Annotated in this window: 130 protein-coding genes, 11 tRNA genes, 1 other RNA gene and 1 pseudogene (1 of these 143 only partly in view); 80 read left to right on the forward strand and 63 right to left on the reverse strand. The window is 41.7% G+C overall.

Annotated features, from left to right (window positions below; translation table 11 throughout):
- Positions 1-65: 65 nt before the first annotated feature.
- The 4 genes from MTTB_RS00275 to MTTB_RS00290 are packed head-to-tail and all read right to left on the reverse strand — an operon-like array spanning position 66 to position 3846.
- The gene (locus MTTB_RS00275) at positions 66-1274 is read right to left on the reverse strand and encodes a beta-alanine-activating enzyme beta-propeller domain-containing protein (protein ID WP_248564556.1); all 1209 of its coding nucleotides are present in this window, start codon (positions 1272-1274) and stop codon (positions 66-68) included.
- Between the two features lie 10 nt (positions 1275-1284).
- Complete coding sequence (locus MTTB_RS00280) at positions 1285-2445, reverse strand: ABC transporter permease (protein WP_248564557.1); 1161 nt, start codon at positions 2443-2445, stop codon at positions 1285-1287.
- A gap of 1 nt (position 2446) precedes the next feature.
- On the reverse strand, positions 2447-3466 hold the full coding sequence (locus tag MTTB_RS00285) for an ATP-binding cassette domain-containing protein (protein ID WP_248564558.1): 1020 nt from the start codon (positions 3464-3466) through the stop codon (positions 2447-2449).
- Positions 3463-3846 carry a PadR family transcriptional regulator gene (locus MTTB_RS00290; RefSeq protein ID WP_248564559.1) on the reverse strand — a complete coding sequence of 128 codons (384 nt, stop codon included), beginning with the start codon at positions 3844-3846 and terminating at the stop codon, positions 3463-3465. Before MTTB_RS00290 ends, MTTB_RS00285 begins: the two co-directional genes overlap by 4 nt.
- Positions 3847-3945: 99 nt before the next feature.
- Here MTTB_RS00290 and MTTB_RS00295 point away from each other — a divergent pair, with 99 nt between their 5' ends.
- Positions 3946-4701 (forward strand): sugar phosphate isomerase/epimerase family protein, encoded by a 756-nt coding sequence (locus MTTB_RS00295; protein WP_248564560.1) that lies wholly within the window; start codon positions 3946-3948, stop codon positions 4699-4701.
- Between the two features lie 150 nt (positions 4702-4851).
- Here the strand turns inward: MTTB_RS00295 and MTTB_RS00300 are convergent, their stop codons facing one another.
- From MTTB_RS00300 to ala, 3 genes are all read right to left on the reverse strand, one after another.
- On the reverse strand, positions 4852-5646 hold the full coding sequence (locus MTTB_RS00300) for an HAD-IC family P-type ATPase (protein ID WP_248565329.1): 795 nt from the start codon (positions 5644-5646) through the stop codon (positions 4852-4854).
- 34 nt (positions 5647-5680) lie between these two features.
- Entirely contained in the window at positions 5681-6310 is a 630-nt protein-coding gene (locus tag MTTB_RS00305; protein ID WP_248564561.1) for a LysE family transporter, read from the reverse strand.
- A 606-nt stretch (positions 6311-6916) separates the two neighbouring features.
- Positions 6917-7903, reverse strand: coding sequence for an alanine dehydrogenase (gene ala / locus MTTB_RS00310; RefSeq protein WP_248564562.1), 987 nt, complete (start codon positions 7901-7903; stop codon positions 6917-6919).
- A 65-nt stretch (positions 7904-7968) separates the two neighbouring features.
- On the opposite strand from ala, the gene gatA reads away from it, so the two are divergent.
- The 5 genes from gatA (at position 7969) to MTTB_RS00335 (ending at position 15046) form a co-directional block, all read left to right on the forward strand.
- Entirely contained in the window at positions 7969-9348 is a 1380-nt protein-coding gene (gene gatA / locus MTTB_RS00315; protein WP_248564563.1) for an Asp-tRNA(Asn)/Glu-tRNA(Gln) amidotransferase subunit GatA, read from the forward strand.
- A complete protein-coding gene (locus MTTB_RS00320) occupies positions 9345-10853 on the forward strand; it encodes a nucleotide-binding protein (protein WP_248564564.1) in 1509 nt (502 codons plus the stop codon). The genes gatA and MTTB_RS00320 overlap by 4 nt, the downstream gene beginning before the upstream one ends.
- Before the next feature lie 1956 nt (positions 10854-12809).
- Entirely contained in the window at positions 12810-13052 is a 243-nt protein-coding gene (locus MTTB_RS00325) for a hypothetical protein (RefSeq protein ID WP_248564565.1), read from the forward strand.
- Between the two features lie 1343 nt (positions 13053-14395).
- Positions 14396-14770, forward strand: a complete 375-nt coding sequence (gene msrB, locus MTTB_RS00330; RefSeq protein ID WP_248564566.1) for a peptide-methionine (R)-S-oxide reductase MsrB — start codon at positions 14396-14398, stop codon at positions 14768-14770.
- A 75-nt stretch (positions 14771-14845) separates the two neighbouring features.
- Complete coding sequence (locus MTTB_RS00335) at positions 14846-15046, forward strand: hypothetical protein (protein ID WP_248564567.1); 201 nt, start codon at positions 14846-14848, stop codon at positions 15044-15046.
- Here the strand turns inward: MTTB_RS00335 and MTTB_RS00340 are convergent.
- Positions 15043-15381, reverse strand: a complete 339-nt coding sequence (locus MTTB_RS00340) for a hypothetical protein (RefSeq protein ID WP_248564568.1) — start codon at positions 15379-15381, stop codon at positions 15043-15045. The genes MTTB_RS00335 and MTTB_RS00340 overlap by 4 nt on opposite strands.
- A gap of 193 nt (positions 15382-15574) precedes the next feature.
- Complete coding sequence (locus tag MTTB_RS00345) at positions 15575-16027, reverse strand: DUF308 domain-containing protein (protein ID WP_248564569.1); 453 nt, start codon at positions 16025-16027, stop codon at positions 15575-15577.
- Between the two features lie 248 nt (positions 16028-16275).
- On the opposite strand from MTTB_RS00345, the gene MTTB_RS00350 reads away from it, so the two are divergent.
- From MTTB_RS00350 to MTTB_RS00360, 4 genes are all read left to right on the forward strand, one after another.
- Entirely contained in the window at positions 16276-16602 is a 327-nt protein-coding gene (locus MTTB_RS00350) for a YbjQ family protein (protein WP_248564570.1), read from the forward strand.
- A 15-nt stretch (positions 16603-16617) separates the two neighbouring features.
- Positions 16618-17445 carry a YbjQ family protein gene (locus MTTB_RS00355; protein ID WP_248564571.1) on the forward strand — a complete coding sequence of 276 codons (828 nt, stop codon included), beginning with the start codon at positions 16618-16620 and terminating at the stop codon, positions 17443-17445.
- A 218-nt stretch (positions 17446-17663) separates the two neighbouring features.
- Complete coding sequence (locus MTTB_RS08315; protein WP_282570359.1) at positions 17664-17789, forward strand: hypothetical protein; 126 nt, start codon at positions 17664-17666, stop codon at positions 17787-17789.
- A 290-nt stretch (positions 17790-18079) separates the two neighbouring features.
- On the forward strand, positions 18080-18244 hold the full coding sequence (locus tag MTTB_RS00360) for a hypothetical protein (protein ID WP_248564572.1): 165 nt from the start codon (positions 18080-18082) through the stop codon (positions 18242-18244).
- 621 nt (positions 18245-18865) lie between these two features.
- On the opposite strand, the gene ribB is transcribed toward MTTB_RS00360, so the two are convergent.
- Genes ribB through sepS form a run of 4 tightly spaced genes read right to left on the reverse strand, consistent with a single transcriptional unit; the run spans position 18866 to position 22156 of the window.
- On the reverse strand, positions 18866-19546 hold the full coding sequence (gene ribB / locus MTTB_RS00365) for a 3,4-dihydroxy-2-butanone-4-phosphate synthase (RefSeq protein ID WP_248564573.1): 681 nt from the start codon (positions 19544-19546) through the stop codon (positions 18866-18868).
- Between the two features lie 8 nt (positions 19547-19554).
- The gene (locus tag MTTB_RS00370) at positions 19555-19950 is read right to left on the reverse strand and encodes a CTP-dependent riboflavin kinase (protein ID WP_248564574.1); all 396 of its coding nucleotides are present in this window, start codon (positions 19948-19950) and stop codon (positions 19555-19557) included.
- Positions 19947-20561, reverse strand: a complete 615-nt coding sequence (locus MTTB_RS00375; protein ID WP_248564575.1) for an endonuclease V — start codon at positions 20559-20561, stop codon at positions 19947-19949. The genes MTTB_RS00370 and MTTB_RS00375 overlap by 4 nt, the downstream gene beginning before the upstream one ends.
- Positions 20561-22156, reverse strand: a complete 1596-nt coding sequence (sepS, locus tag MTTB_RS00380; RefSeq protein ID WP_248564576.1) for an O-phosphoserine--tRNA ligase — start codon at positions 22154-22156, stop codon at positions 20561-20563. The genes MTTB_RS00375 and sepS overlap by 1 nt, the downstream gene beginning before the upstream one ends.
- Positions 22157-22236: 80 nt before the next feature.
- On the opposite strand from sepS, the gene tfrA reads away from it, so the two are divergent.
- Positions 22237-23886, forward strand: coding sequence for a fumarate reductase (CoM/CoB) subunit TfrA (gene tfrA / locus MTTB_RS00385; RefSeq protein WP_248564577.1), 1650 nt, complete (start codon positions 22237-22239; stop codon positions 23884-23886).
- A 2-nt stretch (positions 23887-23888) separates the two neighbouring features.
- Here the strand turns inward: tfrA and MTTB_RS00390 are convergent, their stop codons facing one another.
- Complete coding sequence (locus tag MTTB_RS00390) at positions 23889-25184, reverse strand: amidohydrolase family protein (RefSeq protein ID WP_282570360.1); 1296 nt, start codon at positions 25182-25184, stop codon at positions 23889-23891.
- Positions 25185-25251: 67 nt separating this feature from the next.
- On the opposite strand from MTTB_RS00390, the gene hisG reads away from it, so the two are divergent.
- Both hisG and MTTB_RS00400 read left to right on the forward strand, forming a co-directional pair.
- Entirely contained in the window at positions 25252-26115 is an 864-nt protein-coding gene (gene hisG, locus MTTB_RS00395; RefSeq protein WP_248564578.1) for an ATP phosphoribosyltransferase, read from the forward strand.
- An 11-nt stretch (positions 26116-26126) separates the two neighbouring features.
- Positions 26127-26897: a fumarylacetoacetate hydrolase family protein gene (locus MTTB_RS00400; protein ID WP_248564579.1), complete on the forward strand. Its 771-nt coding sequence runs from the start codon at positions 26127-26129 to the stop codon at positions 26895-26897.
- Positions 26898-26968: 71 nt separating this feature from the next.
- Here the strand turns inward: MTTB_RS00400 and MTTB_RS00405 are convergent, their stop codons facing one another.
- The 4 genes from MTTB_RS00405 to MTTB_RS00420 are packed head-to-tail and all read right to left on the reverse strand — an operon-like array spanning position 26969 to position 31156.
- On the reverse strand, positions 26969-27166 hold the full coding sequence (locus tag MTTB_RS00405; protein WP_248564580.1) for a hypothetical protein: 198 nt from the start codon (positions 27164-27166) through the stop codon (positions 26969-26971).
- 43 nt (positions 27167-27209) lie between these two features.
- A complete protein-coding gene (gene leuS, locus MTTB_RS00410; RefSeq protein WP_248564581.1) occupies positions 27210-30044 on the reverse strand; it encodes a leucine--tRNA ligase in 2835 nt (944 codons plus the stop codon).
- Positions 30045-30063: 19 nt separating this feature from the next.
- On the reverse strand, positions 30064-30375 hold the full coding sequence (gene cutA, locus MTTB_RS00415; protein ID WP_248564582.1) for a divalent-cation tolerance protein CutA: 312 nt from the start codon (positions 30373-30375) through the stop codon (positions 30064-30066).
- Position 30376: 1 nt separating this feature from the next.
- On the reverse strand, positions 30377-31156 hold the full coding sequence (locus MTTB_RS00420; RefSeq protein ID WP_248564583.1) for an NAD+ synthase: 780 nt from the start codon (positions 31154-31156) through the stop codon (positions 30377-30379).
- Positions 31157-31364: 208 nt separating this feature from the next.
- Between MTTB_RS00420 and MTTB_RS00425 the strand changes: the two genes are divergently transcribed.
- From MTTB_RS00425 to MTTB_RS00445, 5 genes are all read left to right on the forward strand, one after another.
- A complete protein-coding gene (locus MTTB_RS00425) occupies positions 31365-32339 on the forward strand; it encodes a TRC40/GET3/ArsA family transport-energizing ATPase (protein WP_248564584.1) in 975 nt (324 codons plus the stop codon).
- Positions 32340-32542: 203 nt separating this feature from the next.
- A complete protein-coding gene (locus MTTB_RS00430; RefSeq protein ID WP_248564585.1) occupies positions 32543-33568 on the forward strand; it encodes a H(2)-dependent methylenetetrahydromethanopterin dehydrogenase-related protein in 1026 nt (341 codons plus the stop codon).
- A 425-nt stretch (positions 33569-33993) separates the two neighbouring features.
- Positions 33994-34179, forward strand: coding sequence for a hypothetical protein (locus tag MTTB_RS00435; protein WP_248564586.1), 186 nt, complete (start codon positions 33994-33996; stop codon positions 34177-34179).
- 184 nt (positions 34180-34363) lie between these two features.
- Positions 34364-34570, forward strand: coding sequence for a hypothetical protein (locus MTTB_RS00440; protein ID WP_248564587.1), 207 nt, complete (start codon positions 34364-34366; stop codon positions 34568-34570).
- A gap of 7 nt (positions 34571-34577) precedes the next feature.
- Entirely contained in the window at positions 34578-35366 is a 789-nt protein-coding gene (locus tag MTTB_RS00445) for a radical SAM protein (protein WP_248564588.1), read from the forward strand.
- 48 nt (positions 35367-35414) lie between these two features.
- Here MTTB_RS00445 and MTTB_RS00450 read toward each other — a convergent pair whose 3' ends face one another.
- Entirely contained in the window at positions 35415-36146 is a 732-nt protein-coding gene (locus MTTB_RS00450) for a DUF4013 domain-containing protein (RefSeq protein WP_248564589.1), read from the reverse strand.
- A 521-nt stretch (positions 36147-36667) separates the two neighbouring features.
- On the opposite strand from MTTB_RS00450, the gene MTTB_RS00455 reads away from it, so the two are divergent.
- From MTTB_RS00455 to MTTB_RS00475, 5 genes are all read left to right on the forward strand, one after another.
- Positions 36668-40798 (forward strand): cobaltochelatase subunit CobN, encoded by a 4131-nt coding sequence (locus tag MTTB_RS00455; RefSeq protein WP_248564590.1) that lies wholly within the window; start codon positions 36668-36670, stop codon positions 40796-40798.
- 533 nt (positions 40799-41331) lie between these two features.
- A complete protein-coding gene (locus MTTB_RS00460) occupies positions 41332-41745 on the forward strand; it encodes a hypothetical protein (RefSeq protein WP_248564591.1) in 414 nt (137 codons plus the stop codon).
- 73 nt (positions 41746-41818) lie between these two features.
- The gene (locus MTTB_RS00465; RefSeq protein WP_248564592.1) at positions 41819-42442 is read left to right on the forward strand and encodes an energy-coupling factor ABC transporter permease; all 624 of its coding nucleotides are present in this window, start codon (positions 41819-41821) and stop codon (positions 42440-42442) included.
- A gap of 9 nt (positions 42443-42451) precedes the next feature.
- A complete protein-coding gene (locus tag MTTB_RS00470; protein WP_248564593.1) occupies positions 42452-42922 on the forward strand; it encodes a hypothetical protein in 471 nt (156 codons plus the stop codon).
- A gap of 300 nt (positions 42923-43222) precedes the next feature.
- The gene (locus tag MTTB_RS00475) at positions 43223-46030 is read left to right on the forward strand and encodes an FmdE family protein (protein ID WP_248564594.1); all 2808 of its coding nucleotides are present in this window, start codon (positions 43223-43225) and stop codon (positions 46028-46030) included.
- A gap of 51 nt (positions 46031-46081) precedes the next feature.
- Here MTTB_RS00475 and MTTB_RS00480 read toward each other — a convergent pair whose 3' ends face one another.
- Positions 46082-47773, reverse strand: coding sequence for a helicase C-terminal domain-containing protein (locus MTTB_RS00480; protein WP_248564595.1), 1692 nt, complete (start codon positions 47771-47773; stop codon positions 46082-46084).
- A 107-nt stretch (positions 47774-47880) separates the two neighbouring features.
- Between MTTB_RS00480 and cobI the strand changes: the two genes are divergently transcribed.
- Positions 47881-48582: a precorrin-2 C(20)-methyltransferase gene (gene cobI, locus MTTB_RS00485; RefSeq protein ID WP_248564596.1), complete on the forward strand. Its 702-nt coding sequence runs from the start codon at positions 47881-47883 to the stop codon at positions 48580-48582.
- A gap of 148 nt (positions 48583-48730) precedes the next feature.
- Here the strand turns inward: cobI and MTTB_RS08320 are convergent, their stop codons facing one another.
- The 5 genes from MTTB_RS08320 to MTTB_RS00505 all read right to left on the reverse strand — a co-directional run bounded on the left by MTTB_RS08320 (position 48731) and on the right by MTTB_RS00505 (position 50774).
- Positions 48731-48862 (reverse strand): hypothetical protein, encoded by a 132-nt coding sequence (locus tag MTTB_RS08320; protein WP_282570361.1) that lies wholly within the window; start codon positions 48860-48862, stop codon positions 48731-48733.
- 134 nt (positions 48863-48996) lie between these two features.
- Positions 48997-49251 (reverse strand): thioredoxin family protein, encoded by a 255-nt coding sequence (locus tag MTTB_RS00490; RefSeq protein ID WP_248564597.1) that lies wholly within the window; start codon positions 49249-49251, stop codon positions 48997-48999.
- Between the two features lie 15 nt (positions 49252-49266).
- On the reverse strand, positions 49267-49524 hold the full coding sequence (locus MTTB_RS00495) for a thioredoxin family protein (protein WP_248564598.1): 258 nt from the start codon (positions 49522-49524) through the stop codon (positions 49267-49269).
- A gap of 14 nt (positions 49525-49538) precedes the next feature.
- Positions 49539-50591, reverse strand: coding sequence for a permease (locus MTTB_RS00500; protein WP_248564599.1), 1053 nt, complete (start codon positions 50589-50591; stop codon positions 49539-49541).
- Between the two features lie 107 nt (positions 50592-50698).
- Positions 50699-50774 (reverse strand) — tRNA-Arg (locus MTTB_RS00505).
- 285 nt (positions 50775-51059) lie between these two features.
- On the opposite strand from MTTB_RS00505, the gene MTTB_RS00510 reads away from it, so the two are divergent.
- Positions 51060-51833 carry a metallophosphoesterase gene (locus MTTB_RS00510; protein ID WP_282570362.1) on the forward strand — a complete coding sequence of 258 codons (774 nt, stop codon included), beginning with the start codon at positions 51060-51062 and terminating at the stop codon, positions 51831-51833.
- Between the two features lies 1 nt (position 51834).
- Here the strand turns inward: MTTB_RS00510 and MTTB_RS00515 are convergent, their stop codons facing one another.
- From MTTB_RS00515 to MTTB_RS00540, 7 genes are all read right to left on the reverse strand, one after another.
- The gene (locus MTTB_RS00515) at positions 51835-52389 is read right to left on the reverse strand and encodes a serine/threonine-protein kinase (protein WP_345894028.1); all 555 of its coding nucleotides are present in this window, start codon (positions 52387-52389) and stop codon (positions 51835-51837) included.
- Positions 52365-52538, reverse strand: coding sequence for a hypothetical protein (locus MTTB_RS08420; protein WP_428343368.1), 174 nt, complete (start codon positions 52536-52538; stop codon positions 52365-52367). Before MTTB_RS08420 ends, MTTB_RS00515 begins: the two co-directional genes overlap by 25 nt.
- Positions 52539-52551: 13 nt before the next feature.
- On the reverse strand, positions 52552-54072 hold the full coding sequence (locus MTTB_RS00520) for a DUF4350 domain-containing protein (protein WP_248564601.1): 1521 nt from the start codon (positions 54070-54072) through the stop codon (positions 52552-52554).
- On the reverse strand, positions 54069-54509 hold the full coding sequence (locus tag MTTB_RS00525; RefSeq protein ID WP_248564602.1) for an FHA domain-containing protein: 441 nt from the start codon (positions 54507-54509) through the stop codon (positions 54069-54071). The genes MTTB_RS00520 and MTTB_RS00525 overlap by 4 nt, the downstream gene beginning before the upstream one ends.
- Positions 54510-55076, reverse strand: coding sequence for a class I SAM-dependent methyltransferase (locus MTTB_RS00530; RefSeq protein ID WP_248564603.1), 567 nt, complete (start codon positions 55074-55076; stop codon positions 54510-54512).
- A gap of 4 nt (positions 55077-55080) precedes the next feature.
- Positions 55081-55308 (reverse strand): class I SAM-dependent methyltransferase, encoded by a 228-nt coding sequence (locus tag MTTB_RS00535; RefSeq protein WP_248564604.1) that lies wholly within the window; start codon positions 55306-55308, stop codon positions 55081-55083.
- A gap of 286 nt (positions 55309-55594) precedes the next feature.
- Positions 55595-55738 carry a hypothetical protein gene (locus tag MTTB_RS00540; RefSeq protein ID WP_248564605.1) on the reverse strand — a complete coding sequence of 48 codons (144 nt, stop codon included), beginning with the start codon at positions 55736-55738 and terminating at the stop codon, positions 55595-55597.
- 140 nt (positions 55739-55878) lie between these two features.
- On the opposite strand from MTTB_RS00540, the gene hisF reads away from it, so the two are divergent.
- Genes hisF through MTTB_RS00560 form a run of 4 tightly spaced genes read left to right on the forward strand, consistent with a single transcriptional unit; the run spans position 55879 to position 59288 of the window.
- Complete coding sequence (hisF, locus tag MTTB_RS00545) at positions 55879-56703, forward strand: imidazole glycerol phosphate synthase subunit HisF (RefSeq protein ID WP_248564606.1); 825 nt, start codon at positions 55879-55881, stop codon at positions 56701-56703.
- Between the two features lie 17 nt (positions 56704-56720).
- Positions 56721-57599, forward strand: a complete 879-nt coding sequence (locus MTTB_RS00550; protein WP_248564607.1) for a DNA glycosylase — start codon at positions 56721-56723, stop codon at positions 57597-57599.
- Positions 57596-58102, forward strand: coding sequence for a hypothetical protein (locus MTTB_RS00555; protein WP_248564608.1), 507 nt, complete (start codon positions 57596-57598; stop codon positions 58100-58102). The genes MTTB_RS00550 and MTTB_RS00555 overlap by 4 nt, the downstream gene beginning before the upstream one ends.
- 13 nt (positions 58103-58115) lie before the next feature.
- The gene (locus MTTB_RS00560) at positions 58116-59288 is read left to right on the forward strand and encodes an acetylornithine transaminase (RefSeq protein WP_248564609.1); all 1173 of its coding nucleotides are present in this window, start codon (positions 58116-58118) and stop codon (positions 59286-59288) included.
- Here the strand turns inward: MTTB_RS00560 and MTTB_RS00565 are convergent.
- A complete protein-coding gene (locus MTTB_RS00565) occupies positions 59262-59669 on the reverse strand; it encodes an NUDIX domain-containing protein (protein WP_248564610.1) in 408 nt (135 codons plus the stop codon). The two genes, MTTB_RS00560 and MTTB_RS00565, sit on opposite strands and share 27 nt — an antisense overlap.
- 36 nt (positions 59670-59705) lie before the next feature.
- Between MTTB_RS00565 and lysA the strand changes: the two genes are divergently transcribed.
- Together lysA and dapF are read left to right on the forward strand one after the other, a co-directional pair.
- Positions 59706-60989: a diaminopimelate decarboxylase gene (gene lysA, locus MTTB_RS00570; RefSeq protein ID WP_248564611.1), complete on the forward strand. Its 1284-nt coding sequence runs from the start codon at positions 59706-59708 to the stop codon at positions 60987-60989.
- Between the two features lie 15 nt (positions 60990-61004).
- Complete coding sequence (dapF, locus tag MTTB_RS00575; protein WP_248564612.1) at positions 61005-61868, forward strand: diaminopimelate epimerase; 864 nt, start codon at positions 61005-61007, stop codon at positions 61866-61868.
- On the opposite strand, the gene MTTB_RS00580 is transcribed toward dapF, so the two are convergent.
- The 7 genes from MTTB_RS00580 to MTTB_RS00610 all read right to left on the reverse strand — a co-directional run bounded on the left by MTTB_RS00580 (position 61860) and on the right by MTTB_RS00610 (position 68252).
- The gene (locus tag MTTB_RS00580) at positions 61860-62447 is read right to left on the reverse strand and encodes a HemK2/MTQ2 family protein methyltransferase (RefSeq protein ID WP_248564613.1); all 588 of its coding nucleotides are present in this window, start codon (positions 62445-62447) and stop codon (positions 61860-61862) included. The two genes, dapF and MTTB_RS00580, sit on opposite strands and share 9 nt — an antisense overlap.
- A 24-nt stretch (positions 62448-62471) precedes the next feature.
- Complete coding sequence (gene rsmA / locus MTTB_RS00585) at positions 62472-63287, reverse strand: 16S rRNA (adenine(1518)-N(6)/adenine(1519)-N(6))-dimethyltransferase RsmA (protein WP_248564614.1); 816 nt, start codon at positions 63285-63287, stop codon at positions 62472-62474.
- Complete coding sequence (locus MTTB_RS00590) at positions 63287-63877, reverse strand: DUF655 domain-containing protein (RefSeq protein ID WP_248564615.1); 591 nt, start codon at positions 63875-63877, stop codon at positions 63287-63289. The genes rsmA and MTTB_RS00590 overlap by 1 nt, the downstream gene beginning before the upstream one ends.
- Positions 63878-63903: 26 nt before the next feature.
- Positions 63904-64239: an RNA polymerase Rpb4 family protein gene (locus MTTB_RS00595; protein ID WP_248564616.1), complete on the reverse strand. Its 336-nt coding sequence runs from the start codon at positions 64237-64239 to the stop codon at positions 63904-63906.
- Between the two features lie 6 nt (positions 64240-64245).
- The gene (locus MTTB_RS00600; protein WP_248564617.1) at positions 64246-64533 is read right to left on the reverse strand and encodes a 50S ribosomal protein L21e; all 288 of its coding nucleotides are present in this window, start codon (positions 64531-64533) and stop codon (positions 64246-64248) included.
- 1174 nt (positions 64534-65707) lie between these two features.
- Positions 65708-66910: a tRNA pseudouridine(54/55) synthase Pus10 gene (locus MTTB_RS00605; RefSeq protein ID WP_248564618.1), complete on the reverse strand. Its 1203-nt coding sequence runs from the start codon at positions 66908-66910 to the stop codon at positions 65708-65710.
- A 10-nt stretch (positions 66911-66920) separates the two neighbouring features.
- Positions 66921-68252 (reverse strand): signal recognition particle protein Srp54, encoded by a 1332-nt coding sequence (locus MTTB_RS00610; RefSeq protein WP_282570364.1) that lies wholly within the window; start codon positions 68250-68252, stop codon positions 66921-66923.
- A gap of 95 nt (positions 68253-68347) precedes the next feature.
- On the opposite strand from MTTB_RS00610, the gene hpt reads away from it, so the two are divergent.
- The 16 genes from hpt to MTTB_RS00690 all read left to right on the forward strand — a co-directional run bounded on the left by hpt (position 68348) and on the right by MTTB_RS00690 (position 77596).
- Entirely contained in the window at positions 68348-68917 is a 570-nt protein-coding gene (gene hpt, locus MTTB_RS00615; RefSeq protein ID WP_248564619.1) for a hypoxanthine/guanine phosphoribosyltransferase, read from the forward strand.
- A gap of 1 nt (position 68918) precedes the next feature.
- Positions 68919-69908 (forward strand): diphthamide biosynthesis enzyme Dph2, encoded by a 990-nt coding sequence (gene dph2, locus MTTB_RS00620; RefSeq protein ID WP_248564620.1) that lies wholly within the window; start codon positions 68919-68921, stop codon positions 69906-69908.
- Positions 69909-69997: 89 nt separating this feature from the next.
- Positions 69998-70570, forward strand: a complete 573-nt coding sequence (locus MTTB_RS00625; RefSeq protein WP_248564621.1) for an exosome complex RNA-binding protein Csl4 — start codon at positions 69998-70000, stop codon at positions 70568-70570.
- A gap of 16 nt (positions 70571-70586) precedes the next feature.
- Positions 70587-70844 (forward strand): DNA-directed RNA polymerase subunit L, encoded by a 258-nt coding sequence (locus MTTB_RS00630; RefSeq protein WP_248564622.1) that lies wholly within the window; start codon positions 70587-70589, stop codon positions 70842-70844.
- 3 nt (positions 70845-70847) lie between these two features.
- Positions 70848-71447 carry an endonuclease dU gene (locus MTTB_RS00635; protein ID WP_248564623.1) on the forward strand — a complete coding sequence of 200 codons (600 nt, stop codon included), beginning with the start codon at positions 70848-70850 and terminating at the stop codon, positions 71445-71447.
- Positions 71448-71457: 10 nt separating this feature from the next.
- Entirely contained in the window at positions 71458-71898 is a 441-nt protein-coding gene (locus tag MTTB_RS00640; RefSeq protein ID WP_282570365.1) for an NUDIX domain-containing protein, read from the forward strand.
- 52 nt (positions 71899-71950) lie between these two features.
- Positions 71951-72265 carry a transcription factor S gene (locus MTTB_RS00645; protein ID WP_248564624.1) on the forward strand — a complete coding sequence of 105 codons (315 nt, stop codon included), beginning with the start codon at positions 71951-71953 and terminating at the stop codon, positions 72263-72265.
- Positions 72266-72293: 28 nt separating this feature from the next.
- Complete coding sequence (locus tag MTTB_RS00650) at positions 72294-72671, forward strand: hypothetical protein (RefSeq protein WP_248564625.1); 378 nt, start codon at positions 72294-72296, stop codon at positions 72669-72671.
- A 70-nt stretch (positions 72672-72741) separates the two neighbouring features.
- Complete coding sequence (pcn, locus tag MTTB_RS00655; RefSeq protein WP_248564626.1) at positions 72742-73476, forward strand: proliferating cell nuclear antigen (pcna); 735 nt, start codon at positions 72742-72744, stop codon at positions 73474-73476.
- 20 nt (positions 73477-73496) lie between these two features.
- Positions 73497-74114 (forward strand): DNA replication complex subunit Gins51, encoded by a 618-nt coding sequence (locus MTTB_RS00660; protein ID WP_248564627.1) that lies wholly within the window; start codon positions 73497-73499, stop codon positions 74112-74114.
- 100 nt (positions 74115-74214) lie between these two features.
- Positions 74215-74493: a 50S ribosomal protein L44e gene (locus MTTB_RS00665; RefSeq protein WP_248564628.1), complete on the forward strand. Its 279-nt coding sequence runs from the start codon at positions 74215-74217 to the stop codon at positions 74491-74493.
- A 15-nt stretch (positions 74494-74508) separates the two neighbouring features.
- Positions 74509-74688, forward strand: a complete 180-nt coding sequence (locus tag MTTB_RS00670; protein WP_248564629.1) for a 30S ribosomal protein S27e — start codon at positions 74509-74511, stop codon at positions 74686-74688.
- Positions 74689-74697: 9 nt separating this feature from the next.
- On the forward strand, positions 74698-75477 hold the full coding sequence (locus MTTB_RS00675) for a translation initiation factor IF-2 subunit alpha (protein WP_248564630.1): 780 nt from the start codon (positions 74698-74700) through the stop codon (positions 75475-75477).
- The gene (locus tag MTTB_RS00680) at positions 75468-75650 is read left to right on the forward strand and encodes an RNA-protein complex protein Nop10 (protein WP_248565333.1); all 183 of its coding nucleotides are present in this window, start codon (positions 75468-75470) and stop codon (positions 75648-75650) included. Before MTTB_RS00675 ends, MTTB_RS00680 begins: the two co-directional genes overlap by 10 nt.
- A gap of 2 nt (positions 75651-75652) precedes the next feature.
- Positions 75653-76426 carry a proteasome assembly chaperone family protein gene (locus tag MTTB_RS00685; protein WP_248564631.1) on the forward strand — a complete coding sequence of 258 codons (774 nt, stop codon included), beginning with the start codon at positions 75653-75655 and terminating at the stop codon, positions 76424-76426.
- Between the two features lie 6 nt (positions 76427-76432).
- Positions 76433-77596 (forward strand): TIGR00375 family protein, encoded by a 1164-nt coding sequence (locus tag MTTB_RS00690; RefSeq protein WP_248564632.1) that lies wholly within the window; start codon positions 76433-76435, stop codon positions 77594-77596.
- Between the two features lie 127 nt (positions 77597-77723).
- Here MTTB_RS00690 and MTTB_RS00695 read toward each other — a convergent pair.
- The 4 genes from MTTB_RS00695 to MTTB_RS00710 form a co-directional block, all read right to left on the reverse strand.
- Positions 77724-77798, reverse strand: a tRNA-Arg gene (locus tag MTTB_RS00695).
- 26 nt (positions 77799-77824) lie between these two features.
- Positions 77825-77899 (reverse strand) — tRNA-Arg (locus MTTB_RS00700).
- A gap of 81 nt (positions 77900-77980) precedes the next feature.
- A complete protein-coding gene (locus MTTB_RS00705; protein WP_248564633.1) occupies positions 77981-78712 on the reverse strand; it encodes a proteasome assembly chaperone family protein in 732 nt (243 codons plus the stop codon).
- Positions 78709-79173, reverse strand: a complete 465-nt coding sequence (locus tag MTTB_RS00710) for a PepSY domain-containing protein (RefSeq protein WP_248564634.1) — start codon at positions 79171-79173, stop codon at positions 78709-78711. The genes MTTB_RS00705 and MTTB_RS00710 overlap by 4 nt, the downstream gene beginning before the upstream one ends.
- Positions 79174-79414: 241 nt before the next feature.
- Between MTTB_RS00710 and frhA the strand changes: the two genes are divergently transcribed.
- Genes frhA through frhB form a run of 4 tightly spaced genes read left to right on the forward strand, consistent with a single transcriptional unit; the run spans position 79415 to position 82778 of the window.
- Complete coding sequence (frhA, locus tag MTTB_RS00715) at positions 79415-80632, forward strand: coenzyme F420 hydrogenase subunit alpha (RefSeq protein WP_248564635.1); 1218 nt, start codon at positions 79415-79417, stop codon at positions 80630-80632.
- A 4-nt stretch (positions 80633-80636) separates the two neighbouring features.
- Positions 80637-81113 carry a coenzyme F420-reducing hydrogenase, FrhD protein gene (gene frhD / locus MTTB_RS00720; RefSeq protein ID WP_248564636.1) on the forward strand — a complete coding sequence of 159 codons (477 nt, stop codon included), beginning with the start codon at positions 80637-80639 and terminating at the stop codon, positions 81111-81113.
- Positions 81110-81919 (forward strand): coenzyme F420 hydrogenase subunit gamma, encoded by an 810-nt coding sequence (gene frhG / locus MTTB_RS00725; RefSeq protein WP_248564637.1) that lies wholly within the window; start codon positions 81110-81112, stop codon positions 81917-81919. The genes frhD and frhG overlap by 4 nt, the downstream gene beginning before the upstream one ends.
- 13 nt (positions 81920-81932) lie before the next feature.
- Positions 81933-82778 carry a coenzyme F420 hydrogenase subunit beta gene (gene frhB / locus MTTB_RS00730; RefSeq protein ID WP_248565334.1) on the forward strand — a complete coding sequence of 282 codons (846 nt, stop codon included), beginning with the start codon at positions 81933-81935 and terminating at the stop codon, positions 82776-82778.
- A 30-nt stretch (positions 82779-82808) separates the two neighbouring features.
- On the opposite strand, the gene MTTB_RS00735 is transcribed toward frhB, so the two are convergent.
- The 4 genes from MTTB_RS00735 to map all read right to left on the reverse strand — a co-directional run bounded on the left by MTTB_RS00735 (position 82809) and on the right by map (position 85357).
- On the reverse strand, positions 82809-83027 hold the full coding sequence (locus tag MTTB_RS00735; protein WP_248564638.1) for a DUF4190 domain-containing protein: 219 nt from the start codon (positions 83025-83027) through the stop codon (positions 82809-82811).
- Positions 83024-83557, reverse strand: a complete 534-nt coding sequence (locus tag MTTB_RS00740; protein ID WP_248564639.1) for a macro domain-containing protein — start codon at positions 83555-83557, stop codon at positions 83024-83026. Before MTTB_RS00740 ends, MTTB_RS00735 begins: the two co-directional genes overlap by 4 nt.
- 13 nt (positions 83558-83570) lie before the next feature.
- Positions 83571-84320, reverse strand: a complete 750-nt coding sequence (locus tag MTTB_RS00745) for a class I SAM-dependent methyltransferase (RefSeq protein ID WP_248564640.1) — start codon at positions 84318-84320, stop codon at positions 83571-83573.
- Positions 84321-84454: 134 nt separating this feature from the next.
- Positions 84455-85357, reverse strand: a complete 903-nt coding sequence (gene map, locus MTTB_RS00750; protein WP_248564641.1) for a type II methionyl aminopeptidase — start codon at positions 85355-85357, stop codon at positions 84455-84457.
- A 97-nt stretch (positions 85358-85454) separates the two neighbouring features.
- Here map and MTTB_RS00755 point away from each other — a divergent pair, with 97 nt between their 5' ends.
- The 4 genes from MTTB_RS00755 (at position 85455) to rnpB (ending at position 87132) form a co-directional block, all read left to right on the forward strand.
- A complete protein-coding gene (locus MTTB_RS00755; protein ID WP_248564642.1) occupies positions 85455-85880 on the forward strand; it encodes a hypothetical protein in 426 nt (141 codons plus the stop codon).
- Position 85881: 1 nt separating this feature from the next.
- Positions 85882-86343: a hypothetical protein gene (locus MTTB_RS00760; protein WP_248564643.1), complete on the forward strand. Its 462-nt coding sequence runs from the start codon at positions 85882-85884 to the stop codon at positions 86341-86343.
- Positions 86344-86712: 369 nt separating this feature from the next.
- Positions 86713-86787, forward strand: a tRNA-Met gene (locus tag MTTB_RS00765).
- Positions 86788-86809: 22 nt separating this feature from the next.
- An RNA gene (rnpB, locus tag MTTB_RS00770) (RNase P RNA component) lies at positions 86810-87132 on the forward strand.
- 4 nt (positions 87133-87136) lie between these two features.
- On the opposite strand, the gene dnaJ is transcribed toward rnpB, so the two are convergent.
- From dnaJ to MTTB_RS00785, 3 genes are read right to left on the reverse strand one after another with little or no spacing between them, the layout of a single operon-like run.
- Complete coding sequence (dnaJ, locus tag MTTB_RS00775) at positions 87137-88267, reverse strand: molecular chaperone DnaJ (RefSeq protein WP_248564644.1); 1131 nt, start codon at positions 88265-88267, stop codon at positions 87137-87139.
- A 27-nt stretch (positions 88268-88294) separates the two neighbouring features.
- The gene (dnaK, locus tag MTTB_RS00780; RefSeq protein ID WP_248564645.1) at positions 88295-90109 is read right to left on the reverse strand and encodes a molecular chaperone DnaK; all 1815 of its coding nucleotides are present in this window, start codon (positions 90107-90109) and stop codon (positions 88295-88297) included.
- Positions 90110-90113: 4 nt separating this feature from the next.
- Positions 90114-90626, reverse strand: coding sequence for a nucleotide exchange factor GrpE (locus MTTB_RS00785; RefSeq protein ID WP_248564646.1), 513 nt, complete (start codon positions 90624-90626; stop codon positions 90114-90116).
- Between the two features lie 98 nt (positions 90627-90724).
- Here MTTB_RS00785 and MTTB_RS00790 point away from each other — a divergent pair, with 98 nt between their 5' ends.
- Complete coding sequence (locus MTTB_RS00790) at positions 90725-91195, forward strand: ArsR/SmtB family transcription factor (RefSeq protein ID WP_248564647.1); 471 nt, start codon at positions 90725-90727, stop codon at positions 91193-91195.
- On the opposite strand, the gene hypF is transcribed toward MTTB_RS00790, so the two are convergent.
- Positions 91190-93487, reverse strand: a complete 2298-nt coding sequence (gene hypF, locus MTTB_RS00795) for a carbamoyltransferase HypF (protein WP_248564648.1) — start codon at positions 93485-93487, stop codon at positions 91190-91192. The two genes, MTTB_RS00790 and hypF, sit on opposite strands and share 6 nt — an antisense overlap.
- 80 nt (positions 93488-93567) lie before the next feature.
- Here hypF and larB point away from each other — a divergent pair, with 80 nt between their 5' ends.
- Complete coding sequence (larB, locus tag MTTB_RS00800) at positions 93568-94326, forward strand: nickel pincer cofactor biosynthesis protein LarB (RefSeq protein WP_248564649.1); 759 nt, start codon at positions 93568-93570, stop codon at positions 94324-94326.
- 1 nt (position 94327) lies between these two features.
- On the opposite strand, the gene hisE is transcribed toward larB, so the two are convergent.
- The 5 genes from hisE to MTTB_RS00825 are packed head-to-tail and all read right to left on the reverse strand — an operon-like array spanning position 94328 to position 98076.
- Positions 94328-94621 carry a phosphoribosyl-ATP diphosphatase gene (hisE, locus tag MTTB_RS00805; protein ID WP_248564650.1) on the reverse strand — a complete coding sequence of 98 codons (294 nt, stop codon included), beginning with the start codon at positions 94619-94621 and terminating at the stop codon, positions 94328-94330.
- Positions 94611-95420, reverse strand: a complete 810-nt coding sequence (locus tag MTTB_RS00810) for a CBS domain-containing ParB/RepB/Spo0J family partition protein (RefSeq protein ID WP_248564651.1) — start codon at positions 95418-95420, stop codon at positions 94611-94613. Before MTTB_RS00810 ends, hisE begins: the two co-directional genes overlap by 11 nt.
- Before the next feature lies 1 nt (position 95421).
- The gene (locus tag MTTB_RS00815) at positions 95422-95661 is read right to left on the reverse strand and encodes a DUF504 domain-containing protein (protein ID WP_248564652.1); all 240 of its coding nucleotides are present in this window, start codon (positions 95659-95661) and stop codon (positions 95422-95424) included.
- A gap of 13 nt (positions 95662-95674) precedes the next feature.
- Complete coding sequence (gene gatB / locus MTTB_RS00820; protein WP_248564653.1) at positions 95675-97024, reverse strand: Asp-tRNA(Asn)/Glu-tRNA(Gln) amidotransferase subunit GatB; 1350 nt, start codon at positions 97022-97024, stop codon at positions 95675-95677.
- Between the two features lie 47 nt (positions 97025-97071).
- Positions 97072-98076: a radical SAM protein gene (locus tag MTTB_RS00825; RefSeq protein ID WP_248564654.1), complete on the reverse strand. Its 1005-nt coding sequence runs from the start codon at positions 98074-98076 to the stop codon at positions 97072-97074.
- An 81-nt stretch (positions 98077-98157) separates the two neighbouring features.
- On the opposite strand from MTTB_RS00825, the gene MTTB_RS00830 reads away from it, so the two are divergent.
- The 10 genes from MTTB_RS00830 to MTTB_RS00875 all read left to right on the forward strand — a co-directional run bounded on the left by MTTB_RS00830 (position 98158) and on the right by MTTB_RS00875 (position 100601).
- Positions 98158-98526, forward strand: a complete 369-nt coding sequence (locus MTTB_RS00830) for a zinc ribbon domain-containing protein (protein WP_248564655.1) — start codon at positions 98158-98160, stop codon at positions 98524-98526.
- A 142-nt stretch (positions 98527-98668) separates the two neighbouring features.
- A tRNA-Asn gene (locus tag MTTB_RS00835) sits at positions 98669-98741 on the forward strand.
- A 4-nt stretch (positions 98742-98745) separates the two neighbouring features.
- Positions 98746-98819, forward strand: a tRNA-Ile gene (locus tag MTTB_RS00840).
- Positions 98820-98832: 13 nt separating this feature from the next.
- Positions 98833-98907, forward strand: a tRNA-Glu gene (locus tag MTTB_RS00845).
- A 37-nt stretch (positions 98908-98944) separates the two neighbouring features.
- Positions 98945-99028 (forward strand) — tRNA-Leu (locus tag MTTB_RS00850).
- Between the two features lie 29 nt (positions 99029-99057).
- Positions 99058-99133: transfer RNA gene (locus tag MTTB_RS00855), tRNA-His, on the forward strand.
- 33 nt (positions 99134-99166) lie between these two features.
- On the forward strand, positions 99167-99577 hold the full coding sequence (hjc, locus tag MTTB_RS00860; protein ID WP_248564656.1) for a Holliday junction resolvase Hjc: 411 nt from the start codon (positions 99167-99169) through the stop codon (positions 99575-99577).
- A 127-nt stretch (positions 99578-99704) separates the two neighbouring features.
- Positions 99705-99778 (forward strand) — tRNA-Cys (locus tag MTTB_RS00865).
- 28 nt (positions 99779-99806) lie between these two features.
- Positions 99807-99948, forward strand: a tRNA-Trp gene (locus MTTB_RS00870).
- A gap of 38 nt (positions 99949-99986) precedes the next feature.
- On the forward strand, positions 99987-100601 hold the full coding sequence (locus MTTB_RS00875; protein ID WP_248565231.1) for an MBL fold metallo-hydrolase: 615 nt from the start codon (positions 99987-99989) through the stop codon (positions 100599-100601).
- Here MTTB_RS00875 and MTTB_RS00880 read toward each other — a convergent pair.
- The 3 genes from MTTB_RS00880 to MTTB_RS00890 form a co-directional block, all read right to left on the reverse strand.
- The gene (locus MTTB_RS00880) at positions 100598-101248 is read right to left on the reverse strand and encodes a potassium channel family protein (protein WP_248564657.1); all 651 of its coding nucleotides are present in this window, start codon (positions 101246-101248) and stop codon (positions 100598-100600) included. The genes MTTB_RS00875 and MTTB_RS00880 overlap by 4 nt on opposite strands.
- A gap of 64 nt (positions 101249-101312) precedes the next feature.
- Entirely contained in the window at positions 101313-102752 is a 1440-nt protein-coding gene (locus MTTB_RS00885) for a TrkH family potassium uptake protein (RefSeq protein WP_248564658.1), read from the reverse strand.
- A 94-nt stretch (positions 102753-102846) separates the two neighbouring features.
- The gene (locus MTTB_RS00890) at positions 102847-103065 is read right to left on the reverse strand and encodes a TRAM domain-containing RNA chaperone (protein WP_248564659.1); all 219 of its coding nucleotides are present in this window, start codon (positions 103063-103065) and stop codon (positions 102847-102849) included.
- Positions 103066-103223: 158 nt separating this feature from the next.
- Between MTTB_RS00890 and MTTB_RS00895 the strand changes: the two genes are divergently transcribed.
- From MTTB_RS00895 to fhcD, 3 genes are read left to right on the forward strand one after another with little or no spacing between them, the layout of a single operon-like run.
- Positions 103224-103706: a metallophosphoesterase gene (locus MTTB_RS00895; protein WP_248564660.1), complete on the forward strand. Its 483-nt coding sequence runs from the start codon at positions 103224-103226 to the stop codon at positions 103704-103706.
- 4 nt (positions 103707-103710) lie between these two features.
- A complete protein-coding gene (locus MTTB_RS00900) occupies positions 103711-104727 on the forward strand; it encodes a UPF0104 family protein (protein ID WP_248564661.1) in 1017 nt (338 codons plus the stop codon).
- Positions 104728-104778: 51 nt separating this feature from the next.
- Positions 104779-105672, forward strand: a complete 894-nt coding sequence (gene fhcD, locus MTTB_RS00905) for a formylmethanofuran--tetrahydromethanopterin N-formyltransferase (protein WP_248564662.1) — start codon at positions 104779-104781, stop codon at positions 105670-105672.
- Here the strand turns inward: fhcD and MTTB_RS00910 are convergent.
- The gene (locus MTTB_RS00910) at positions 105669-107618 is read right to left on the reverse strand and encodes a 3H domain-containing protein (RefSeq protein WP_248564663.1); all 1950 of its coding nucleotides are present in this window, start codon (positions 107616-107618) and stop codon (positions 105669-105671) included. The genes fhcD and MTTB_RS00910 overlap by 4 nt on opposite strands.
- Positions 107619-107704: 86 nt before the next feature.
- Between MTTB_RS00910 and MTTB_RS00915 the strand changes: the two genes are divergently transcribed.
- Positions 107705-109219, forward strand: coding sequence for an NAD(P)H-hydrate dehydratase (locus tag MTTB_RS00915; protein WP_248564664.1), 1515 nt, complete (start codon positions 107705-107707; stop codon positions 109217-109219).
- On the opposite strand, the gene MTTB_RS00920 is transcribed toward MTTB_RS00915, so the two are convergent.
- Entirely contained in the window at positions 109188-110366 is a 1179-nt protein-coding gene (locus MTTB_RS00920) for an argininosuccinate synthase (protein ID WP_248564665.1), read from the reverse strand. The two genes, MTTB_RS00915 and MTTB_RS00920, sit on opposite strands and share 32 nt — an antisense overlap.
- A 265-nt stretch (positions 110367-110631) precedes the next feature.
- Here MTTB_RS00920 and MTTB_RS00925 point away from each other — a divergent pair.
- A pseudogene (locus MTTB_RS00925) lies at positions 110632-110748 on the forward strand (succinylglutamate desuccinylase); the annotation flags it as partial.
- On the opposite strand, the gene MTTB_RS00930 reads toward MTTB_RS00925, so the two are convergent.
- Positions 110730-110939 (reverse strand): hypothetical protein, encoded by a 210-nt coding sequence (locus tag MTTB_RS00930; RefSeq protein WP_248565337.1) that lies wholly within the window; start codon positions 110937-110939, stop codon positions 110730-110732. The pseudogene MTTB_RS00925 and the gene MTTB_RS00930 overlap by 19 nt on opposite strands.
- Before the next feature lie 25 nt (positions 110940-110964).
- Between MTTB_RS00930 and MTTB_RS00935 the strand changes: the two genes are divergently transcribed.
- The 8 genes from MTTB_RS00935 to ehbF form a co-directional block, all read left to right on the forward strand.
- Positions 110965-111183 carry a hypothetical protein gene (locus tag MTTB_RS00935; RefSeq protein ID WP_248565338.1) on the forward strand — a complete coding sequence of 73 codons (219 nt, stop codon included), beginning with the start codon at positions 110965-110967 and terminating at the stop codon, positions 111181-111183.
- An 8-nt stretch (positions 111184-111191) separates the two neighbouring features.
- On the forward strand, positions 111192-111863 hold the full coding sequence (locus tag MTTB_RS00940) for a metal-dependent hydrolase (protein WP_248564666.1): 672 nt from the start codon (positions 111192-111194) through the stop codon (positions 111861-111863).
- 823 nt (positions 111864-112686) lie between these two features.
- On the forward strand, positions 112687-113013 hold the full coding sequence (locus tag MTTB_RS00945; RefSeq protein WP_345894007.1) for a Na+/H+ antiporter subunit E: 327 nt from the start codon (positions 112687-112689) through the stop codon (positions 113011-113013).
- Positions 113014-113024: 11 nt separating this feature from the next.
- Complete coding sequence (locus MTTB_RS00950; protein WP_248564668.1) at positions 113025-113282, forward strand: monovalent cation/H+ antiporter complex subunit F; 258 nt, start codon at positions 113025-113027, stop codon at positions 113280-113282.
- A 6-nt stretch (positions 113283-113288) separates the two neighbouring features.
- A complete protein-coding gene (locus MTTB_RS00955; RefSeq protein ID WP_248564669.1) occupies positions 113289-113561 on the forward strand; it encodes a cation:proton antiporter in 273 nt (90 codons plus the stop codon).
- Positions 113554-113787 carry a DUF4040 domain-containing protein gene (locus MTTB_RS00960; protein ID WP_248564670.1) on the forward strand — a complete coding sequence of 78 codons (234 nt, stop codon included), beginning with the start codon at positions 113554-113556 and terminating at the stop codon, positions 113785-113787. Before MTTB_RS00955 ends, MTTB_RS00960 begins: the two co-directional genes overlap by 8 nt.
- Positions 113784-114140 carry a cation:proton antiporter subunit C gene (locus MTTB_RS00965; RefSeq protein ID WP_248564671.1) on the forward strand — a complete coding sequence of 119 codons (357 nt, stop codon included), beginning with the start codon at positions 113784-113786 and terminating at the stop codon, positions 114138-114140. The genes MTTB_RS00960 and MTTB_RS00965 overlap by 4 nt, the downstream gene beginning before the upstream one ends.
- Positions 114141-114163: 23 nt before the next feature.
- Positions 114164-115343: the 5' portion of an energy conserving hydrogenase EhbF gene (gene ehbF, locus MTTB_RS00970; protein ID WP_248564672.1), read on the forward strand. Its footprint extends 320 nt past the window's final position; only the first 1180 of its 1500 coding nucleotides appear in the window; the start codon lies at positions 114164-114166; the stop codon falls past the right edge of the window.

Raw genomic sequence — 115343 nt, forward strand, 5'->3', positions numbered from 1 at the left:
TTGCTCCATCCCACTTTACATTTTTTTAATCCCCGACCATGCTCATCCCTAGAGGATCCTATAGATCATCTGCTCATTAATATTCTTATACCCACCATCACCCCGATTATGATTATGATTATCCCAAGGGTATAATATGCGAATATTGGAGTTGGACCCTCCTTTTTTTCACTATCAACAGAGTATGTGTAGCCGTTTTCTGATGCAAAGTATACTGCCTTCCCATAGGCCACTGGGGAGGATCTTATTGGTGAATTAAACAGATAATAGCCTGGTGAATATTTCCATTCCTCCTTTCCACTATATTTATTCAGAACATACAGCGTCCCATCATCCGAACCCAAGGCCACATACTCGTCAAAGAGGGCTGCTGTAGATCTTATAGGCCCTCCGGTCTGGTATGACCACTTTAATTGTCCATCCCTGGTGTCGAGGCATGTGAAGTTTCCATTATCGGCTCCTATAAAAAGGCTGTTGTCCTTTTCATCTATAGTGGGAGATGAATACACTTTATCGCCAAGGTTGTATTTCCATTCTATCGTCCCATCATCAACATTAAAGGCATAAAGGTGGCCATCATTTGATGCGACATAGACTGTCCCATTATAGAAGGCGGGGGCTGAATATATCGCGTCTCCAGTAGTGTAATTCCATATTTCCGTCCCATTTTCCGTTCCAATTGCATATAATCTTCCGTTTGTAGCTGCAACATAAAGTGTATCATTTACAAGTAAAGGCGAGGATTTTATAGAATCGCCAAGGTATAAATCCCATTTTTTGGAACCGGTTTCCAGGTCTATGGCATAAATACGGCAATCATCCGATCCAATATAAACAGTATCATTTGAAACCGCAGGGGAAGATTCTATAGAATTGCCTGTTTTAAATTTCCATTTCAGTTCACCAGTTTCTATGTCTATAGCATAAAGATACCCATCCTTTGAACCTACAAATAAAGTATTGTTCTTTATCGTGGGTGAAGACACTATACTGGCGCCGGTTTTATAATCCCAGAGGATTATACCATCCTCAAGATCTATCGCATATATTTTCCCATCCAAGGACCCGATATATCCTACCTTGTTAAATATTGCTAGTGAACCATTAACTGGTCCTATCCTTGTTGTCCATGGATGGGGTGCGAAATCACTAGGCTCCTCTAGGAAGCCTGTATGTTGGGGATTACCATGGAACATGGGCCAGTCAACAGCGGACACAGGACCGAGAATAACACATATTATTAAGAATCCCATTATTATCTTCTTGTTTTTCATGATATCACCTTCATATGTCCCTATTGAATCTTGTAACACCTAATGTGAAGAATATGAAAGTAAACGCGAGCAATATCATGATATCAGACCATATTTCAGTGATACCAGCCCCTTTTAATATCACAGCCCTTAGAGCATCATTTGCATAGGTTAAGGGGAATACATATGCTAGTTTCTGGAAAAACCATGGCATAGTTTCTATTGGGTAGAAGACCCCTGATACGAACATCATTGGCATTTGAAATGGCATCATCATCTGCATGTAATCTTCTTGGGTTTCTGCCCTTGCAGATATCATTATACCGAAGCCTACAAAACATAAAGCGGTTAATACGAGTAAAAGGACTGTTAAGAGGATGCTTCCTTTTATTGTCACACCAAAAAGTACTATGGCGACTATGAGCAGTATCAAAGCTCTTCCTGTTTCTGTTATTAACTTTGACATGATTTTTCCACCGACAACTGTCGCTATACTTGTTGGTGTCATGAAAAGTCTTGCAAGTTCTCCTGTTTCCCTTTCACCGGCGATTGAACGTCCCATACCACCCATACATGCGAACATTATCGTCATTGCTAATATACCCGGGATTAGGAAATCCATATATTTCACATCACCATATATTCTATCAACTTCAAAGTTAATGGTATTCACAATACTCTGGAACATGTTAGAAGTCCCATTTTGTGTTATAGGACCTGTTTGACCCTCTATTTGCATTTTCTGGACTCCGATTTCTCCTGAGATCCTTGCGAATAATGTTTGTGTTGCTGGTACAATTGCTTGAGTTGCGAGTTGATCCGAAGAATCAACATATAGGATAACTGTTGGGGCCTGTCTGCTTTTTAGGTTGTCATAATCGGGTGGTAGTATGATAGCGGCTTTAACTGCACCCGATTCTACCATATCCTTTGCCTGGTCAGGGTCTGATGTCACTTCCTTGACATCATATAAGCTCATATTTTTTATAGCCGCGACAGTCTGATCAGTTACAGGGCCATGGCTTTGTTCAACTATAACTATGGGGATATTTTCGAGGGATCCTCCCATCCCATAACCGAAGAAGACTATTGCGATTATTGGGAATAATAGTATGGCTATTAGTCGTGGTTTGTGCCTCCATAATTCTAGGAGGTCTTTTTTGATCATCCACATGATCTTTTTTGTTTCCATTTTATTCCACCTTCTCAGACGTTACTTTTATGAAAACATCCTCTAGGCTCGGGTCTTTCGTTGAAATAGACTTTATAATCCCGCCATTGTCTAGGATGGTCTTTATAACCGTGTTAATGTCATTTTCTGATCTCTCATCTATTCTTATCGTTATACGATTGCTATGGTGCCTCTCGATTCCCATGACCATTGGTAGTTTCTTTATTTCTGCAATAATCTTGTCTGTAAGATTAACTATGAACACGCTTATCTCTCTATACTCTCTTTCAAGGATCTCGCCCTCTTCACTTTCTTCTTCTATCTTTCTTAGTATTCTGGCCACCTTTGATTTCTTTTCTCTGATTACAGCATCTTTGAGTGCTTGGGGTGTGTCGAAGGCTGCTAACACTCCCTGGTTTATTATGCCTACATGGTCGCAGAGTAGTTCTACTTCGTACATGTCATGGGAGCAGAGTATTATAGTGTGTCCTTCATTGTTTAATTCGCCTATAAGATCCCATAGTACTCTTTTGGTTGTTGGGTCCAATCCGATGGTTGGCTCGTCCAGGAATAAGATTTCTGGTTGGTGTATTAGACTGGCTACGAGTGAGACTTTTTGTTGTTGTCCCCCTGATAGGTGTCTTACGAGTTTGTTTTCTGCGTATTTGATGTCGACCATTTCCATGAGTTCATCGATTCTTTCTTCCTTTAGTCCTGGTGACATCCCATAAAAGTCAGCGCATAACTCCACGTTTTCTCTTACTGTAAGATCCTTGTATAGGCTTACGAGTTGTGGTACCATTCCTATCTTTTGCCTTACATTGTTTGGTTCCTTGTTGATGTCGTATCCTGCAACTTTAGCCGTGCCACTTGTGGGTGGTATGAGGCATGTGAGCATTTTTATCGTGGTTGTCTTACCGGCTCCATTAGGGCCTAGGAACCCGAATATTGTCTTGTTTTCTATTTTCATGTTTAGGTTGTCTACTGCGGTGAAGTTTCCATACTTTTTAGTTAGATTGAACGTCTCTATGGCATATTTCATCTGTACACCCCTTTTTCGCCCTTAGCTGAGTCTTCCCAGAATTCTTCCCAGATCTTCATAATGTGATCCTTCATTATATGCTTGATCTTTTTGACTGTTTCTTCACCCTGGGGTGTTATCTTGTAATATTTAACCCTCTTCTCGCCTTTCAATTCCCATTCTCCTTTTATGAGTCCTCTTTTTTCAAGGTCGTGGAGTATTGGATAGATTATACTCGGACCTGGCGGTTTTATCCTGTGACCCTTTATTGAATAAAATCTGTGGAGTTTTTTCATTATCTCGTATCCGTGAGTTCTTTCTTTATTTATCATGAGTAGGATCATTGTCTTCCCGAATCCTCGCATGAAACTTTTTATTATGTGATTGTTGTAATCTTTCATAGCAAGCCACCCATTATATAGGTTTTGTGATATATCAACTTTCTGATATATATAAGTTTTATCCCCCCACACAAAAAATAAAAAGAGGAGGAATCTACCATGAAACTCGGCTTTTCTACCCTGGCACTATTCATGAAATCACTCGAAGAAATGCTAGAAATAGCATCAAAAGACGGCTTCCAACTCATCGAAGTACTCTGCGAAGGACCATACTGGCCCAGGAAATTACTAGAAGATAAACTATCCATAGAACCCCTAGAATCCTATGATGTTGAATTATTCCTCCATGCACCTACAATCGACCTTAACCCCGCCAGCATAAACAAGGGTATAAGAGAAGAAACCAAAAAACAGACAATAGAAACAATAGAACTAGCCCATAATATCGGCGCAACCACCATAACAACACACCCAGGACTCATACATAGAAAAGAAGAAAGAATAAGGAACATGGCACTAGAATTCGCAAAGGAAACACTAAAAGACTGTTCAATTTATGCAGATGATCTCGGAGTTAAACTTTCCATCGAAAACATGCCAGGCCGCTATTCTTACCTTTGCAACAATCCACGCGAACATGAAAAATTCATAAAAGCTTGTGGCTGCTCTGCCACAGTAGACATAGGACATGCCAATACAACCAAAGAACCTGAAAACTTCTTCAAAATTAAAGACATAGCATATTATCATATAAATGATAATAATGGTAAAAAGGATGAACATTTACCAGTTGGTGAAGGCAACCTTAACTTAAAACTGCTCAAAAACGTGAAAAAAGGCATAATAGAAGTTAACAATTATAAAAATGTCCTAAAAAGCAAATCAAGGATCAAAAAATTAATAAAAAGATTATAAAAAGTACCCCCTCTTGGGGTGGTTTCCCGGTTCAAGCTTGCGAGCACATGGAATATTCCAGGAGCATCATCTCCACAAGCCTTCAAGACAGTACCCCCCAACATCAATAAGTACTTCTCGCCTCTCATCCCCCCACACACGCGGAGTAAGTTAAAATTTTATATCTAAAATCTCCCTTATATTATATATAACAATATCAGCAGCTTTTAAAAGCTTCTCATGGACCTTATTATTCTGTTGTAGGGTTAACACGCCAACATCTGCCTCTTTCAGTGCTAGGATGTCATTGAGACCATCCCCAACCATCATAACCTTATCATACTTCCTCTTAAGTCTTCTTATGACAAGCGCTTTCCCTTTTGTATCCACTGTGGCGAAAACATTTGAAGTTGGTATATTAATCGTGATTGCAAGCTTTTCCAGGGCACCTTTCCTATCACCAGAAGCAACATAAATATCTATATTCCTCCTTTTAAGCTCTGATACAACATCTAAGACTTCCGGGAATAACTTACCACCAGCTGTTATAGTAAATTCAACCATTCTTTTTTCAATGTTAAGTATGAACCCTGAGCCACTACATATCTCAATATCATACCCCCTATCTAAAACAGCTCTTATAGTGTCCTGTATGTCCCTAACCTTACTAGCGTCCTCCTTTAATATATTTAAAATCTCCTCTTTAGTTATATTAACATTAGAATAGCTTATACCCAAGTCTATATTGTTCCGTGTTATGAAATCATAGATGGTCTGATCCGGCCTGGCATTAATTATACAAGATGCAGGGTCCGTCTGGAGGACCACAAGAGCCCTGTTCTTCTTATACTCAACAAGATCCAATGAACTGATAAAATCGCAAATTTTACCGGTTCTAATCTTCTTAATCGCCCTATACCTCTCAGTGAGAGTCCCAGAATTATCAAACACAATAGCTTTCTTCATCAAAAAATTATTTCTCCCTTTTATCCGAAAAATATTACGCTACTATGTGAGTTATCGAAGAAGTTAAGATAAAATATAATCCAACTACAATAAGGAAAACGCCACAAGCCAATATTATAAACTTGTAAGTACTCTTTAATACCAGTTTACCCCTAGCAGAAAAGAACGACACAATACCATACCATGCAAAATCCGAAGACCAATGCCCAATAAGAAAAGCCGCCAATCCAGCCAATCCAGCCAATTCCATACCCTTAAGCATCAATGCAGCGCCTATCGTACCCCACCATATAAAAAAATACGGATTTGAAACACTAGTCACAAGACCCTTAGATACCAGGCCAAAATCCTTAAATTCATCAGACTCTATTTTAGGGCTCGTATCCCTCATCATATTCAAACCCATGAATATCATAACAGCCCCACCTATCAAACCCACCCAAGCAGACGCCAAAGACGAGCTTATCAACCAACCAAAACCCTCCAGGATAAGTAGAACGAGCAAAACCTCCCCTACAAGATGGCCTAATACTAATAATGGACCCGCCTTAGACCCCTTCCTGAGAGAATCAGAGATTGTAACAGTTAAAAGAGGACCTGGAGCCATGGCACCTGAAAGTCCGATCATGAAGGAGGTTAAAGCGAAAAGAAGCACCTCTAGCATCTGACCACGCTAGGCGCACTCATTAAGTATCCTCATAATCTGGGTTAAATGGTAATCTATCCTCTCCATATCCTCCTTTTTAAGCACCCTTGTCCTAGTAAGGATCTTCATCCTCTCACAAACATGATCCATCCGAATTAAAAGACTACTAATATAAGATTCCATTAAAAACATCCCCTTTAACATTATAATCATATTATTTACATTTTGATATACTTTACTTTTTTGGCAAGAACACCCAAGGGGTGGAAAAACTAAACACCCCCGCCCCCATAACCTGAACTGAAATATAAACACAGGCCAATGAAAGCCCCGAGGGGGGATACCGAAGACCAAGAACCCAGCAGTCTTTCGGCGGGAAATCCCCCCTACCTTCTGTCGTTAAGAAGGCTCCATCCGTAAGGATAGAGATGAACTAGGAAAGTGGGACGGGTGAGAGCTGAAAAATTTATACCATATGGAGCTAAGAACATTATTAAAGCGAGCCCATGCCTATATGGTGGAGGAGGGGCTGCTGTGACCCAGCCCAAAATGGGAAAACTACCCACACACTCCCCCAAGCCCCCCAAAGGCTTCCGGTGGAAGCCCCATCCGATAATACGGGGGTCACTCCATGAAATTTACCTTAACTCCTATTTTTTCCTTTAAAGCCCTCTCATATATTAGCGATGCTGTTGCCATATCCTGTACCGAAAGGCCTGTTGAATCAAATACTGTTATATCATCATCTCTGATCCTTCCTAGCACTTCACCTATTATAACCTGGCCTAGGGTACCTGCTATATCATCCTTTGAGAGTATGCCCTCCCTGAGGGGTACATTTATTTCACCACTATGGGAAGCCTGTTCCCATGAATCGACGAAAACCCGCCCCTTTATGAGGATCTTAGGATCTAATTCTTGTTTGCCGGGGGCGTCAGCTCCGATTGCACATATATGCACGCCCGGGGGCGTCCACTCCAATCTTATAAGGGGTTTAGTTGAAGGAGTTGCCGTAACTATAATATCCTTGTCTTTAACAGCTTCCCTAACCGTAGTCGCTGGTATAACATCTATACCATACTTCTTTGATGCTTTCTTTGCGAATTCTTCCCTAGTTGATGGCGTGCGACAGTATACGCTAACCTCCTCAATATCCAACACGCTTTTAATGGCCATAAGCTGTGTATATGCTTGTCTACCAGCCCCTATTATCCCAACTTTTTTAGAATCTGGTCTTGCAAGATACTTTGCTGATATTCCACCAGCGGCTCCGGTTCTCATATCCGTAACCCAGGTACCATCCATTAAAGTAAGTGGAAAACCATCCTCCGGGTCAACTAATTCTATGATAGCCATTACCGTGGGTAGAGAATATTCCCTAGGATTGCTTGGATGAGAATTAACACATTTCACCCCAGCCACCCCCAAACCTTCTAAGTAGGATGGCATAATCCTAAAATCACCCCTCCTGAAGAATAGATAACTTTTCGGGGGCATTTGAACCCTACCAAGAGCATACTCCTTAAATGCTTCCTCGACAACCCCTAAGATATCATCCATGTTCACAAGATCCTTAATGTCACCTTTTTTTAACAATAGAGTTTTTTTCATATGCCCCACCATAACGGATATGTAGATAAAATCTTATATGTCACCTTTAATAAAGGGTGTTATCAATGGATATCAAGAGTAAAGTTGAAGCAATCAAGGACCATGAACTAACAGCAGAAGAAAATGTTGAAAATTTCATAGAGACCATAAAAGAAAAAAATCCTAGGATAAACGCTTTCATAGAAGTAAACAGGGAGCATGCTATTAAAAAGGCTGCTGAGATCGACTCAAGGATATCCAAGGATGAGAAAGTTGGCAGATTAGCCGGTTTAGTGATTGGTATAAAAAGCAACATTAACGTTAAAGACTTCATGGTCTCGGCAGCTTCTAAAACCCTGGAAAATTACCGTGGAAGCTATGATGCCACCGTCATAAAGAGGATAAAAAGAGAAGATGGGATAATCATCGGCATGACCAACATGGACGAATTCGCAGCCGGCAGCTCCACCGAAACATCCTATTTTGGCGTCACAGACAATCCCGCGGCAGAGGGGAGAATACCCGGAGGCTCAAGCGGGGGTAGCGCAGCTGCAATAGCAGCTGGCATGTGCGACCTAACCCTAGGATCAGACACCGGAGGATCCATAAGAAACCCCGCATCACACTGTGGCGTCTACGGATTCAAACCAACCTATGGTCTCGTATCCCGACAAGGCCTACTCGACCTTGCCATGAGCTTCGACCAGATAGGGCCACTATCAAATGACCTATATGGTATAAGCCTACTACTTGATGTTATAAGTGGCTACGATCCCAAGGATCCTACAACAATAAAAACCAGTGGAACCTCCCTAACCAGACCATCCAATAAAAAAGGGTCTGATTTAACATTTGGGATTGTAAAGGAGTTCCAAGAGGTTACAGACGATCCAATAGTAGATATAATAGAGGACACCATCAACCTACTTAGGGAAGAAGGCTATAACGTGGTTGAACTCCCCTTCAAATATATTGACCTTTGCCTGCCAACCTACTATCTTATAAACTATGTGGAATTCTTTTCAGCAACAAGAAAATATGATGGGAGAAAATACGGTTATAAGATTGAAGATGTCTGCGGCGAAGAAGTTCTAAGGAGAATACAAATCGGATCATATATAAGCCAGAAAGAATTCTCCGGCAAATATTATAGACGAGCCCTCCAAGCACGCTCCCTTATAAGAAAAGAAATAGAAAAAGTCCTCAAAAATGTGGATATCATACTAGGACCCACAGTCCCAAAACTACCACACAAGATTGGAACAACCCTCAAACCAATGGAAATGTACTCCTACGACATTTTAACCGTCATAGCTAACCTAGCAGGCATACCAGCTGCTAGCATGAAAATAGGTAAAGTTAAAGGGATCCCCATAGGTTTACAATTACAAGCCAAACCACTGGAAGACTGGAAGATCATGAAAGCCATGCTAGAGATTGAATCAATACTCAAAGGACGAGGATGATGAGGATAGGATTAGCATACTTGAAAGGTTCAGTACCAGCATTTGAAGATTTCGGCAACCTACCAACTGACATCGTCAAAGAAAACGGCCTAGTCAAAGGCGAACCAGCCCACAAAATACTAGATGGTCTGATAATCCCAGGCGGTAGCATAATAGAATCCGGTTCCATAAGCTCTGATTTTGCCCGTGAAGTCAAAAAAATCTCAAAAGACGGTTTCATAATAGGTATATGCTCAGGTTTCCAAGTGCTAGGAGACAAAACCGACATAGGTCGTAAATCGCCCTGCCCCATTGAAAAAGAGGGACTAGGACTACTAAATGTAAAATTTAAGCCCATGATCAGCAATGACAGAGTTGAAGCCCCTGTCGTAGGAGAATCATTCCTAACCAAGGGAATGATAGGCACCATTATAAGAGGATTCCACTGTCACACATACGGATCCATAGAAAGCGAAGAAAAACCAATATTCTATTCTAGAATAAAAAGGAGCGACTATAAGAACAGGCCACGCGAAATCCTCGCAGGAGTCTGTAATGATGAAGGCAACGTTGTCGGCACTCTAATTCACGCCTGCCTCGACTACAATCCTAAACTCGTCAACAATGTCTTAGAATTCTTAGATGCAAATGAAAAAGACAAAAAAAGGATAAAAGAACTTAACAGGACCCTTGTTAGGAAAATAAAATCCGAATTAGCCATTAACACCAAAATTAAAATCCCAGATAAAAAAACATCAAGTATAGGGGATTATCCCTTAATGTTAATGATAGCAAGTACAGGATCCGGTTCAGGTAAAACCTTCATATCAACCGGCCTAGCAGGCGCACTAAGGAAAAAAGGAATTAAAGTTGGCATCCTAAAAGTAGGACCAGACATCAGAGACATCGTACCCCCACTATATCTAATCAAAGAAAAAATGGAAGAATATTCATCAATAAAAATAGCCGACCTAGGTTGGATGGACCTTAAAGAAGTTATCGAAAAACTAAAAAATTCCCCCTATGAAATAGTAATCGTGGAAGGAGTCATGAGCAGTATAACAGGACTCCTTAATGATAAAATACCCTACTCATCTACAGAAATCGCCCTCGCCGGGAATATACCAGTCATCTTAGTCGCAAACTGCAGCAAAGGGGGTATAGAATCTGCAGCGGTCAACGTAGTGGCACATGGAAATCTAATGAAAAATCTGGGCGTTAAAATAGGGGGAGTCATCCTGAATCGTGTCTATGATGAATTAATCTTCAACAAAGTTGCAAATTTCATCAAAAATACTCTAAATTGCGAATTCATTGGACAGATCCCAAAAATTGACATTAAAAAAAGAGGAGGAACCCCTGAAATAGAAATCAAACTTGAAGATTTTTGTATCACAGCCTTAAAAACCGTCGAAGAAAACCTTAACTTATCCCAGATACTTTCAATCGCCCGTAAACCATCCTTCAAAGGATATACACCAATAAAAACCATAAAAGAAAAATTTAACCTGCCCAAATTTAAATAAAAAACACAATAATATTAACCCCAACAACAAAAAAAGAAACAATAAAAGATCCACTACTCCAAGAACATTACCAAAACCACCCCCCAAAAAATATAGAACCATCAGCTAACATCCAATAAAAAAGAAATTTAATATATCATCAAGAATCCTAAAAGAACAGAAGAATAAGAAAAAATGTAAAGGGTATTTTGCCAAAACTTGTACAGAAAGCTACAAAAGACTAACAGAACCAAAAGACATCAGTTAGTCAAGTCAAGTTTTCCACTTCCTATGAATCTCTCAATATTCAACTTTTCATCTTCCATGGCATAAGGGACAGTATCCAAGATTTTAAGGACAAAAAAGCCTCTTTTTCATGCTTATTACTTGAATCATAGAATTTATTCCAACTACTGGCCCTTTTTATGCCACCTCCTTTAATTTTTGGTTTAAAACACCTTAATTGCTTTTTGAAGAAGCCCTAAAATCGCTTTCAGATGAAGTTCGAAAAATTCTTAGACCTCTAAAGGTTGAAAAAAACCTTAGTAAACAGTCCTGGAGAGACAAAGTTCAAGGATAGCAGACAACAATTTTAGTATTCTCTTGCACGTTTTAATTTCCTATTTTTTAATTTGAACTTTTATGGTTTGTTTTTAATTGTTTTAGGGGGTTTTCATTTGGTCGTCTATCCCCATCAAAATCCGACCGAAGATTTTAATAACAATAAGTTACTTTAACCCCTTTTAGCCTATAACCAACCCATGAAAACCTAATAACCACCTACCCCACCAAAATCATCTAAAAACTACTTTAGATTATTTTAAATAAAGGATAAAAGACACCAGCAACCCCAAAAAAAGGAGGAGAACCCGGGAAAACACCATGATAACATTTGATCCCGAATATATACAATCTTATAATCTATACAGGCTCATACAACCTCATCCAAAAAACCCATTTCTCACACACTTTCAGCCCGTTACCTTCCTGAATAGGCTAAATTTGGCAAAAAACATAAAAAAACAGAAAGGGGGCCCACAAGGGCAAGGTGATCATTCAGACCACATCATCTTATCTAACGCTATCTAAAACCGAATCACACAGGAAAGAAAAAAAGGGCTTCTCAGCCCTTCCCAGGAATCAGAAAAAATTATACGAGTCCTGGTAAGGCCAAAGAAAGCTTTAATCCGTGGTCTCAAAGGAGAAACTCGTTCTTCAAGATCATGATCAGAGTAAAAAAAGGCAGGAGAAGCACTCCCAAGAATTGGGAATATTTTAGGGCTCCTGGTAAAGGCTAAAAAGGCTCCTTTTTCCTGGTGTCGGAGGAAACAACGTTTCTCACATGTATCATGATCAGAATAGAAAAAGGGCTTCTCAGCATTTACCAGTAACCAGAAAATATTATATGAGTCCTGGGAATGCTAAAGAAAGCTTTAATTCTTGGCCTCAAAGGAGAAACCTGCTTTTCTCCCCGGATCATGATTCCCTGAAAAGAGGGCTCCTCTCAAGGATCCAGCTGAAGAAGAGAAAAACAGGCAAAAAAACACACCACACAAAATAATAAAAGATCCCATCAAGGAAATGACAAGACAAAACCTGAGACCATCATAATATTAAAAGCATCTTTAGAAAACAAGAGAAGATTATGAGATCATGAAGGGGCCCGGCATATACCATTAAGAAAAGGGACAAAATCCACACGCCCCAGGCAATGGAGGGTATCTTCACGGCCCGAAGCCGCCGCCAGCCGGATTCTATCAATCCCCGCATATAGTCGGATGCTTTTGGCTATTGACCTTTAACCTTTAGTAAAATTTTTATACTTTTTAGGCTTATACTCTTAATTGGGGGCTTTGTGGTGGAGAAGGTGGACAACTGGCCCTGGCCCTATAAACTGATTCTATCAACTCCCTGGATATATTCGGGCCACCACTCCACCCCATAGGATCATATAAACAGAGGAGTGATATCATAGATTTGGATGATCTTGGACAAGTAGAAGAAAAACTAAACGAATATAAGGAGAAATTCTTTTTAGTGAAAGATGATGATGTCCGCAACAGCATGCACCTCCTTGAGATGATAAGAGAGTACAAGCATCCAATACCACCAGTAGAAGCCGAGCAGTTCCTACTCGCCCTTTTAAGCCTCCTCGTCTTCCACAGGACAGCCAACTGGTCCCACAGAAGGTATAAATACTATAAGGAGAAGGGGCGTTGATGACCAGGTTGTTCTCATGGTAACCGCCAGTCTTCTCATACTCTACAGACAGAACGCACCTCTGCAATTGAAGTTTAGGGAGGAGGTGATGAGAAGACAATAAACAGAAATATGAATGTATGTAAGAAGGTGAAAAGAAGATAAAAAGAGAAAACCCACAAGCGGTGACATGAAACCCCTGGAAACGGAAAATTAACACTCTTTCACATACAAGGAGAAGCGAAAGAGAAGATGAAAACAAGAGAAGCCCTAAAAGGCCCTTATGAGATTCAGGCCAGTCCGTGTATTTTCGCTTTTCTGGGGCCATTCCTCGGCCTTTTCTGTTGTTTCTGGGGCCTTTTCTCTTTTTTCTTCATTGGCCGGTTCTGGTAGGGGCTCCTGTGGCTTGCTATCTTGTAGAGTTCGGTGTCGTTGTATGATAGTCGGATGTAGTTCGCCTGGTTAAAATCAGGCTAAAATGGGATTGAAATTTTCCTATGCTTATCACAAACGTTTATTTTGAGCTATCTTCGCTACGTAGGTATAACGAACAAAAACAGTATAAAAACCACACACAGGAAGATCATGAAAAAAGCCCTGAAAAAGGATACCATGAATGATCCTAAAAGATCCCACCAACTAAACACGATAGGATGAAGAGTATCATGATAATCAACCCCATCTGATAGCATAGGACAATCAGCAGGCGACAGCCATACCATCCCCCAAACTGGGATAAAAACAGTGGTTGGGGAGCCCCCCACGGCAATGGGGGTGATGGTCAACGGCCCAGGCTGGCTGGCGGCTGACTTTTATCGATCCGCGCATATACTTGGCGTCTAATGGTTTTTAGTTGGTCTTGGGGGATGTTTTTAAGGCTTGAAGGGTGAGGTGTTACATAAGATAGTTTTTCTATTTGTCCATCGGATGATCAGGGGCTATAATTCCATAGTATGAAAAATATAATATCCCTGGTGTGTTTATTGCATTCAAGTGATGAGAAGGAGATTATAGAATTTTTAGACTATTTTTGAAGTGTAAACTGTTTGCTCGTTGAAGACGAATATGCAGGTTGACCTAATTTGAGGGTGTGTAGTTAATCTCGCCAAGCACCGTTGAACTTGCCTGAAGAGCTCGCGGCTCTGATCTCTTAATCCATAATTTATTTATATGGTTACAGGTCCCAGTTTTACCTGGAAGGGATAGGGCAGTTAAGTTTTAACTGCCATCAACCCACAGGCACTGCTTATTAAATTATATATTTTGAGAGCCCAAATTAATATATGCAAGAAAAAAATTCCGATATTCTTTGCAGCCAGGAACAGTGTTGAGATGTTTGAAAGGATTGAACTCTCAGTGGATGAATGGCGTCAGATCCTCACCCTGAAGCCTTCCGTGTTGCAAGGTGCGGTGGCACAGAACCACCATTCACAGGTGAGTACCCTGACTTCTATGTTGATGGTATCTACAGGTGCATATGCTGCGGCACGGACCTCTTTGACTCAGAGACCAAGTTTGATTCAGGGACCGGGTGGCCGAGTTTCTATAATGTGATATCCTGCCACAATGTTGAACTCGGGAAGGACCTCAGCCTCGGGATGGTGCGCTGCGAGGTCCTCTGTGCCAGGTGCGGTGCTCACCTTGGACACGTCTTTGATGACGGACCTGAACCCACAGGGAAAAGGTACTGCATGAACTCCGCGGCCCTGAAGTTCATTCCAAGAAACAAGGTGCACTGAAAGGCCTGTTAGACAGCTTATCAGGAAAAATCCGTGATTTAAATGGGACTTGGAGAACACTTTGGAAGGTACTGGGTGGCTGGACTGGTATTCGCCATAATCACCGGAACCGTGAACACCCTGACATCAATAACCGGAAATTACAGTTCAGGATTCCGCCCTGAATGGTTTGCTGGTGTGGTTACAGGGGCCGTGGGGATACTGCTCTTTATCCTCGTACCCTGGATCTACGGCAGGCTCATAGAGGTAATCTATTTAAAACTTATAAAGGATTAGAACATTGCGGCTGCCTGATTCAGGAGTTCATTCGCCTCATTTATTTTCAGGCCTGAGTATACGAAGTGGTCATCGTCATGGTCATCATAAAACTTCATGAACTCCTCAACAGCCTCAAGATAGGTCCTTGCAGTTTTAAGGATCTTTCTATGGATACCCTCAAGTCCAAAGTCAGGTGTTTCATTCATTATATCCACATAAACCTCCCTCAGGATGCGTTCAACCTCAGCAAACTCATCCCTGATTTCCTCAGGATCCGTACCTCCCCTTATAAGAAGAAGGTTCCCCCTGAATCTGTTTACAGCATATCCTATCCTCTGGACATTCCTCTCCATCCTCTTCGAATACAAGTGAAAGCACCCCTCATTATCATATTTCCAGGATACCTATGGACAGGCCCTTCATGGATGCCATGATATCCTCATACCCCAAATAAACAGATACTCCACGAACAAGCCTTCCATTGATACCTGGAAGGGATCAGCACCTCCCGGTGAAAACCTGCCACAAAAATAAAAAGTTTATGGTTCAGTCCCTGGCCATGAACATGACTGCACCAGTGATTATAAGCCATAAACCTATAAGGGTCCCCAGAACAATCGGATTGGCAAGGAAAGTCCCTGCAATTACGTATATGAGGCCTATTACTATGGCTATAACCCCATTCCATCTGCTACTTGCGGATCCCGTGACAACAGCACCTATACCCGCAAGTATGATGAGAAGCCCCACAATCCAGACAATGAATCCGATGAGCCAGCTGAACAGGGCAGGGTTGAATATGAAGCCAAGGCCGATTATAAGGGCTATGAGGCCCAGGGCAAGCTCGAGTATACCTAAACCTGCACTTTCACCCATTTCGGCTATTCCGGCCAGCATGAGGCCGATACCAACCATGAGTACTATGAATCCACTTATCAGACTGAATGGAACAATACCGAGCAGTGGGAAAGCCAGTATTATGAGACCCAAAAGCACCATTAGCAGTGCAACAGCATTTTTCTGCAAAACCTACACCACCTTCAATTCAGATATAAAAATCAACTCCAGTATACCACCAGAAGGATCCATCCCTTTGTATCATTTACCACCCCCAGGATAAGTAAAAATATCATATCTTAGTGTATGATCATGGTAATATTTATATTTTTATCAGAAAAGATGATGAAATTCTTATATAGGGACCCGGATAAAATATAAACATTTATTCTGAGTAAAGGGAAGATCATATGCTGATACTGACAACACCAAGCATAGAGGGTAAACAGATAACCCGATACCATGGCATTGTAACCGGAGACGCCCTCATAGGTGCAAACCTCTACAAGGACATGTTCTCTGGGGTGAGGGACGTTGTGGGTGGGAAGACCTCCAGGTATGAGGAGGAGCTTGCAACCGCCAGGAGGATTGCAATGGATAGCATGGCCAGGAAGGCTGAGGAGATGGGTGCCACTGCGGTCATCGGGGCCCGCGTGACCTATCATAACCTTGGGGGTACCATGGGGAACACTATACTTGTAACCATCACAGGGACGGCGGTTTCCCACAGGGATTGATGCAAGGGTGGCTCAATGGTCAGTTTAGGGGTTTTGATTGAAAAGAGATGGGGGCCTGCAGCTGTTATCCTCGGATTTCTTGCAGGTTTCATCTCAGCCTACCTCTGCATCATCTGGGGCCTTGTTATCTTTGGATTCAACATCATGTACATCATATCCCCACTTCTTGCAGGGTTCATCGAAACCATGATAGCCCGGGAAAGGTATGGGAAAAGTACCGGGGCGATAAGCGCACTTCTAACCTTCATCATCATCAACCTGTATGGATGGTTCATCCCGGCCACACGCATTGACCCCACAAAGGAACCCGTTACACTGTGTCTGATCACATTAATCGCCATAGTACTGACTCTGCAGGCAGCATTCCCCACACTGGTAAATTACATTCTCATCGTGACCCTTAAAGGTAGCATATACGGGTTCATACAATTTTTAGGAAGGCTTGGGTTGATTAAGGCTCCTGAAACAGGTTACCATCGCGTTACTGAGAGTCTAGATGATCTTCAGATGGAAATGCCCCTGGTATCTGTTCCGGGTGTGAACGGGAACAGAATAAAGAGTTATATGGGTCTTGTCGCCGATGAAGCCGTGGCTGAAGAGGTTAGGTATAAGGGAAGGTTCGCAAACCTCATTAGGATCATTGAACCGCCCTCCCCACACAGGTACAAACTGGCGGAAGCACGTGGAGATGCCGTCTCTGTGATGCTTGATAGGGCTGCATCAATGGGCGCCAATGCCGTTGTTGAAGTGATAATCGACTATGTCTCTGTTGGTGGACTGCAAGGGGGTGCTGTTATAGTGACTGCCACCGGAACTGCAGTCGTAGTTCATGAGGATGTATAAATTTACAGAAAAAGATCTTCGTTATAGTTCAGTAGCAAAAAAATCTAAGATGAACTCCATCTAAACTCCATTGTAATCCCCCACTTTAATCCAAACAACATATGTTGGGATAAAAAACTATAACCGCCTGACAATCACCATACTTTGCCATCATATTGGCTTCCAACCATAACTGGACTATAAGAAAGCATCATATGGAGAAAAAGCAAGTTAAGCTTATGGGAAAGAAAAAAGGGAAACCAAGAGAGGAGAAAACCCAGGTACCGGCTGTCTTAAAATATGAAGACATTGAAGCCCTTAAGAAACTCCAAAAACATTTTGGGGTCAGCAGATCAAGGGGGTAATCAGGATAAGAGAAAAAATGTGGGAAATAGAAGGATGATATACCCGCGGTTAGGTTGTCATATTGGTAAAATTTTGAAGAAAAAGTATTTAAGATAAAATGTAAATACCTAAATATAGAAGTTGAAAAGGGGAGTGAAAAGGGTTGAAATCCCCCTTCCCTCTCCTCACTTGCTCAAAGAAACCTTAACATATAAAGTTTTTGATTTTCCTTTTTTGGCTGGTTAGAGAATGGAAGGAGTGGCTCATCACTCTCCTTTTCCAAAAAAAAAAACGTATGGAGATGATGGGGTTGGGATTCGCCACAAACGTGCTAGCAGGAGCAGTATGCGTATTACTCGCGGCTATCATGTTCTATGCTGGCATGCTCTACCATGATATCATGTCTTACCCACCATGGCATGACCAGGGTAATCCCCTGAATCTGATAATCCAAGGACCAAACACCCGCTACTAATAATACAACAAACTCCAGCAGTTACCCCGATGTTGAATATGGCAACTATGGTCCGGCCTATCAGGGATCACCATCCCCAAACCAGCCATACCCATCAGAGGTCAGTGATCAGACCTTCTACTGTCCAGAATGCGGTGCAGAGGCCACTATACTCTCAATTGAACCCTATGGCCCAGGGCAGGGTTGCATAATCTACCTCTACTGTCCAGAATGCGGATACGAGTGGGATGAAATAATCGGCCCCGGGGGATAAAAAAAGAGAACAATAAGAGTTTTGGGACATGAAAATCATGAGAAAAACACTATAGAAGAGGTCCCCAAAGAGCCCTTCAAGGAAAAGAGTCAAGAAAGAATCGATACGAATGCGCCCTGACAAGGAAGCAGAGACCACCCCCCAATCCTATGATAAAGATAATGGTGGTGGGATCTTCAAAATTGGAAACCGATCATAGCCTATGCTGTTATAAGCATGCTTTGGGGAAGGAACCATACTCAAACGTTGCAAAGCATATGATCATCGTCCTAATAAACTTCCCATCATACACAGCACAACAAGTCAAAGAAATACCCACATTGATAATTTTTTTCGGCTGGAAAATATTCCAAATTTTAATCTCACCCTTATAGTTCAAATTTGTATTCTTTATAGGCTTTTATGAGATCAGAACCATTTAAAAAGATGAGGTCATGCTCCTTAGCATACAAACGGGCATCTTCCGTGGATAATGAATTACCTCTCCTATTATCCATCATTTCACAACATACAGCAACTCCTGTAAGGCCCGCCATCTCCATTAAGGCGATGCTCATCTCGGTATGGCCTCTCCTTCTTAGTACATGGCCATCAGCAGCCCTTAATAGGGTTACATGGCCTGGGGATCTGAAAAAGTCTCCAAATTTTTCATGTTGACCATCTTTACATAAGAGTGCGAGTTCCTTTATTGTCAAGGCCCTGTCATTGTCTGTTATCCCTGTGAATGTCTTCCTGTGATTGACTGTTATTGAAAAGGCGGATTTTTCATCATAGGGTATGTCATGTGGTGATAATCTTTTAAGTACAGGATATTTTTCACTTGAAACCTTCAGTATATCGGTCATGAATGGTATCCCAAGTTTTTCAGCGTTTTCCGCTGATACTGGGGCGCATATTAGACCCCCAGCATCGTTTCTAAGTATTCTTATATGTTCGGGTGTTACATGTTCCGCTGCTAATATCATGTCTGTTTCTCTTTCCCTGTTTGCAGCGTCAAAGACTAGTACTATTTCACCTTTCCTTAGTGACTTTAGTGCTTCTTCCATCATTGTAATCACTATATTATATTTTTTTTGCAATCGTCCAGGTATAGGGTGACGGTATCTCCATCCTCTAATTTAAGTGTTTGGCGGATATAAACTGGTGCTATGAATTCAAGTATACGCGGGGGATGATGTGTTTTAACAGGGAATACGAGGGCTCCCTTGATTTTATCATTAAGGGTGGCTCTCATATATAGTACATCTCCAAGGTCGCCTTTTCCTTCTATTTTCTTCGCACCTATTAGACACTCTTTTATAAGGGGGACGTATTCTTCCTGGATTATTATATTGAGGGTTCCCGGGTATGGTTCAAATCCCAGTTTTTCCGTGAATTGGAGGTTGTATACTTTCTTTGACATGTAATAGGCTCCTTCTCCGGATCCTGATGTTAGGGTTCCTTTGATTTTCATTTTAGTTCCTCTTTGGCTTTTTCCGTGCAGAGTATGTGGGCTTGTCTGAGGGGTTCTGGCATCTTATATATACTTGTATTTTTAACTACTTTCACGGCAGTTTTTAAACTTATTTTATGCCCGACACTTACAACAATGCCATTGACTATTTTACCCTCAACTTCTCCTTTTATCTTTAAGAGTGAGTTATCCCTTTCAGCTTCTTTTATGGGCTTTTTGGTGACGCCAATGGTGGGTTTCCCGAGGAAAACTCCAACATGACTTGCCAGTCCAAAACCTCTTGGATGTAATGTGCCGTTACCATTGACCATGAGAACATCAAAGGGATTCTCCAACCTCTTAACAACAGTTAAGATGGCATCGGCTTCTCTGAAGCCTAAAAACCCGCTCAAGTATGGGATGGGCAATTCCACCTTCTCGTATTCTTTTTCGATGACTTTTATGTTAGAGTCTGTTATCACGGCCGCCGCTATACCCTTATTATTCACTGTGAAGGAAACATCTGCACCACATACACTTCTAAAGTGTGAAATAACATCCTCCTTGATAACCTTCTTTGACCACTCACATTGTAAACGCGCCATTGTATCTATGATACGATTCCAGTACATTATTTTATCCTAGCTTTTATTGTTGAAAATGTCGGACCCCTAAGGTCTATTACCTTGTTTCTACTTGTAATATACCTCATACCAACCTTGTCTAATACTAGGTTAAGGTCAGAGAGTGAACGAGCAATAGCACTTCTAACCCTAATAGTATCTGAACCTGTTACCACCATCTCCTCAATCCTATATGCGGCTTCGGCGGCGAGAGCATCCATATAGGTTATCCCAGTATCTATACCCTTCCTCCTGGCTTCTTTTATAAGTTTTGTGTCGAGTTTCTCATCCTCCGGAACCCCTAGTATATTCCCATCATAGACGAATATCCTATTATTGGCCGCGGGACCCAACAGGCGGGTGTTCTCTTCCACTTCAACAGCCTCTACCTTAACATTCCTTCCTAGGAATTCACCATCATATACTGTGAAACTGCAAGGTGAAGGCTCGTTTCCATGTTCTCTCCACACATCTATTATCTTCTCCATGAGTCTCCGGCCATCTTCTGTTACAGGATACAAGTTTATCCTGAGCATGCTCGCAAGTTCTCTGTCAGAAAGTTCCCATTCTTTGTATATCTGGGGATAGACCATCCCCCTTATATCATCTTCTCCTGCTAGTATCATTGCAAGTCTTTCAACCCCGAGTCCAAGGTTCATCACATCCTTGTCCACACCATACTTAGAGAGTGCTATCGGAGAATATAAGCCAAATGTTGCGATTTCAACCCATTCTTTAAGCTTTGGATGGTAACCATAAACTTCTGTCTGGGTCCCGGGAATATAATACTTTGATTTCTTCTCATCAGGGAGGAACTTGAACTTAGAGAAGCCGAAATATTCCAGCAGACTCTCTGACATGGCCTTGCCAACATCTAATGTCACTTCTTCATCTACTATTACACAGGAGGCCGAATAGTATGTCATAAGATGGCTTGAATCTTCCCTCTGCTCCCTCCTGAAACACCGGTCTATTGAGAACAATTTTAATGGGAGCCTACACTTATCATGTAAATACTCTAATGTTATAAACCAACCAGATGTCATATGTGAACGTAGTGTATTCTTCGTGGGGAGGGGTTTTAGATCCCTTATCTCAGGGAAAACCTTTTCAAGGATCCTTAGACCGGTATCATCACTCACATCAAGTGCTGATGACACCTCCATCACCAGGTCATCCCCCGCGAGAACACCCTTCTTATATGATCTGAAAACCTCCTTTAGGTTGTCTATTTTCTCATCATCGATTTTAACATCCAATTTTTTGATCTCATCTATCTTTTCAACGCCCAAGCCTATATCCGGGCGGGGTAATCCTGCAAGATAAAAACACCTGTCAAGTATTGCCGGAGCCTCTGGTCCGAACTGTTTGTAGATATGCTCTTCATCAATGAATATGGGGTTGACAACCTCATCAAATCCTAATTTAAGATAAGCATCCCTTAGTCTCCATATCGTATCATAGAGTATGTGAGATCTTCCTATTTTAAACCTTAGACGGGGATATTCCATATCATGGTGGGGTTTCTTGAGTAACTTGCCGGTTTCAACCCATGCCCTTTCAAAATCCTTCCTGGCTAATTTTATTATATCCTTTCTTTTCAAATCCAACCCCCATCTTTTTTCCTAACATTTTTTCATTCTGTCTATAACACTTATAATATCTACTGGGTAAATTATAGATTATGGAAAGCGAAGTGTATCAATGCGATGTTCTCATAATAGGCTCTGGCGGTGCCGGTAGCCGAGCGGCCATAGAAGCCTCAGAGTATGATCTTGAAACCCTGATAGTATCAAAGGGCCTATCATTCAAATCAGGGTGCACTGGGATGGCCGAAGGCGGTTATAATGCAGCCTTTGGCTTCGTGGATGCTGAAGATGACCCTGAGATCCACTACCAGGATACTATGAAAGGGGGTGGATTCCTAAATGACCCCCAACTTGTAAGGATCCTAGTTAATGAAGCGCCTGACCGTCTCATAGACCTTGAAAATTACGGAGCCCTCTTCGACAGACAAGAATCCGGAGTACTTGATCAGCGACCATTCGGGGGTCAAACATATCGTAGAACATGCTATCAGGGTGACAGGACAGGCCACGAGATCATAACAGCACTAAAAGAAGAGATAACAAGGAGGGGTATAGAAACCCTAGATGAGGTTATGATAACCTCCCTAATAGTTGATGAAGATACGAAGAGCGTCCAAGGAGCTATAGGCATCTCATTAAAGGATTCGAAGCCCATATGCTTCAACGCCAAATCCACCATACTTGCAAGTGGAGGTGCCGGGCACGTCTATCCCGTCACTTCAAACACGCTACAGAAGGGTGGTGATGGTTTCAGCATAGCCTGGGAGGCCGGTGCAGAGCTCATCGACATGGAACAAGTCCAATTCCACCCCACAGGGATGGTGTGGCCAGAATCTCGCAAGGGCGTTCTCGTGACAGAGGCCGTGAGGGGTGAAGGTGGCATACTCCTAAACAAGGATGGCGAGCGCTTCATGGAAAGATATGATCCTAGATTAGAACTTGCAACAAGGGATGTTGTCTCAAGGGCTATCTACAATGAAATCATGGAAGGTCGCGGGACAGAACATGGTGGCGTCTACCTAGATGTAACCCATCTACCAGATAACCTGATCGAGGAAAAATTGGAGACAATGTTTTTACAATTCCTGGATGTGGGTGTTGACATCCGGGAAGAGCCAATGGAAGTGGCTCCAACAGCCCACCATTTCATGGGCGGTGTTAGAATAGACCCCTGGTGTCGTACAAACCTCAAAAACTTATTCGCGGCAGGGGAAGTGGCTGGTGGAGTCCATGGTGCCAACCGGTTAGGTGGGAATGCTCTAGCTGACACCCAAGTCTTCGGTAGACGGGCTGGTATTTCAGCCGCCGAAAACGCCCTTAAAAGTGATCTTAGACTTAACAGAGGCTACGTTGAAGCCGAAGAATATAGGATAAAGAACAAGGTAAGGGAAGGGGATCTAAGACCGGCAGAGATCAAAAGAAGGTTACATGATACCATGTGGGAAAACGTCGCCATTATAAGAGATGAAAAATCCCTCAAATCAGCCCTATCCACCATAAGATCACTCCAGGGAGAACTTGACAGATTAGATGCCCCAGAGGGGGGCAGATTTAACAAGTACCTCCAGGAGGCCCTAGAAGTTGAGAACATGCTTAAAACAGCGGCGCTCGTAACAAAATCCGCCATCATCCGAAAAGAAAGTAGAGGATCCCATTTTAGAAAAGACCACCCAGAGACTAGGGAAGAATGGAAAAAGAGCATCGTCTTAACTAAAAACAGAAAACCATACTTTATCAAAAGATGAAATCATGCCTTGGAGGTTAACTCCTCAGCCGCGCTCTCTGCAAGTTCGATAACATACTTCTCATCCAACGACTTTAACTTACCATTTTCCATGAGAATTTCACCATCACATAATACCGTTTCAACATCACAACCAGACGCTGCATATACAAGATGTGACACAGGGTGCCTCCAAGGAGCAAGATTACATTTCCGAGTATTTATAAGGGCCAGATCCGCTTTCTTACCCACCTCTATAGTCCCTATCTCATCAACCATCCCCAGAGCAGCCGCCCCATTTATTGTTGCCATTTCAAAAACCTTCTCAGCACCTAAACTTGTTGGATCCATACTTTTTATCTTCTGTAAAAGAGCTGCTATCTTCATCTCCTCAATCATATCCAAATTATTATTCGAAGCAGGCCCGTCAGTTCCAAGGGAAACGCAAACCCCACATTCTAGGAGTTCTTCAACAGGTGAAACTCCAGACGCCAACTTCATATTACTGGTAGGATTATGTGACAATTTAACACCCCGAGACCTTAGAATATGAATTTCAGATGATGAAAGCCACACAGCATGTGCGGCGATAACATCCTCCCCAAGAAAGCCAATATCATCAAGATAAGCGAATGGCCCCAGCCCATACTTCTCCTTCACCTGTCTAACTTCATCTTCTGTCTCAGCCACATGAATATGTATGAGGAGTCCATGCTCATCTGCAAGGCCCCTCACCTCTTCTAGGAGTTCTCTGGAACAAGTATAGGGACTATGAGGCCCCAAGGCAACTCTTATCCGCCCATCAGCTCCCCCATGACATTTCTTGATTATCCTCTTCGATTCTTTTATCTCAGCCTTCCTCTTTTCTTCATCATCAAAATCTATCATCCCATGGCTTATCACAGCACGCAGACCAGCCTCCTTCACAGCCTCAGCCACATGATCCATATAAAAGTACATGTCATTGAATGTGGTCGTCCCAGATTTTATCATCTCCACACAACCAAGAAGAGCCCCAGCATAACAATATTCACCATTAAGATGCGCTTCAAGGGGCCAAATATAATCATTGAGCCACTTTTCGAGTTTAAGATCATCGGCAACACCCCTAAAGAGTGTCATTGAAAGATGAGTATGCGTATTCACAAGCCCAGGGATTAAAAGCTTCCCCTGGGCATTGATCACCTTATCAACACCCGCCGGGCTGATACTAGAAGATACTTCAATTATCTTATCATTTTCGATCAATAAAGAACCCTTCCTTAAGCCATGAGCATCTAGAATCTGAGCATCCATTACTAGAGTATTTTTTGTCTCCACATAATCCCCCCTAATGTTAAAATTTAAATAAGTATATAATATTCTTATCCCCCCAGGGGTGATTATAGTGAAGATTAAAATGGCGATCCCATCAAAGGGCAGGATAAGCGAACCTACTATAAGATTATTGGAGAAGGCAGGTATTGGATTAAAGGATACTCTGAAAAGAAGATTATTCTCACAAACAGAACATCCAAACATCGAGATCATGTTCACCAGGGCCACTGACATACCAGAGTTCGTGGCTGATGGCGCGGCAGACCTTGGAATAACAGGCTTAGACCTTATAATGGAAAGGGGAAGCAATGTTAAAATCCTAGAAGATCTCAAATTCGGAAGGGCGAAACTTGTATTAGCAGCCCCAGAAGATTCAAATATAAAAGACCCCCAGGATATCAAAGACGGACTTATAATAGCCACGGAATTCCCCAGACTAACAAGCCAATACCTAAAAGAGAAAGGCATAAACGCTGAAATAATTGAACTCAGCGGTTCAACAGAAATAGCACCATTCATAGGAGTTGCAGATCTTATAGCGGACCTGACAAGTACCGGTACAACCCTAAAAATGAACCATCTTCGTATCGTTGACACAATACTCGAAAGTTCAGTGAAACTCATAGCAAACCATGAAAGCTACCATAAAAAGAAGAAACTCATCGAAGAAGTTAGAACAGGCATCAAAGGAGTCCTAGATGCACAGAGCAAAAAACTCGTCATGCTAAATGTCAACCAAAACCAACTAGAAGCCGTTAAAAAGGTCATACCAGGGATGACGGGCCCAACAGTATCCAAAGTCTTGTCAGATGATGGTATAGTAGCAGTGCATGCTGTAGTGGATGAAAAAGACGTTTTCAAGGTTGTCAACGAACTCAAACGCGTCGGTGCAAAGGACATCCTCGTAGTCCCCATCGAAAGAATAATACAATAGAGGTTGATAAATTGAAATTCCTCAGATTCCAATACAACAACAAGCCAAGATACGGTTTCATAGAGGATGACAAGATCATAGAAGTGTCAGAAAAGGATTACCTGACCAATAATCATAAAAGATTAAGAGAATGTCCAGTTAACGTGAAGATACTCCCCCCAGCGAATCCTTCGAAGATAATATGCGTAGGCCTTAATTATAGGGACCATGCGGACGAACTAGGCATGGAAATCCCAGAAGAGCCCATAATATTTTTGAAACCGCCGAGCAGCATCATAGGAGACAGGTATCCTATAATCTATCCACCGATGTCCCGAGAAGTTGACTATGAAGTAGAATTGGCAGTGGTAATATCCAAAGAAGCTAAGAATGTGGACAGAGAAGACGCTAAAAATTTCATAGCAGGTTATACCATACTAAATGATGTTACAGCCAGAGACCTTCAAAGAAAAGATGGACAATGGACGCGCTCCAAAAGCTTCGACACATTCTGTCCAATCGGACCATGGATAGAAACAGATATAAAACCACATGAACTCGAAATATCCCTACATTTAAACGGAGAACCTAGACAACATTCAAATACTCGAAACATGATATTCGACGTATACCAACTTGTAGAATTCGTATCAAATATAATGACCCTAAAAAAAGGGGATATCATCGCAACAGGAACACCCCCCGGTGTAGGCCCCATGAAACCAGGCGACGAAATCGAAGCATCCATAGAGGATATAGGAACCCTTAAAAATAAGGTTATTTCTCACCCCATAGGGACTTAAACCCCCAACAAAATATAAAATATCTGAGAAAAAGAACGGTTTCCACGAGACCAGGGAACTGCAAGATAAAATTATATGGGGAAGCCCCCCGATGAAAGCCAGAAAAGACTCATACACCACAATTTTGATAACAGCAATGTTATGGTTATAAAATCCTCACCTATCCTGTCCCGGAAGAGCCGGGGAAAGCTGACATAATCTGGGAGGATAAAATTATCCCCACTGGCGTTGGGGACGTGCTCCAGGCCGTGGAGATAAACCCTCATCATTGAAGCACCCAATGGGGGGTAGTTCACCCAGATAGGGTGTGATCTATTCCAGGTAGATTGCAGGCTTATATGGGATGGCGTTTTTAGCCTTTCCTTCTGGATCATACTCAGCATCTTCGTGGATTATTATCTCTGCGTTAACTTCTTCTTCCATGTACTCTCTAGCATCGGATAATATCTTATACTCGTCAATACGTCCAGGATGCTCTTCCCTTACAATATCCTTTAGGATCCTTTTTATAAAATCTGCCAGCTCCCTCTTATCGTCATGTATTCCCTCAGAGATGGCTTGTCCCATCAAAGCCCCCATATCAGGTTTACCCATCTCATAGGCCATCTCTAGTACTTTCCATTTCCAATCAGGGGCAACATATACGTGCACCCTCTTAGGGGTTAAGTTTAGGATCTTTTTGATCTCCATTATGTCCTTGATGGTCTCTTGGACCATCTCCTCTGCCCTTTGAACTTCTAGGCTTATAAATTCTTCATGGGGTCTTGGCCAAGGAGCTTCTGATACGAAACCTTCACCACCATATTTTTCCCACATTTCCTCTGCAGTATGTGGAATGAATGGTGCCATTAAACGAATCCATACACTTAAAAGGTATCTGAGAACATCCTCAGCTTCTTCATCCACATGACCTTTTATACGCTTCATATAATGATCAACATCCTTCCTCAGGAGGAAAAACGCTTCTTGGAGGGCTCTTCTAGTCTGAAATCCTTCAAGGGCCTTTGTAGCCTCTCTTATCCTGAGGTTTATCCTTGCCATCATCCATTTACCAATAAATGATGAAGGCTGTGGAGTTTCTGAAACTGATAATCCCCTTGATCCTATTATATCAGAGATTTTCTCCCCGAATTCTCTGAACCATTCAAGGCGCCTTTTCGTGCCTATAACCTCCTTTTCCCTCCAGTCGAAGTCTTGCCATGGTTCCGCAGATGACATTAGAAACAGTCTTACAACATCCGCACCATGGGCTTCTATGGCATCTGATAATAATACGACATTTCCCTTGGATGATGACATCTTCTTTCCTTCAAGCAAGCCCATGCCAAATACTACTATTCCCCTGGGCCACTTGGATGGTGGGAATATCGCGGAATGATGGAACAGATGAAATGTGAGATGGTTACCTATAAGATCCTTTGCTGATAGTCTCCAATCTAGCGGATACCAGTAATTAAATTCCTTTGAAATCTTATTAGCGGTCTTTTCATCTATCTTTAATTTATTTTCCTGGCCTAGGAAGATTTTGTCGAAAAATTCATCATCTAGGACATCGGCTGGTAATCTCTTCAAGTGGGGTGATATGGTATAATATGACATGTAGATTGTTGAATCACTTAAAGGTTCTATTATCCATTCAGGATCCCATGGTAAGTGTGTTCCAAGGCCTATTCTCCTTGCACAGGCCCAATCATCTAACCATTCAATGTAATATTCGAAGTTTGCCTTCACTTCCCCTGGTATTATCCTGAGGGAGTTGAGACATTCTAGGGTCAGGTTTTTCCATTCTTTGTCTGAATATTTTATAAACCATTGGTTTTCCATTATCTTAACGATGCAATGGCCCCCGCACCTGCAGATCACAGGATGCTCGGCGAAATCGAAGATTTCATCGGCTTTGCCCTCTGATTTTAATTGTTCTGCTATTTCTTCACGGGCCTCTGCCACTGGTTTGCCATGATATCCGGGTATGTGTTGGCTCATCTTACCCTTGGCGTGTTCAATCTTATAGAGTTCGTTTGTGGCATCATCTAATCTGGGATCCTTTTGGTTTTTTATTTTGAATTTTTCTATGGTCTCGCAGGCTGGGCATTCTCCATAGCCTTCGATTGTTATCACATTCACGGGTTTCATCCCTTTGAGGATGTCTTCTAGCTTGTATTTTTCCTGTAATTTTTTATCCTTTTTCAGGTCCTGTAGTGCGATGTAATCTGCTGGTGCATGTGCCGGGACTGAGAATACAACGCCTGTACCATATTCTGGGTCGACGAAATATGCAGGTAGTATAGGATGTTTTTCACCTGTCATAGGATTTTCAACATTTGAACCTACCAGTTCCTCTGGGTTAACCTCTTCTAGGATTTCCATGTCCTTTTTTTGCTGTGATAGGTTTTCATATGATTTTTCGCTTATAATCCACTTTTCCCCGTCCACTTTCACTTTAATGTATTTTTCTTTTGGGTTTAACCAGAAGTTTGTGACTCCGAAGATAGTTTCTGGGCGGAATGTTGCAGCTACAAGGTACGAATCTTCTAGTTTGAATTTGAGTATTGTGAGCTGGTTTATAGCCACCCCTTCACCTTCTAGGAGGTCGTGGTCTCCTACAGGGTTTTCACATTCTGGACAATACTTTACTGGGTGTTCTCCTTTACGGATTAGTCCCTTCTTTTTTAGTTTTTTTATCTGCCATTCGATGAACTTCTGATATTGTGGGTCTGTTGTCTTGAATTCTCTTCTCCAGTCGATTGAGTAGCCCATGGCCTTCATTATCCGCTTGTATTCTTTGCTGAAATGCTCTACAATATATTCTGGGTCTGTGAATTTTTCCAGTTCCCCCTGGGGGACCTTGTGGACTTTCTGGTATATTTCCCACGTCCACGGATCCTTTCTCTGGATTCTCCTGGCTATTCCGATGACTGGCGCGCCAGTCACGTGCCATGCCATTGGGAAAAGCACATTATAGCCCTGCATTCGTTTAAATCGTGCATAGACGTCTGGTACAGTGTAGGTTCTCCCATGGCCTATATGCATGGCACCGCTAGGATATGGATAAGCCACTGTCAGGAATAGTTTCTCGTCACCTTCTGGGTTGGCTTGGAAGATCCCTGCTTTTTCCCATCTCTTCTGCCATTTTCTTTCGATATCCAACGGATCACCGCCCGGATAATCATCTTATTTCCCCTAATAACCATTTAAGGTAATCTTCTGATCCTCCTTTGATGGGAAGATGGATGATACATGGGTTTTCATAACTATGTAGGGCTTTGACCCTTTTTATAATTTCTTTAACATTTTCTTCGATGGTTTTAACTATTAGTATGGATTCTTCATCCTCTTCTATCTCATCATCCCACCAATAAAATGATTTTATGGAGGGTATTATGTTGACGCACCCTGCTAGTCTCTCCCTGACTAGTATTTCACCTATCTTCTCTGACTCCTCCACCCCAGATGTTGTTATATATACTATGGCGAACATATTATCCCTCCAGGATTGGAATCTCGGGGGGGTTTATTTTATGACGTGAGTTTTCGACCATCATCCTTATACGTTTAACCTCCCCTATTGGTGTTTTTATAATTTCACTTATACTCTGATCATCTAGGCCACGGTCTACCATTAGGTATAATATCCTATCAAGGATGGGATATTTTATTCCAAGTTCCTCTTCGTCGGTTTGCCCGTACCATAAACCTGCAGTGGGTGTTTTCTCTATTATCTCCACTGGCACCCCTAATTTCTCTGCTAGGAGTTTAACCTGGCCTTTGTATAAGCAGCCTATGGGTAGTATATCCACGCCACCATCACCATATTTTGTGAAGTAACCGACCAGGAGTTCTGTCCGGTTCCCCGTGCCCGCCACAAGCCTATTCAGTGAATTAGAATGATAATATAATATTATCATCCGCATCCTGGCTTTAAGGTTGCCCCTTGCAAGTCTTGTGCCCCTATGATAACATAGGGACTTGAAAGGCTCGATTAAAGGGCCTATCTGGATTGTCTCATTTTCTATACCGAGGATTTCAGCAACCATACGCGCATGTTTAACATCAATAGGACTAGTAGTCCCTGTGGGCATTATAATCCCCAAAACCCTATCAGGGCCCAGCGCCTCCTTGCAGAGATAAGCGGTGACTGTTGAATCAATCCCACCACTCAAACCGAGAACCACACCCTCAGTCCCAGCCTCCTCAACCTTATCCCTTATAAACTTTTTAATCCGGTATATTACTTTCTCATCAAGTGGAGGAAGATCCATCTCGTAACACCACAGATCCTTATTTTAAAATAAACCTGCTCGCCCCAACCATCCTTAAAGTATGAAGGGGGTAGATTCATCAAATTTTCTATGGAACAACCTGATGCAAATTTTAATATTATAGTATACTATATTAGGTTATACGATCCACTTATAAAATAATGCGGATCTTATTCTAAAAAAGATAATCATCTATTGGAGGTATGCAATGGCATTCAAAGACTTGTTCAAATTTAGCAAGGGAAAAACAACATTCATATTCGTAGGAGGTAAAGGAGGGGTGGGTAAAACCACCATATCAGCTGCAACAGCACTCTGGATGGCTAAATCCGGTAAAAAAACACTTGTAATATCAACAGATCCTGCACATTCATTATCTGACTCATTTGAGAAAAAGATAAGTCATGTCCCAACATTCATCCAAGAAAACTTATATGCAGTTGAAATAGACCCAGAAATTGCAATGGAAGAATACCAGGAAAAACTAAAAGAACAATCAGAAGTAAACCCTGGAATGGAACTCCTACAAGAACAGATGGACATGGCATCCATGTCCCCAGGGATCGACGAAGCAGCAGCCTTCGACCAATTCCTAAAATATATGACAACAGACGAATACGATGTCGTAATATTCGACACAGCACCAACAGGACACACCCTCAGACTCCTATCATTCCCAGAAATGATGGACTCATGGGTGGGGAAACTAATAAAACTTAGAAGACAAATAGGGGCACTTGCAAAGGCATTCAAAAACATCCTACCATTCATGGGAGACGAGGAAGAAGAAGACAGAGCACTAAAAGACCTTGAAGCCACAAAAAAGAAAATCAGCGAAGCAAGGGCAGTGATGTCAGACCCCGAAAGAACATCATTCAAGATGGTCGTAATCCCAGAAGAAATGTCAATCTACGAATCTGAAAGGGCCATGAAAGCGCTTGAAAAATATGACATCCACACAGACGCCGTTATAGTAAACCAGATACTCCCAGAAGAAAGTGACTGCGAATTCTGCAGGGCAAGAAGACGACTACAACAAGAAAGATTAAAGATGATACAGGAAAAATTCAGCAACCAGATATTGGCACAAGTTCCATTACTCAAAAAAGAAGCGAAAGGCATAAAAACATTGGAAAAAATAGCCGAAATACTCTACGGCAAACCATTAACAGAAAAAACATAACAAAAGACAACACCCCCATCAACGCGCCATGAAAAAATCTCCCCCCTCAAACCAGAAAAATACCTAAACCTAAAAGTCCCACATTCTTCCACAAATTTTTACTAGATAATGCATGGAGTAGATTTCCAACTGAGGAATCCTAAAAATTTATAAAACAAAGTGGATAATTTAATCACATGTATTGATAGAGGGGTTGGTTTGATATGAAAGTAGCAGTTTTTGGAGCTGGTAATCAAGATCTTTATGTTAGACACTTGAATTTACCTGAAAAGTTTGGTGGAGAACCCCCATTCGGCGGTAGTAGGATGGCGATGGAATTTGCAGAAGCAGGTCATGATGTAATCCTCGCAGAACCAAACAGAAGCATACTAGAAGAAGAACACTGGAAAATGGTGGAAGACACCGGGGTTAAAGTGACCGACAATGATGTTGAAGCCGCCTCTAACGCCGAAATCGCAGTACTATTCACACCATTCGGTAAAAAGACATTTGAGATTGCCAAGAATATAATATCACATCTCCCAGATGGGGGGATTATATCAAACACCTGCACAGTCTCTCCAGTAGTATTATATTATGTTCTTGAAAGGGAGCTTAGAAGAGAAAGACAAGACATTGGAATCGCATCATTACACCCTGCGGCCGTGCCAGGAACCCCATACCACGGCCACTATGTGATCGGCGGACGTGCAACAAGCGGACTCGAACTCGCAAGCGAAGAACAGATACAAAAATGTGTCGAACTCGCTGAGAGCTGCGGTAAAACAGCCTACGTAGTCCCCGCTGACGTTTCAAGTACAGTTGCAGATATGGGTTCCCTTGTCACGGCTGTAACACTCGCAGGCGTCCTTGACTATTACTATGTTGGCACCCAGATCATCAAGGCCCCAGTAGAAATGGTTGAAAAACAGATACTCATGACACTCCAGACAGTAGCATCCCTCGTCGAATCATCAGGAGTCGACGGAATGCTAAAGGCTATAACCCCAGAATTGTTAGTCAAAAGCGCAACTTCAATGCACCTGCTCAAAGAACAGGAAGTATTAGACGCAGCACTCAACATACTCTCTAACCTAGATGACAATGTCATGAAATGGATCGAAAAGGGTGAAATAAAACACACAGATCTCGTAGCAGCCCAAGCACTTACAAAAGAGCTTAAAAACCTCATGGGTGGCATGGCAGCTGAAGGCACCATCAGACGTTGCATGAGAAAAATGTTCGAATAAAACACACACCATAATATCCTTTTTTTACTATTATCACCCCCTGGGGGTGAATATTCCATCTTAAAGATCCCATTTCATCCTTTAACATGGGAGAATACCCCCTTTTTTTAACCCTATCAGCGGGAAAGTCCCCCTCCATGTGGGAATAAGGATAGCCGAAAAACTTTTTACACTTTCAAGAAAAAAATAACATGAAAAGAAACCAGAACCCAAAAACGTCCACACAAAAGTCCGACAAATGGTAAACTACCAGCACAGAACAACATGACCTGAGAAGGCTAAAAAGGAACAGCAAAAAGAGTAGACAAGTTAAGCTTCAAAGGATAAACCTTTAAGACCATGAACTACAAGTAGTCAGGTTTCAAAACCGGGGGAACTGATCCTATCAAAGATCGGGATTGGTGCACCGACCAGTTAATGGCAAAGTGAAAAGAATAATCAAACTAGCAAAAGCCTATGAAAAACCCAAAAGAGACAACTTCCCCCCACAAAGACATTACGTGAATCTGCGTCTCAAAGACTTACATGGTCGGAGATCATCATTTCGCCAAAACTTCTTTGCCTTTACATGCTCGCCTACAAGGCTGAAAGAGCAGGTAGACAACTTGTGAAGGTGAGCCCAAAAAGGCACAAGCCAAATGATAATCCTTTGATAACCGAGTACTCAACACAGGCCTGGGACATTCCCCATACCATTAAAGAACCCTCTACATGGTATACCCGACAAAGCCTTCATCCTCGAAGCGTCCAAGAAATGGTAATTTGCCCAGATAACATATAATTTTGGTGTAAGACATGACAATAGAGGAATTAGACCTTATTGAAAAGGTCTACGAACTGAAAATAAAAAATAAAAAGGAGCTTGCAGAGGAGATCCTGAAAAAATCCAATGAAGGACATGACATCCTATTCCTGTGCACAATAGTTAATTCATGGATAGCGCAAAACTACAAACCAGGAGAAATCAAAGTCCCACTCGAGATAATAAAGAATATAGAATAGGGATACTGTGAAGTACAGACAAGTACCATTTATCACATTATCAGAGATAGGATGCAGAGTATGGATAACATTATCAGGTTGCAACTTCAACTGTAAAGGGTGTTTCAGTAACGCGAGAAAACCCACAGGTAAGCCCCTAACCATAGAAGAACTTGTAAAACTCATAAAAAGATCATCCCAACAATATTATGGGAAACTCCCAGAAGAGATCATCATAACAGGAGGAGAACCAACACTAGACAAAGACTACCTCCTAAAACTAACCTCAAAATTAAACTTTGCACACATCATCCTAGAAACTAACGCACATCTACTCAACAAAAAATACATCAAAAAGCTTGTCAAGGCAGGTGTCAAAGAATTCATGGTAGACCTAAAAGCACTAGATGATAAAAAACACAAATGGTATACTGGTTTCTCCAACAAAAAAATCCTAAAGAATATAAAAACAATCCAAGAAAACGCTAAACTCGTCATAAAAACCTTATACATTCCCGGACTCGTTGAAGAAAATGAAATAGAGAATATAGCCAAATTCATAGCCACCATCAACCCCAAGATAGAATATCGCATCAACGACTTCAAACCAATGCACGGCCTATCCAGAAATCCAACAATCAATGAAATAGAAAAAGCCCACTCACTCGCAAAAAAACACCTTAAAAATGTTATTATAAGCAGAAGTTGCAGAAGAGAAAGCAAACCATTGAAAAAGAAAACATGGATAACAGTATTCCCGGATGGAACACTCAAAAGAAGATCAACAAAAGACTACAAAAAAAGGGGGGACAGCTAAAATAACATCCAAAGATCATCACAAAAAAGGAAAATGGGGGGGCCAAGTTTATCTATCTGCATATAGGCGGCCAAGTGCTCTGCTATGGAAGATGGCAAGATAAGGTACCACGAAGAGATAGATAATCAAGGCGGCGATGATGAAACCGATTACGAAAATAGCTAATCCAGCCCCCAAATTCATCTGAGTCAATGATAAAGCCCCGAACGCTGAGATGATGGGCAAGAATATAAGGCCAAGTATGGCTAGAGTTACATTCATTGTACCTGATTGTATTATTGCAACGCCGATGATCCAGATAATATATTTTGTCCATGTAATCTCTGATATGACATTTAATATTTCCCCGATTTGGAATGCTGCTCCTATCCTATCATTGAATGCCATATGAGCTATTGCAATTTGTTCTACCAGTGCAAATATAATGGCTAGGATAACCCCTATTACTATGCTGATAATCCCAAAAGTAGGATCAGTAGGATTGATGGAAATTGATAGTATACCAGCTACTAGGAATATCATTGGTATTATCATATAGACTATACCAACTACTAAGACTTTAAGTCCGTCAATGAACATTCCACCCCATTCATCAAAGTCTGGAAGCTCATCAAAACCTGCTATTGTAGCCTTGAGGACTCTTAACCAGTACCCGTAAACTAGGAACATTGGTATTATCAAGAAACTTAGTATGACCTTTAATGCTCCTAATGTTACCACTTTCTTCAAGTCTGTCCCAGGGTAGTCAAGGGCCTCGCCTACAATTTCACCAACTTTCATGCCCTTTTTACCTCCAAAAATTATCTCAAATATTAATTTAACTTTTATCGCTTAAAAATATACCGATAAAATTCCAAAAAAAAGCATGCAATTTTAGTATCAAACTTGCTTTCAATTAGAGCGGGTCTCAAAGCATGGAATATTAGCATCCGGTGTGGGGATTCTCAATGACGAGCAGATAAGCCTGTCATCAACGCCATATTCGCAGTATGCACATGAAAAAAGAAAATTTGAAGGAAGTGATCCTTTTTGAAACTAGATACTATTTAAGGTTGGGAGTGTCGTAGACTTTCGCTATAAAGATTATATTCATTTTGAATTGTTTTTGTCCTTTATTTTTAACTTTACAGTATTTTTTTGGGTGGGATTTGCGCGTCGAAGAATCATTTCAGTGATATTTAATAAGCTTTTTGTCTAGTGGACTGAATTTCCATATTAGAATGGGGGAAAGTTTATATAACAAAACATTTTTTAAAATTTACTTGAAATATATTAAAATAAACTTGAAAGGAGGGGGGTTGATGCAGAAACAGATTATACACCTCACGCTAGTGATCTTTATATTTGCACTGATGGGAACATCTTTCGCAGAGGACAACACCACACACAATGAAAGCCAGAAGACACACGAGATTCTCATAGTTAGTTCAAGTCCTAACGAGATTGCACTTATCAACAAAATAGCAGAAGATCCCGACATCAAAGACAAAATAAAAGTAAGGGCAGAGAGTGGCAGAACTGACAGCAACCTTTCATTCGAGATTAAAGGGGACGTTATAATCTTCGGTACAAGAAGTGGTCTTTCAGCACCAGTATGGGAAACCCTCAAGAATAAATTAGAACAAGCAAAAAATCGAGGTTCAACAATAATGATCTGTGTAGAGCCATCATCACGTGAAAACTACGCTCCAATCCTAAACCTTCAAACTGTCAATACAACTGACCCACGTTTTATCGAAACTCTCAAATACCTAAACTATACCAGCGAAAAGAACCTAAAGAACCTCATCCTCTACCTAGCAGTTTCCTTCTGTAACTACACAGCTACAGTAGAGGCACCTGAACAGAGACCCCTATGGGGAATATACCATCCAGATGCACCAAGAATATTCAGTAACCTCACAGATTACCTGGAATGGTATGCTACCAGTGGAAGGTACCATCCAGACGCCCCAACCGTCGGTATACTGACCACAGAATACACCGACATGCTAAGGGACGGACCCTTGCTAGATGCCCTTATAAGAACATTTGAATCAAAAAACATCAATGTCATCGTATCCACATACACCTACAGGGACCCCAACTCATTGAAATATCTCATGATAAATGATAAAGCTATCATTGACGCTGCTATAGTGATTTCAAGGGGTGGCACACTAAACTCACAAAACTGGACAAAAGGGATTGAAGATCTTCAAAAACTCAACGTCACAGTCCTAAATGGTATCAGAATATTCTCACCCAGTGTAACCCTAGCAGATTGGGAGAACAATACAGAGGGTATCCCAGCAGCCGAACTTTATCAATTGTCGCTGGCCGAAATGGACGGGATAATAGAGCCAATCGTAATAAGTGTGAAAGAGACCGACCCCCAGACAGGAATCATATACAATAGGCCCATAATGTATCAAATAGAATGGCTCGTGGACAGGACAATCTCATGGATGAAACTCAAAAGACTGGACAACAAAGACAAAAAGATAGTGATAACCTACTACAGCGAGGGTGGCGGTAAAGCCAATGTAGGCGCAGACATCGACTATTACCTCAATGCACAGGCAAGCATAGCAAGGATACTCCAGGAAATGGAGGGAAGAGGATACAACCTCGGCAATGGAACACTACCCTCAGAATCTGAACTTGCAAGACTCATGGCAGAGATAGGCAGCAACATAGGTACATGGGCGCCAGGGGAACTTGAAAAGAGAGTAAAATCTGGCCAAATGATACTGATAAGTGAAGACGAATACATTAGATGGTTTAATGAATTACCAGAAAACATGCAGAAAGAAGTGATTGACGCCTGGGGGCCCCCACCAGGGAACATTATGGTCTACACCAACAACACTGGCAAGTACATTGTAATACCAAAACTAGAATTCGGAAACATACTCCTCGCACCTGAACCAGTGTGGGGCTGGTTGCAGAATAACACTACACTTTACAATACAGGTAAACTTCCACCAACCCACCAGTTACTCGCATTCTACTGGTGGATGAAGAAGGTCTACCATGCAGATGCTATTCTCTCAATATTCAGCATAGTAGAATTGATGCCAGGAAAAGCAACAGGACTTTCAGCCAGAGACTGGGGAGCGATAATGCTCCAAGACATGCCAATTATCCATGTTCTCCCCATGGACGCCCCTGCCATTTTTGACAAACGAAGAGCTAACATGCTCATCATAAATTTCATGACCCCCGTACTCATACCATCAGGACTCTACGGGAACCTTTCAGAACTATATGATAACATCAGACTCTACAAGGAAACAATCGATGAAACACTAAAAGCAGCCTACAAGGACAAAATCATAAATCAAAGCAACGCCCTTGGATTCATCTACACTAACGGTAATTTTGATGAATTCCTTGTGAACGTTACAGCCTACCTTGAGGACATAAAGAAAAGTTACATACCATACGGCCCTCACATACTAGGGGAGGTGCCCCAGGGGGAGGAACTCATCGAATTGCTCCTGGCAATGCTCCCCGATGAATTAGATGATGCAACATCAAGACTTCTCCTAAAAGAACTGGTGCTCAACAACCAAACCCCTGAAGAAGCCCAGATGATCGTATTCGGCAATGTGACGCAGAAAACAACAGAATACCTTAAACTTGCAGCAGAATACGCCAGAAGAATTAATGAATCTAAAAATGAGATTACAAGCATACTAAACGCCCTCGAAGGCGCATACATAACCCCAGGACCAAGAGGAGACCCCATAAAAAACCCTGATGCACTCCCCACAGGAAGAAATCCCTATCCATTCGATTCAAGGATCATACCAACCACGACCGCATGGGAGACGGCAGTGAAACTCGTAGACAAGTTCCTCCAGGATCACCTCAACCAATATGGAAGCTACCCCACAAAAATCGCCTATGTTCTATGGTCCTGTGAAACCATGAGACATCAAGGAGTCATGGAAGCTGAAATAATGTACCTCATGGGTGTAAAACCTGTCTGGGACTCTCGGGGCAGAGTTAAGGACGTTGAACTTATAACCAACCTCAACAGGCCACGCATCGATGTCACAATCATCACATCCGGACTCTACAGAGACCTCCATATGGACATAATAACACTCCTTGATAAAGCTGTAAAACTTGCTGCAACAGCCAATGACACAGTAAACTACGTTAAGATCAACTCAGAGGAAATCTACAAAAAACTAATATCAGAAGGTTACAATGAAACAGATGCATGGAGACTATCCATCCTAAGAATATTCTCAGAAGAACCAGGCGCCTATTCACCCGGAATCCAGGAGGCCATCCCTGCAAGTGACACCTGGGATGATAGAGAAAAGATAGCCAACCTCTACTTGGAAAGGGTTTCAGCAGCCTACAGTACAGATATATACGGGTTAAAAGTTCCATCAGTCTTTAGGGAGAACCTCAAGGATGTGGATGTTGCTATGTTCAGCAGGAGTTCAAACCTCTATGGTGCACTTGAACACCCCATGGTGGCTGCATACTTCGGTGGCCTCAGCCTCGCAGTGGAAAAAGTTTCAGGAGCAAAACCAGAGATGTACATAAACAACCTACGAGTTGATGCAAAAATAGAAACAATGAGTCAGTTCCTTACAAGGGACCTTCTAACAAGATACCTCAACCCGAAATGGATCGGAAGCATGATAAATAGTGGCTATGATGGTGCAAGGTACATGGACTCCTTTGTAGAGAACCTCTGGATATGGCAAGTTACAAAGCCTGAACTGGTATCTGGATCTACATGGGACCAAGTACATAGTATTTATGTAAAGGACAGTTACAACCTTGGACTTAACAGTTTCTTCAACAGTGCAAACCCCTATGCGAAAGCTTCCATAATCGCAAGGCTTCTTGAAACTGCACGGAAGGGGTACTGGAACCCATCTGAAGAAATTAAAACCTCACTTGCTAACGAGTACATCAGCATGGTAAACCAGTATGGTGTGGCTTGTTGTCATCACACCTGTGGTAATATTGTGTTTAATCAGTGGCTTGTGAGTGTTTCATCATTGAATTCTGCGGCTCTTCAAAAATTTGCAGGTGTTTTTGCAGCGGCTACTGGAGCGAAACTCGTTGTTCCAGGCGGGTCAGAGACTCCCGGACAACCAGGCGTGCCGGGCACCCCAGGACAACCAAGTCCTGGTTATACTCGTAGTCAGGGGCATGGTGTGAGTCCCGGTTATACTGGTGGTCAAGGACAGGCAAGTGGACAAACCGGTTCAGGAGCTGGAAATGCCCAAGGAGTTGCCACGGCTGGGGGTGCAGGGCCAGGACCATCTGCAAGGAGAAGTGGCAGGGTTTTTGAGGTCTCAGCATCATCTGCAGGGGGTTCAGGGAGTCAAATGCCATTTTATGCACTACTAGGTGTCATAGGCATCGTACTCCTCATAGGCGCCGGTTACTTCCTCAAAGGACACAAAAAAATATAAAATTATTACATTTCCCCCCTTTAGCGTGTTATTACATTTATGTGGAGTGACAGAATTTCTTTGGGGGGAAAATTTAATTTTTTTTCGGCGGAAAGTTTCTTTGCAAAAGCCGTGTGGGGGTGAAAAGTCTAAAAGATTCATATAGATCCTACTTCATTAATTGCAGGGCTGAGGGGTACTGGCAGGTAACTATGAGAGGGGTTGAAATCTTATAGAGAGAACCTTTACAGGAACTCTCTTCGTTGCCGAAAGGTCTAATCATTTGGAACAGAACCCCCCTTATGGCAGGGTAGTTATAAGCATCATCTTAACCTTAAAACGAATAGTATACTTGAGATTAAGAACATCGGATCTGCAGGCAAGTAATATGATACTACATGCTTTCTTGGGGGAAAGCTTCATCTTACCGAGATAAGATTCCTGTCCATGTGTCATTGACCAACATCATATTACTATTCTCCCTTAATGCTCCTTTTAAGTAATAAAAAGTTTTATATATTGAAGATATCCAATTAATTCAATGGGTGATCATTATGAAGAGATCCTTTATTTTTTTGATCGCAACGGTAGTAGCTCTCAATTTTTCCTGCTATTCCATGGCACATCCAGGCCATGGGTACTACATCGAAGAACCATCAGAACCCACTGCTAAGACACCAGATACATCCGCTTCAACTTCTTCAGGGACATACACTAGTAAATCGACAACAGTCACATCATCCAATAATTATGAAATTCGATCCACTACATCAGCTTCAAAATCTGACGCGTCAGATGATCCAAGGGCGGTATCCGAATATAAAAATTCATCACAGGAAAATCAAAGCCTTGAACAGAGCAACCCAACCAATAGAACACACAAAACCGGCAATTATGGGTTCATATCCGCAATAGTTGGCTTATGCCTTGTATTCGGTTTAACAGCTTTCAGATTCCCAAGGGAGTGAATTTTAACTCTTTCGGCGGGGAAGTCCCCCTTGCGAAAGCTAGTGGTAGTTCACTAAACAGGAGGTTGATTAATTGCACATACCTGACGGGATTATACCATTATGGCAGTCCGCAATTTACTGGACCCTAGCTCTCATCAATCTTGGCATATTTTTCTATATCTTCTCACATAAAACAGATAAAGAGATGAGAATAGTTGCAACAGGTCTATTTGCAGCTGCAGCGGTGGCTGTTTCCTCAATATCTATACCCTCACCCTTTGGCGTTCCAGTGCACTTCTTCCTCATACCACTTGCAGTGATAATCCTCGGACCCCTCACAGCGGTTCTAGTGGCAACCCTCTGCCTCATCATCCAATTCTTCATCCTGGGCATGGGCGGGATAACAAGTATGGGTGCCAATATCCTTACAATGGGTATCGGACTTGGAATAGGTACTTTTGCTGTTTACAGGATAATCAGGGAACTCGATATAAGTTTGGCGGTCTTCTCAGCCACCTTCTTGGGTATAATGGTTGCAACAACAGTCCATATCATGGTCCTCTTTGCAGCGGGTGTTGCAAGTGCTGAAATGCTCATGGCCACCTTGATACCATTCTACATATTTGTAGCTGTCATAGAGGGGGTTGCAAACATATTCATAGTCTCATTCATAGGAAGGATAAAACCAGAACTTATCACAATGGATAAAGTGTAAGGTGATTAGATGAAGCCGGTATTCATTGTTTTAATCATATTCCTACTTATCGATGGTGTGGCTGCTCATGGGATGGAGATAACCCCTGAGTCTTTCATTGTAATAGCGGATAATTCAACGGGAAAACTTGCACGTTCAGTCGCCGATGAAACTGGGGTTAATGTAACCGTTTATAGATTTCAAAGTGCTGCAGATGTTGAACACGAACTGGAACATGCCCTTGGAAACCCAAATAAGAAGATACTTGCGGTCGCCTACCAGGATGTTGTGAAGAGCTTCCTTGAAAAGCACCCCGAACTTTCTGATCGAGTGATGTACTGCAGTCCTGATGAAGCATCAATAAGGGATAAACTCATCGAACTGAATTCTGTGGATACAGAAAACATCGAAAGTGACTTTATGACGCCCTTCTTTTCAGGGACTCTCATAGGGGTTATAGTTGGTATCGTAATTGGCGCAGTGTGGATGAAAAGAAAATGAATAATGGTAAAACCGTGTTTTTGGAATATACAAGTCTCTTAGAATGTGGGGTGTCCTCCCATCTCATTTAGACAAGTTCAGGGACTCTGGACTAAACATTTTCCCTTCTCACATTCTTTCAGAAGCTGATGATCGCCTAATGAGATGATCATTCTAAAAAAATTTACTTCATATTCTTTAAAAACAAATGGGTATTACTAGTATAAAAATGAGATAGAATATAGTAATAATATAGTTAGGTATATTAGTAAAAAAATAATGTATCATATTATAACATGATAAAAAGGAGGTGAAAATTGGATGAAAAGACAGTATTACATGATTCTAATAGCTCTTCTCTTTGCCATGGCCTTAACAGGTTCAGCATCGGCAACAAATAGTACATGCGAGGTAGGAGTGAAAATCAATTACGAATACGACGATGATAACGGGCAAATAAACCCCACCATCCAGGAACTCATCGATGAAAAGGGGACAAAAATCAACTTCACAAAAACCTTTGACCCAGCAGCCAACATAACCAAAATAATATACCAATACAATAACATCACCAACACTACAAAATTCCAGATAAAAATCACAGCACCAGGCTATAAAACCCTCACCCATGAATTCACACTCAATGATTACGGTTCCTATTATGCACAGCACCTATCACTCACAATGGAAGCCACAGAAGCCTACAAAATAGGAAGAGAAATCACCAAAAAGGCAGATCAAATACTGAACTTCACAAAAACAGGTGAAGTCCTCGTAATAACAACAGCAGGCAGCGCATACTACAAAAACAGTACAACAGAAGACGTTCTCGAAGGCATACTCAATCAAGCCCGTGGAATAATAAGCTATGGTAAAGGAAACCTACTATTACTTAGAAAAACCCGCCTAGACCCCCTCGACTTCGCATTCATCGTGAAAAAAGGAAACGACCTAATCCTAGCATACTTCAAAAACGCCAACCAAACACCAATCTACATTGGAACAGTATCACAGAACATGACAAAAGAACAATACCAGAAACTCCAAGAAAAACTTGGAGATGACGCATTCCCAATAGCCAGCCTAGCAAATGCCTGGGCACTAGGATTATCAGCTGACATACTAAGAGAAGCAGCATTCCACGGCCACGTCTGCATGGGAACCATAAGCGGCTACGCGATGATAGAAACACTACTCAAATACTACCCCCCAAGTACAGGCACAGGAGGTGCCGAAGCATCCAGTTATATAGTTATTGGAATCCCCGGCGGTTCAGACGATGACGTATTCGTATATGCGATGGATGCAACCCCTGGAAAGAGATCATACATTGGATACAACACCACAGATGATCCTAATATGGTAGGATTTATACGTTGGAATTCAAACACGAAGACAGGGACGCTTATAATAATGTCATATGACCTTCAAGACCTCATCAGCAAATACAAACAGGAAACCGGAGCAACAGAAGTTTCAGAACTCAAATTCAACGCATGGGCGGTCAAAAAACTAATAACAGACCCAGAATCGCTAGTAAAAATACTCTATGCATTTGACAATCTCACAGAAGAACAAGTTAATTACCTTGCAGGTGGAGTGGGAAGCACAACAGTCCAAGATGCTCATGGACTAGACATGGAATACATTCTAAGCCAGAGCAACCTTGTAAATGCGATACCCGACAATAAAACATACACCAAGGGTAATTTAGATTACAACCAATTAAAAGAGATAGGTATCGAAGCCGCCAATTTAGCAAAGGAACTATTCCAACAAGCAGGCATACAATTAGAAAAGGACAGCCTCGAACTCCTAGTATTGACATCAGCAGGCTACGCACGCCTAAACGGCCAAGACACAAGTCCAGTATGGGATGGAGTCTATGAAGTGTTAGGGTCAAGACTTAGCCGAAAAACATTACTACCAGTCCATAGTGCACTATGGGGACAACTATGGTTCACATTCATAATAAAAAGCGGAAGCTACACATCAGACATCATAGGCAAATCTGGCGGATTCGGAAAATTCTCATTCAACATCACAGAAGAAGACGAAATACTCTATGCCATACAGCTAATCTACGATCCAATCAAAGGATTCATAATATCAAATGATACCAGGGGACCAGTATATGACATAGGAGCCGGATGGAATTACACCAACCCAACGGTGTCCAAAGTTTTCAAAAACTGGAATAGTATAGTCACAATTGCAAATGCATGGTCCTATGACCCACCATTCGACATGCTAATGGTCTACTTATTCCACAACCACGTCTGCCCAGGAGTATCACCAAGCTACCTCATAGCAGACTACATCTACGAAAATTATCCTCGAGGAGAAAATGAAAAATACATTTACGTGACAACAACAGACTACTGCAAAGACGATGGGCTACTATTACTTCTAGGCGTATCACCAGGGCAAGGAACATACTACAACCAGAGACTACTTAACACGAGCTCATCTTCCGTTGAAGGCGGACAAATGGAAGGTATACTAATAATCTGGGACGAAAAATTAAACATCGGAAAAGCAGTGATAATAACATTCAAATGGCCAGGATTCGAAAGCGGAACAAATGGTCTTAGGGCCTATATAGACTGGTACAAAGGAAAAGAACCTACTGGTGTGCGCTCATCATACATAGTAACCACTGAAACAGTAAAGTATATTACAAGAGATGAAATGAACATGATCCTTTCTGGAGCCGCAGGTTCGCCTTCAGGCAATGCACTAGGATATATCATGGGATTGCCAGATCGTCAACTTTCAGAGTTGGTGCCCGCTGTCCCTGGCACTCCTGGTGTTCCAGGCACTCCGGGTTCTCCTGGTGTTCCAGGCACTCCAGGCACTCCGGGCGTTCCAGGGTTGCCTGGTGTTTCTAGTGGTTCTGGTGTTTCTCCTGGTTTCGTGGGTTCTTTTGTAGGTGCTGTTTCAAGTTCTGGTGGGGTGGCTGCTGCTTCTCCTGGTAGAGGAAGTGGGCATGGTAGGGCTTATGAGGTTACGAGGGCTTCTAGTGGTGGTTCAGCTGGTAGTGGATGGTACGTTTATGGTGTCATAGGGGGTCTGCTGTTGATCGGCCTCGCAGCCTTCGGATTCCTCAGAGGCGGCTTCAAAACCTAAACCCACCCCCCATTTTATTATCCTTTCCCCTCTTTTTTTTGTATTGTAGGTTTATTTGGGTATTATGGCTTCTTTGAAGAATTCTGGTAACAGTGCGCGGTATAGTGGGCTTCTGAAGAGCATTGTTATATTGGCGTCGAGGATATAAGTGTAACATTCATCGTCATGGGCGCGCATGCCCCTACCATAGGCTTGCATGAGGGTCATGACGGTTTTGTAGGCGTACCATTTTTTGTCTCTTTGTTGCCGAGTGTTAACTTGTTTGTCTCCAAGATAGGGAAATGGTATTTTATAGATCACTTGGAACCTGCATTTATCATAGGGGAGGTCGACGCCCTCACTCATTGATGGGCTCACAAGGACCAGTGGTGCGTTGCTTTTTTCGAAATAATCTAACATCTCTTCGCGGTTGGCTGTATTATGTCCTATGAGGCGTTTATCATCCATATTATCTAGTATAAATTTTTGGCAACGATAATTGTGGGTGTGTATGAGTCCCTTGTCATATTTGTGCCTTTCTAGTATCCTTTTTAATATGGGAAGGGTTTTGGGTGCTGTGTCCTTTATCCTATTCTTCGACATTTTTCCGACAAGTTTTAATTCTATGGGTCGTCTCGAGGCCGGGAATGGACTGTCAACTTTTATAAAGTATGATTCCTTGGGGTTGATGCCAAGCCATTGACAGAACATTCTATCTGAGAGTATTGTTGCACTCATAAACAAGCATGTGTTCGCATGTGAGAAGAGGTAATCTGGGGCATATTTAGTGACCTGGAGTGGCTTGAATGATACTTTCTCGTTTTCTGTGTCTATAACCCAATTTTCTGGTTCGTTTTCAAGGCTCTTTTTAAGCTCGTCTAGGCGTTTTATCATCCTCTTCATCCTATTAGCCCGCCTTTTCGGCATCTGACTCTTGTCCAGGTCCTTGTAATCCTGTGATATGGCCTCTAATGGGAGTATCCACTCTCTTGGGTCGTCTTCTTCGAACATTGATTGGGGTATTCTCTTTTTTATATCCTTTTCCAGTCTTTTATTGGAAAGGTTTACTTCAAGTCTTTGCATGAGCTTGTTTTCTATGTTATGGGCTTCATCCAACACCATCAATTCCCTTTTTCCAAAGTGGCCCACGTAATTTAATTCTAGGAGGGCGTAATCATAATTCATAAGGGTTATGGGACTGTTTATACCATCAGCTTTCTGCTCCCAATATTGGCAATGTTCACTTGACCTGAAGTAAAACTTACCCCCGTGGGAGTCCCTGAATGCTAATTTTTTGAAGAATAGTGTCTCCCCCCGGTTTACACCATATGGGCAGTGGAAATCTTCAGATGATGGTGTGGTTTGACATGTTCCGATGTCACAGGTGGATTCAAAATCATCATTTCTGCAATAAAAATTTGCTCTCCCTTTAACAGTTGGGATCCTAAATTCCTGAGCATATTGGTCTTGCAGTTGTTTCGTCATTGTAAGGATATACGCGGGCTGGTATATCCTTGCGAGTGTAACTGCTATCGCTGATTTTCCTGTTCCGGTCCCGGCCTCTAGGATGATATACTTGTAGCCTTCTTCTATGGCCTCATAGATGTCATCTATTATATCTAATTGGCCGGGTCTTGGCTTTTGAAATGGGAAATTCTCTATGATCTGATCTGGTATATGGGGATAATCTTTTTTAAGATCTTCCCGGGATAATTTTAGGATTTTACTGGGGAATGTTAGCCCTCCTATTCTATTTTTTAGCATATGCAGTTTTTCATACTCTGGGCACAGGATAGTCTTTTACATGGACTTTTTTATTGTGGGTTAGATATATAATCTTATAAGATGATAGGGATTTTTTGGTGTTGAGATTGGATAATGGAAAGCTTATTGGTGTTGGTGTAGGGCCTGGGGATAGTGAACTTCTCACAGTCAAGGCTGTTAGGATTCTTGGGAGTGTGCCGGTGATATGCGCGCCAAGATCCTCTGAGGATAAACCTAGCAGGGCCCTTTCGATAATTAAGGGTGTGTTGGCTGATAGGGATGATTATAGGCTGCTCGAACCCGTATTCCCAATGACAAGGGATGTTGATGAGCTTGAGCGACATTGGGATGAGGCTGCCGGGCTTGTTATCAATGAACTATCAAAGGGGGATGATGTTGCATTCGTAACACTTGGCGATCCCTCATTGTATAGTACGTTTTCTTATCTTCAAAGCCGTGTAGAAGATCTTGGATTCAAGGTTGAAATGGTACCAGGTGTAACGTCATTTACAAGTTGTGCTGCCAGCGCTTCCATGACACTAGTTGAAGGTGATGAAATACTAGTAGTGTTGCCTAGGGTCGATGAGAGATTCAAAGAGATAATATCCTATGCTGACACTTGTATTATAATGAAAACCCCAAGACATGGAGGTGAATTGGAGAATATAATAGCTGAAGACCCAAGGGCAAAGAAGATAATATCTGTCCAGAATTGTAGCATGGAAGATGAAAAGATCCAGGAAGGCTTTATAAAAGATGCGAATTATCTTTCAACAACAATAGTGAAATTCAAAAATAGTAGAGGATAAGCAGGGTATCCCTTCACCTTCAAGGGCCACTGAACAGGACTTTTTGGCGAAGTTTCACATCCTACTCCATGAATTTTTTTGAAATTCTACTTGATCTAGGGAACGGTTCTTAACCTTTAAAGTTATAGGATCTCGTGTGTGGGGATCTTTAGGATACCCCAGCCTCTCTCAGAGCATCCTTCAAGGTTTCTTTGTTTGGACAGACGCCGATCACCCTGATATCCTCGTCTGTAACCACCGCGGGGGTTGTTTTTATATCATAAGCTTCTGTTTTTTTCACTAGGCCCCTTATATATTTTAATGTTGATTTTGTCCCCGTATTCTTTTTTTTATTTCATCTATAACTTTTAGTAGTAGGCGTCCTCCAGAACAGGGCGGTTCTGATGTGAAAACTTCAACTTTCACAGTCATATTCTACACTCCCATCTCCTTTAGTATTGCAATCATTGTCTCCTTACTTGGGCAAACCCCCATTACCTTGATCAAACCTTCTTCCGCGACCACAGCCGGGACAACAGTCAAATTATATCTCTCATAGGCCTCTGATGGTCCGACATGCTTTATAACCTCTATGTCAGGGTATTCTTTTTGGATTTCATCCGCTAATTCTAGTAGTTTCAGGCAACCTGGACATGGCGGCTCGGCAGTAAATACTTCAATTTTAACCATTTGCATCCCCCCATGCTATCCTTCTAGTTCCTTTTTGATTATTTCCTCCATTTTTTCTTCTGAGGGGACTTTTCCCGTGGCGATGATCTTGTCATTTACCACTATGGCTGGCGTGACCATTACACCATATTTGTCCCCCTCTTCACTTAACGCATCGAATCTTTCTACTTTAATACTTTTGAACTTTTTAGCCATCCTATCCGCTATCTTTTCAGCCAATTTACACTTTTGACAAGGTGGTGTTGTCCCGAAGATTTTTACTACAACTTCCATCCTTAGATTCCCCCCTAGAATATGTTCCCATAGGCATATCCTACTAATGCTGATATGATCACTACGAGTAGTATGTATACGATTAATTTTTTGATGCCCATTATTCTTCCTATGACCATCATGTTTGGGAGGCTTAGGCTTGGACCTGCAAGTAAAAGTGTTAATGCCGGTCCCCTGCCCATTCCTAGATTCATTAAGGTTTTTATTATAGGGACTTCTGTGAGGGTTGCGAAATACATTAAAGCGCCTATAATTGACGCGAATAGATTTGGTAGAATGCCTTCACCACCTAGGTAAACCTCAACTATCCTTTGGGGTAAGATCACCTGGAGTATCCCGGCTATGAACACCCCCACTAAAAGTAGTGGGAATATCATCTTGAAGAACGACCAAGTTTCCCCTAACCATTCCCTTATATCCTCTGTTGTAAACCATTTTAAAAGGCAGACAATTAACAAGACTATGAAGAGCAAAAGTGATACTACCTTTGGTGTTGGTGCGATTTTTGACGCTCCAACAACTAAGATCAAAACAAGTAAAGAAAATACGGATAATTTTCCGAGTAAACCACCCTCTACTTTTTCAGAGACCGCAGCCGCCATCGAAGTTGTCCTCTTTTTTTCCTCTCCCCTGAATATTGTTGCCATGATAAATCCGATGACAAGAGACATTGAAATGGCCCCTATGGCCCTCGCAGCGCCCAGATCATACCCTAATACAGCTGCTGTGTAAACAATAGCCAGTATATTAATGGCGGGACTTGAATAGAGGAATGTTGTAGCAGGGCCTAATCCAGCCCCTCTACGGAGTATACCTGCAAATAATGGTAGTATTGTGCAAGAACATACTGCTAATATCGACCCTGAAACTGATGCAACACCATATGAAACTATCTTTTTGGCTTGGGGGCCTAAGTATTTTAAAACAGCTTCTTTTGATAGGAACACGCTTATTGCACCTGCAATGAAAAATGCTGGTACTAGGCAGGTGAGGACATGTGCTGAGAGATATTCTCCAAGGCATATAATCCTGCTAGTAGGATTTCTGTTATGCTCATCACACACCATCCGTATCCAAACATTTAAATCTTTTAATATATAATTTTTTCCATCAAATTCACCATAAAGAAAACTTCCCTGTAAAAAAAGATTAGAGTTTCATAAAATAGAATGAGCGGACCCGCCGGGATTTGAACCCGGGACCTTGGGATCCGAAGTCCCACGTCCTATTCCAGACTAGACCACGGGCCCTCAGAAAAAATCAACTTCCACAATTATCTTTGTCTATTATATTTTATAAATTCTTTTATTTAATCCAAATAATTTCACAGGCCATCTAAAAATTTACAAAAATTTTGGGAAGGTATGGGTTCTTAGAGACACCGCGATAAAAGAGAGAATACGATTTTTAATTTTTTTGACAAGAACAAAAAACAGGCAGGCTTTGTAAGTATAAGTGGGACATGTCCTTCTGAAATAAATGTAAAGAGAGAAAGAAATACGAAAATTTAAATATTAATAAATTATATTAATTTCATGTTTAATAATCGAAAATTGATTGAATTGCCCAAAAAGGGCAAAGCGCTTGTTATTACAGATATTCATGGTAACATAGATGACTATAACCGATTTATGGATATATGGGAAAATTTCAGGGACAGAGACAATCATCTGATCCAGACCGGTGATCTCATCCATGGAATGGACCTTAAAAATGATAAATCCATAGAAATACTGGATTCGGCGAAATATAAATTTGAAAATTCCAAAAATTTCCACCTGCTCTTAGGTAATCATGAATGGTCACTCATATCTAAAACAGAAATTTACAAGGCAGGTATAAACCTGACTTTAAATTTTGAAACCCTACTTAAACAAAAATTTGGAATCCAATGGGAGGATAAATTAGAAAATTACATCAAATTTTTTAAAAAGTTACCGGTAGCTGTTAAAACCGGGAATAAAGTTTTTATTAGCCATGCAGGACCGCCAAGGTATATAGATGATATCGATGAGATAATCCAAATCACCAATGCAGGTTATTCAAAGAACAGGAAATTGTTTGAACTTTTATGGAACAGATATGGTGATTATACAAAGGAGGACATAGACTCTTTTTTGGAAAATATTGGATGCAATGCCATGATAGTAGGACACACGCCCGTTAATGGGGTTGAATTGACAAACGAAAGACAATTAGTCGTTGCATCAAGTTACACCATGGGTAAAAGAGCGTATGTTAAACTAGACCTGGAAAGTAAGATCAAAAATGGGAAAGATCTTCTAAAAATGGTTAAATATCTAGACTAGTCTAGGGAATTTTCATAGTCTTCGAATCTGAAGACCCAAGTTTGTAGGATTTTTCAAGTTCTTCGATTAATTCGCCCATACAAGAATACCTATCCTCCTTATTTTTAGATAAACATTTCATGATGATATTCTCCACCATACTCGCACTTGGATTAATATCTGATGGAGGTGTTGGCAAGGTGTTGAGAATAGAAGTATATAATTCTGACATTTCACCCTTGAATGGTATATCCCCTGTTACGAGTTCATAGAATACGATACCAAGCTGGTAAATGTCTGTCCTTTCATCCGCTTTACCGAATTCTTGGGAAATTTGCTCGGGAGCCGCATACTGGGGCGTGGCCCCTGATAATGTTACAGATTCGCCTATTTTTAATTTGCTCAAACCCCAATCAGAAATCTTGTAAATTCCATCATGGCCTAGTATATTGGATGTTTTCACATCCCCATGGATGATATTTTTCCCATGCGCATATTGAAGCCCCTTTGCAACATCATGGACAATTGAAACCGCCTTTTTAAAAGGATACTTTAAATTGGAACAGATTCTTCGCAGAACTCCATTTCAATATATGGAATGGGTAAAATCTTAAAATCGTAAAGTTTCACGATGTTTGGATGGTCTAATTTGCTCCAATTGGAAACCTCTGATACAAAAATCTTCTCAGATTTCTTATCAAAAGACTTTGGTATTTTAATAGCCACCTCTTTCCCGTCTTTACGAGTGGCTTTGAAACTCGCCCGAATCCACCATCCCCAATGAGCATCGGATCATCATATATGCATGAAGCTCGAAGGGTAATGATTTTACTGATAATCTTTTCAGTTGATCAAATTCCTTACCTTCTATTATGAGGTCTGGACCATATCCCCTTATGATCCACAGATTAACCAAAAAGGGGACAAGTAGGAAAAAACTGCCTATTGTAAATATGAACATCATTGGGAATGAGAATATATCCCCAAGAATCATTGTTAAACCAGCGAAAAATAAGAGAATGCTAATATTAAAATATGAGTGATTGATTACAAGTCTTCTCCTATGGATCATGTTATAGACTATCATAGAATTAAAGAACAAAAGCAAAACGCCAGTTATAATTAGTGTATAGGCAAAATAAGGGTCATAGAATTCTGGTATTGAACTATTGAGTAGATATAAGTTTATAGGGATGAATAAAAGGACTGAAATGACCGCGAAAATTGCATTCACACCGATTAGACTATTAAATTTCCAATTTTTAATCGTTTTTAAGATTTCCGTTTTATCGTCCCTCTTTATTTTAAATATCAAACCAGCGCCTAAAATTAAGGTGAAAATAATCATTGTAAAGATTCTGTAACTCAAATCCCCCAAAGTGGGAGAGATTAAACCCGCCACCTCGTAGTTAGAGGGGGCAGGACGATCAACAAGCCAGTTAACAGAATTGAGGCCTAATTTCCACCCATTACTCCTATAGAGCCAAGCATTAACGAATGTCTGCGCAGAACCTATAAATATTATCTTTCCTCTCCCATATTCCATGGCAGAGATAAGTGGAAGAGGTCCTTTTGCTTCATCGGCTTCTTTTATTTCATTGTTTGCTGATTCTCCCTCACTAGTTACATAACCATGATCAGACCAAGAATCTGCATCAGAATAAACTAAAACCTCAGCCGCTCCGGGATCCTGATAAGCCCCTGTAATATAATAAATCTCAGATATATTTGCTGTTATAGGATGTGACCTGATATTATCAGTTTTTATGACTCTAGAGATGCCCATATTATGTTTTGTGTCTACGATTATCTCGTTGAATGTCAAATCCACGCCAAAGCTTCTTGCGATTTTATTAAATGCATAATTTTTATCACCATCCTGGGGACCCCAAGGCTCACCCACGAGGAGTAACCCACCACCGTTATTTACAAATTTCTTGATATCCTTTATTTCCTGGTCAGTATAATTGCGTCCAGGGGCCATTAAAATCAAAACGTCATAGTTTTCAAGTTTTTCATAGGTTAAAGGCGCTTCGGTTATTCTGGAAACAGTAGCCCCATTATCCTCCAATAAAGTGGCGAAACTTGATGCACCATATGGTCCAAGATTATATATAGTATAATACTTCCCATATGGTCCGGTTTCATCAAAAAGGATCCTAATATCATCCTGGGCCATGACAATGTTTGGGGTGGCAATTATGGGTATAATTAAGAAAGAAATGAAAATTATCAATCTAATATAGCCTGATAGCCTCACATGATCCAACTCATCTTATTCTCTAAGTATTTGATGGGTAATGTTTTCGCCACTAATATTTCATCTCGGTTCTCCAATTTTATCTTCCCAGAGCCTTTTATTTCGTTTCCGTTTATTGTTGTACCATTTTTTGTGTCTAGGTCTTCGATGTAGAATCCATCATCCATTCTAGTAATTTTGAAATGTTCTTTCCCGATAAATACCAGATCATCAGGTAGGAGAACGCCTAAAAAATCTTCCCTTCCAAAAGTCTTCTCATAATCCTCTATTATGATGTGCCGATCCTTCGGCAAGAAGAGATTTGCAAAGGATTTTTTGGGCTTATTGACTCTTGTAGTCTCTGTTATTTTAGATTTTTGTGAAAATATAACATAGAAGTTTCTTATAGCTATTCCAGCGAGTATGGCCATTAAAGCCAACACAAAAATATTAAACATTCAATGACCTCTCATATTATCTCCTTTTTGACAACAATATATTCCATATCCCATGTACTCAAAAAGGTTATCAGGCATTTGCCATGTTCCTATTATAGTTTTTAGTATGTCTCTTCTATAGGATGGTTCTTTAAAATATAAGGCTATAAGCTTGTGCCTTGCCTTGGATGAATCCTCAGATTCATTTTCATGGCTTGGATAATCTAAAGGATGGATTTCACTTGTGATAGTTTTTAATCCAGAATCTTCGAGCAATTTTTTCCACCCATTTGGGCTTTTTGGGGTTGCTCCTCCAGCATTGTAGATCAGATATCTAACTAGAGATTTTGGAGGGTTTTCTTTGATCCACGTTATTTCGTTTAGCCCCACATATCCACCTGGTTTGGTTACATGCATATACTCTTTTAGTACTTTTATTTTATCTCCTGTAAACGCGATTACTGACTCGCTTATAAGCGAGTCGAACTTATTTCTTGGAAATGGCAATTTATGGGCGTCTGCAGTGATAATATTAACCAGATGTTCAATTTTATTCCCTTTCGCCCTTTCATTAGCCTTTTTAACCATCCTCTCATTTTTTGTCCACGCCAAAAACTTTACATCCTATTGTTTTTGCAAGATAGCATACAGTTTTTCCCACACCACAACCAACATCTAAAACATATGAGGCATCAGTTATATGACATAACCCAATAAGCTTTTTAGTTGCTTTTAAACCACCAGGATGGTGTGTGAAATCAACCTCGGCTTGTAAATCAAAATAAGGATCATCAAGTTGTTTGATTGTAACCCCCCACATTAAACAAGTTCCTACTAGATTATAACTTTTTCCACCTTGTCATGTTTTGGAAATCTCTAAATATTTAATCTTTGCTAAAAATTCCTCTTTAGATATCCCCCTTTAACAAATTGCTTTCTGACTTTATCATACTCTGAAATAAATCTCATTTGTGCATTATATATTTCTATGTCATATTTGAGCTCTTCTTCAGGTGGTAAATTAGATTGTCTCCAATATTTCATATCCCAGAGATGGGATTCAAGACGTTTTTCCGCCTCTAATCTCTCCCTTTCAGTTTCCTTTTCTATATCAGTTCATCTGCTGACACGCCAGACTCCACATCCTCAATTAATTTTTGATCAAAATCTGAATTGAAATTTAGAATAAACAAAATGATCAAAAAGAAACCCACTCCCCCAATAATACCAATAAAATTTTCTTTTTTCAAAAAACCCCCCAATTCAAGAAAATCTCTTTTATTATCTCTATCAAAAGTTTTATATAAAACTATCACTAAAAATTGTCTAATTATGCCATGAAAAAGATTATTTTATAGTTCAGCTTCAATTTAATGTGAGGGTGACTAAAATGCTTACAAAGAGGATAATACCATGCCTTGATTGTGACCTGCAAGTACCCCAGGGAAGGGTGGTAAAGGGTGTTGAATTTAAACAGATAAAATATGCAGGCAACCCCGTTGAACTCGCGAACCGCTATTACGAAGACGGTGCAGATGAGATAGTATTCCTAGATATAACAGCCTCACACGAAAGAAGAGAAACAATGATCCACGTGGTCGAGGCCACAACAGAGAATGTTTTCATACCAATCTGTGTAGGCGGGGGTATAAGAAAACCTGAAGATTTCGTTAAAATGCTTAAAGCCGGCGCCGATAAATGTTCAGTCAACACCGCCGCAATAAAAAACCCTGATTTGATCAATGAAGCTTCAGAGATCGTGGGATCCCAGGCTTGTGTCGTGGCCATCGACGCGAAAAGAAGATATGTTGAAAATCCTCGAGAATCTGCTGAAAAATTCATAGTAGAAGTTGAAGACGGATACTGCTGGTATGAATGCAGCATTTACGGTGGCCGCCAGTTCACTGGCATCGATGCGATAGAATGGGCTGTTGAATGCCAAGAAAGGGGAGCTGGTGAAATACTTTTAACCTCAATGGACCGTGACGGTACCAAGAAAGGCTATGACATCCCCTTAACAAGGGCTGTAAGCGAAAACGTGGACATTCCAGTTATAGCATCAGGTGGTGTCGGCGAACCCGAGCACATGTACGAAGCTTTCACAGATGGTAAAGCCGACGCTGCATTAGCTGCGAGCATATTCCACTTTAACGAGTACCCTATTCCCACCGTAAAGGAATACCTAAAGGAGAGGGGGATCCCAGTGAGACTATAAAAGGGGTTTTGGTGGGGATGCAAAAAGACTTCAAGATCAAGGCAAAGGAATTCGACCTTGAAGCTACAATGTACAGTGGCCAGACGTCCCAACCCCCATGGCACCCCAATGGAGGAGGCTATAACGAACTTTTAACAGTAAACAATAAACCTTCCCTTATAACAATAAAACAAGCAGACGACAAACTCCACATAACCATAGAAGCACATGAAAAAATACCATTATACAAGGTTAAAGAGAGGATAAATCACATTTTTGATCTTAAATTTAACATTGAAGAATTTTATGACTTTTTATACTCTCATCCTCCCCTCGATTCTGTAATAGATTATTCAAGGGGGCTTAGACTCTTCCTTGCCAAGGACGTCTTTGAGTGTATTATTTCATCCATAGCCTCGGCAAATTGCTCAATAAAACGTTGGACCAATGCAATAAACCATATAAAGAGGTCCTGGGGGCGAGGATACCAGTTCTCAAAGGGGATATTTTATAGTTTCCCCACGCCAACCATTCTAGCCGGCCTAGATGATAACAGCTTGCGTTCAGCTGGTGTGGGATACCGTGCCAGTTACATCATAAGAACCTCTAGGATGATCTCAAGGATACCAATTAAAGATTTGAAGAGAATGGACTATGATAGGGCATTTAATATACTCCTAAAGTTGCCAGGTGTTGGGCCAAAGGTCGCGGATTGCATACTACTTTATGGTTTCAGGAAACTTGAAGCCTTCCCTGTTGATGTATGGATCCAGAGGATAATGAAGCATCTCTTCAGTGTCGATGATAAAAAGTTAAGGGATTTTGTAAAGGACGAGTTCAATGACTATGCTGGTTATGTGCAATTATATCTTTATAATTATGCCAGAAAATCTGGGATACTTGAGGGTGTCCAATGATAAAAGAAACTATCCAAGAATTCAAGGAGAAATGTCTTGTATCCTACAAGAGGCTTCTCAGATCATTGGATGAGAAATATTGTTGGAGGTGCCCTCAACGGGTCACCCGCGACAAGATAGGGTGTAGAGAAGCTGATGCATGGATTAGGATGAAAAAGGCCCTCGATGATAGTATAAGATCTTATATACGGGAGGAGATGGGAGATGAATACCTTGACAAGATCATTCAAAGGATCCATGAAAGAAACCTTGAACCCAAAATTTTAATCATAAAGGGTCCCAAAGTCAATGAGTTCCTAATAGTTAAAGAGAAATCCTCAGGATTTAAAAAGGGTGAAAAAGTAATAATAGATGACAAGATTCTTAAAGTGGAAGATGTGGAAAAAGGTTATATCAGGACAACCAGAGGATCCTATCCCCCCTATAGGATCCACGGAACCCTCCTGGACACCATCAACAAGGAACATCCAATCTATGAATACATCAAGGGGATAATACGCTAAGGGGAGATGACTTATGGATACTGATGAGATAATTAAACTTGAAAAAAAGTATATCATGCAAACTTATTCTCGCCAGCCCATCGTCCTATCACATGGTAAAGGGGCTCGCGTCTGGGACATAGAAGGTAATGAATATATTGACTGTTTCGCGGGGGTTGCAGTGAACAGTATCGGACATGCACATCCAAAGGTTGCCCTAGCCATCTGTCACCAAGCCCAAAAACTCATACACTGTTCCAACATATACTATAACAAGGAACAGGTAGAATTAGCCAAATTACTCACCTCCATATCACCCCACGACAGAGTATTCTTCGCAAATAGTGGCGCGGAGGCGAACGAGGGCGCTATAAAACTTGCAAGAAAATATACTGGTAAAGGTGAGATAATAGCCGCTGAGAATTCATTCCATGGTAGAACACTAGCCACTGTAACAGCAACCGGACAAGACAAGTACAAAGAACCATTCAAACCACTACCCCCAGGTTTCAAACATGTACCCTATGGTGATATCCAAGCCATGGCAAATGCAATCACAGATGACACTGCAGCCATACTCCTAGAGCCCATCCAAGGCGAAGGAGGAGTAGTCGTCCCACCAGAAGGCTACCTAAAAGACGTTCAAGCACTTGCAAGAGAAAATGATATCCTTTTCATCCTAGATGAGGTTCAAACAGGCTTTGGAAGGACAGGGGCCATGTTCGCATCAGAACTTTTCGGCGTACAACCTGATATAACAACAGTAGCCAAGGCAATGGGGGGAGGCTACCCTATAGGCGCCGTACTAGCAAATGAGAGGATAGCATCAGCATTTAAGGCTGGAGATCATGGATCAACATTCGGAGGCAACCCATTGGGTTGTGCAGCTGCCATAGCAGCCATAGAAGTTATAATAGGTGAGAATCTAGTAGAGAACGCCAAAAAATTAGGTGAATACTTTAAAGGGCGCTTAGAATATTTAATGGACAAATATGATATTATAGAAGATGTCAGAGGCCATGGCCTAATGTTAGGCGTTGAACTCGGGATGAAATGTGATAAAATAGTTGATGAAGCGAGAAAAATGGGCGTGCTCATAAATTGTACAGCCGATAATGTTATAAGACTCGTACCACCACTAATCATAAAAAAAGATGAAATAGACAAGGTTGTCGAAGTCCTAGATAATATCTTCGCCACGATCTAAAAATTGCTGGAAGGCACTAAGCCAAGGAGAAACTCTAAGATTGCCCATTTCACCCATTCCAACCCATTTAGACGCCTCATGTTCATCACTTAGGCTTAGAATACCAGCCTCCACCTTAACATGGAAGATAATATTCACAGACACCTTAAAGGGAAACTCTTGTTGAAACGCCCCAAGAACCCTAATAGGAGACACTATAAGACCCGTCTCCTCATAAACTTCCCTCTCTAGTGCTTCGTCAAGGGTCTCGCCATCTAACAGTTTACCCCCCGGAAGCTCCCATAATCCAGGGTTCGTCCTGGAACCAGCCGCCCTTTTAACTACTAATATCCTATCATCCTCTAGTATAAAAGCCCTAACAACAGGTATGAATGGTTTCATCTTCCCAAAACCTCCAAAAAAATTATAGGTGGTACCATGTTAAATGTAGAAGTTAATAGTAAAGGACATCTGTTAATTGGTGGAGCAGATGCAGTGAAACTCGCCGAAGATTATGACACACCATTATACGTCATAGATGAAAGGCGAATAAGAGAAAATTATCAAAGACTCCACAAGGCCTTCACAAGATACTATCCCAACTTCCAAATATTATATGCTTGCAAGGCAAATACTAACCTTACGATTCTAAGGATACTTGAAGACGAAGGTAGTGGAATCGACGCCGTCTCCCCCGGCGAAATATACATGGCCCTGCTCGCAGGTTTCAAACCCGAAAAAATCCTATACACTGGTAATAATCTTAGAGATGATGAAATACTCTTCGCAGTCGAATCAGGGACCATGATAAACATCGACTCAAAATCGCAGCTTTTAAGACTCTCAAAGATAACAGATCCAGAAAATGTTAAAATATCATTTAGGATAAACCCCATGGTAGGCGCTGGACACCACGAACACTGCATAACCGGGGGAGAACTTAGCAAATTCGGTATAAGAGAAGACGAAGCCGCTAAAGTTTACAATTTAGCCCAAGAACTCGGTTTCCAACCGATAGGAATCCATGCACATATAGGCTCGGGGATACTCGACCCAGAACCCTTCATGTTAGCCGTTGAAAAACTCATGGACATAGCAGGCAAAGTATCAAAGGCCACAGGGGTGGAATTCGAATTCATAGATTTTGGCGGCGGCCTTGGCATACCATATCACCCAGATGAAAAACCATTAGACATTAAAGAGTTCGCTGAGAAGATAACAGGCCTCTTCATGGAAAAATTAGAAGAACATTCCCTTGGAGAACCTGCCATGTACCTTGAACCTGGAAGATACATAGTGGGGGATGCCGCCTGCCTATTAACGAGGGTTAACACTATAAAAGAAGGTTACAGGAAGTTTGCTGGTGTTGATGCAGGTTTCAACACCCTAATAAGGCCCGTAATGTATGGTTCATACCATCATATAATCGTGGCAAATAGAGCAGATGAAAAACCAGTAGAAAAGATTGATATAGCAGGGAATCTATGCGAATCAGGCGACCTCTTTGCAAGGGACAGAAAGCTTCCAAAACTCAAAGAAGGAGACCTACTAGCAATATCAGATGCTGGTGCATACGCGTTTTCCATGGCATCACAATACAATTCAAGACCTCGACCAGCTGAAATCCTCGTGAAAGATGGTGAAGCCGAGATCATAAGGAAAAGAGAAGACTTCTCAGACCTTATAAACAAACAGGTTATACCCCCAAGACTCCTAAAATAATAACAGGTGGACAGAATGCCAAGGATGATACTATTTTCTAAAATGCACGCCCTAGGCAACGACTATATAATCGTGGATGAGAGTAGAGCAGAATGTATAAGCGAGGATGAGAAACCAGATTTTGTATCAGAAGTCTGTCAGCGAAGATTCTCCATCGGAGCCGATGGTGTCATATTCATAGAACCCCCAACAGGAGAAGGTGATATAAGGTTCAGGGTGTTTAATGCTGATGGAAGCGAAGCTGAAATGTGCGGTAATGGTATAAGATGCTTTGCCAAGTTCGTATATGATAATGCCATCATAAGAAAAAAGAAACTCAAAATAGAAACCCTCGCAGGCCTCAAAATTGTTGATTTAAACATTAATCAGGGGATGGTGGTCTCTGCACGTGTAGACATGGGACTTGCAACCTTCAAAACAGCTGAAATACCGATGAAATCAACCAAGGACGAATTCATAGAAGAATACCTTGAAGTTGATGGCCAGAAGATAAAACTCACAACAGTCAATGTGGGTAATCCACATGCGATCATATTTGTGGATGACCTGGAATCCGTGGACCTGGAAAGACTCGGACCCCTCATAGAAAATCATCACGTTTTCCCAGAAAGGATCAATGTACATTTCGTTGAAATACTAGACCCATCAGAGATTAGTATGATTACATGGGAGCGTGGCGTTGGACCTACACTAGCCTGTGGAACAGGCGCCACAGCAACGGTTATTGCAGGTAACAGGATAGGAAGACTAGATGAGGAAGTCCTTGTTCATCTTCCTGGTGGTGAACTTAAAATCCAAGTTTACAAAATGGACAATAAAATAGGCGCCTATATGGAGGGTGATGCCATCCTAGTATTTGACGGTATACTATCATGGTAATATGGCGGTTATAACCACTATATCCTCATAGAAGAACCTCTCAGATGCTGTGATCTCCACATAGAATCCCATATCCTCCAATTTTTCTATTGTCTTTTCTATGTTTGAAAGTGATGACTGCACCATCTGGACCATCCCACCACCCCTGAGGTGACCTTTAACTTCCTTGATAAACTTGTCTATTATCCTTCTACCATCCTCTCCCCCATCCCAGGCCTTGTCGATGATCTCACCTGTCAGATCCTCATCCGAACTTGGAAGATACGGTGCATTAAATAATATAACATCAAATTTTTCGCCTTTAACAGGTTCGAAAAGATCCCCCTGTAATGTTCTTATCCTTGCATTGTTGATTTCGGCGTTTTTCGCCGCACATTCAACAGCATGGGGGTTTATATCGGTGGCCGTTACATTAGCCTTTTCAGCGGCGACTATAGCCACTAGACCAGTCCCAGTCCCGATTTCAAGGACTTCATCACCCTCCCTTACCCTAAGGTTATCTGCGAGTAAAAATGTGTCCTCTGCCGGGGCGTAAACGTTTTCACATACCCGAATTTTAAAGTTCTTGTATTTTATCATGGCTGATCCCTAGGCTTAGGGGGGCTAGGAGATTACCCTCTTAAGTTCATTTGAAATCTTAAGAATCTCCTCAGCGGTTAGAGTGAAAACCCTTTTCTCCAATAATCTAGGATCTATAAGCTCCACTATTTTCCTCGGATCCGCATCAGCACTTATCTCATGGAATGATTCGATAAGGGCATTCCGGGCCTTTTTCCTTTTATGTTGGAAGAGGGCCCTGCAAGTCCTTTCAAATATTCCATTAATCTTCCCCTTCGGGGTTAATTTCAAAATGACAGAATCAACCTTTGGCGGGGGTAAAAAGGCACTTCTCGGAACATAATCTAGGATCTCGATATCGGCCATAAAATATAAGGCTACTGAAAGGCGTGAATAATCCTTGGTCCCTGGTTTGGCGATCATTCTCTCTGCAAACTCCCGCTGGTACATTAAAATGCCAAAATCAAAATCATATTCAAGTAACTTGAAGGTTATGGGTGATGATATCTTATAGGGTAGATTCGACACTATCTTGTTAAAGTACGGAAAATCTATTTTCAAGGCGTCGCCTATGATTAATTCAACATTCTCATAATCCTTTAACCTGTCTTTTAATATTGTGGCGATCCTTTTATCCTTTTCAATGGCTATAACCTTACCCGCACGTGAAGCTAGGGGGATTGTAAGGGTTCCAATCCCAGGGCCGATCTCCAGGATAGTGTCATCATCCTTTAAATCGGCATAGGATAATATTTTCTGCCTTTTAGAATCGTCGATAAGGTAATGTTGACCTAACCTTTTATTTAGACGGATATTATAATCTTTTAGGATCTTTTTAGTTTCAGTTGCTAGATTCTTCATTATTTCCTTGATTCCACCCTTTTTCTGGGCGGTCTTGTGAAAAGTACGTATTTCCTTTTACCCCTTTTCGCCTTATCAACATCTAATTCCATGAGAACCCTCTTAACTAATAATTTAACCGGGTCAGCTAACATTGGAACCCTCTTTTTAATATCCTCAAAGCTTTCGAATTTTTTCTCTTCACGCGCCTTGAGGATGTCCCACATGTGCTTTTTACCAATCCCTGGTAACAGTTCTAATTGGTGGAGTCTCGTGCTTATGGGTCCTGCCTCGTTGAAGAATTTGACGAACTTTTCCTCATTTGATCTTATAATCTCTTCGATGACATAGGGTAATTCAACCCTTGCCGTGGCTGTTAATTCGTTGTGACGGAGTCGCCTGTTTATCCTAGCTATCTTATCCCTTTTACCCTTCCCTATATAGACTTCCTCGTGGATTTCAAGGTCCACGCCAGGTTTTGGTGTTAATTCGAGGAGTGTGAACTCGTCCTTGCCTATGGCCTGGGCTACTGGTCTTCTTTTAAAGCCGCCTAGGCCTTCGCTCACATACCCCAATGGGAGATAGTCTAGGATGATGGCATACTCTTCCATAAGACCCAACTCAAAATTTTGGTGTATTATCTGTACTTTTCTATTATTTTCAGGATATTCTCAAAATCCTCATTTTTTATAGGTATCCTTTCTTTGGCGAATATTAAACGCACATCCGCAACATCCTCGGGCATGAGATCTGCAAGTCGGACTGCATGCTTCTTTTTTATATTAGGGAGTTTCATAAGTTCTTCTATTAATTTATGCGCATCCTCGGGGCCTATCTTGGAGAATTTACTGACATGTTCTAGTGCAAGATTCTGTTCATAGGTGAATTCGTGTTTCTCTGCGAATTTTTCTAGGATTACTTTAACTTCTGCCATGGGCACAGGTTCTGTTTCAAGGATCTTCTTCCCTATCATAATGGATCACTCTTGTAATTGGAGATGTTCTGGTCTTACGATGAGTTTTTTATCCTTTTTACCATCTTTTATTGCCACGACATAGGATTTTCCCATTTTATCAATTACTCTCCCTGTTTTGCCATGGAATCGTGGGTGTGGCTGTCCCCTGTGTATGCTAGGGTCTATTATTATATGCACAAGGTCATCTACTTGGAAGTCTTGTATTTTTCTTGTTATAGGATTTGTCCGGCCTCTTTTCGGCTTTTGTAGCTTGTATCTTGTTTTGCTCCTGAAACCTTTTGATCTTTTCATGTTGATAAACCTCCATGATCTTGAAAAAACTAGGTGATCATATAAGTAACTTGATTTTATTTATCTTCTTACCTAAATATTTTCCGTTCTCTCTACTTTTGGAATATCTGAAACTACTATGTGGAGGAAATTTCCAGCCTTCCAATTTTCATTGACAGACTTTTTTGAAGGAATGGATACCCTCCCACATTTTCAAGGCTCTTAATGGGATATTCCAACCACCCACAGTCCCCCTATAGGCTTTGAAATCACATTTTGAGCACTTAAAGATTGTATACGGTTGGACTTAACCCCATGGGGGGATTGTAGGCGTGATTAACATAAACCTTAATGTCTTTTTAACTTCGCTTTATAAGACTGTAGTAATTCTGGCAACGGAGCCTACCATTCACCTCCGCAGAATAACGGATTGGCTCTCCGGTTTCAATTAAATCTCCTAGGATGTCCCCCTATTGAAGGTTTCTTTAGCAATTTTTAGGGTCGTTCACCTCCAATCATGCTCAGCATACTCTTCTAAGTTTATCAGCGGGGAAAACACCCCCAAGGAGGGGAGATGAATATATAAACTATGGGGGGGAGATTACAAGTATACGGGACCTGGACAGTCCCCCCAGACCATGAAGGAACCCCCCCTCTAGATGGTATACCGGCAACTCCTCATCATCGAAGCACCCTGGGGGTAGTTCACAGTTTTTTTGTCTCCTTTTTCCAACTGCTGGCCCTTCTTCTGGGTTTTCTCCTCTTTTATGGGTATTGGATAAAATTTCTTTTTTGGGCAATGATATTTATGGTAGGGAATATAGATGTGATATGAGAGGTGAATGAATGTGTCAGTCATCCTAGAACCTATACTCACTGTTAATTTCATATTTTGTATGATAATCCTAGTAATGGGATATTGGGGGTTCCGGAAATTTGAAAATCCCCTACTATTTTATATTGGCCTAGCCTTTGGACTTTTTGGAGTGTCCCATTTGGCCCAGTTGACAGGGTACCCCAGTAATACATTATCCCTTATAATAATACGGACTATAGCCTATCTACTAGTTATCTTCGCCCTCTTTCACACTATAACAAAAGTGTGATTAGATTTTAATAGGATGTTTGGGGGCCTCCATGTAGAGGGGGAGGACTTTGGGGGGGTATCAGTTAACATGGGGCCTATAATTGTGGGTCATTCAACTTCTAGGACGTCAAGTTCGATGCATTCTGCGGGGGTTTTAAGTATTTCACTTACACTTGGTTTTGTCCTCCCATCATCACCTGAGATAAGCTCCTTTATGTAAAGCCCCCCTTCAGTCTTTAATATAAGTTCAAGGGTTCTGGGATCAATTATCTCCCATTTCACGTCGATTACTCTTCTTTTCCGTATTTTGTCCGCTCTTCGATGGGATACCCTCCTTGGGGTTCTTTGCTTGATCAAATTTAACGATTTCAGCCTTTCGAGGGTTGATGGTTCGATTTCATCCTTTAATTTAACCTTAGCCCGGTAGATTTTATAAGAAGATGAACTTTTGATTTCCACTTTACGATTGCGTGTGGAGAATTTTAAGTCTAAAACTTCGATTTTGCCCCCGGCGGATTTATTGATCTCATTAGCTATCTCTTTGAGGTTTAGGGTTCTTATCCTCGGTTCTTTGATTTCGAGTATGAAGGGTCTTCCTTTCCCGAGCATCCTCACGTCGACATCTTCTCTTCCAGCTCCGTGGAATTTTGACCCTGACCCTTGAGTTGCCTTGAGCACGGGCTCCGCGACTAGTTCTTCCACTGATGTGGGGTACATTTTACCGGTGAAATTGCACCTTGGACAGCCCCGCCCTTTACATTCTCTACAGGGCCATTTTGTCTGGGGTATGCCCCTTACGAGTTTCCTGTACCGGCCTTCTATAAATAAGGGGTTTATCTGTATCCATGCCCGTGGTTTTAATGTTCTGAAGTCAACTTTAACAACAATATCAGGGTTTTCGAAGTCTACACTACAATTAAACCTTTTTTTCAGGATTTTCCCGAGTTCTCTGTTAATTTCTTTTTTTATACTTTCAACTTCAATGTTTAACTGGTTGTTTATCTCCTCATCAGTGCTTAATATGTCCTCTGGTAGTCTGCTTCCTACTAGTAGGGTTGAAAATTCAAGGTTTAGTTTTTTTATTTTTTTTTCGACATAGTCTGCTGTTTTTTCAAGATCTTCTAATATCCCTTTACAGATTTTGCACTTTTTGTCTGATTTTTTTAATTTGAAGGTTTCAGTTAACTTTTCAGCCCTCTTAGGATTGCCTGGCCCTGATATGATATCTGAGAATTTGCGTCCAAAACAATTTGGACATATGCTCCCCCCTGTAATATCTAGTAGTTTTTCCAGTCTCTTTTCCGCTTCCATGTTCAACTCCCTAGCGTAGGAATTGTTTCATTAATTGTCCCATCGGACCTCCCCTGTTCCGTCTTCCAAGGCCTTTCATGGCCTTTTTTGTAACCTTGTAATATTTTAGGAGTTCTTTAACATCCTCGTTCCTTGTGCCTGAGCCCCTTGCGATCCTTTTTATCCTTGAGTGTTTGATCGCCTCTGGGTGGTCCAATTCATACTCTGTCATAGAATCCATTATGGTAAGGTATTTCTTGATCTTTTCTTCTGTTGCATCAGGGGCGTTCTTTGGCAGTTTATCAAGGCCTGGGATCATGTTTATGACTTGTTGTAGTGGGCCCATTTTCCCCATCATCTCGAATTGCGATTTCATCTCCCTTAGGGTGAATCTGCCTGTTAGGATGGCGTCTACTGTCTCTTCACTCACTTCTTGTTCTTCTGCGATCTCCTCTGCTTTTTCTAGTAAGCTTCTGATGTCCCCCATTCCTAGGAGTCTGGAGATGAACCTTTCTGGGTCGAAGACTTCGAAATCTTCTAGTTTTTCGCCGGTGCCTATGAATTTTATTGGGGCTCTTATCTCCGCAACTGCTGATAGTGCGCCACCACCCTTGGCTGACCCGTCAAGTTTTGTCACTATTATTGACCCAACAGGGGTGCTCTGGGAGAATGCTCTTGCCTGTTCTCCCGCTTGTTGCCCTATTGTACCATCTATTACGAGTATTGTCTCATCTGGTCTGATTACAGTTGATAATTCTTTCATTTCTTTGAGTAGGTGCTTTTCTTCTTTGTGTCGTCCTGCCGTGTCAAAGATTATAACATCGTAGTCTTTGAATTTTTCAAGTCCCCTATCCGCGATTTCTAGGGGGGTCTGGTTTTCTGGTTCCCCATAGACTGGTATGTTGATTTCTTGCGTGAGTTGTTTTAACTGGTCGAATGCGGCTGGCCGCCATGTGTCTGTACATACTATGGCAGTGTTGAGTCCCTTCCTTTGGAAGTGGCGGCTTAGTTTCCCTATGGTGGTTGTTTTACCACTCCCTTGCAATCCTACAAAGAGTATCTTATAGGGTTTTTTGTCTATTTTGAGGGGTTTTGGGGTTTCTCCAACGAGTTTCACCATTTCCTCGTATACTATCCTTATAATATGTTCCTTGGGGGTCACGCCTTTTGGGGGTTCTTCATCAAGGGCTCTTTCCTCTATTGACTTGGATAATTTGAATACGAGTTTTATATTAACATCTGCTTGGATTAATGCACGTTGTATATCCTTTATAACCTCTTTCACCACTTCCTCATCTACTATGGTCATCCCTGCCAATTTTTTCATAGTCTTTGCGAGAGTCTTGCCTAGTTTGCCTAACATGATAATCACTTTGAAAAAAATTAGATTAATAACTATAGAAATATATTAGGGATATCCCAGATTTATATTTATAGGATAGAACCCTTGTGATGGAAATGCTAAAAAAATTGGAGAAAACACTGAAAAAGGCACCCATCATAAAAAAAGGAGAGTATAACTACTTTGTGCATCCTATAACCGATGGGATACCCCTCACAACCCCTGATATACTAGAAGAGGTGGTTGATGAGATAACAAAACGCTATACTCTAGATGTTGATAAGATAGTGTGTATAGAGGCCATGGGCATACACCTTGCCACAGCATTATCACTTAAAACTAGAATACCATTCGTAGTTGTGAGAAAACGCGAATACGGACTCCCAGGCGAAGTCGCAGTCCACCAAACCACAGGATATAGTGAAGGGGAATTATACATCAATGGCATCAAAGAAGGTGACAGAGTCCTTGTCATAGACGACGTTGTAAGTACCGGAGGAACATTATTACCAGTTCTCCAAGCCCTCAAAAAAATGAACGTAGAAGTAGCTAAAGTCATAGTAATAATAGAAAAAGGCGAAGGCAAAAAACTCGTGGAAGAAAAAACAGGCCACAAAATAGACACACTAATAAAAGTAGATATCATCGATGATAAGATAATAACAAGCCCCCCAAAGGAGGCCTAGCTTGGCAGATTACCAATTTGACACCCCCAAAGTCATAAAAGAGGCTAAAAAGTATAATCCCAAGATAATAGGATTACAGTTCCCAGACGGTCTTAAAATCCACGCAATAAAACTGGCCAGAAAACTTGAAAAAGAAACAGGTGCTACCATCCTAATATCAGCAGATCCATGTTATGGTGCGTGTGACCTTGCAGATACCAAACTGGAAGGTATAGTCGATCTTCTAATCCATTATGGTCACACACCCTTACCAATTGATTATAGTATCCCAGTCATCTTCATAGAAGCATACGCCAAAATCGATATAATACCCGCCCTCAGATCCTCCCTCAAACTATTATCAGGATACGAGAAGATAGGGGTGGCCACCATAACCCAACACTTACACTTACTCGACGAAGCCACGAAATTCCTAGAAGAACATGGTAAGCGGGTTTTATCAGGCAAGGGGGCGGGTACTAGACGAGGGCAGATCCTAGGTTGCAATTTCTCATCAGTTAAAAAATTAGACGTTGATGCTTACCTATTTATTGGTAGTGGAGATTTTCACCCTCTTGGTATAAGATTATCCACAGGGAAACCGGTTATCGCAGCGGATCCATACACAGGACAGGTGAAGAACATAGAAGATTTTGCTGATAGGATTTTAAGGATAAGATTTGCTGCCATTACAAGGGCCAGGGAAGCCAAGAAATGGGGGGTTATAATGTCATCTAAGAAGGGTCAGAGGAGGCTATCCTTGGCCCTCAGACTGAAACAGGCCCTTGAAGAGTCTGACAAGGAAGCATTTATAATAATATTAGATGATATTTCTCCGGGGTTGCTCGCCCCCTTCAGGGAATTGGATGCTTTTGTAGTTTCTGCTTGTCCGAGAATGCCCATAGATGATTATCAATTATATGATAGGCCCATTTTAACCCCCATAGAATTGGAGATAGTCCTTGATAAAAGGAAATGGGAGGATTATACCCTAGATGAGATCCTATTCTAGGGATACAAAGTATATATATGAGAAGATAAAAAAGATAGAATTAGAAAGACTTATACTATTTTTTGTATTAATCCTATTGAGGTGAACTGATGAAGGCGAAATCTGGGGATTTTGTTTTTCCCGGAGACTCCTTGGCTGTCATAGAAGAATTCGTACCAGCAGAGGGGACATACGAAGAAAAGGGTAAAATAAAATCGCTCTTTGTAGGCGAAGTTGCGAGAGATGAGAAAAATAAACGCATAAAAGTCATATCAAAGACAGAAACACCCCCAATACTAAAAGAAGGTGCAGTAGTCATCGGAGAAGTTATCGAAGTGAGGGGTCAAAGGGCCCTAGTAAGAATATACCATGTTAAGGGTAGTTCACGAGCCCCTGTAACATCATTCATGGGTGCAGTCCACATCTCACAGGTGACAAATGGCTACCTATCAAAGTTGACAGAAGCCTTTAGGATAGGGGACATAATTGAGGCTAGAGTAAGCAGACTAGTAGGCTTAACTGGCATAGACCTCCAAACCACACAGAGGAGTCTTGGGGTTATAAAGGCTATGTGCACCCGTTGCAGACACTTCATGAAAAAAGCAGGAAATGACGAAGTTATTTGTCCAAATTGTGGTAACAGGGAAAAGAGGAAACTCTCCACAGATTATAAGCTTAAATAATATTGGAGGAGAAAAAGTGAAGATTATCCGCGACGAGAAAAATGAACTGGAGATAATATTTGAAGGGGAAACTCACACACTCTGTAATGCCCTGCGCAAAATCCTCCTCGAAGATGAAACCGTGAAGGCCGTAGCATACTCCATAGACCATCCCATAATAGGGGAACCCCACATGTATATAAGAGGGGATAATCCACGCGAATCCCTTAAAAGGGCGGCTAAGACGCTTAAGGAAAAATCCAAGGAATTCAAGGACCTTATAAAAGCGGTCTAGTCCATGAAAGAGAAAAAATTCAGGAAGATAAAATCTGAGATAAGGATCCTGGGGATCGATGACGCCCCATTCACACCCCACACTAAAGATGATGTCCTAGTTGTTGGCACCGTTTTTAGGGGTGGCTCATGGTTGGATGGTGTCCTAACAACCCACATAAAAGTTGATGGAACTGATTCTACACCTAAGATAATTGAAATGGTTAAAAATTCAAGACACTTCGACCAATTAGGTGTTATAATGTTAGATGGGATAACACTAGGCGGTTTCAATGTCGTTGACGTGGAAAGAATATTCAAAGAAACCGGCCTCCCGGTTATAATTGTTATAAGGAAAATATCCGACTTTAAAAGGATAAAAAGAGCACTCCAAGGAAAATTCAAGGATTGGGAGTGGCGATGGGATGCAATAAAAAGGGCCGGTAAAATATACCCGGTAAAGGTTGAGGACACCATCTATATACAAGTGAAGGGCATAAAATTAGATGATGCCATGGAGATCGTTAAGATTTCAACAACAAGGAGCGCGATCCCGGAGCCTATAAGAGCGGCCCATCTTATCGCGGCAGGGGTGGAAAAGGGGGAATCAAAGGGTAACGCCTAAACCAAAAAGGGTGGTTAAAATATACAAGAATCCTCTATTAGCAGTGGATATTGTTATCCTCTGCCCCGATGATAGTATCATACTCATCAAAAGGAAAAAGAACCCATACAAGGGATTCTGGGCGCTCCCAGGCGGTTTCGTAGAATATGGGGAGAGGGTTGAGGAAGCAGCCCTAAGAGAAGCCTGGGAAGAGACGGGCTTAAAGGTGGAATTAGATCATCTACTAGGTGTTTATTCAGATCCAGACCGTGACCCCCGCGGACACGTTATAAGCATATGCTTCATAGCCCACAAGATCGGTGGAAAATTAAAGGCAGATACAGATGCCAGTGAAGTTTCCAAGTTCAAATGGGAAGAACTAAAGAAGATAAAATTAGCATTTGACCATGCTACCATACTAGAGGATGCATACAAGTTTCGGAAAAAAATTATAAAAGGGAAAAATGTATAGAATAGAGGTCACTGGTAAAAAATATCAGATCCTATGATCCGGGAGGAAGAAGATGGAATTTTGTCCAAAATGTGGAGCTATAATGTTCCCAGACAAAAAAAAGTTTAAATGTAAATGTGGACATGAAAAGAAGATAACAAAGGAATTATCAGATAAATACAAGGTATCAGAGAAGATTGAAAGCAAGGAAAGCGTCATATTCACCGGAGAAGATGTTAAAACCCTCCCCACGACCAAGACCGAATGTCCAAAGTGTGGGAACAAAGAAGCTTTTTGGTGGATGCAACAGACAAGAAGGGCTGACGAAGCCGAAACCCGCTTTTTAAGATGCACCAAATGTAAATATACATGGAGGGAATACGATTAAAGACCAATTCAATAAGATCTTCAAGGATTTGAAAAATAATATCCTCAAGATAGAATTCAAAAAATACAACCTCGAGGATATGATAATAGAATTCAAAAAAACTAGGAAGATCCTATATGATAAAAGGGATGATATGATATCATATGGTGGCGTTTTCATAGGCATACTATTTCTCATATCAGGCGTCCTATACCTGAATCCACCCGTTAAAAAAGTGGCAGACAATGTCATATTTGGTGAACACGCAGTCATGGCAGCCTTCCTCATGATATTAGGGATCCTAGTTATAGTAGCTGCGCTGAAAGAGAAGATCATTTCAAAAACGCCACTAGCTAGTATCTATACCGAAATGAAAGCAGTGGAAACTGAAAAGGATAAAAAAGATAAAAAGAATAACATTGAATAATCCTTTTCATGGAGGATACCCCCCACACCCTAGGAAATTTTTAAAGAATATACAGTGAGGAGGACTATAAATGTTTAAGGCGGAATTGAGTGACCCTAACATTTTAAAGACGAGTTTTGATGCTATTTCATCAATTGTTGATGAAGTCCAGATACAAGTGGATAGTGAAGGCATGCGCTTAGACGCCCTTGACAGGAGCCATATAACATTCGTACACCTTGAACTCCATAAGGAACTATTCGATGAATACGAATGCGACGAACCCGAGAAGATCAACATAGACACCGAAGAATTAATGAAGGTCCTCAGACGTGCCAAGGCAGGTGATCGTCTAAGGATAACAAGCGACGATGCCAACCTCATATTAACATTCGAAGGAGAGGCTACACGCCAATTCAAGATAAGATTAATAGACATTGAATACGAAACACCCCAGCCTCCAGAGATAGGATATGAAACTGAATTTGAAGTCCCATTTTCACTATTGAAGGATGCTATAGCAGATATTGACATATTCTCTGATAAGATCACCTTCAAGGTCGACGAGGAAAAATTCATAGTATCTGCCACAGGAGAATTCGGCGATGCGACAGTAGAATATTATCATGGCGGAAAGATAAAAGAACCAGCAAGGAGCGTATATTCACTCGACAAGATCAGGGAGATGCTAAGAGCCGATCGATTCAGTGAAACAGCCACAATAAACCTTGGGAATGACATGCCCCTCAAACTAACATTAAAAATGCCAGATGATATGGGAGAATTAAGCTTCCTCCTCGCACCACGCCTAGAAGCCGAAGAATGAAAATTTGGGGATGAATAGGCTTGGATGATTTCTTCAGGGAACTTAGGAGGATACAAAAAAAGGAAAGGGACGAACGTGGACTTGCAAGGGTAGGTGATGATTTCTACAAGAAAACCCATGAATACATGGAAAAACTCATGGGCACCCTAAGCAAAGACCCCTTAAATAGCAAGGGACACCACCTTCTAAGGGAAGTTCAAAGGATAACCATGGAAATATGTGAACGCAGAGAACATAAAATAACTGACATCGCAGTAATGAACGTCCAAAGATCATATAATCTCTTCAATAAAAACCCCAAATTAGACTTGAATGATAAAAGTCCACCCAATCTAACCCCTGAAGAAAAGAAATTATATTCATCTATCACAAGTCTTTTAATCGAACACCGCTCCAGAGTATTCCCAATCCTACAAAGCAAACCAGCAAACACAAAAGCCTCCAACAAAAAAGAGAAAATAAAATCCGCCAGAACCGAAATCGAAACAATCATAGTATATGATGAAGTACCATCAACAATTGTTGGAGTTGATGAAAAGGTTTATGGACCATTCAAACCCCAAGATATTGTCAGATTACCATCCATCACCGCAAGGATATTCGTAGATTCCGGCAAAGGACGGTTTATTAAACATTAAATAATCCAACACCACCAAAGTTATAAATAGACAATCATTGATATAATTACCATGAAAATTATTTTTCAACTTTTAGATGATATTCTGAGGTGATTACAAAATGAAAATTCCTAAAGAAAGAAGGACATACTGTCCACATTGCAGGAAACACACCATCCATGAGGTACTAGAATCGAAAAGGCGTAAGGCCAGTGAATTAAAATGGGGTCAAAGGCAATTCAGGAGGGTTACCGCAGGTTACAGAGGATATCCAAGACCATTACCCTCAGGTAATAAGCCCGTGAAAAAATTAGACTTACGCTTAAAATGTAAAGAATGCGGAAAATCCCACACAAAAAGAAGAACATTCAGGGTCGGGAGAGTTGAATTCACCACATAATCTGGGGGTGTGGCCATGTTCTATGAAAGTAGGAGCAATTTTCTACGGGTTAAATGCATAGATTGTGGAAACCAACAGATAGTATTTGACAGGGCCGCATCCTATGTACAATGCATAATATGTGGCAAGACACTAGTTGAACCAACCGGTGGCAAGGCAAAAATCAAAGCCCAGATCCTAGAGGTCCTAGACTAAGGTGTTTTCATGGTTAGAAGGAGAAAAGAGTGGCCGGAAGAAGGCGAATTAGTAGTTGCAACTGTACATAAAGTTCTAAGTTATGGCGCCTTCGCAAAACTTGAAGAATATCCGGGTAAAGAGGCCTTCATACACATCTCAGAGGTTTCATCAGGTTGGGTTAAAAACATAAGAGATTTTGTCAGGGAGAATCAGAAGATCGTGGCTAGAGTGTTAAGGGTCAACCCTGAAAAGGGACATGTTGACGCTTCCATGAAACGCATAAGGGATGATCAGAGACGGAAGAAAATACAAGCCTGGAAGATCGAGCAAAAGGCTGAAAAATTTTTAGAATTAGCAGCTAAAGGTCTAGGTAAAAGCCTTGAGGAGGCCTATGATGAAGTAGGTTATGATTTGATGGATATATTCGGCGATCTTTATGGTGCATTTGAAACCGCAGCAGAGGAAGGTGAAAAAGTGCTAATAGAGGAGAGAATCCCCAGAGAGTGGGCTAAGGCCATCACAAAGATCGCTAAAAAAAATATAACACCCCCAGAGGTTCAAGTAACAGGATATGTGGATATTAAATCTTATGCCCCCAATGGTATAGAGATAATTAAAAAAGCCCTCAAGGCCGCCCAGAAAGTAGGGGCGATCGTACAGGCTGTTGGAGCACCCCGTTACCGTTTAATAGTTAAATCAACAGATTATCCAACAGCCGAAAAGAAGCTTAAAAAGGCCGCGCAAAAGTGTATAGACATAATAACAAAAGAAGGGGGAAAAGGCGAATTCCATCGTGAATTAACATGAAAATGCGAAAATGTTCTTCTTGTGGAGAATACACGTTAAAGGAGAAATGCCCATATTGTGGGATGAAAACAAAGAACGTGGCCCCGCCAAGATATTCCCCAGAGGATAAATATGGGAAATATAGGCGCATTTTAAAAAAGCAAATGCTCTTTAAAAAAAATAATGGGGGGTAAACATGAAAGAGACAATAATAAATGTCTTAGAGGAAGTGGAATTAGACCAGCCAATATTCATAGAGGCTTTACCAGGTATAGGACACGTGGGAAAATTAGCCGCTGATCACATCATCGACGAATTAAATGCCACAAAATTCGCAGAACTTTACTCACCATCATTTCCTCCACAAGTTCTAGTAGATGACAATGGCATTATAGAACCTATGAAAAACGAATTCTATTATCTGAAATCGGTCGGCAAAGAAAAAAGGGACTACATAATACTAATAGGTAATACACAAGGACTCTCACCAGAGGGACAATACGAAATCTGTGGCATGATACTAGACTTTGTGGAAAAACATGGTGTCAAAGAAATATACACCCTTGGGGGGTTAGCCACAGGCCAACCAGTTGAAGTTTCAAAGGTTTACGGCGCCGCCACAAACATGAAACTCGCCAAGAGACTGAAAAAGCATGGAGTCATTTTAAGGTCAGCTGATGGTGGTATAATAGGCGCATCAGGTCTACTACTAGGAATGGGAAACCTCAGAGGAATGGAAGGCGTCTGCCTCATGGGTGAAACACCAGGATACTACATAGATGCCGAGGCCGCGAGAGCACTGCTCAACGTCCTCATGGAACTCCTAAAACTGGAAATAGGCACTGAAAAGCTTGAAGAGCGGGCTAAGGAAACCCGTAAGATGATATCAAAGGCTCAGCAGATGGAGCAGGAAATGATAGAGAGGATGACGCTCAAACCAGGCGAAGAAGACCTCAGATACATAGGCTGATCTCAGATGATAATAAACGCGGATCTGCACATACACAGCTGCTTTTCCCAGGCAACATCCCAGAAAATGACCATAAAGAACATAGCCCCACAAGCAAAACTCAAAGGCCTAGACCTTGTAGGTACCGGTGACGGATTCCACCCAAAATGGCTTAAAATGATCATAGAGAATACAAAGGCTACAGAAGATGGTATCTACTCCCATGAAGACTGCGACTTCATAATAACAAGTGAAGTCGAAGACCTGAAACGAGTCCACCACCTCCTAATATTACCATCCATAGAAACAGCCATAGAATTAAAAGAAAAGTTACCATCATCCAACATCAACAAGGAGGGCAGACCCAAGGTTAGAATGCGAGGATCAGAGATCATGGACCTCGTACATGAATATGATGGGCTCATCGGCCCATCCCATGCCTTCACACCATGGACCAGCCTATACAAATCCTATGATAGTTACAAGGACTGTTATGGTAAAGCACCCGATTTCCTGGAATTGGGCTTATCAGCCGACACCGACATGGCTGACAGGATAGAAGAACTCCAAGACATCCCATTCTTGACAAATTCTGATGCACATTCCCCTTGGCCCCACCGCCTCGGTAGAGAATTCAACCAATTCAAAGTAGATGAAATCTCCTTTTCCGCTATTAGAAGGTCTATAAAGGGGAAAAAGATACGTGCAAATTATGGTTTCGATCCAAGACTTGGTAAATATCATCTTACAGCGTGCACGCGCTGTTACAGGGTCTATGAACCCGAAGAGGCCATAAAACTTGGCATGAAATGTTCATGTGGGGGGACCATCAAGAAGGGTGTGGATTATCGGATCCATGAAATAGCCACATGGAAAAAGCCACATCACCCAAGTCATCGCCCACCTTATATCCATATCATGCCCCTCGCTGAGATAATCAGCATGAAACATGGGAAGAGTGTTACAACACGTTACGTTCAGAGAATCTGGGGAAAACTTGTAGAAGAGTTCGGTAGCGAAATAAAAGCGCTCCTTGAAGCCCCATTGGATAAGATAATGGAGGTGGATGGGGAAACCGCGCTTGCAATAAGAGCTTTTAGGAGTGGCTCCCTGATCATAATACCCGGTGGTGGGGGCAGATACGGTGAAATAAGATTCCCAGAGAATACACTAGACGCCTATTTTCGATAGGATCTCAAGTCATCGTCTATGAACCTTAAAAATTGATATTATTGGAAGAACAATCACCCCCCATAAACGGGGGGATCTTAAAATAAATCATATCATTAGATGCTATCTTCTCCGATGGAATAGTGAACGGACCCGCCGGGATTTGAACCCGGGACCTTCGGATTAGGAGTCCGATGCCCTATCCAGGCTAGGCTACGGGCCCCATGCACTTGGTGAGGATTTTTGTAGCGGACCCGCCGGGATTTGAACCCGGGACCTTCGGATTAGAAGTCCGACGCCCTATCCAGGCTAGGCTACGGGCCCCTTCCATGTTTTTATGGATAAAAAAATTGTAAATTTTTAGTATATAAAAATTTTTTGTCTTGGGGGGCTTCTGGTTTAGAGTCACATGTATATTGGTGTTTCTGTGGGGGTTGTGGGTGTTTCTGTTTTGTGTACTTTTTCTGCTAATTTTTTAAGTCTTGATTCGATTGCCTGGGCTTCTTTTAGTAGTGGTTCTGTGTCTACTTCCAGGCCTAGCATTTTGTTGAGGGCTTCGACCACTTCTGCTGCTGCTCTTGGATCTGGGTAGGGTGTTAGTATTTCGCCGAAGAGGCAGGAGGCTGGTATGTTTTCTATGGCGCATCTTGTTAGTAATGTTCCTGAGATCCCGCTGATGTTCCCGAAGGGTAGTATTGGTATGTCCAATTTTCCAAGTCTTTTTAGGGTGTCTTTGCTATTGGCTGCTCCCGCGACTAGGTGTGATTTTTGTCTTACGATGACGCTGTTGAATGTTATTAGTTCTTTGCTGTTGTTTCTTTTCATCCATTTTACCATTGCATTGGTCATGTCATAGACTACAGATGATGGTAGTATGAAATCTGAGAGGAAGAGTACTAGCCCTTCTCCTTCGTATATTCTGAAGGGGTGTATTGCAACACCCCTGTAGAGGACTGCTAGGGGTGGGAAGTATTTAGAGTCGATGTATCCTATTTCTCTCATTTTGAGGTCGTCTACTAGGAGCCATCCTACGATGTTACCTATCAGTCCCAAGCCTGGGGATCCTTCAAGGACTATGGCGTTTTCAATTTCCTCGGATATTATTGTGCATGATTCATTTTTTGTTTCGACTTTCATGGTGGGGCACCACCACCCCCGCCTATGTTTTTACCTGTGACGGGGTCTATATGGATTTCTCCGATTATTTTACCATCTTTTTCTATTGGCACTACATATACTGGTTCTCCGCCTATGTTAACGAGGCGTGGGGTTCCTGCTTTAGCGCCTTCTTCTTTTATGTATCCCTGGGCTATATTCTGCGCTTCTGATGGACTCACGGGATAACCTCCATTACCTCCAATGTTAATACCACTTGAACCACTGGATCCCCCTGCACTTCCACCTGCACCGCCGCCAGCACCTGCAGAACCGCCTGCTCCACCAGCTCCACTGCCAGTTCCTGGGGAGGATGGATTGGTGCTGTCTGAGCTTGTTGGTTGCCATAGGATTTCAGGGTTGTTGCTTATCTGGTAACCTGCTGCGATGGCTCCGATGATTAAAACTATCGCCACTGAAATTATAAGCTTGGAGTCTATCATCGATACTCACCTTCTATCCTTTATCGGATTTTACAAGTATCTATTATGTTTTTTTAATATAAAAATTGTATAGTATTATCCATTAATATTTTTTTATGATTTTATTAATTTCTGTTAATTTTTTATTCTAGTATAAATATTTTTCACTTTTTCTTTAATGAAAAAATTATAATGGAAAACTTTATAATTATTTAAACAGATATAAATAATGATTCAACTCTAAAAAGAAGAGGTGATACACTTGAGCGAAAGGATTGTTATATCGCCGACCAGCCGACAGGAAGGCCACGCAGAACTTGTCCTGGAAGTCGATGATGAAGGGATTGTGACAAAGGGACGATACTTCAGTATTACTCCCGTGAGAGGTCTTGAAAAGATGCTAATCGGAAAGGCCCCTGAAACAGCACCAGTATTCACACAGAGGATCTGCGGAGTCTGCCCAATACCCCACACACTAGCATCAACCGAGGCAGTGGAAGACTCACTCGGCGTAGAACCCCCAAAGGCCGCTAAACTACTCCGAGAATTAACATTAGCCGCACACCACGTGAACAGTCACGCAATACACCACTTCCTCATAGCACAAGACTTCGTACCAGAAAACCTCATGAAAACAGCCATAGAATCAGTCTCAGAGATAAGAAAAAATGCACAATACGTCGTTGACATGGTCGCAGGAGAAGGCATACACCCCTCAGATGTTAGAATAGGTGGAATGGCTGATAACATAACAGAACTTGCAAGAAAAAGATTATACACAAGATTAAAACAACTCAAACCAAAAGTAAACGAACACGTGGAACTCATAATAAGCCTAGTCGAAGAAAAAGGACTCCCAGAAGGATTAGGAGCACACAACCAGCCCACATTAGCAACACACCAACTATATGGTGACAGGACAAAATTTGACCTAGACCGTTTCACAGAGGTCATGCCAGAAAGCTGGTACGACGACCCAGAAATAGGCAAAAGAGCATGCTCAACAATACCCCTATATGATGGAAGAAGCGTGGAAGTAGGGCCAAGGGCAAGATTCGTAGAATTCCAAGGCTTTAAAGAGAGAGGAGTTGTAGCACAACACGTCGCCAGGGCCCTTGAAATGAAAACCGCATTATCAAGGGCAATCGACATACTAGATGAACTCGACACATCAGCACCCGTAATGGCAGACTTCGACATAACAGGGACAGGTAAACTAGGTGTTGGTGCAATAGAAGCACCAAGAGGACTGGACGTTCACCTAGCCCAAGTAGCTGATGGTAAGATACAATTCTACAGTGCACTTGTCCCAACAACCTGGAACATACCAACAATGGGACCCGCAACTGAAGGCTTCCACTATGAGTTCGCTCCACACGTTATACGGGCATACGACCCATGTCTATCATGTGCAACCCACGTGATGGTCATCGACGACGAAGATAAAACTCCCATAAAAAATGAAATGGTCAGGATCTAAAATCATGCCATACGATGCTGAGATTCTAGTAGTGGGCTGCGGGAACATCCTATTCAAGGATGACGGCTTCGGCCCGGCGGTAATCCAAGCCATTGAAGAACACTTCAAAGACAAAGACAAACCAGATAATGTTCTATTCATAGACGCAGGTACCGGCGGCCCGCATTATGTGTTCTCACTCCCCCACGAGTCTTGGAGGAAGATAATAGTCGTGGACGTCGTGGAATTCAACGCAGAACCCGGAACTTTGAGGAAATTTAATCTTGAGGAGATACCAAAGGGCTCCTACCAGAACATGCATTCATGGCCAGTGAACCAGCCCCTCCATGAACTCAGCGAAAAAATCGACGTGGTGGTAATAGGGTGTAAACCAAAGGAGATATCCGCCCCCTATGTGGAAATGGGCCTCACACCCCCAGTTGAGAAGGCCATTCCCAGGGCGGTTAAGATGATTTTAAACGAAATTGGGGTTTATCAATGAGCTTAATTGCCCGTATTAAAAGATTTTTAGGATTGGAGGCGAAACCTGAAAAAGAGGAAAAGGTTGTTGAAGTTCCAAAAGAGGAGGTTGAGAAAGTGGCTGAAGAAAAAGCAAAACCAAAAATAGGTTACATCCACCTAAGTGGGTGTACCGGAGATGCAATGTCGTTAACAGAAAATTACGACATCCTTGCAGATTTACTAACTGACATGGTAGAGATAGTTTACGGACATACTCTGGTGGATGTATGGAAAATGCCCGAGATGGACCTAGCACTAGTGGAAGGGTCCGTATGCTTGCAGGATGAACACAGCCTAAAAGAATTAAAGGAGGTAAGGGAAAAGGCCAAACTAGTATGTGCATTCGGATCATGCGCCGCAACAGGCTGCTTCACAAGATATGCCCGTGGAGGCCAACAAGCACAACCAGCACACGAATCCTTTGTACCAATATCAGCTGTAATAGATGTTGACTTGGCCTTGCCAGGATGCCCACCATCACCCGAGATCATAGCCAAAGCCGTTGTAGCACTCCTAAACAATGACATGGATTACCTTAAACCCATGTTAGATCTTGCAGGTTATAACGAGGCCTGCGGATGCGACTTGCAAACAAAGGTGGTTAACCAGGGCCTCTGCATAGGCTGCGGTACATGTGCCATGGCCTGCCAGACAAGGGCTCTTGAAATGGTGAATGGAAGACCAGAACTCAACAATGACCGTTGCATAAAATGTGGAGTATGCTACGTCCAATGCCCAAGGAGTTGGTGGCCAGAAGAACAGATAAGGAAGGAGTTAGGATTATAGGGAGGCTGTGAAGATGGTTTTAGGAAAATACAAAGAGGTATTTGCTGCCAGATCAACTGATAAAGAGATCTTGAAGATAGCACAGGATGGGGGAATTGTAACAGGACTACTATCATATGCCCTTGACGAGAAGATAATCGAAGGGGCGGTGGTTGCTGGTCCAGGAGACGAATTCTGGAAACCCGAACCTATAGTCGCAATGACATCAGATGAGCTGAAAGCAGCTGCGGGCACCAAGTACACGTTCTCTCCAAACGTTTGGATGCTCAAAAAGGCTGTTAGACAATACGGTATAGAGAAACTAGGTACAGTGGGCATACCCTGCCATTTAATGGGTATAAGGAAGATGCAAACATATCCATTCGGTGTCAGATTCCTCGCTGATAAGATAAAGTTACTCATCGGTATATTCTGTATGGAGAACTTCTCATACAGTTCACTGCAGACATTCATCTCTGAGAAGATGGGACTCAGCCTAGAACTAGTAGAAAAAATGGACATAGGTAAAGGAAAATTCTGGGTCTACACCCACGATGATGTATACACTCTACCACTCAAGGAAACCCATGGATATGAACAAGCAGGTTGCAAAGTATGCAATGACTATGTAGCTGAACTTGCAGATGTATCAACAGGATCTGTAGGAACACCTGATGGATGGTCCACAGTGTTCCTGAGAACTGATACGGGGGAGTCAATATTCAAGGACGCGCTTGAAGCAGGTTTATTCGAGACCAAACCTATAGAGGAAGTCAAACCCGGTCTGGGATTGCTTGAAAAATTAGCATCACAGAAAAAGGAAAAAGCAGAGAAGACTGTTGCTGAGAGGAAAGAGATAGGGTTACCCACACCCTATTAATCCCCTCATCCTCTTTTTTTATTCGAAAACCTATACCCTTGGTAATATGATTCTCAAAAGTATCAGGTAGATTATTCCTAGGATTATCCCTGCGATGGCTAAATATTTTCCAGTTAACTCTTTTTCCTTGATCTCCCTGAGGGCTAATATGCCGAATATTATTGCCAATATTGCCTTCTCCGCTCCTAGAAGCTGTATAAAAGCGCATATACCAATAGCTATACTTGCAATGGCGAAACTGCTCCTCATATTAACTCACCTCCACCCAAATTCTTCATAGCATCTTTAAATGCCTTGTACATTTCCTGGTTATATGCTATGAGCAATATCTTCTCTATTCTGGTTTCTTGGAGGAAATCCTTTATGGCTTCTATCATGGCACGGGCTGCTTTGTCCTTTGGCACCCCACCAACACCAGTACCCATACCCGGGAATGCTATAGATGAAATTCCAAGTTCTGATCCCCTTTTCAAGGCTGCGAGTGTTGCTTTCTTTATTGCTCTTATATTTGATGGTTGTGCAGGTTCTACCATTGTAGGGGCGTGTATAACATATTTCGCCTTTAATTTCCCCGCGGTTGTTGCTATAGCCCCACCTACTGGTATGGGAGCCTTCGAAGTCGCTTCTTTTTCTATACCCGCGCCACCCTTCTCTTTTATTGATAGGGCCACGCCTCCCCCCATCAGACCATAAGAATTCGCCGGGTTAACTATGGCATCAGCTTTGACATTAGTAATGTCACCCACTTTTACCTGGATTTCAGTTTCCTTGTACTGCAAAACCCTTATCCCTCTATGATATTTTTTTGGCCATTATTACTAGTCCAAAACCTCGATCGCTATTGATGAACAAATTGTCAAATTTGAAAAGATTTTTTAATATTGGTGCGCTCGTTCTTTTCATCCGACTTAGTAGAGTTGGCCGGTTTTGTGAAAGACCCTTTTCCCCTTCTTTTTTCGCCCTATTTAGTCTCATTTCTTCGATTTTCAAATAGATTCCTAGGAGTAGTCTGATGAATGGGAAACCGTAACATAGTATCTTTGTTGGTTTTAGATTTGCCTTTTTCAATTTATCTTTGATTTCATCCTTGGAGTATCTTCTAAGGTGGCCGGCTTGCTCGTCTCTTATGTTCCAAAGCTTTTCATTGTGGGGTACGCTAATTAATAGAACCCCATCATCTTTTAACCATGAATTAATCAACTTTAATAGTTTTAAATCCTTGTGTAAATGTTCTAACATTTCAAAACAGATTATGAGATCATATTTTTTCTTTGGTTTGAATTTTAATGCGTTGATATTATGAATTTTGACCCTTTGATGATTTTCCATTTTTTCGACTTCTTTTTGAGTCATTTGGATTGAATGTTCTGAAATATCAACAGCATCAACCTCATATCCTCTCTGAAGCAAATCTACTGTATAGTATCCATAGCCACAACCTAGGTCTAATGCTCTTTTACCATCCACATTATTTCCTATTTCATCTAGAAGATCGTCAATTAAATTTTTAAGATAAAGGCCTACTGGCCCTTCTAGGATCATGAAAAATTCACCCCCCCAAAAAATTTTATGGAAGAAGATTACCCCCCCATTAGTAGGATGTGGAGAATCTTCCATATTTTTTTTAGTTAAAAATAGTATATAAAATTTTCTGCATTGGCGAGAAAAAGCTTTTTTTATTCGGTTATGACCTGACAGCTGTCCTTTTCAACGATTATGGTATGCTCTGCTTGTGACACCAATGCACCACTCTTTTCTCTGAGCACATGGTATGGGTAGACTGCCCTGGATCTTATTAGCAGTCTCATGGAAGCGCTAAGCTTCTTAGGGTCGAAATATTCTGTCAGCCACCTCTGGGCGAATGGTAAACTTTTGTATTCTTCTTTTATCTTTTTGAGGACACTCCTTGCATGGGCTAATCTGAGTGGTCTGTCCCTTAAAAATCTGAAGATATACGCTTGGGGCATGTCAGTTACATATCCAACACCATCAGTTGCGAAGGGTTCGATGGCGAGAACATCTCCTTCTTCGAGTCTATGCGTATTTTTCTCGTTGACGTTAGGTACTGACAATCCTGAATGCAGTATCCATCTATCCATACTATGACCAGTAAGGTTAGTTACCGGTTTGAAACCGAAGTCATTTATGGTATCCTGGATGACCTTCCCTATCTTTTCGAGTTCTATGCCCGCCCTTATCATGCTTATAGCATTCTCAAGGGCGCTCTGGGATGCTTCGATCATTTTCAGGCTTTTTTCAAAGGTTTCATCTTCTCGGTCTCCTACGAGTATGCTTATGGCGGTGTCAGCTATATAACCATCTACATGCGCGCCCATATCTAATTTTACGAGATCCCCATATCTTATCCTGGTCTTGTCATTGGCAGGGGAAGTATAATGTGCTGTTATATCATTTATTGAAACATTACATGGAAATGCTGGTTTAGCCCCCTCTTTCCTAATATTATCTTCAACTAAATTTACAAGTTCTATAACTGGCAGATCTTCACGCACGAGCTTGGAAGCCTTCTTCCGGATCTTCGATAATATCTGTCCAGCTTTCTTGTATTCTTCCTCCATGATCACACGATCCTTGGTCAATAGTGAAATTTTTAACTTTTATAAACTTATTTATATATCATGTTCACTAAAAAGAATAATAGTGTGAGGGAGTGGTATGGCTACAAGTAGTGTTGTAATACCCCAGAATTTAATGATTTTAATTTTGGCTTTCATAGCGTTTGCGGCTATAGTTATAATTGCCATCCAATGGAGAAAGGTTAGAGAAGTGCAAAATAATGTCATATTACTCGAGAAGGAGATAGAACTTAGGAAAATATCACTCGTTGAGAAGGATATTGAATCTAAACGTTTAATGGAGACAACAATACCCCTTCCAAAGGAACAGCAGGAGAAATTAGCGAAGATAAGAAAAGATACGAAGAATATAATGCAGAGAATAGGATATCTCCACAGTGAGATAAGTGAAAGATTAGCGAGATTAGAAGCCCAGACAGAATTCAGAAAACTCGAAGAAATGCTAAAAGACATAGAAAAAAAGGAAAAAGAAGTGAATAAAATTTTGAAGAAAGTGAGGGATTAATATGAGCGCATTAGAACTGTTAGCTATACTTATACTCGCAGGGGCTATAATCATCCTATTATACTATTATCTCATGGAATCCGCTAATGTTAAGACACGTCTAAAATCCCATATTAGAATGGGAGAAAAATTCACCGAAGAGGAAGGTGGACGCATGAGCGTAAGCGAAAAAGTATCCGATGTAAGCGACAGGATAATCCACAAAGTGAGGGAAGTGCCCATAAGCACAGACATAATATCAAGTAAAATCGACGCTTTCCTAGAAGAGAAAAGCGACGAATTAATAAAAGACTGGGAACTAGCCACAAAAGATGATATAAAAACCCTACAAAGCAGACTAGACCTAGTATCACGTAATATAAGCGAATTAGAACAGAGATTCAATGAATATAGGGGTTATACCAACAAAAAACTCGAATCCATAGATAAAAGACTTAAAAAATTAGAAGATAAAATAAAGTGAACATATACCTTCCACAAAACCCCACCCAAACAAATCCAAGAAAAAAGACAAAATCACACAAGAACCTGGGAATACACCAAACAATTAAAGAGAAAAATAGTACCGGAGGAATCCCATAGGAACATTAGGCATTTATATGAGCTCCCCCCCTGGATAGAAAACTTCCACACAAATCAACCACCCCCAAGACAGAGGATGGTACATTCTACAAAAAAACCTAAAAAAATTATTTACCCCCCAATCTCAGCTCCCCATAAAATAAACTTAAATTTTACTTTTTCCGATAAAATAATTGTCAGATAATCAATAAAAGATCCGAAGAAATTGGGGGGGAAAAATTTATATAAGGTTATAACATAATCAATATTTAGCGGGGTGGGGTAGTCTGGTGATCCCGCGGGGCTCATAACCCCGAGATCCCTAGTTCAAATCTAGGCCCCGCTATTCAATACTATTCTTCGATGGAGTAAGCCGAAGGGCAGCTACCGGCCCCCACACACGCGTTGTGTGCGGGCTGAGGAAACTCCCCCCATCATACAGGATCCACGGTGCCGCAAGGCATCAGCCGAGAGGCTGGGCTCTGGAGCAGAAACGACACGTCCCCCAATTGGATGATAATGAGACCCCCAAAAACCGGATAAAGGGGTTGATTGACATTGGGGGGATCGGTGAAACGGCCAACCCGTGGGATGCAAGGGCAAATACTGCCGATGAGCACTGTACGAGGCAGAGGTAGCCCGCCTAGATGAATGCTGCCCAAGAACAGAAGGGGGGTTACTCTCGGCATGCTCCATCAATATATTATAGCATCTTTCATCCTCTCAAATAAACCCTTTTCTTTTTTGATTTCATCACCGCTAACCTTTGCAAATTCCCTTAAAAGCTCCTTCTGTCTCTTATTCAACTTTTGTGGTGTTACAACCCTCACTTTCACATATAAGTTGCCGCGGCCTTCCCAGTTGATATGGGGCATGCCATAACCTTTTACACGGAATGTGGTCCCGGTTTGGGTCCCGGGTGGTATTCTAAGTTTAACCGGTTTTTCCATGGTTGGAACTTCCACTATATCTCCTAGGGCTGCCTGGACAAAACTTATTGGCTTTTCAAAATAGAGATTAGCCCCCTTCCTTTCAAATAATCTGTGTGGTTTTATTTTTATCGTCACGTAAAGGTCGCCTGGGGGCCCGCCCCTAGGGCCCATTTCACCTTCTCCTGGGATCCTTAACCTTGAACCGTCCTCAACCCCCGGAGGCACCCTTATATGGATCGTGCTGGTTTTTTTCACCAACCCTGTACCGTTACAGTTGCTGCATGGTCTTTCAATGATCCTACCTTCCCCATTACAATCCGGGCAACTTGTTATATTCATTATTTGGCCCAGGAGCGTTCTTTGTACTTGTCTTATTTGTCCCGTGCCGTTACAGGTGGTGCATGTCCTTGTGCTGCTGCCGGGTTCTGCCCTTGACCCATTACAGGTAGGACATTTCCTTGTATGTGGGACTTTTATATCAGTTTCTAGGCCAGTGTATGCATCCTCTAGTGTTATTTCGAGTTTATAGTTTATGTCAGCCCCACGTTGGGGGCCCCTCCTTCTTCTCCTGCCGAAGCCGAAGATGTCGAATATGCTGCTGAAATCAAAGTCTAGGTCTTTGAATATGTCTTCGAAGTTTACGTTCCTGAATATGTCTTCTTGTGTGAATCCTTCCATGCCAGCGTGTCCGAATTGGTCGTATCTTTGTCTTTTCTCATCATCGGATAATACTGCGTAGGCTTCGCTGATCTCTTTAAATTTTTCAGCGGCATTTGGGTCATCACTAACGTCTGGATGATATTTCCTCGCCAGCCTCCTGTAGGCTCTTTTTATATCTTTTTTGCTGGCGTTCCTATCAACGCCTAGGATTTCATAGTAATCCCTTTTTGGCATAGGTTCACCAAGGAAAAAGGGGATAGGTTAATCTTTTACTTCGTAGTCTGCGTCGATTGTATCATCTGAATCCTTGCCTTCTTGTTGTACTTGTTGGTAGATTGTTGCGCCTATCTCCTGGATAGCCTTTGTGAGTTCTTCTGTTTTTGATTTTATCCTGCTTATGTCATCTCCTTTAAGTTCCTCTTTTAATTCTTTGATTAACTTTTCGATATTTTCTTTCTTGTCAGATGGTATTTTCTCTGATAGTTCATCTAGGGTTTTTTCTGCCGTGTATATCATAGAGTCTGCATTGTTTCGGATTTCAACTTCTTTTTGTCTTTTACGGTCTTCCTCGGCATACTTTTTGGCTTCTTCAATCTTCTTTTTTATTTCTTCTTCTGAAAGTTTATGTGGTGCTGTTATTTTCATGGCTTGTTCTTTTCCTGTTCCAAGGTCCTTTGCTGACACGTTTAGTATGCCGTTGGCGTCAATGTCAAATGTTACTTCTATTTGCGGCACTCCCCTGGGTGCTGGTGGTATGCCTACTAGTTGGAATCTGCCCAGGCTTATATTGTCCTTTGCCATTGGCCTTTCACCTTGTAGTACGTGTATGTCTACTGCCGTTTGGTTGTCGGCTGCGGTTGTGAATATTTGGCTCTTCCGTGTGGGTATTGTTGTGTTTCTTTCGATTAATTTGGTGAATATGCCCCCTTGTGTTTCGATGCCAAGGGATAATGGTGTCACATCTAATAGTACAATATCTTTTATTTCACCTGCGAGTACGCCACCTTGTATGGCTGCTCCCATTGCCACGCATTCCATTGGGTCGATTCCCCGCTCGACTGGTTTTCCCATGAAGTCTTCAACGAATTTTTGGACTATTGGCATCCTTGTGGGCCCACCTACTAGTATTATCTTGTCAATGTCCTCTTTACCCATCTTAGCATCCTTTAGGGCTTGTTCTATCGGCCCTGCACATTTTTGGATGATTGGATCTACTAGTTCTTCCAGTTTTGCCCTTGTTAGGGTGTGTACAAGGTGTTTGGGGCCGCTGGAGTCTGCTGTTATATAGGGTAGGTTTATTTCGGTTTGTACGGTTGATGATAATTCTATCTTAGCTTTTTCAGCGGCTTCTCTCAGTCTTTGGACTGCGTTGTCGTCTTCCATTATGTCTATTCCTGTTTCCTTTTTGAATTCTTCTGCTAGGTAGTTCATGATGGCGTTGTCCATGTCTGTTCCGCCGAGTTGTGTGTCTCCACTTGTGGATTGTACTTCGAATACGCCTCCTCCGAATTCCATTATTGTTACGTCTAGTGTTCCTCCTCCGAAGTCGAATACCATTATGTCTAGTTCTTCGTCTTCTTTGTCTAGGCCGTAGGCTAGGCTTGCGGCTGTTGGTTCGTTCACTAGTCTTACAACTTCCAGTCCTGCGATTGTGCCAGCGTCTTTTGTCGCGGTTCTCTGGTTGTCATTGAAGTAGGCTGGTACTGTTATAACTGCTTTTTCTATTTTTTCTCCTAGGAATGCTTCAGCGTCTTTTTTTATTTTTTGTAGTATGAATGCTGATATTTCCTGTGGTGTGAATTCTTTGTCTTGGATTTTTATCTTCCTGTTGGTGCCCATGCTCCTTTTTATGGCTGTGATTGTGTTTTCTGGGTTTGTGATCGCCTGTCTTCTGGCTGGTTCTCCTACTAGCATTTGTCCGTCTTCTGTGAATGCGACTATACTTGGGAATGTTTTACCATATACTGATGCGCCCTCTGCACTTGGTATTATTGTGGGTTTACCGCCTTGGAGTACTGCTGCGGCAGAATTGCTTGTCCCAAGGTCTATTCCTATGATTTTTTCTTTTTTCGCCACTTAATCACCCCATGTCCTTTTTACATACTTTTACGAAGGATGGTTTTATTATCCTGTCCTTTAGGATGTAGCCTCTTGATATTTCTTCGATTATTTCCCCGTTTTTGTATTTTTCATGGTTTTCTATTTGGACAGCTTCGTGTTTGAATGGGTCGAATTTTTCTCCCTTGGTGGGTATTCTTTGTAGGCCCTCCTTTTCTAGGATATTGTTGAATTTCCTGTAGATGAGATTTAGACCATCTTTGAAGTCTCTGAGGCTTTTGCAGTTGTCTATGGCCCTTTCCATGTCCTCTAGGACGTCTACTAGTTTTAGTATGAGTTTTTCATTGGCGTATTCTATTATCTGGGCTTCTTGTTTTTCTCTTTGTTTTTTATAGTTTTCGAAGTCTGCCTGTAATCTTTGCAGATGTGAAATGTATTCTTCTATCTCATCTTCCTTCTTTGATAACTCTTTTTTGAGTCTTTCCAATTTTCTAGTGCATTTTTCAAGTTCTTTGGGGTCTTCTTTTTTTGGCATTGGGTCACCCTATTAAAGTTACAAAAGGTTATATTTTAGGTTCAAGAGAGTTATAGTTACAAAACGTTATATAAATCTTTCGTCAAATGATTATAACAATGACAAGGAATATAGATAACATGGACATGGAAGCCCTACTAGACGTTATGGGATGCAGGACAAGGCGTGAAATCATAAACCTATTAAGAGAAGAGCCACGATTCGTAAGCCAAATATCAAAGGAGCTACAAATAGGCCAGAAGGCCATAATAGAACATTTAAGGGCCATGGAAGAAGTGGGCATACTAGACTCCTTCTTTAAGAAGATAGAACGTGGAAGACCACGTAAATATTATAATATTTCTAATGACATCCACCTTAGCGTCATAATAAACAAGAACACCTTCAAAGTAGATCTTATAGAAGAAGATGAGGCATTTTTCACCAGTGAATGTTCAAGGCTCATGAAAATCGAAACAAGGATAAAAAAAGGCGATGAAAAAGCAGCGGAAGAATTAAAGGAGCTGATAAGAGTCTATGAATCCCTCAAACGGAAAGCAGAGAAGATGCTAAAAGAAAATCCACTATAGTCTTCTACTGGCTATCACAGCCTGTCCAAGGGATACTGAACCATCACCTGCACACGAACTTTTATGCTGTATAAACCTATAACCCATCTCCTCAACATAATCCTTGATCGTGAGACTTATAGCCTCATTATAGAAAACACCCCCAGATCCACCGATTATATCGGTGCCAACATCTTCCGCAGCCCTAACAGCCATCTCAGCCAAACCCATTGAAAGAGATCTTTGAGCAGCAGCCGCTATATCCACTATCCTTTCACCCGCATTTTTAAGCTCCATCACCTTCAATAGGAGATCTGTTGTGTCAAGAACATACCTACCCTTGTACTTATCTATCCTATAAGGTATATCAAGGCTATTTGAAGACTTATAAGCGGCTGATTCAAGTTTCATCGCACACTCACCCTCATATGTCCTCCTAGAACATATATGGAGTGCAGTTGCAACAGAATCTAGGATCCTACCCGTGCTTGTGGTTATGCCAACATTAATATCCCTTTCCAATTGCCTTCTCACCAATTCTATTTCTTTCTCGCCATGGGGGAAATATTCCCCGTACTCCTCCTTGAAAAGTTCTTCAAGGTAATCAAGAGCATAATAGCCTCCCAGGATCGAAAAGAGCATCCTAGCAGGGTATATGGTACATAGGTCCCCGCCTGGCATCTTCTGGGGGGCTAAGCTTCCAAGTCTCTTATATTGATCATCAAAGCAATAGAGTATTTCACCACCCCATGCTGTCCCATCATCACCATACCCTACACCATCAGCCGCAATACATACAAGTTCATCTACTCCATAATCTACCGCAAGGGCGGTTGCATGGGCATGATGATGCTGAACCTTAAACAATGGGGCGGAATATTCTCTGCTTAATTCTTCCGCAAGTCTAGTTGTGAAAAATCTAGGATGCAAGTCGCAGGCTACCGCATCTACTTCTTCTGTCCCAGTTATCCTCATAAGATACTTGAGGGCATCTTCAAGAAACCTTGTAGTTTCATATTTTGTAGTGTTACCAATATACTGGGAAAGATAACATTCCCCATGATTTAAAACAGCGAATGTAACATCTATCTCAGGACCCAATGCTACAATGTTAGAATCTGATGATAAACTTGAAAGATCATAAGGTTCTGGTGTGTACCCCCGGGATCGGCGTATGAACGCCATTTCATTTCCCCTGAAACGGACAACAGAATCATCACATCGATTAACTATTCTCCTGTTATGGATTAAGAAATAATCAGCCACCCCCTTGAGTTTTCTAAGTATTTCCTTGTTCTTGATTATCATGGGTTCTCCAGGCTTGTTAGCAGATGTCATCACATAGGCAGGCCTTCTAGCATATTTGAAGAGCATGTGGTGTATGCCTGAATAGGGTAACATTATACCAATATTATGTAGGCCCGGGGCGACTGATGGGGCGAGGTCATATCCATCACTTTTCTTTAAAATGACAATTGGCCGTCTTCTCGACATTAAAACTTTCTCCTCCTCGGCTGATACTATTGCGAAACTTTTTATTGTTTCAATATCGGGTGACATGCAAGCGAAGGGCTGATATGGTCTCCCCAGCCTATCTCTCAACCTTTTAACTGTTTCCTCGTTTGTAGCGTCACATGCAAGGTGCGTGCCACCTATACCCTTTATGGCGACTATATAACCTTCATCTAATATTTTACTAGCCTCTTTTAGCGGGTCATCGACATGGATGGGTTCATCATCGTATAGCGAAAGCTTTGGCCCGCAGATTGGGCAGCATGTCGCCTCTGCATGATATCTTCGATCTGCCGGGTTTTCATATTCTTTTTGACATTCTTCACAGAGTGGGAAGTCCCTCATACTCGTCCTTTCTCGATCATAGGGTATCTTTTCTATCACAGTAAATCTGGGCCCGCAATCAGTGCATGCCGTGAATGGATAAAGGTATCTTCGATCCTTTGGATTGTTCATGTCAGATAAGCATGCTTCACAGGTTGCAACATCAGCAGGTATTACGGACGTTCCTTTAAATTTTGAAGAACTCCCCCTAATTTCGAAGCTGGTGAAACTAAAATGGTTTATTTCATCCCATCCAACTTCTATATTAGATATCTTCGATATTGGAGGCCTTTTAGATTTCAGATCACTAATGAACCTTCTTATGGTCTCTTTTTCCCCCTCGACGACTATTTCTACAATGTTACCAAGATTCCTAACATAACCTTTAAGTTCGAAGTCATTAGCTAACCTATAGACCGTTGGCCTGAAACCTACACCCTGCACTATCCCCTGGACGAAAATATGGGCCCTGTACATTTCACACCTCACCAGTTACCTTTTAAAGTGTATATTGTAAACTTTATTATATTATCATATTGTGGGGGGTGGTCCTCATTGTGAGACCCATACTTAAAGATCTCAAGGATGGTAAGATTTCAATCGAGGAGGCTGAAAAGCTTATAAAGAGTCAATTTTTAGATATTAGGGAAGTGGCCCGCTTCGATGTTGGGAGAAAATTAAGAACAGGATTCCCAGAGGCTATCTTAGCACTGGGTAAGAGTGATGATGATATTGTGCAGATCCTCTTGTCTTCCCCAACAGATCCCATGATCGTAACACGCCTAGACCCTGAAAGATTTGAGAATATACGGGAAAAGATAAGTCCCCTTGAAGAGAGGGGATTTTCAATCAAATACGAGGAGAGGGCTCATACTCTCGTCGTGAAGGGGAATGAGAAAATTTCCCTAGATTACAAGGTGGGGATAATAACTGCTGGTACTGCTGATATACCAGTTGCAGAAGAAGCTAGGATCATCCTAGAAGAGTATGGTTGTCAGGTTATCAAGGCCTATGATGTTGGCGTTGCCGGGATTCATAGGCTTGTGCAACCTTTATATGATATGCTTGAAGAGGATGTTAAGATTATAATTGTAGTAGCTGGGATGGAGGGCGCTCTGCCATCAGTTGTCGCTGGTTTAGTGGATGTGCCTGTTATCGGAGTTCCAACTTCAATAGGATATGGCGTGGGTGAAGGCGGACTTGCAGCCCTTCATTCAATGTTGCAATCTTGCTCCCCAGGGATTGGGGTTGTGAATATTGATAATGGTTTCGGAGCGGCGGTCTTAGCAATTAAAATTATAAGAGCATTTGACTGAACTATTGGGGTTTTCTCCTTTTTGAGAATTCATCGAGGATTTCATCAAATTTGATACCCTTATAGACCAGGAGCAAAAAAGTGTGGAATAGGAGGTCCACGGCCTCTTCTAGGACGTTTTCATCATTTTTTGAGGCTATTATGAGTTCTGCTGCTTCTTCCCCAATCTTTTCGAGTATTTTATCCTCCCCGGTTTTTTTATCGTCTTTCATTAGATTGGATGTGTATGAATCTATTGGCCTGTCCCTGCGTGTTTCAAGGACCTTGTAGACTTCTTCTAGTATATTATTTTTCATCTTTTTTCCTCGATTTTGCTTTTTTCATGCTTGTTGTGATTGCTATGAGGGGGTGTTGGGCGTCATCGATTATCTCAATATCATCTAGGGTGTATATTTTGTTGATATCTGCAGTTTTTTCCATTCCAAGTTTAAGGTCCTTTTTTATGTCTATCACATAGGAGTCTATTTCTTTATAGCCTAGTTTATATGATGCCACGGCTCTATGGTGACCGTCAACTAGTATGTAACGGTCCCCGGTTTTTACGACTATTGTGGGTTCTGCAAGTCCCTTTCTGATCTCGTATATTCTCCCTTCGAGTTCGTCAGCGTATATTTTACTCTGTGTGGGTCTGAGCTTTGATATTGGGATTTTCATCCGTTTAACTTCTGGTTTGACGTTGTAGAGTTGTTCTAGTGTCTTTTTGAAGTAGTTGACTTTCATTGGTGTTGATCTTTCGATATGTGAGCGTACTATGTCAGTGTTGGTGATGATGCCCACGAGTTTTCCATTCTTGTCAATAACTGGGAGGCGTGATATTCCCATTCTGAACATGACTCTAGCAGCATCATCTAATGACATGTCCTGGTCTGCCACTACAACATCCGTGGACATTATCTCCTTGACGGTTTTTACCCAGGGTTTTATTAGAAGGTCGAATGCGGTTATGATGCCGATAACGCTATCATTGTCTCTCACTGGGAATCCATCGTGTCCTGTTTCTTTCATTAACCTGATTATCTCAGCAGTTGAAGTGTCGGGAGTTACTGAGATAACTTCTCTTGTCATGTAATCTTTTACCAGTGCTTTCTTGGCCATGTTACCCCTTTCCACGTTTTTTCCATATTAGTTTGTCCCCGCATTCTATTTTCACTATCCTGTGATATGGGATGGCTGTTCCTTTTTTAAGGATCATAAACCCCTTTTCAAGCTTCTTTATATCAGTGCCTTTAATGGTTTTCAGGTTTTTATGGGCGCCTCTGTGAAGATAACTTATCTTACATTTTCTGATATCACCCTTTGGGTGCCATATCATCAAGTCAATGACTTTCCTGGCCATTGCTTTTAGGCTCCTAAATTCTTTCTTTTATGAGTTTGAGCGTCCTTGTGGGATCAGCTTTTCCCTTGGTTAATCGCATTACTTGTCCAACGAGGAAGTTGATCGCGGCTTCCTTCCCATCATAGTAGTCTTTAACGGCTTGTGGATTCTCTTTTATGGCCTTTTCAACGGCTTTTATAATATCTGATTCGTCTATTATCCCGATTAATCCGAGTTCTTCCGCTGTTTTGCGGGGGCTTTTTCTTGTGTGTGGCATTTTTTCTATTATCCTTTGACCCGCCTTTACCGTGATTTCCTTGTCTTTTATCATTTTTAGTAATTCTATGAGGTTCTGGGGGGTTATTTTACTTTCTTTGAAGCTCATCTTATTATAGTAGAGCACCCTTTTTACTTCATCCCTCATCCATAAGGCTGCGAATTCTGGGTCTATCTCCTTGGCCACTTCCTCGAATGCGTCTGCTAATTCTATTTCTGATGTGAGGACCCTGGCGTGTTCTTCTTTTAGGTTGTATTCTTTCATGAAACGTTTAACTTTTATATGTGGGGGTTCTGGGATTGTTTCTTTTATTTTTTCTACTAGTTTTCTTTGGAATTTCATGGGTGGAAGGTCGGGGTCTGGTATGTAACGGTAATCTTCTGCTTCCTCTTTGAGCCTCATTGGGACTGTGATCATCTGAGATTCTAGGAATGCTCGTGTTTCTTGTTTAACCTCCACACCCCTCTTGAGGAGGTTCTTTTGTCTTATCATCTCAAATTTCAGGGCCTTGTACGCGCCCTTGATGGAGTTTATGTTTTTTATTTCAACTCGTTTACCCCCTTCGAGGGATATGTTGACGTCGGCTCTCATTGTGCCTTCGCCCCTTGCACACTTACTATACTCTAAGACTCTTATCAGCTCCTTTAGGAAGTTTCTGGCTTCTTCTGGGGATTTTATGTCTGGTTCGGTTACTATTTCGATGAGTGGTATCCCCGAGCGGTTGAAGTCCACTACTCCCAGGTCTGGTTTGTATTGTCCTGGATCTTCCTCGAGGTGTACTTCTCTTATCCTGACATTGCTTAATTCGCCATTGTAGCCTATGGGGACTGAGGTGCGCTGGTATCCTGATGGGAGGTCTGGGTAGTCGTAGTGTTTACGTAGGAAGTATGTTGTCTCTGAGCTTATTTTACAGTCTAGCATGAGGGCGATTTTAAGCGCGCCTTCGATTGCCTTTTCATTTGGTGGATATGGTTTAGCCCCTGGCTGGTTTAGGCATACCGGGCAAATATTTTCGTTAGGTGATACTTCCTGGTAGTTTGTTGGACAATCACAGAATAGTTTGGATTCTGTTTCGAGTTGAACGTGAATTTCAAGGCCGCATTTCATCTTAATGGTTATTCCCTCCTTTTTATCAATGTAGGGATCATTGGGGGTTAGTATGGTTGATTATGATTTTTTAGGCACATATCAATATATCTTTTTATAAAAGGTTCTAGTTTTTCCTCTGATTCCCCTCTGAGGAGCTTTTGCGGGTCTGTGAATGTGCCTTTGAGTTTTCTCCCACTCCATTTCACTTCCTCTTCAACCCTTCTTCCGTATCTTGTCCCGAACATTTTAAATAATGGGAATTTGGTAAGTCCATTAGCTCCTGCGAGTATTAATGGTCCTATGTTGGCTAGATTGTCGATCCAGGTGCCTGTGATGATTTTAAGTTTGGGGAATTTTATTCTTGTGGCTGCGACTATCCCGGCATAATATAATGAGGGTGGTTGTGGTGTGTCCTCGAATATTGTGCCCTTGTGTGGGTTGAGTGAATAGAATATTATACGATCCAATTTGAGGTCATCTATGAGTTTGAAAAGATGTTCCAAGTCTCTGGTGGTCTCTCCAATGCCAAGTATTATTGTGATGGCCTTTTTGAATCCTAGTTCTTCTGCCACTTCTAGCATTTCCACTATCTGGTTGATGGGCTTGCTTGGGCATAACTTTTCTTGCAATTGGGGGTTGGCTGTTTCTACAGCCCCTGTTATGCCTTCGACTTCGTCCCCATATTCTTCCAGGTCCTTTGTTATGCCTATGTTGAGCCAAACTGGGGATCCTGTTATATCTTTTATTGATTTGGCAATGTATTTTATTTCATTGGTGGTGAATGATTTGTAGCCTCCTGAGAGGAATTCGATATTCCATCCTATGCGTTTACATATTTTTGCCTCGGCGAGTATCGCATTAACATTTCTCCTCGCTTTCCTGGGATCCTTTATAAGGGGTTTTTGCGTGCTCATATAACAGAACGCGCAATCCCCCTTTTCACACCACCAGGAGAGGAATATGGCCCTTTCAAGTGTTATGGTATCCCCATGCTCCCTTAAGGCGATCTTGTTGGCCTTTTCTAGCAAATCGAGTATTCTTTGATCTTCCAAGTATCTGATAACATCCATGTTAGATTTTCACCTCAAAAAAATATATTTTATTAAATTATAATAACTGTTATCTAGAGAATCTTATTGAGGATGATTCTTATGATTTATTGTCCATATTGTGGTGAAAAAAATAGAGATGATGCCAGGTTCTGTAAAAAATGTGGGAACAAGTTACCAGAAATCAAAAAGGAGCCTATCACTTATCATTTAACAAGAGAACCTATCAGGCCAGTGGAGGAAAGGGTTGAAGCCCACCCTGAATGGGATGTGGCTATGATAGCAGCATTTATACTATTAATATCATATGGGATTTTAAGGATAATAATACCCCCAATAGCCCCCTGGTTGGCGACAGCATTCTCAATACTATACCTATTATCAGCCACCAGGAAAAAAGTATCGATCCCCCTACTAATAATCATAACGTTACTCATAGCCGTTAATATAAACACATTCCTAGGTTTATAGGAAAACACCATCCCCAGTATCCCCAAAATTTTTACCAAAAATTTTATATATTATAATTATAAAACTAATCCTACGCTGGAATACCACTCTCATTAGGTGAGCATATTTTTTAGTGGCCCAATGGATTAAAAGATTCTAATTTGCCGCCGTAGCTCAGTAGGTAGAGCGTTCGGCTGTTAACCGAATGGTCACAGGTTCGAGTCCTGTCGGCGGCGTCAAGGGCCCATAGCTTAGCCAGGTAGAGCGCCCGGCTCATAACCGGGCGGTCATGGGTTCGAATCCCATTGGGCCCATCCAAAAATCCATGCTCCGGTAGTGTAGTCCGGCCAATCATTTCGGCCTTTCGAGCCGAAGACTCGGGTTCAAATCCCGGCCGGAGCATCAAACCCACTACTTATCCTTTTCCTATTTTAGGATTGCGGGGGTGCCCGAGCTGGCCAAAGGGGACAGGCTTAGGACCTGTTGGCGTAGGCCTACCAGGGTTCGAATCCCTGCCCCCGCACTGTCAAAAAAAGATGGTAGGTGACCAGAGCCGGGGTGGGGTAGTTGGTTATCCTTCGGGACTGTGGATCCCGCGACTCGGGTTCAAATCCCGGCCCCGGCCCCATTCTTATTATAGGCTTCTTTTCTGGGGTTTTAGATGGTGAGAAAAGGTTATAAAGAGGAAATAGACCTTGTTAGGATATTATGGGATAACAATTTCGCCGCTATAAGGGCACCAGCCTCTGGGGGGGCGACTAAAAAACCATTACCTGACGTAATAGCAGGTAATGGGGATAGATACTTGGCAATCGAGGTTAAAACAACATCAAAGGACAAAATTTATATCGATTCTAAGAAGATCGAAGGATTGCGCAAATTCTCGAGAATATTCGGCGCCGAACCATACATTGGAATCAAATTCAAATATAAAAAATGGTTTTTCCTACCATTAGATGACCTTAAAATGACACCACAAAAAAATTATAAGATAGACCTCAAACTCGCACTCAAAAAGGGATTAGACATCTATGAAGTAATTGGTAAAGAAAAACAACTCAAATTCAAATAATCCACCCTCTATCCGATGATTGAACCCCCCAAAAAATCTAAGGTGTGGGGGGCGAAAAATATTTATAAGATTAGTAATGATAGTATGAATTATTCCCAAGCTGAAAGCAGTCACTATGGGGATCCTAGCCAAGGTAGCCTAGTCTGGTGAGGCGGTGGACTGCAGATCCACTATACGTGAGTTCAAATCTCACCCTTGGCTTCCAAAAAAATATTTTCCTTACATTATTGGGGTCATGGTGTAACCAGGCTATCATCTAGGACTCCAGTTGTCTTTGAAGAAAGCGCGCTCCTGACACTTTAGATGATGAACAACTGGAGTGCTGAGGCAAGAGAAATCCTAGGATCTGGGTTCAAATCCCAGTGACCCCATCATCAATTCATCCTTTTTTATAGGGTTGATTACTTTGATCCAGAGAATAAATGATAATATTATTTTTGTCGAGGGTTCACTCTATGACTCCAACAGTTACATCCTAGATGACACCATAATCGACACCGGAACAGGGACCAATAACCAGCTATTAACAGCTCTAAAAAAGGTTGATATTAGCCCAGCTGATATAAGACTCATTATAAATACGCATTGCCATTTCGATCATACAGGAGGCGACAGACTATTCCCAAATGCGAGTATAGCTATACATAGAATAGATGCACCCCCACTCGAAGAAGGTGATAATATAGCCACAGCAGCCCACCTCTTCGGGGCCAGGATAAAACCGATAAAAGTGGACTTAAAACTTGAGGAAGGGGATACTATAGGAGATTTTGAGGTTATACATACACCAGGCCACACCATGGGTAGCATATGCCTCTATGATGGGGAGACCCTACTCTCAGGTGACACCATCTTTGCATATGGTGGTTTCGGGAGGGTTGACATAGGTGGAAACATCCAAGAAATGAAAAAATCCCTCAAAAAACTCGTAGGATTAGATGTTAAGTATCTCCTCCCAGGACACGGGCCCTGGGTGGAAGATGGGAACAAACACCTAGAATTAGCATATAACCTACTATTCTAGCCTGCGAAGAGGTCAGTAACCTTCCGGACTGCCTCCATCTTCACAAGGACTGATATTTTGGTATCCTCTTCTAATATCATGTCTGGTTGGGGTATTATTATCTCACCATTAGTATGAATTGCGATTATTATATACTCCTCTGTGGGTGAAATATCCCTTATCCTTTTACCTACTACTTCATCGTTTTTCACGGTCATGTCAAGAATCTCAGCATCCCCATGGCCGAGGACTATAAGATCAGCCACCTTGGGCCTTGTTATGAGCTTTTCAAGGTATCCTGCCGCAGTCCTCTCAGGGCTTATAACATATTGGATGCCCACCTTGTGGAATGCATCCTCATGATCCGGGTTACTAACCCTTGCGATGATCTTGGGAACATTATATTCCCTTGCGAGGATGCAACTTAGGAGGTTGGCCTCATCATTTCCTGTGGCCGCGACAAAAACATCAGCATCTTTTATGTTAGCTTCTTCGAGGGTTTTTGTATCTGTACCATTACCGCAGATTACTAGGGCGTCGAGTTCAACAGCAGCATCAGCACATAATGATTCATCACTTTCTATGAGCGTCACATCATGTCCATCTGATATTAGGAGACCCGCGAGGGTTAGTCCTACCCTTCCACCACCCATTATAACAACATACATATCCACACCTGGGAGAATCAAATACTTTTCATTTCAAACTTCTAAGTTTATTATTAATAAACTTTTATCTTTTAAAGGCTTCTATTATACCCCTAACTAGGACGAGTATGGGTATGATTTCTAGTCTTCCAATCCACATGTTAAATATTAGGGCTATCTTGGGGATTGCAGGGAGCGTGGCGGATGTTATACCCATACTGAGTCCCACGTTACCCTGTGCAGATGCAACTTCAAATAGAGAATCTAATGGTTCATACCCGTATAGTAGTAGGATTGCCCAGCTTATAAACATGAAGACAAAATAGAGGTTTATATATGAACTGGCTTCTTTTATCTCTTCATCGCCTATGCTTTTGCCTGATATTTCCCTGGGGATTACTGAACCTTCAGGTGCTAGTATCCTGATTATCTCCCAGTAGACTCCCTTTATTATGGTTATTATCCTCAGTAGTTTTATACCACCACCCGTGGAACCGGTGGCCATACCTATCATCATACATGCTATTAGGATTATTTTCACAAATGGTGGCCATGATATCATCCCCTTTGTGGGAGTGATGTTGAATCCTGTTGTGCTGAGGCTTGAGACCACATGGAAGATGCCCTCCATTGGGGCTAGCCTTCCAAGGTATATTATGAGGATTGAGAAGAATATTATAAAGGTGATGGCGAGTTGGAGTTGCACGTCTTTTAGGGCGTTTTTCATGTTCCCTTTTAGTAGTTGGTAGTGGACTATGAAGTTCGTACCTCCGATGGTCATGAGGAGCATTGATATGATGTATATTAGATTGTTATGATAGTATCCGATGTTATCATTTTTTATGGAGAATCCTCCTGTTGAGAGGGCGGAGAAGGTATGGTTTACAGCGTCAAATATGGGCATTCCGCTCATGTAATATAATGTTATGCCTATGATGGCGTAGGTTATATAGATCCACCAGATTGTTTTAACGGTGTTCACGATACTGGGTTTGATCCTCTCGTCCCGGGCTTCTGATTTGTAAAGTCTTGACGCAGCAGTGCCCGGCCTTATAAGCACTCCGATGACCACTACAATCACACCCAATCCGCCGATCCATTGTTCTAGGCTTCTTAGGAATAGTATTGATTTGGGGAGTGATTGGACGTCGGAGAATATGCTAAGTCCCGTCGTCGTCCACCCTGACATGTTCTCGAAGGTGGCGTTTACAAAATCAATGTTGAGATATAACATTAGAATTAGTGCACCTATAATGGTTGCCCAGGCCCAACCAAAGGATGCGATCATCATCCCATGCTTTAATTTTATTATATCCCCACTGGTGGGATACCCCTTAAGTATGGTTCTGATCAGAGTCCCCGTAGCTATTGATAATAACGAAGGAAAAACAAAACTCAGATAATGTCCTTCATTGTATATGATCGCGACTATTATTGGTAATAATACGATTAGGCCAGTGGCCTGCATTATTGTCCCGAGGAACTTTCCAACAATCAGAAAATCTCTTCTTCTAACATATCTCATATCATATGAGAGATACTCATGACTATATATAAATTTTATCAAAAAAAAAAAAAAAAAAAAAAATAAAATTTTATAAAAAAGGGGTAAGATTAAATTATTCTTCTACTAATTCTGCGAATGCAAACTTTCTCCTGGTTGCACTGATTTTTATTTTAACTTCTTCACCGACCTTCGCACCAGGGACGAATATAACGAAACCTTCGACGCGGGCGATTCCATCACCATCCCGGCCTAGATCCTCTATTTTAACCTTGTACTCTTCACCAACATTAACAGGTGCAGAGTAACTCTCTTTCCTATAATCTCCGAACACTTCATCACATCCTATAATATAGTGGAGTTATCTTGCAAAATCTCAAATCCTCAAAAGAATTAGGATAATAAAATTTTGCTCAAACCCTACTCTATAAAAGATTTCATTCCATAGTATATAAAGTTATGGTCACTAACATCTAGTATGGGTGATGGGATATGATCGGTATAATGGCTGATTCACATGATAACCTCCCAGTTATAAGAGAAGCCGTGGATCTCCTAAACCATGATAGGGTTGATATGGTGCTACATGCAGGGGACCTCATATCCCCATTCACGGCTAAGGAGTTCAATGAACTTAAAATGCCATTCGAGGCCATATTCGGGAACAATGACGGTGAAAAGGATGGTCTAAGAGCCGCATATTCTAATATCTGTGATTTAAAAGAGTTTAAGGTTTTAAAGGTTGATGGTGTGAGTATAGCGATGATCCACGGTCACCAAGAAGAACTGGTGGAGTGTCTTGCAAGCTGCGGAAAATATGATGTGGTGATTAGGGGTCACAGCCACCAAAATAACGTAGAGGAAAAAGGATCACTACTAATAGACCCTGGGGAATTATGTGGTTATGTATCCGGGAAAAAAACATTCATAATCCTGGACTTGGATGATCTAAGCCATGAACTAGTCGAGTTATGATAAGATGAAACATAAGGGTCTGCTATTACTCCTAGCAGGGGTTGCCATCATAGGCCTCATGATATACCTGATAGGACCCGCAGATATTGCCAAGGACCTTAAAAGGGCAAACCCATATTACCTACTACTAGCAGTGATAATACAATTTATAACATTCGCCCTTTTCACCTTAAGATGGTCCATAACCACAAGGGCAGTTGGTATTAATGTGGGGAAGAAGCATCTTCTTCCAATGTTACTTGTGGGCATGGCAATAAACAATTTAACGCCTAGTGCGAGGGGTGGTGGAGAACCTGTAAGAGCCTATATCCTAGGAAAGTATTCCCGCACTTCTATAGAATCCGCACTCGCCACAGTAATAGCAGACAGGGGACTTGACACGTTCCCATTCATAGTTTTGGCGATCATTACAATAGTATCGATGATATTATATTTTAATCTCTCCCCCATCTGGATAATATCACTTATAGTGGCCGTTATCCTCATAATAGTAGTATTTTTCTTGGCATTGTATGTCTCTGTTGATGATGGGGCTGGTGAAAGGTTTGCAAATTGGACAATCAACACTTTAAAGTTTTTCTATAAAAAAGGTTATGAAAAATGGAGTTTGAAGATAAAAAATGCCATCATAGAATTCCAAGATTCCATGCGTGTCATGTTAAAGAAAAAGCAAGTTTTCATCTATGGTATACCATTATCGTTTCTACTCTGGCTCCTGGAAATCCTACGGGTTTATCTTATATTCTGTGCATTCGGGGCTAATGTTACAATCATAGTAATAGCAGAGGTGTTCATCGTTGCAACTTTAATTGGGATGATACCACTGCTCCCAGGCGGCTTAGGGGCCATCGAGGGCATGATGATAATATTATATTCTGCGGCTGGCATTTCACCATCCATAAGCGCGGCTGTAACTGTAGTCGAGCGTTTAATCTCATTTTGGATGACATCAATACTTGGAGTCGCATGCTTACCCTACTTCGGGGCGCCAGTGGTGAAAAAGTTATCAGAAAAATTATAAGGGGAAAATACTATTATCTCTGTATATAATCATAGAAGTGGGTGATATATTATGGAGATAAATGGAGTTGAGATAGAGGACACATTCGCAGAAGCCTTCGACATTAAGGTTTCAAGGGTTCTTGTCACAGCAGCGACCAAGAAACTTGCGAAGATAGCTGCTACAGAGGCAACAGGCTACGGGACATCTGTTATAGGATGTTCAGCAGAGGCGGGTATAGACTCATATGTACCACCCGAAGAGACACCCGATGGAAGACCAGGATACACCATAATGATATGCAACCCCACAAGGAAGGGCCTAGACCATGAACTGCTCGAGAGGATAGGGATGGGTATACTCACCGCACCAACCACCGCGGTATACGATGCACTGGAGGACCCTGATGAAAAATTGAATGTCGGATTCAAATTAAAATTCTTTGGAGACGGCTATGAGAAGGATCTTGAAATAGCCGGTAGGAAGGTCCATTCAATCCCTATAATGTCCGGCGACTTCTTAATCGAAAGCGAACTCGGGATAAAAGATGGTGTTGCCGGTGGAAACTTCTTCATATTAGGCGACAGCCAAGGATCCGCGCTTTTAGCAGCCCAGGCCGCGGTTGATGCGATAGAAGCGGTTGATGGTGTTATAACACCATTCCCTGGTGGAGTAGTTGCCTCAGGATCCAAGGTCGGGGCTAACAAGTACAAGTTCCTTGACGCGTCCACCAACGAGAAAATGTGCGTCACACTAAAGGATGAAGTTGAGGGCAGCCAGATACCAGCCGATGTAAACGGAGTCTATGAGATAGTCATCGACGGCGTTAACGAAGAGGCCGTAAAGGAGGCTACCAGGAGGGGTATAGAGGCAGCATGTAAAGTACCAGGTGTCAAGAAGATCAGCGCAGGAAACTATGGTGGAAAACTCGGAGCTTACCAGATAAAACTCCATGAACTATTCTAGTCTATACAAAATTTTTCAACCATTTCTTTTTCTATAATATCCCATACCTCATCCTCTGAAAGATTCACACCTAAAAGCAAACCCTCCCTTTCTAGTTCTGTTTCTATTTTCTTGATGATCTTCACGTCAGGGGCTGCCACGGTATGTGAGTGTATGTTACGGGATATTTTATAGAGTGCTGTGAGGGATCTTCTAGCATCTGGATTTTCAAGCTCCTTTTCACAATCTTTAAGATCCTCAAAACTTCTAATGTTCAATTTCCTTGTTACAATTTGCCTTACACCAGGCAGATAATGAGATGAGTCAAGTAGCCTACCACCATTTTCCACTATTATCCTCTTATCATCAATGACTCCAACGTCATGTTTTACGAGGATCTGAACAACCCTACCAGATCTTTGGATCAGATCCTTTATCTCCTTCTGGCTAAGATTGACACCCAAAAGGAATCCGCACCTTTTAAGCTCATCTTCAACCCTCTCAAGGCTTTTTGTGTCAGGCCCTGAGACACGGTGGCTGTGCACACCCCCACCAGAAAGCGTGTATAGCCTGTCAAGGGCCTCATACCTTGAAGGATTCTTATTCAAAGCCTCGACAAACCTTTTCATGTCTTCTATGTTATCTACGTGTATTTCCCGTTTTAATGGTTCCCTGAAGCCTGGTAGATAATATTCTATGTCCTCGAGTGTGCAACCATTCCTTATTATGATCTCTGCTTCTTTTTCTATATCTTCAACGCCATGATTTTCTACTATTGTCATCTCCGGTTTTATTATAACCTCCACAAGGCGGCCATGTTTACGGGCTACTTTTTTTATTTCCTCCTCTGAAAGGTTCACTCCTAGGAGCAATCCTTCCTCTTCCAATTCCTTAACCACCCTATCTAGGGTTTTTTTATCTGGTCCTGAGATCCAATGGGAGTGTATGCCACTTACTGACTCATAGATCCTTTCAAGGGAGCTTCTGCGATGAGCATCCTCCTCGAGACTCTTTAAGAACTTTTCTAGTTGCTTTCTTTCCGAAACCTCAACTTTCCGTATGAGGGGCCTTTTAAATTCTGGGAGATGATATTCTATGTCCTCGATTGTGCAACCATTCCTTATTATGATCTCTGTTTCCCTTTCTATGTCCTTGACTTCATGTTTTACTGTTATCTTCACCATTGTAGGTTCCATAGCCGCGAAGTAAATGTCTTCCCCCCCACTTATCTCTGGTGAGATGACACGATTAGCCCCAGCCCTGTATAATCTTTTTATGTTCTCCCTTTTACTCGCCCTTGTAACTATCCATACATCAGGGTTGAGTTCCCGGGAAGTGAGCGTGATAAAGAGATTATCCACATCATCACCAGTTGTTATGATGATACCCCTCGCCCTCTTAATCCCAGCGTCCTTTAATAATTCCTCATCTGTAGCATCCCCAGGAATTGCGAGAATGTTAGGATCCTCCCATAATTCCTTTTCAACAAGCGTCCTATCCTTTTCGATTATGATAACCTTATGCTTCCTTTTTCTCAATTCTTTAAATGTGGCTGATCCAACCCTTCCAAAACCACATAATATAAAATGGTTTTCCATAGCCTTCATCATCCTGCGGATCTTCGCACCTGAAACTGTTTCTTCTAATGTCATGGCAACCACCGTCACACCAATAGTAAAAACATATGCTATAAGGCCCACACCACCTATTGCAAGGGTCACGCTGAAAATCTTCTGGGAGATGGTATGGGGTACAATGTCTCCATAGCCTACAGTTGCGAGGGTGACTATGGTAAAATAGATGGCATCATAAAAGTTGAGACCCATGATCAAAATAGAACCGATAACACCATATATGAGTAATATGATGAGTGCTAACATTGCATAATAAAATATGGATGGTGGCATGGTCTGTATGTATTCGACAGCAGATTCCCATCGTGAAATCCTAGGTTTTTGTGGGGGCATGGGACAAAACCTCAAATGAAAAACTTAATCTTCCTTGAAACTAATATCACCATTAATGAATATATCCCTTTTGGGTGTTGATAAATATGAAACCCATTGACATGATGGTCACGGATTTAAATGCAGAATATCTTGGGATTCCCAGACTTTCACTAATGGAGAATGCTGGGAAGGCAGTTGCCCAGGAGATAAACAAGCTAATAGACAGTGGGAGCGTAACAATCTTCGCAGGTACTGGGGGTAATGGGGGTGACGGTTTCGTGGCTGCACGACACCTCCTAAACATGGGCTTCAAAGTAGAGGTTATATTATTAGCCCACCCCTCAAGGGTAAGATCAGAAGAGGCTAAAAAAAACTGGGAAGTCCTAGAGAAGATGAAATTCTCCCCAGCCCCATTAGAACTCAGGATAATCAGGGACTCATCCCAACTCAAACCACCAAATACGAGTGTGATAGTTGACGCCATCCTAGGTACAGGCATAAAGGGGAGGCTAAGAGAACCTATAAGATCAGCCATAAAACTCATAAACAAATCCAAGGCACTTAAAGTAGCGGTAGACATACCAAGTGGCGTTGAACCCGAAACAGGTGAAGTAGCGGATGTTGCAGTTGAAGCAGATTATACAGTGACATTCCATAGGATGAAAGATGGCCTAAAGATGGCGGATCCCACACTTACAGGGGAGATAATAGTATCTGATATAGGGATACCACCCATGTGCGAAATATTCACAGGACCAGGAGACCTTCTAAGATTACCCAAGAGGAAAAGCTCAACCCATAAAGGAGAAAATGGTAGAATACTAATAATAGGTGGGAGTGCTCAATATTCAGGGGCCCCTGCACTTGCAGGTTTAGCCGCCCTCAAATCTGGTGCAGATCTTGTGACAATAGCATGCCCCGAATCTGCCATGATACCCATCAAATCATATTCACTAGACCTCATCGTCAAGGGATTCCCAGGAGATCACATCAACACCAAAATGCTAAAAGGGATGCTTAAAATGGTAGAAAGGGTTGATTGCATCCTAATAGGCTGTGGTGGGGGTCTAGAACCCGAGACAGGGGACGCGTTCGACCTACTGGTCCAAGAAATCATGAAAATGGGAAAACCCATTGTCATAGACGCTGACGGATTAAAACTAATAAAAAAGGACACCATCAAAGATTACCATAATATTATCTTAACACCACATGAGGGAGAATTCAAAAAATTCTTCTCACTAAAGTCTCCAATCATCATCAAAGACTTTAAAGAGAAGGTTACAGCCTATCATTCAATAGCGAACAATATAAAGGGTCTTGTATTATTAAAGGGACCAGTTGACATGATATTCCAAGGCGAAAAAGTGCGATTAAACACCACAGGAACCCCTGGGATGACAGTAGGAGGAACCGGCGATTGTCTTGCGGGTATCACAGCATCATTATGGGCCCAAGGATTATCAACAATGGATGCAGCTGCACTGGCGGCCTTCATAAATGGTAGGGCAGGGGAACTGGCCGAAGAAGAGTATGGTTATGGTTTCACAGCCTCTGAGATGATCGACTTCATCCCAAGGGCCATGTCTATTCCCTCAACAACTTCTGGTATAACCTAGCCTGTAACCCATAATTTTTAACCATACCCTTCATTTCCCGCTGATCAAAACTTTTATCTTCGAATGAGACAATCTTTTCACTATACAAGCTGTAAGGTGATTCCCTCCCAACGATCCTCATATTACCCTTATGTAATTTCACATTAACTGTGCCGGTAACGCGACGTTGCATATGGTCAATAGCCTTGTCAAGATCCTCCCTCAAGGGTTCATGCCACAAACCATTATATATAAGCTCTGAATAAATGCCACTTATCATATCAGCGAATCTAAGCTCATTCCTAGTTAATGTTAACTGTTCGAGGGCCTTGTGAGCCTCTATTAAGAGTAGGGCGGCTGGTGTCTCATAAACTTCACGGCTTTTCATCCCAATAATACGATCCTCTATTATATCCACCCTGCCGATCCCATATCTTCCTGCGATAATATTAGCTTCTCTTATAAGTTCGACAGGTTCTATTTCCTCCCCGTTAATCTCGTGGGGGACTCCTTCCTTAAATCCTATCTGGATCGTCTTGGGATCCTCTGGGGTTTCATCTGGCGGTCTTGTCCAACTGAAGGCATCCTCTGGGGGTTCTACCATAGGATCTTCTAGGATGTCGCCTTCGATGGCTCTCCCCCATAGATTTTCATCTATACTATACTGTTTCTTTGGTGGTAATGGTATTCCACAAGATTTTGCATACTCTATTTCCTCAGACCTTGTAAGGTTAAGATCCCTTATGGGTGCTATAACATCACAGTTGCTCATCGACCTTATAATGGCTTCGAATCTGAACTGGTCATTCCCCTTACCAGTGCAACCATGGGCTATCGCGGATGCTCCCTCCTCCTTGGCAACCTCAACTATCTTAGCGGCTATGAGTGGCCTTGCAAGGGCCGTGCTTAATGGGTAGCCTTCATATGATGCGTTGGCCTTTATGGCCTTGAGGATGTAATCCTTTGCAAATTCTTCCCTGGCATCTATCGTGTAATGTTTATAGTTGCCAAGTTTTTTCGCGACCTGGGCCGGTCTTCTGATTTCTTCACGTGGTTGTCCAACATCCACGCATGCTGTGATAACTTCCATGTTATATTTTTCTTCGAGTAACTTGATACATACTGATGTGTCGAGGCCTCCACTAAATGCAAGGACAACTTTATCCATTAGATCACCTAGAATAATATTCTTGAAGGTTGAGTCTGTCATCCATGCTATTATATTTATGGGCTAACAATTTAATTTGTGGGGGATGTGAATGGTGTTAGATCCCCTAGATATTAAGATTATCTATAGGGGCTCCGGCGGCCACTTGGAAAAAAATATCCTAATAGGTGATTATTTTAAGGTTAATCCATCCTTTAGGGTATTATCTGAGTATTCTAGGAGGGGAACCCCTATAGTGGCCTTGGGGGAGGGGAGGCCCCGTGTTATGATAACTGCGGGTGTTCATGGTAATGAGATTCCGCCGCAGCTTGCGAGTCTTGAACTTATTAAGTTTCTTGCTCCCCTGGATATTATGGGGACAGTTTATATCATACCCTTTGCAGCGCCATGGTCGACTATGAATAATACCCGCTGGTTTAAGGGTGTTGATCTTAACCGTTCTTCCCATGCTCCAGGTTCTGTGACGAATACAATATTTAAGGTTGCGGTTGATTTAGGTGTGGATGCTCTTGGGGATTTCCATTCAACCGCGCCGAGGAGCAACCCTGGGAGGGAGAGTATCTTCTGTTCCAAGAAACCTTGTAGGAGAAGTTACCTGATGGCAAAGTATATAAGTAGAATGGGTTCATCAGATGTTATAGCCTATGAGACTGCAGCTTCACATTATAAAGGCGCTCTTGAGGATGAATGCAATCTTGGTGGTGTGGGCGCGGTTACTTGTGAGGTCGTATCTGAGAATGGCTCATTAGCCCCTGGAAGCCTTGAAAGGTCGCTTCTTCAAATGAAAGCTTTCCTCAAATATTTTAATGTGATCTAGTGGTTGGCATGTCCTCCTATAAAAAGCATGTGATATTTGCCCTAGTTTTTAGTTTACCATTCTTTTTCCAGAACATATTTGCCCTTGCACTTAGCGTTTTAGGCTCTTCAATTCCAGATTTTGACCATCCGATTAAGGGTAGGAGGGTTTCTCTCATATTCCTTATTGGACTTTTAACATTGATAATCTTTTATTTGCTTGGCTTGCCATATCTTATTGGGATTCTTTTGATGGTTTTGGCGATGATATTTTATCTCTCGAGTCATAGGGGTTTTAGCCATTCAATACTTTGCATTTTTATCCTGTCAATTCTCCTGACACTCCTTGTTATAAGTTCTTATTTCTTTTTCAGGGCTTTTGGTGTTGATGAAAGGGAATCCCTCGCCCTGATATTGGTCTTCTCAGGGTTAATATTCGTTGATAGGAAAATTTTAATCCCATTCACGTTTCTGGGCGTCTTAGGCGTCCTGTTCACACCATTCCTTGGTTTGAACCTCTATAATATTATGGGGCCATTTTTGATGGGTTTTATAAGTCATGTGATCTTGGATTTATACACGCCTAGTGGGGTTAAATTTCTGAGACCATTTTCAACCAGAACATTTAAAAAGGGCCTTGGAGGTTTCCTGATAATAATATGGATCATATGCGCCTCATATAACATTATACACTTGATTTGATTGGAGGGCAAAGAATAGGAGGATACTTAGAAGATGGAGCAAAGCACTTGATGGAATCTGCTGGCATCTCAAGCTCATAATATATGGAGGACACCTATGGGGTGCTGTTTTCTCCAAGTTGAAGATTTGGATTCAATAAGGCCATGGTTGCCCAGGGGATTTTGTGGGTTGCTACTTTCTCATTAGCACTTCGTTCACAGTTGATCCTGAAATGATGCTACTGGTGGCCCTTGCACTTAGAGTATTGGGTAATATTAGGGTTGTGGGGGATAATCCACTTAATAATTCGGATGAAAATCATAGAGAGGATTTTTATTATGATTAGTCTCCCATGGAATAGTGGGTGGGTATTTTTCATGTTATCTGTGATTTTGTGAACTACCCCCTCTTAATGGGAGGGGGTTCCTGCTTCAACGACGCTTGGTCTCCACAGGTGTGAATTCGGGTTGTCCCAACCCTACAATTTTACAGGGTTATGGATTAGGACACTGCATCTCAACCCTTTGCTTGGAGGTAAGCACAAAAAATATGGCAGAAGAACAAGTATATAAACTTTTTGGCTTTCATTCCCCTTAGAGGGGGACTTCTCGCCGAAAGTTAAACATTGTATAGGGATTGTGGAAAAAGTCTATAAACTTTCCAATGGAGGATGTGGGGTGGGATATCAATTATGTGGATGATACAATGCATAAAATTTTTCAGATTATATATACTGGGGTCCATAGGATCTGGAGGTGAAAGTTCATCCCTTAAAAATTCTTTTGTTAGATGATATATAGAAAAATTTATATTATTATAAATAATCATGTTAATTATCAGATTGATGGGAGTAAAGACAATGTCCATAGCAAGAATCGGTTATGGAATCGCCTACTTTATCATATTAATATACAATATCCTTAAATCAGCCCTAAACGTGGCTAAAATGGTCTTAACAGGGGACATAAGACCAGTGGTGGTTGAAATCGAAACGATACTAGAACGTCCAATATCACAAACCATACTCGCGAACAGCATAACCCTGACACCCGGAACCCTCTCAATAGACCTCAACCCAGAAAAAAGACTATTAAAAGTCGCCACGATAATACCCAAAGAAAAAGAGGAAATAATACCATTCGAACCCTACATCAAAAAGATGCTCGAATAGGGGGACTAGATTTGGATCTACTGTTAATATCAGAGTATATATTCCTCGCATCCCTCGCAATATTCATCATCGCAGCAGTCAGAATCGCCACAAGGAAAACAATAGCAATGGGCCTTGTAGGAGTCTCAGCATTAAGTATCGCAGTGGCAACAATACTCATCCTCATAAACAAAATCCATGGTATAGGATTCTGCCGAGACATCGCCTATGCCCTCGTACTACTCGGACCAGTAGGCACAATAGCATTTGCAAAGGTCCTGAAGGGGTGAACAAAATTGGATCCTATCATAATAATAAGATCAGCCATTCTACTAATCTCATCAATACTATTACTGATGAGTGCAATGGGGATTCTAAGGTTTAAGGATGATGTCCCCAGAGTCCTATATGCGAGGATACACATCCTCGGCGTAGCAGATCTCGCATGTATCATCGCCCTTTTAACATTATATGAGCCGCTTCTCGCAGCCACATACTTTATACTAGCACCATTCGCAGCCCATGCAATCGCAAACGCATACTATTATGGGGAGGAGGACCATGATTGAATATCTGATAATGATCATAATATTGTTAGGAGCCATACTGGCACTAATCCAAAGGGACCTTCTAAAGGCGGCCATATTAACAGGTATCCCAGGAGCATCCATGGCATTCCTTTACCAGTTCCTGCTAGCCCCAGATGTTGCCCTTACACAGGCAATCGTGGGATCCGCGATAATACCAGTATTCTTCGCACTCGCGGTCTATAAGACTAGGAGGATGGAAGAATGATCCCAGTACAATTAGCATCATTCTTCACGGCAGCGAGCCTAATCCTAATCGGGATCATAGGCGTCTTCTTCATCGACAACCTCGTAAAAAAGGTGATAGCACTCTCATTTATAAGTGACGGTGTTAACCTTTTCCTGGTGACGCTAGGCTACAAGCCTGGTGGCATAGTATATATTTACGTGCCAGGAATGTCAAGTTCATGGTTCGCACAGAACGCATCATATCCCCTACCATTCGCCCTCGTACTTACAAGTATAGTTATCGGTGCAAGCACCCTCGCAGTCATGCTAGCCATAATAATCATACTATACCATAGACATGGTAGCCTTTCATCAAAGATACTTGAAGACTAAAAAATATGATAGGAGAGGAACATATGAAATCCCTTATTGCCCTGATGGTGATACTACCAATCCTATGCGGTCTACTCTTGAACCTACTCCATAAAAAGGATAGAACAATCAAAATATTAGCACTGACCGTCGCGATAATACTACCAATAATCCCCTTAATTGCAAGTTATGGAGTCTACTATTTCGGAGGATACCCACCAATCGCAGAGAATCCCACCATCGCAAAGTATCTGCCAGCATATATCACAGGATCGTATTTAGCCAAATTCCACCCCGCAATAACATACATCTTCAACAGCGCCCAGAGAATATTCATTCTTATACTGGGGATTGTAGCGTTTCTCGCGATTTTCACATCACTAAACGAGGTTAAAAAACCATCCGGGGTTTACTCTTTCCTAATGTTCATGGCCACCGCGGCTGTCACAGCCATAGTATTAGCAGATGACATATTCAACTTGTATGTCTTCTTTGAGATAGCTGCTATTTCACAAGCCGGCATCATACTCTTCTCCAATATTAAAGGAAGTTATAAAATGGCCCTCAGGTACCTTTTCCTTGGAGGCGTCGCGGCGCCAATGCTACTATTGGGCGTGGCCCTATTATTAGGTGCTGTGGGGAGTGTTAACATATCAGACATGATATTCACCATGAAAAAGGGGCTCATAGACCCGGGCAATCCAATATTCTTAACAGCCGCGGGTCTAATAATTTTCGGATGGCTTTATGGGTCAGGTTTGCCACCATTCCACACTATAAAATCTGGATTGTACAGTAAGGCCCTTCCTCATGCGGCTTCCCTCATCCAAGCATTCTCAGTGTTCACCCTTGTAGCCCTGGGCGTTATCATACTCAGATTATTCTATTATATCCCGGTTGTGAGGTGGGCTATTATCATATTTTCCATTGCAGCCATGGCCCTTGGTATTAGCATGGCTATCATGCAGACAGACTTCAAACGTTTGATAGGTTTCCTTGCAGTTGGAGAATTAGGCTATATAGGAATAGGATTGGGATTAGGGACTACTATGAGCATAACAGCGGGACTTTTCCAGGCTGTGAACGAGGCGCTGGCGACCGCTTGTCTCTTTTTGGGCTTTGGGACAATACTCTACCAGACAGGGACAAGTGAAATAGATAAACTGGGAGGTCTTTTAAAGTATAAACCTGGCGTGGCCGGGCTCATGATCCTGGCAGGTTTTA

The sequence above is a fragment of the Methanothermobacter tenebrarum genome, from assembly GCF_023167465.1.
GTDB lineage: Archaea > Methanobacteriota > Methanobacteria > Methanobacteriales > DSM-23052 > Methanothermobacter_A > Methanothermobacter_A tenebrarum.

Coding starts and splice junctions, on each gene's coding strand:
- MTTB_RS00735 (WP_248564638.1), bottom strand. CDS start 83,027: ATGAGGAGCAGTTTCGCCATTGCAAGTATAGCTATTGGTATATGCGCT.
- MTTB_RS00355 (WP_248564571.1), top strand. CDS start 16,618: ATGGTCAGTTTAGGGGTTTTGATTGAAAAGAGATGGGGGCCTGCAGCT.
- MTTB_RS00595 (WP_248564616.1), bottom strand. CDS start 64,239: ATGATAGGGAAGAAGATCCTTGAAACAGAACCTGTGCCCATGGCAGAA.
- tfrA (WP_248564577.1), top strand. CDS start 22,237: ATGGAAAGCGAAGTGTATCAATGCGATGTTCTCATAATAGGCTCTGGC.
- MTTB_RS00475 (WP_248564594.1), top strand. CDS start 43,223: ATGAAAAGACAGTATTACATGATTCTAATAGCTCTTCTCTTTGCCATG.
- frhD (WP_248564636.1), top strand. CDS start 80,637: ATGCCATACGATGCTGAGATTCTAGTAGTGGGCTGCGGGAACATCCTA.
- MTTB_RS00405 (WP_248564580.1), bottom strand. CDS start 27,166: ATGATGAGGGTTTATCTCCACGGCCTGGAGCACGTCCCCAACGCCAGT.
- MTTB_RS00705 (WP_248564633.1), bottom strand. CDS start 78,712: ATGAAAGTCGAAACAAAAAATGAATCATGCACAATAATATCCGAGGAA.
- MTTB_RS00470 (WP_248564593.1), top strand. CDS start 42,452: ATGAAGCCGGTATTCATTGTTTTAATCATATTCCTACTTATCGATGGT.
- MTTB_RS00790 (WP_248564647.1), top strand. CDS start 90,725: ATGACAAGGAATATAGATAACATGGACATGGAAGCCCTACTAGACGTT.
- ala (WP_248564562.1), bottom strand. CDS start 7,903: ATGAAAAAAACTCTATTGTTAAAAAAAGGTGACATTAAGGATCTTGTG.
- MTTB_RS00290 (WP_248564559.1), bottom strand. CDS start 3,846: ATGAAAGATTACAACAATCACATAATAAAAAGTTTCATGCGAGGATTC.
- hjc (WP_248564656.1), top strand. CDS start 99,167: ATGGTGAGAAAAGGTTATAAAGAGGAAATAGACCTTGTTAGGATATTA.
- MTTB_RS00565 (WP_248564610.1), bottom strand. CDS start 59,669: ATGAAACCATTCATACCTGTTGTTAGGGCTTTTATACTAGAGGATGAT.
- dapF (WP_248564612.1), top strand. CDS start 61,005: ATGCCAAGGATGATACTATTTTCTAAAATGCACGCCCTAGGCAACGAC.
- MTTB_RS00440 (WP_248564587.1), top strand. CDS start 34,364: ATGACAATAGAGGAATTAGACCTTATTGAAAAGGTCTACGAACTGAAA.
- cutA (WP_248564582.1), bottom strand. CDS start 30,375: ATGTTCGCCATAGTATATATAACAACATCTGGGGTGGAGGAGTCAGAG.
- MTTB_RS00345 (WP_248564569.1), bottom strand. CDS start 16,027: ATGGTGCTTTTGGGTCTCATAATACTGGCTTTCCCACTGCTCGGTATT.
- MTTB_RS00920 (WP_248564665.1), bottom strand. CDS start 110,366: ATGGATAAAGTTGTCCTTGCATTTAGTGGAGGCCTCGACACATCAGTA.
- frhB (WP_248565334.1), top strand. CDS start 81,933: ATGGTTTTAGGAAAATACAAAGAGGTATTTGCTGCCAGATCAACTGAT.
- MTTB_RS00610 (WP_282570364.1), bottom strand. CDS start 68,252: ATGTTAGGCAAACTAGGCAAGACTCTCGCAAAGACTATGAAAAAATTG.
- MTTB_RS00710 (WP_248564634.1), bottom strand. CDS start 79,173: ATGATAGACTCCAAGCTTATAATTTCAGTGGCGATAGTTTTAATCATC.
- MTTB_RS00425 (WP_248564584.1), top strand. CDS start 31,365: ATGGCATTCAAAGACTTGTTCAAATTTAGCAAGGGAAAAACAACATTC.
- MTTB_RS00430 (WP_248564585.1), top strand. CDS start 32,543: ATGAAAGTAGCAGTTTTTGGAGCTGGTAATCAAGATCTTTATGTTAGA.
- MTTB_RS00645 (WP_248564624.1), top strand. CDS start 71,951: ATGGAATTTTGTCCAAAATGTGGAGCTATAATGTTCCCAGACAAAAAA.
- MTTB_RS00340 (WP_248564568.1), bottom strand. CDS start 15,381: ATGGAGAGGAATGTCCAGAGGATAGGATATGCTGTAAACAGATTCAGG.
- MTTB_RS00590 (WP_248564615.1), bottom strand. CDS start 63,877: ATGGAAGAGTATGCCATCATCCTAGACTATCTCCCATTGGGGTATGTG.
- hypF (WP_248564648.1), bottom strand. CDS start 93,487: ATGTACAGGGCCCATATTTTCGTCCAGGGGATAGTGCAGGGTGTAGGT.
- MTTB_RS00745 (WP_248564640.1), bottom strand. CDS start 84,320: ATGATCCTAGAAGGGCCAGTAGGCCTTTATCTTAAAAATTTAATTGAC.
- MTTB_RS00690 (WP_248564632.1), top strand. CDS start 76,433: ATGATAATAAACGCGGATCTGCACATACACAGCTGCTTTTCCCAGGCA.
- MTTB_RS00785 (WP_248564646.1), bottom strand. CDS start 90,626: ATGCCAAAAAAAGAAGACCCCAAAGAACTTGAAAAATGCACTAGAAAA.
- MTTB_RS00675 (WP_248564630.1), top strand. CDS start 74,698: ATGGTTAGAAGGAGAAAAGAGTGGCCGGAAGAAGGCGAATTAGTAGTT.
- MTTB_RS00895 (WP_248564660.1), top strand. CDS start 103,224: ATGATCGGTATAATGGCTGATTCACATGATAACCTCCCAGTTATAAGA.
- MTTB_RS00375 (WP_248564575.1), bottom strand. CDS start 20,561: ATGTACTGGAATCGTATCATAGATACAATGGCGCGTTTACAATGTGAG.
- MTTB_RS00670 (WP_248564629.1), top strand. CDS start 74,509: ATGTTCTATGAAAGTAGGAGCAATTTTCTACGGGTTAAATGCATAGAT.
- MTTB_RS00945 (WP_345894007.1), top strand. CDS start 112,687: ATGGGAGTAAAGACAATGTCCATAGCAAGAATCGGTTATGGAATCGCC.
- MTTB_RS00455 (WP_248564590.1), top strand. CDS start 36,668: ATGCAGAAACAGATTATACACCTCACGCTAGTGATCTTTATATTTGCA.
- frhG (WP_248564637.1), top strand. CDS start 81,110: ATGAGCTTAATTGCCCGTATTAAAAGATTTTTAGGATTGGAGGCGAAA.
- fhcD (WP_248564662.1), top strand. CDS start 104,779: ATGGAGATAAATGGAGTTGAGATAGAGGACACATTCGCAGAAGCCTTC.
- MTTB_RS00300 (WP_248565329.1), bottom strand. CDS start 5,646: ATGAAGAAAGCTATTGTGTTTGATAATTCTGGGACTCTCACTGAGAGG.
- MTTB_RS00755 (WP_248564642.1), top strand. CDS start 85,455: ATGGCTACAAGTAGTGTTGTAATACCCCAGAATTTAATGATTTTAATT.
- MTTB_RS00960 (WP_248564670.1), top strand. CDS start 113,554: ATGATTGAATATCTGATAATGATCATAATATTGTTAGGAGCCATACTG.
- MTTB_RS00305 (WP_248564561.1), bottom strand. CDS start 6,310: ATGCTAGAGGTGCTTCTTTTCGCTTTAACCTCCTTCATGATCGGACTT.
- MTTB_RS00460 (WP_248564591.1), top strand. CDS start 41,332: ATGAAGAGATCCTTTATTTTTTTGATCGCAACGGTAGTAGCTCTCAAT.
- MTTB_RS00280 (WP_248564557.1), bottom strand. CDS start 2,445: ATGGAAACAAAAAAGATCATGTGGATGATCAAAAAAGACCTCCTAGAA.
- rsmA (WP_248564614.1), bottom strand. CDS start 63,287: ATGAAGAATCTAGCAACTGAAACTAAAAAGATCCTAAAAGATTATAAT.
- MTTB_RS00275 (WP_248564556.1), bottom strand. CDS start 1,274: ATGAAAAACAAGAAGATAATAATGGGATTCTTAATAATATGTGTTATT.
- lysA (WP_248564611.1), top strand. CDS start 59,706: ATGTTAAATGTAGAAGTTAATAGTAAAGGACATCTGTTAATTGGTGGA.
- MTTB_RS00320 (WP_248564564.1), top strand. CDS start 9,345: ATGATGAGGATAGGATTAGCATACTTGAAAGGTTCAGTACCAGCATTT.
- MTTB_RS00760 (WP_248564643.1), top strand. CDS start 85,882: ATGAGCGCATTAGAACTGTTAGCTATACTTATACTCGCAGGGGCTATA.
- MTTB_RS00665 (WP_248564628.1), top strand. CDS start 74,215: ATGAAAATTCCTAAAGAAAGAAGGACATACTGTCCACATTGCAGGAAA.
- MTTB_RS00480 (WP_248564595.1), bottom strand. CDS start 47,773: ATGCTAAAAAATAGAATAGGAGGGCTAACATTCCCCAGTAAAATCCTA.
- MTTB_RS00490 (WP_248564597.1), bottom strand. CDS start 49,251: ATGGTTAAAATTGAAGTATTTACTGCCGAGCCGCCATGTCCAGGTTGC.
- MTTB_RS00880 (WP_248564657.1), bottom strand. CDS start 101,248: ATGTATGTTGTTATAATGGGTGGTGGAAGGGTAGGACTAACCCTCGCG.
- MTTB_RS00525 (WP_248564602.1), bottom strand. CDS start 54,509: ATGTTTAATATTTTTGTGTTGGCTTTAATGGCCATACTCGCTGGAATA.
- MTTB_RS00830 (WP_248564655.1), top strand. CDS start 98,158: ATGATTTATTGTCCATATTGTGGTGAAAAAAATAGAGATGATGCCAGG.
- MTTB_RS00815 (WP_248564652.1), bottom strand. CDS start 95,661: ATGGCCAGGAAAGTCATTGACTTGATGATATGGCACCCAAAGGGTGAT.
- msrB (WP_248564566.1), top strand. CDS start 14,396: ATGGCGTCAGATCCTCACCCTGAAGCCTTCCGTGTTGCAAGGTGCGGT.
- MTTB_RS00600 (WP_248564617.1), bottom strand. CDS start 64,533: ATGAAAAGATCAAAAGGTTTCAGGAGCAAAACAAGATACAAGCTACAA.
- dnaJ (WP_248564644.1), bottom strand. CDS start 88,267: ATGCCAAAAAGGGATTACTATGAAATCCTAGGCGTTGATAGGAACGCC.
- MTTB_RS00965 (WP_248564671.1), top strand. CDS start 113,784: ATGATCCCAGTACAATTAGCATCATTCTTCACGGCAGCGAGCCTAATC.
- MTTB_RS08315 (WP_282570359.1), top strand. CDS start 17,664: ATGGGAAAGAAAAAAGGGAAACCAAGAGAGGAGAAAACCCAGGTACCG.
- gatA (WP_248564563.1), top strand. CDS start 7,969: ATGGATATCAAGAGTAAAGTTGAAGCAATCAAGGACCATGAACTAACA.
- MTTB_RS00530 (WP_248564603.1), bottom strand. CDS start 55,076: ATGGTTAAAAAGGCTAATGAAAGGGCGAAAGGGAATAAAATTGAACAT.
- MTTB_RS00915 (WP_248564664.1), top strand. CDS start 107,705: ATGAAACCCATTGACATGATGGTCACGGATTTAAATGCAGAATATCTT.
- hisF (WP_248564606.1), top strand. CDS start 55,879: ATGCTTACAAAGAGGATAATACCATGCCTTGATTGTGACCTGCAAGTA.
- MTTB_RS00285 (WP_248564558.1), bottom strand. CDS start 3,466: ATGAAATATGCCATAGAGACGTTCAATCTAACTAAAAAGTATGGAAAC.
- MTTB_RS00825 (WP_248564654.1), bottom strand. CDS start 98,076: ATGGATGTTATCAGATACTTGGAAGATCAAAGAATACTCGATTTGCTA.
- MTTB_RS00350 (WP_248564570.1), top strand. CDS start 16,276: ATGCTGATACTGACAACACCAAGCATAGAGGGTAAACAGATAACCCGA.
- MTTB_RS00940 (WP_248564666.1), top strand. CDS start 111,192: ATGTCCTCCTATAAAAAGCATGTGATATTTGCCCTAGTTTTTAGTTTA.
- MTTB_RS00420 (WP_248564583.1), bottom strand. CDS start 31,156: ATGGATCTTCCTCCACTTGATGAGAAAGTAATATACCGGATTAAAAAG.
- MTTB_RS00885 (WP_248564658.1), bottom strand. CDS start 102,752: ATGAGATATGTTAGAAGAAGAGATTTTCTGATTGTTGGAAAGTTCCTC.
- pcn (WP_248564626.1), top strand. CDS start 72,742: ATGTTTAAGGCGGAATTGAGTGACCCTAACATTTTAAAGACGAGTTTT.
- MTTB_RS00900 (WP_248564661.1), top strand. CDS start 103,711: ATGAAACATAAGGGTCTGCTATTACTCCTAGCAGGGGTTGCCATCATA.
- MTTB_RS00535 (WP_248564604.1), bottom strand. CDS start 55,308: ATGTGGGGGGTTACAATCAAACAACTTGATGATCCTTATTTTGATTTA.
- MTTB_RS00810 (WP_248564651.1), bottom strand. CDS start 95,420: ATGGCCAAGAAAGCACTGGTAAAAGATTACATGACAAGAGAAGTTATC.
- map (WP_248564641.1), bottom strand. CDS start 85,357: ATGGAGGAAGAATACAAGAAAGCTGGACAGATATTATCGAAGATCCGG.
- MTTB_RS00550 (WP_248564607.1), top strand. CDS start 56,721: ATGCAAAAAGACTTCAAGATCAAGGCAAAGGAATTCGACCTTGAAGCT.
- MTTB_RS00295 (WP_248564560.1), top strand. CDS start 3,946: ATGAAACTCGGCTTTTCTACCCTGGCACTATTCATGAAATCACTCGAA.
- hisE (WP_248564650.1), bottom strand. CDS start 94,621: ATGAAAAATAATATACTAGAAGAAGTCTACAAGGTCCTTGAAACACGC.
- gatB (WP_248564653.1), bottom strand. CDS start 97,024: ATGAAATGCGGCCTTGAAATTCACGTTCAACTCGAAACAGAATCCAAA.
- MTTB_RS00935 (WP_248565338.1), top strand. CDS start 110,965: ATGGCAAAGTATATAAGTAGAATGGGTTCATCAGATGTTATAGCCTAT.
- MTTB_RS00370 (WP_248564574.1), bottom strand. CDS start 19,950: ATGAAAATCAAAGGAACCCTAACATCAGGATCCGGAGAAGGAGCCTAT.
- MTTB_RS00685 (WP_248564631.1), top strand. CDS start 75,653: ATGAAAGAGACAATAATAAATGTCTTAGAGGAAGTGGAATTAGACCAG.
- MTTB_RS00605 (WP_248564618.1), bottom strand. CDS start 66,910: ATGGAAGCGGAAAAGAGACTGGAAAAACTACTAGATATTACAGGGGGG.
- MTTB_RS00500 (WP_248564599.1), bottom strand. CDS start 50,591: ATGGTGTGTGATGAGCATAACAGAAATCCTACTAGCAGGATTATATGC.
- MTTB_RS00910 (WP_248564663.1), bottom strand. CDS start 107,618: ATGCCCCCACAAAAACCTAGGATTTCACGATGGGAATCTGCTGTCGAA.
- MTTB_RS00555 (WP_248564608.1), top strand. CDS start 57,596: ATGATAAAAGAAACTATCCAAGAATTCAAGGAGAAATGTCTTGTATCC.
- ribB (WP_248564573.1), bottom strand. CDS start 19,546: ATGATGGAAGAAGCACTAAAGTCACTAAGGAAAGGTGAAATAGTACTA.
- MTTB_RS00625 (WP_248564621.1), top strand. CDS start 69,998: ATGAAGGCGAAATCTGGGGATTTTGTTTTTCCCGGAGACTCCTTGGCT.
- MTTB_RS00510 (WP_282570362.1), top strand. CDS start 51,060: ATGTTTAATAATCGAAAATTGATTGAATTGCCCAAAAAGGGCAAAGCG.
- MTTB_RS00495 (WP_248564598.1), bottom strand. CDS start 49,524: ATGGAAGTTGTAGTAAAAATCTTCGGGACAACACCACCTTGTCAAAAG.
- MTTB_RS00635 (WP_248564623.1), top strand. CDS start 70,848: ATGAAAGAGAAAAAATTCAGGAAGATAAAATCTGAGATAAGGATCCTG.
- hpt (WP_248564619.1), top strand. CDS start 68,348: ATGCTAAAAAAATTGGAGAAAACACTGAAAAAGGCACCCATCATAAAA.
- MTTB_RS00560 (WP_248564609.1), top strand. CDS start 58,116: ATGGATACTGATGAGATAATTAAACTTGAAAAAAAGTATATCATGCAA.
- MTTB_RS00580 (WP_248564613.1), bottom strand. CDS start 62,447: ATGATAAAATACAAGAACTTTAAAATTCGGGTATGTGAAAACGTTTAC.
- MTTB_RS00450 (WP_248564589.1), bottom strand. CDS start 36,146: ATGAAAGTTGGTGAAATTGTAGGCGAGGCCCTTGACTACCCTGGGACA.